Consider the following 113217-nt stretch of genomic DNA (forward strand, 5'->3'; position numbering starts at 1 on the left):
CGATTACATTGAAATGTTTTACAACCCCAAGCGCCGGCACAGTTTCAACAATGGGCTATCGCCAGTAGAGTGTGAAAAGCAATATTTCGAACGGCTCAAAAGTGTCTAGAGAAGCCGGGGCGATTCAGGACGGAACCGAAACCAACTCTTGCCATGCTACCGGAGAACTCGGCATTGGAACCGGGCGACCATTCTCAATATAGAACTCAAATGCTGTAACAAGAGTCGAGAATACCGCATATTAATAGGAGAAAAAGTTTTTGCATTAGCGGTAAAAATCGTTTTTGGAAGCGGTAGAACAAAAACCACCACCTTTTTATCCAGTGATGATATTCTGATAGTGCATTAAATCATTAATGCATTCGAAATTAAAAAATATGATAGAGGTAGTGATTATGAATGTAGATGTTCTACGGTATTTGATGAGTGGCGTGTCTGTACTGGTTGCAATTGGTTTCGCCTTACGTTTTATTGGGCTATATTTTGAAAAGTCAGAGCCAACTCCGGTTGATTTTCATGAGCCTGAATGGGCTGAGAGCATTGATCGCCGCTATGCGACCCGTAATCAGGAAAGTCGAAACACTTACTTGCTTATAGTTGCTGCTTCATTGTTGATAGCATTCATCATATTTCCAAAATGATTAAAATAATGGTTGAGCGTGGATGTATAAATTTTTTAAGTCTGTTTTATGGGAATGTAATAGTGGGTTATAGCCCACTATTATTCTATCTGCTGTTAACTGATCCCAGGCGAGATAAGCCGCCCCATCCTTCTGTACCGGCAGGTACCGGTTGAACGGGGTGGCTCCGGAGTATTACCTGCGGAATGTACTGAATGTGATCGTTGACTGGCCGGTGAACAGGGTCAGTGAACTGCTGCCCTGGCGTGTTGCTCTACCTGCTGAATAACCCGTCGCGCCTGTCATACGATCTTCGTCGTACGCTTACAAATGGATACCGATATACTATATAGAGACCATGGTTATTAGCCCCACCATCATGCTTTCCTGATTTTCGTTAATGAGCCCGTTATCAAGCGGGCTCAGCTGTTAAGATAACTCCCATTTCACTTTGTCCTGCCTTTCACATTGCTACCAGCACGCCTTGCAAGGCGTGACCTTATACCCCCTCTGTATTGCCCTCTTTATGCCGCGCTGTACTCGCTTGTCTGTGCCATTGCTCCCCAGTGATGCCCCATGTACTACCCCTTACTGTGCCTAACCCTGTATGCGTTCCTATGTGCTCTCCTGTGCCCCCCAGGCCCCTTTGCTGTGTCCCTATGCCCTTGCGGGCGCAAGGGTGCCACATGAACCCCACCCTTCCCCTTTTGTGCAGTACATACGGTACAATTTTGGAGTCGTTTTTTTGTGCTTTTTTTGCTCCCCCTTAAGCCCCTTAAAACCCTGTAACCCTACGGCCTTCAGGCCTCTTGAGGCTTCGCCTCAGAGGGCGTAACATCGCTTTTGTGCATTCCTGTTTGTACTAACGACGTGCGCATCACCACCCGCTACAACGAGCGGGAGTTCGTCTCCAGCCTGATGGGAATCGTGCACGAGACGGGTCACGCGCGCTACGAACAAGGGCTGCCGCGCCAGCTGATGAGCCAGCCGGTGGGCGAGGCGCGCTCCATGGGCATTCACGAGAGCCAGAGCCTGTTCTGCGAAATGCAGCTCGGCCACGATCCCGCCTTCCTGGCGCTGCTGGTGCCGCGCATCCGCGCACACTTTGGCGAGCAGGCGGCGTTTGCGCCGGCGAACCTGGCGAAGCTCTACAACCGGGTCGAGCCCGGCTTTATCCGCGTAGAGGCGGACGAGGTGACATACCCGGCGCACGTGATCCTGCGCTACGAGCTGGAGCGCGACCTCATCGAAGGGCACATCGAGGTGGCCGATCTGCCCGAACTGTGGGATGCCAAGATGCAGCAGTGGCTCGGCCTCTCCACCAAGGGCAACTACCAGAACGGCTGCATGCAGGACATTCACTGGACGGATGGCTCGTTCGGCTACTTCCCGAGCTACACGCTCGGCGCCATGTATGCGGCGCAGTTGCGCTTCGCGCTGGAGCGGGAACTGGGCAACATGAGCAGCGTGATCGAGGCGGGCCGCCTGCCGGAGATACTCGCGTGGCTTGGTCGCCACATCTGGTCACAGGGCAGCCAGCACAGCACGGACGAGCTCATTCGCCGCGCGACCGGCGAGGCGCTAAACCCGCGCTGGCTGCGCCAGCATCTGGAGCAGCGCTACCTGAAATAACAGCTGCTGCGCCAGCGAGTGAAGAGGGGAACGGGGCAGCTTGACTGCCCCGTTTTTCATTGGCAAACAACCGGATTCAGAGGGGATCCGGGGCACTCAAAAACTCGCGCAATTGCAGGATATTGCCTTCCGGATCAAACGCATTGCGCAGCACGAAGCCAGGCCCCGGCCACTGCTGCGGCAACAGGCCGCCACCGAGATCGGCCGCCCTGGCCTCGGCCCAGGCGAGGCTTGGTACGGTAAAGAACAATTTTATCGCCCCCTGTTCGCGCAGCTGCGGTGGCACCTGGATATCAATATCGCAGGCAATCGACTCGGGGATGGCATGGATCAGCAGCTGGATATCGTCGTTCTCCATCACGACAAAAGCGTCATCCTGACTGCGAATGTCCATCTGCAGCAGGGTGCGGTAGAAGTGGGTCAGCAGGCCGAGATCCCTGGCGTAGATCAGGGCGCCGGCGCGGGCGGGTCCTGGCATGGTGCTATCCTCCTTGGATGTTGTCACCCCAGATTCTCACACTTGCCCGCCCGGTTCGACCGGTTTCAACCTCGCCACAGGGGCTCTCCCGGCGACGTTTTTATTTCAATTGCTGTCCGTTTCTGGCTAGTCACCGCCTTCCCTCCCCCCTACTCTCTCATCCATGTACCCAGAACGGAGCGCCAGGACCATGAACTCGCCACCAGCCAGTGACCACCATCAGGATGAGGGGATCCCGAGCCTCAGCCGCGAGCAATGTCACGCCGCCCGGCTCGCCCGCGATGCGCGTTTCGATGGCCGCTTCTTTACCGGCGTGCTCTCCACCGGCATCTACTGCCGCCCCGTCTGCCCCGCGCGGCCGCCGCACGAGCACAACGTGCGCTACTTCCAAAGCGCTGCCGCGGCCGAGCAACATGGCCTGCGCCCGTGTCTGCGCTGTCGCCCCGAGCTGGCTCCCGCCGCACGCGGCGATCTGCCGCCCGAACTCGCCCGTTTGCTGGCGCGGATCGATCGCGGCGAGCTGGCGGACGGCTCGCTCGCCGCACTGGCGGCAGAGGCCGGAATAAGCGAGCGTACGCTGCGCCGCCAGTTCGAGCAGCACCTCGGTGCGTCACCGAAACAGGTGGAGCAGACACGCCGGCTGCTGCTCGCGAAACGGCTGCTGACCGAAACTGCACTGCCCATCACGGACATAGCGTTTGCGGCGGGCTTTGCGAGCATTCGCCGCTTCAACGATGCCTGGAGCCAGGCGTATGACCTGGCGCCCCGGGTGCTGCGCCAGCGTGAAGGAAGGGCCGACGTCACCGAGAGCGGCGCGGCGCTCACGCTGCAGCTGTCCTATCGCCCGCCTTATGACGTGGCGGCCATGCTGGCGTTTTACCGGCTGCGGGCCATCCCCGGGCTGGAGCGGGTCGATGGCGATGCGTATGAGCGGCGCCATAGCGTCGGCGATCACGCGGGCTGGATCCGCATCGAGCAGGGCAAGGGCCATAGCATCAGGCTTACTGTGCATGATCTGCCGCCCGCGGCGCTGCCTGATCTCTTGTATCGCGTGCGCCGCATGTGGGATCTCGACGCCGACATGCTGCGCATCGGTGAGCGGCTCGGGCAGGATCCGCTGCTGGCACGCCTGCAGACGCGCTGGCCCGGGGTGCGCTTGCCCGCCGGCTGGGATGAGTACGAGGTGATGCTGCGCGCCATCGTCGGCCAGCAGGTGTCGGTCAAGGGCGCCATCACCATCATGGGGCGACTGGTGGCGCGTACCGAGGCGCAGTTCGGGGTGGCGCAGCTGCCCGCCCCGGCGCAGCTGTGCACACTGGATCTCGACGGCATCGGCATGCCCGGCAGCCGCATTCGCACGCTGCAGGGGCTCGCCGCCGCGCTCGCGAGCGGTGCGCTTTCCCTGACCACGGCCAGCGACGAGCAACTGCTGGCCTTGCCGGGCATAGGTCCCTGGACGGTCGCCTACTGGCGGCTGCGCTGCGGACAGGATCCCGACGCCTTCCCCGCCTCCGATCTCGTGCTGCAAAAGGCGCTGGGGGGCGGCGACAAGCTGCCGGTGAAAGAGGTGCTGGCGCAAAGCGCGGCGTGGCAACCGTGGCGCGGCTATGCCGCGAGCTGGCTGTGGCACGCCATGAGCGAACAACCGGCCCTGCTGATCAAGCAGCCATTGACCACCACAGCGAGTGCCATCGCAAACCCGCTGTCACCCACAACGGGGAGCAAGGCGCCCCAAAGCCATGACGAGGAGATAACCCATGATCCGCTATGACATGCTGCCAACGAGCTGCGGCGAACTACTGGTCGCCATCAACGCGCACGGCCTGGTACACGTGGACTTTGTGGCAGGCCTGCGGGCGCTGCCCGACATGAGCGGCTGGCAGCAAGACGGTGAGGCGCTCGCCCCCTATCTTGCCGAGTTTGACGCCTATTTCGCCGGGCGCCTGCAGCGCTTCACGCTGCCGCTCGCCGCCAATGGCACGGCTTTTCAGCAAACGGTTTGGCAGGCGCTGTGCGAGATCCCCTATGGCGAGACCCGCAGCTACGGCGAGATTGCCCGCGTCATCGGCAAACCGAGTGCGAGCCGTGCGGTCGGCGCCGCGAACGGCCGCAATCCGCTGTCGATCATAGTGCCGTGCCATCGCGTGATAGGCCAAAACGGCAGCCTGACCGGCTATGCGGGGGGATTGCCCATCAAGCAGGAGCTGCTGCGCCTCGAGGGGATCGCGCATTGAGCCCCGGATCCCTGCCGCCACGCCAGGGGGTAGCCCGGCCCTTGCCGTCTGCCCTGCCAGGAAGGCCCTGGTCGCACTCGGCGCCAGACGTAACCCAATGCCAGCTCATCTCGCCCTCATCAGCCAAGCTATTGAAGAACAACCATGTTTTTCGATAGACCCGGCAAGGCTGGCCGTTCCAGTGCAGCGCGCGCCTGACATGGGGTGAAAACTTGCCCATAACGGCAGCAAACCAGGGCGCCGACGGGAGTTTGGGCGAATACTTCGAAGACCGGGATGACGCTGCGCGTTGGCAGCTTGCTGACTATCGAGATCACGGCGTGTTTCCTGGCGATCCGATCGCAGCCATCGGCTGCAATCCGTTTGAAACGAGGAGAAAACATGTCCACTCCAGTCACAGTCACTCAATTCCAGGTGAGGTCCCACGGTGCCCCCGACGAGGTGCGCACTCCCGACAAGACCCGGGTCGAGGTCGTTAAACTCAATGGCTACACCATAGGGCGGTTCAACTTTGCCCCCGGCTGGCGTTGGTCTGACTGCATCAAACCTGTCGTCAAGACGGAGCAATGCCAGCTCTCGCACGTGGGTTACGCCGTCTCGGGGTCACTTACTGTCCGCCTGACGGACGGCACCCTCAAGACCATCAACGCCGGCGAGTCCTACACCATACCGCCGGGGCACGATGCCTGGGTCGAGGGCGAGCAACCCTTCGTTGGCATCGAGGTGCTCAGCGCCGATCAATTCGCCAAACCATAGTGTGTCGTTGGCAACTTACCATGGTTGCAACAGAATCTACCGGTGGGCACTCGCCCACCGGCACAGCAAGGCAGGCATGATTAGCCAAGCCTCATCATACGTTCGTAAAGAGACATTGCAGACACTCCAGCCGCTCCCTTCGTATTGACCCTCCCCCCTTCTCCCATGCGGGAAGAAGAGACAAGCACAAGGCCCGGGCATGCAGCCGCGACCATCAGCACCGGATGCTCGAACTGCCACTCCGGCTTCTTAAGGCTGGTTTTTCAGGACCGGATTGAAGATGCGCTTGGTGGAGGCAGGATTAGCCGCCAGCTTGGCCGTGGGGCGACGGGGACGCCTGACCAGTTCGCCGCCACAATTGGGGCAAATCAGTTGCAAATAGTGCTCGCTGCAATCGGCGCAGAAGGTGCACTCGAAGGAGCAGATATAGGCAAGACCCGAGTCGGCGGGCAGATCCTGGTCACAGCATTCACAGTTGGGTCTGAGTTCGAGCATGGTGGTTGGCCTCGGTGGCAGCAAAAGAAGGTGAATGGCTCAATCGACGATAAAGAGCCTGGCGCCCTGCTCGGTGAAGGATCTATGGGGCTCGGCGTTATCGGCCACCTGATAGCTCATGCCCGCCGTCAGGGTGAAGACGCGGCCATCCTGCAACTCGGTGTGCAGCTCCCCCTCGATGCACAACAGGACATGCCCCTTGCTGCACCAGTGATCCGCCAGATAGCCAGGAGAGTACTCCACCATCCGCACCCGCAGCTCGCCAAAGGTTTGTGTATGCCAGCGGGCGACGCCGGTTTCCCCCTTGTGCTCGGTCGGCGCTATATCGGCCCAGTGGGTCGTGCAAAACGGCAATGCATTGATTTTCATGACAGTTCCTTTGTCTACTCACGGAGAGCCCGAGGACATTCGCTTATCCCGGCGGGATATACGTGCTCGGGCAAGCCCCTTCTCTATCCTCCCTATACTGCCATCGAATCCGCGGCCGCCCTATGCCCGGAAAGGGGCCGCAGAGGTCATTACCCCTTGAGACTGCCCATCACCTGCATTTCGCAGCGGTTGCAATCAAAGCGCAGCCGGAAGATGTCCTTGCCCATCTTCAATTCCAGCGGCTCGGCCTTGAGGCCAGGCACCTCTTTCGGGCAGAGATTCTGGCTGTAGCGGATGCAGTGTTTGGTGTATCAGGACAACCTTGCAACTCATCAACCACTATCATCGCTTGATCGGCCACATATCAAAACGGCACACAGTTGCCGAAATAAACCGTGTCGTCCGACATAAACGCAAACGGTTTTTGAGGGGACTCCGCATACTCCTTAACTACGAGAGTGAAAACAGTTGAGCCAGTTCCAACACCTTGGTCGCGGCGCATAGTAGTCACCGCTTTGAATGAATTGTCTTTTGACCCTCTATCAACCACCACTGGTTTGGTCATGTACGAGTTTTTCAGTGCACCCATCATGACGCCCGATCTGCGGTCGACAGTGAACTCTTTTCCGATATATAGCTTTCGCTGACCATCTATCAGTTGAGAGTTATCGCCATCAGCATCGAAAATCCGCTCGACGGTGCAACGATAGTCGGTTCCGGCATGTGCAAACGACACAGTGGCTGCGGCAGTTAAGACAAGAGAGAAAAATTGTACTCGGGCCATTGTGGTAGATCTCCTGCAACCAACATTTGCGTAACGTGCACACTGACCAGTGGCTAGCTGGTTTTTACGGCCAGATCGGGTTTATCCCCTCCCCCATTGGGAGAGGGTGAATGGCCGTAGATGAGCTGGCGGTTTTCCTGATTACTGTTTCAAACTCCCCATCACCTGCATTTCGCAGCGGTTGCAATCAAAGCGCAGCCGGAAGATGTCCTTGCCCATCTTCAATTCCAGCGGCTCGGCCTTGAGACCGGGCACCTCTTTCGGGCAGAGGTTCTGGCTGTAGCGGATGCAGTGTTTCGTTGTCATCAGCACCACTTCCCCCTCCTCCTTGTTCGCCTCATAGGCGGGGGCGATGCGTTCCACCCCGTGCTCGCGGAAAAACTGCTCGGCGGCCGAGTTCAGCACGTTGCCAAGGTAGGAGAGGCGGTGCTGGGGATAGCTGACATCGCGCAGGGCTATGCGCCGCTCGGGGCGCTGGTAGCTGGCCACGCACGCGGCCTCCAGCGCGGCTATGCCATCCCGGCGCAGCCCGTTGAGCTGTGATGCTGCGATGAATAGCGGCCTCGTTACTGCCAACTCAATCTTGCGCGCCACAAACAGGGTATTGCCGAGTTTGCCAAGCTGGTCGCGCGCCTGTTGCAGCGCCCGCTCCGGATTGTCGGCAGGCTGCTTGTCGCAAGGCAGCGTCACCGCGGCGCTGATGCCCTGCTCGTCGGTGAGCATGAGGCGCAATCCCTCATCGCACTCACAGAGCTGCATATCGACCCGGATGCGGCGATCCGCGCTGGCCTTTTCCAGCATCTTGCTGAATGCCTGATCGTGGTTGCGGTAGATTTCTGTGCCCACCGTCAAGCCCGGCATGCGCTCCGACAGGAGTAACTGCTTGCCTTCCACCTTGTTGAGGCGCATCCCCACCAGCTCCTTGTTCGGCTTGAAAAAGCCGAGACCGTCGCCGTTGTTGAGGGTGACCGGCTTGCCGTCGATCTCGATACCATCGCGGGTCACCTTGGTGACGCGACCCAGCGTCTCGCCCACGTATTTCGGGCTTAGGGTGGAGTCGATCCCCTGCTGGCGGCCATTGAGGAAGTAATCGGTTGAGCCACGGTTGAAGCTCTTTTTCGGATCCGGCTCGAAGCTGTAGCTGCAACGCCCCGCCGAGGCGGCCACCAGATCGGAGCGACGATCCAGAATGGCGTCGAGCTTCTGGCGATACCAGGCGGTGACGTTCTTGACGTAATCCAGCCCCTTGAGCCGTCCCTCGATCTTGAACGAGCGAATGCCCGCCGCGATCAGCGCCTCCAGGTTGTCGGTCTGATCCATGTCTTTCAAGGAGAGCAGGTGACTGCCCTCCACCAGCACTTCGCCGTCCGGCTTTTGCAGCGAGCAGGGCAAGCGGCAGAGCTGGGCACACTCGCCGCGATTGGCGCTGCGGCCGGTGCGGGCATGGCTGATGTTGCACTGGCCGCTGTAGGAGACGCAGAGCGCGCCGTGGATAAAGAACTCCAGCTGCACCTTGGTCGCCGCGCTTATTTCGCGGATCTGTGCCAAGGAGAGCTCACGCGCCAGCACCACCTGGGAGAAGCCCACATCCTGCAGAAACTTCACCTTCTCTGGCGTACGGTTGTCGGTCTGGGTGCTGGCGTGCAGCGCTATGGGGGGCAAGTCCAGTGCCAGCAGCCCCATGTCCTGCACTATGAGCGCATCGGCCCCCGCTTCGTAAATCTGGTGGGTCAGGCGCCGGGCCTGTTCCAGCTCGCTGTCGTGCAGCAAGGTGTTGAAGGCAACGAAGACCTGGGCGCCGAAGCGGTGGGCGTGGCGCGCCAGTGCGTCGATATCGTCGAGGGAGTTGCCCGCCGCACTGCGGGCACCAAAGGCGGGACCGCCCATGTAGACGGCATCGGCGCCATGGTTGATGGCTTCGATGCCGTAGGCGAGGTTCTTGGCTGGCGCCAGCAGTTCGAGGCGGTTCAGTGCGTGGCTATGGGTCTGTGGGTGCATGGTCTCTGAGTCTATCGGCAGACAGAAAATGCCCGTCACTCTAGGTCAGTCGCCCTTTGCTTGCCTTGATCCCGCTTAAGATCACCGCAAGATACAGGATTAAAAGTCCGGAGATCGCAGTCCCGCCCGTGGAGCCGGGTATGCGTTCAGCGGCCCTGCCCTCATGGCGCGAGCCGCTGACAAACGAACCTCAGAGCACTACCTTGAGCGCCAGCCCCAGCAGCACCAGACCACTCACCTTGTCGATCACAAAGGATTTGGCCTTGAGCCACGCAAGTACTGGGCCGCGGGAGAGCACCAGCGCCACCAGCACGTACCAGAGCGCATCTATGCCACCTGCGGTGAGCATCATGATACCCCCTTCGTTCCAGCCGGTGTCGGCCCGCACGAACTGGCTGAACAGGGCGATAAAGAAGATGGCAAGCTGGGGGTTGAGAAAGGCGACCATAAAGCCTTCAAAGGCACCCTGACGACCACGCAACTGGTGGACTACCTCCTCGGCCGACTCGCTGGCGGGCCTGGCAAGCAGCGCCTTGATGCCGAGCCAGGCGAGAAATGCGGCGCCGCCGTAACGGATGAGATCAAACAGCAGCGGTGTCTGGGTGATCAGCACGGAGAGCCCCAGCGCGGTAATGAGCGCATAGATGCCAACGCCAAGGCCGTGACCCAGCGCGGTTGCCACCCCGTGACCCTGCCCTCCCTGCACCGTATTGCGGATGATCAGCGCCAGACTCGGCCCCGGGCTGATGGCCCCCATCACGCAGATTGCGGCCAGTGCCAGCCAACTCGTCAATTCCATATCTTTCCCTACCTGTAAGCCGAATATCAGCAGCAGATCTCAGGGTAAGGGGCGACCAGTTATGCCAGAAGTGAAAGTTATGAATAGATCCCATAGCCAATGGCTATAGGCTGGCACAACCGACTGCGGCTAGCGGACGCCAGCCAACAGCTTGCGGCTCTCGGCGACAGTGCGTTGCAGATGTTCGCGCAAGAAGGGATAGGCCAGCTCGCGAAACCACTTGTGAGCCGGATCCTGATGATGGCGCTGGTGCCACAGCAGATGATACTGCTGGGTGCGGGTGGCAAACGGCAGATCACAAAAGGCGAGATCCTGCTCGCGGGAGAGCTGCCAGGCGATATGGGCCGGGGTGGTCATCAGGCAGTCGGTGCGCAGCAACACCTCCACCGCGGCCTGAAAGAAGGGCACCCTGGCAAACCAGCGCCGGTTAAGCCCCTGCGGCGCCAGCACCTGCTCCACCGGGCTGTCCTTGTCACCACCGCCGCTCACCTGCAGATGGGGCCAGGCGAGGTAGTCATCCAGACTGAGTGGATTGCCCGCCAAGGGGTGATGGCGGCCCATCAGCACCACCAGCCTGTCCTCCCCCTGATGCAGGCCACGGATCTGCTCCGGCACCAGATCCGTGATGGTGGAGACCAGATCCAGCTCGGATTGCCACAGCTGGGGCAGCTGGCGCTTGTCCCACAGGCTGTATTCCAGCGCAGCAAGCGGCGCCTCTTTGGCCAGCGCGGCGCAGATATCGGGCAGGATGTGCTGGGCCACATAATCGGACGAGGCAAGCCGAAACACCCGCTCGCAGCGACCGGGGTCGAAACCCGGTGCCTCGTAGAGCCGATCCAGCGCACCGAGGGAATCCGCCAAGGCCGCCGCCAGCGTCTCGGCCCGTGGCGTCAACAGCCAGCGCTGCCCCTCCCGCACCAGCAAGTCGTCGCCAAACTCGCTGCGCAGCTGGCTTAGCTGCTTGCTGATGGAGGGCTGGCTCAGGTGCAGCAGCTCGGCCGCCCGGCTGATGTTGCGGGTCTCCAGCAGCACCTTGAGGGTGGGCAGCAGGTTGAGGTTGGCTTTGTGCAAGGGGCGGCCCCGTTGGGTGGTGGAAAGCCCTATCTTAGGGCAGGCGAGTCCTCGATTTTAAGCAAAATTTCCCGCTATTTTCGGCGGTTTTACGCCTCTTCCCTGCCAGATAACCATGACCACAAGATGACAGTGGTTGCTCCGTGCGGCATAATTGCGCGATTTTCCGCCTGCGGGCGATCCACTTTGAGAAGCGGTAACAAGATGAAATACGCCAATATCACCGGTTGGGGCAAATGTCTGCCCCCCTCAGTGCTGACCAACGATGACCTCAGCACCATCATGGATACGTCGGATGAATGGATCTATCCGCGTACCGGTATCAAGGCCCGCCGGATCTCCCACGTCAGCACCTCGGATCTCGCCACCCTGGCCGGTCGCCGCGCCCTGGCCTGTGCGGGCCTGGAAGCGAGCGATCTCGATGGCATCATACTGGCGACCGCGACTCCGGATAACCTGCTGCCCAATGCCGCCTCTGCGGTGCAGAAGAAGCTCGGTGCCGTCAACGCCGCCGTGTTCGACCTCAACGCCGCCTGTACCGGGTTTGTCTACTCCCTCTCCGTCGCCACCTCCCTGGTGCAGACCGGCATGATGAAGAAGGTGCTGGTGATAGGTGCCGAACGCCTGACCTATCTGCTGGACTGGGCGCGCCGCGATACCGCCGTACTGTTTGGCGATGGCGCCGGGGCCGTGGTAATAGAGGCGAGCGAGCAGGAGTGCGGGCTGATTGCCAACAAGCTCGGCTGTGACAGCGAAGCGCGGGAGATACTGCACGTCCCGAACTTTGGTACCGATCGGGTGCGTTTTGCCGATGTGGATGGGCTCTTCACCTTCAACTTCGAAGGCCCTGAGATCTTCAAGCGCGCCGTGCGCGGCATGGGTGAAGCCACCGGCACAGTGCTGAGCCAGGCCGGCATCACCCCGGAGCAGGTCGATCTCATAGTGCCGCACCAGGCCAACATCCGCATCATCGAAACCTTGGCCAAGCGCATGAACGCGCCCATGGAGAAGGTGATGGTCAACATCGAGAACTACGGCAACACCTCCGCCGCTACCGTGCCCATCGCCCTGTGCGAAGCGCTGGAGCAGGGCCGCGTCAAGCCGAACTCCTATCTGCTGACCGCCGCCTTCGGTGCCGGTCTGACCTGGGGCGCCGCCATCATCAAGTGGGGCGATCGCGTCACCCCCATCAACTCATGCGATGCCGAGCTGCCCCCGTGCGACAAGAGCGCGCTTGAGCTGATTGCCCATGCGGTCGAAGGGTGCCAGAAGGCCCACGCCAACGAGGCCTAATCCTCAGCAGGAGCCTGAGTCATCAGGCTCCTTTTTATCTGCGCTTGCCTCCGCGCTATCCCCACGCTTCGTTATCCGCCACTTCACCGCGCTCTCGTCTAGCCAGAGCCCCGTCTGCAGCCTCCATATTCCAGTTTTATCAGTAGATCCCCCCGAACAGGACCGATTTGTAACCAAGTTATTTTTTTGCGCTAACCTTACTGAGCCATTTGTAACTAACGGGTTCGGGCGTGGATCATCCTCTCTGTCACCAGTGGGATAGCAGCTTGTTCCCGCCCCGACTCACGTGCAGGGATGAGTTTGCGTATGACAGATCACAAGACGGCAGAGACCATTGCATTCTGGGACCCAGTGAGTTGGGCATGCTGTCTGGGCACAGGCCTGCTCAGCACCCTGCTGCTGACACTCGCAGGCAGCCCGCTGCCTTATCTGCTGGCCAACGGCGTGCTGGCACTGGGCGCAGCCCTCTGGTGCTCCCATCACTATCACGGCAAGCCGGCTGCGAGCCATCACGACGAGGAGGCTGCCCATACCTGGTCTGCCGCCCAGCTCAGCCACTCCATCATTGGGCTCGAGCAAGTGTGCGAGAAAGCCGTCCCCATCTGGTCACAGCAGATTGAGAACTCCCGTCAGCAGACCGAAGGAGCCATGATCGATCTGACCCAGCGCTTCGCCGGGCTCACCACCAAGCTGGAAGAGGCGGTAGCCGCCTCTCACGATGCCGCCGGCGATCTGGGAGGGACAAAATCGGCGGGCATGGCCGCCGTACTGGCCGAGAGCCAGGCACAGCTCAACCAGGTGCTCGCCATCATGCACTCCGCGCAAGCCAATCGCGATGCCATGCTGGCGGAGATCAAGACGCTTACCGCCTACACCATAGAGCTCAATACCATGGCGCTCGACGTGGCCAAGATTGCCTCCCAGACCAACTTGCTGGCGCTCAATGCCGCCATAGAAGCGGCTCGGGCCGGCGAGGCAGGGCGAGGCTTCGCCGTGGTGGCCGATGAGGTACGCACCCTGTCGCGCCTCTCCAGCGAAACGGCCCAGAAGATGACGGACAAGGTCGACACCATCAATACCGGTATTGGCCGCGCCTTCCAGATAGCAGAAAGTGCAGCCGCACGGGATCAAGCCGCCGTCAGTGACTCGGAGCACGCCATCGAGCAGGTGCTGGAGCGCTTTCGCATGGCCACCACCAGCCTGGCGGAGTCGGCCGCCCTGCTGCAGAGCGAAAGCTCGGGGATCCACCGTGAGATCTCCGATGTCATCGTTTCGTTACAGTTCCAGGATAGGGTCAGTCAAATCCTCAACCATGTACGCCAGAACATGGACAGCCTCAATGACCACCTGATTTCATCACGCAACAGAACACACCAGTCCGGCCCCATCCAGATAGATGCGGAGAGCTGGCTGGCAGACATGGAACTCTCCTATGCCACTGATGAACAACGCAACATTCATCATGGCCGCCGCCAGCAACCCATGATGAATTCCTCCAGCAGTGCAGACGTTACTTTTTTCTAGGAGACAGATATGGCCAAAACAGTCCTGATCGTGGATGACTCGGCAACCATTCGCCAAGTCGTCGGCATGACGCTCAAGGGAGCCGGTTACGAGGTGATGGAAGCCTGCGATGGCAAGGATGCCCTCAGGAAACTCGACGGCAAGAAGATCAATCTCATCATCAGCGACGTCAACATGCCGAACATGGATGGCATCAGCTTCGTCAAGGAGGCCAAGAAACTGGCCAGCTACAAGTTCACCCCCGTCATCATGCTGACCACGGAATCCCAGGACAGCAAGAAACAGGAGGGACAGGCGGCAGGGGCCAAAGCCTGGGTGGTCAAGCCATTTCAGCCCGATCAGATGCTGGCGGCCGTCGCCAAGCTCATCATGCCCTGAGTCAGGAGCCACCCATGCCGCTGCACATAGAGACGGGTGAACACAAGACGCTGGTCAAGGTATCGGGGGAGATGACCATCTACACAGCCGCCGAACTCAAGCTGGCACTCACCCCCCTGCTCTACCGCCAGCAGGCGCTGGAGCTGGATCTGTCCCAGGTGTCCGAGATGGACAGTGCCGGCTTGCAGCTGTTGCTGGCAGCCAAGAAAACGGCGCAACAGAGCGGCTATCCACTGCACCTGATCATGCACAGCCATGCGGTGCTGGACGCGCTGGAGCTGTGCCAGCTGACAGCCTTCTTTGGCGATCCCACCCTCATGCCCCACGCTGATCACGCCTAGGCAGTCCCAGTGACAAGGAGTCATTCGTGAGCATCAATCTTGATCAGGCCCTGCAAACCTACATAGCCGAGGCACGCGAACTGCTGGAAGAGATGGAATCCGCCCTGTTGACGCTGGAAAATGACCCGGACAACAGCGAGCTGATAGGCGCCATCTTCCGGGCAGCACACACCATCAAGGGCTCCGCCGGCCTGTTTGGCTTGCAGCCCATAGTCAGCTTCACCCACATAGTCGAAGACTTGCTCGATCAGGTGCGCAATCAACAACTGGCGATCACCACGACGCTTATCAAAGATCTGCTGGAGAGCCGGGATCACATCGAACGGCTGGTCCGTCTGGTCGCAGAGCAGGGCGCATCACTGGGGGATGACGAACAGGCACTGGACTCCCTGTTGCGGCTCAATCTGGCGCGCCATCAGACGGCACGCCAGACCGGGTTGCCGGAATGTACCCCATCCGCAGGCCCAGAGCCGGTCAGCAAGGAAGAGGGTCATGTCAGCGCCACCTCGCTGTGGCACATATCCCTGCGCTTTGGCCCGGATGTGCTGCGCAATGGCATGGATCCAGCCTCGTTTCTGCGCTACCTCAGTACCATGGGCACCCTCTGCGCCATCGAAACCCTTCACGACGCCCTGCCTGACTGGGAACATTTCGATCCCGAGAGCTGCTATCTCGGTTATGAGCTCGATGTCGACACCCAGGCCGACAAAGGAGCCCTGAGCGATATATTCGAATTCGTTCGCGATGACTGCCGCATCACCATACTGCCCCCTCACAGCAAGCTGGCCGAGTACATAGCGCTCATCCATGACCTGCCAGAAGACAACGACATGCTGGGGCAACTGCTGGTCAAAACCGGGGCGCTGACCGCCAGCGAGCTGGCGCTAGGCCTGCAAACCCAGCATGACAGCCCGCAGACTGACAGCAGCAAGCTGGGGGAGATCCTGATTGCCCAGGGCGCAGTCAACGAGGTGGTCGTGGATGCGGCGCTCAAGAAACAACACCAGAACAAGGAGAATAAAACCAAAGAGGGGCGCTACGTCCGGGTGCATGCCGACAAGCTGGATGATCTGATCAATCTGGTCGGCGAGCTGGTGGTCGCCAGCTCGGGTGCCAGCCTGCTGGCCCAGCGCTCACGGGACAGCCAGCTGCAGGAGGCAAACTCCACCATCGCCATGCTGGTCGAGGAGATCCGGGATGGCGCCCTGCGCCTGCGCATGGTGCCCATCGGGGACACCTTCAACCGCTTCCAGCGCGTCGTGCGCGACGTCAGCCACGAGCTGAACAAGGACATTGCACTGGTCATCACAGGCGGTGACACCGAACTCGACAAATCCGTGGTGGAAAAAATAGGCGATCCCCTGATGCATCTGGTTCGCAATTCCATGGATCACGGCATCGAATCGGCGGGGCAGCGCCTCGCCGCCGGCAAACCGGCGAGGGGTACCTTGACCCTCAATGCCTATCATGACTCCGGCAGTATCGTCATCGAGATCAAGGACGATGGCGCCGGCCTCAACCAGGCAAAAATTCTGCAAAAGGCGCAAGAGCGGGGCCTGGTCGCCGCCAACGCGGTATTGACGGATCAGGAGATCTACCAGCTCATCTTCGAGCCCGGTTTCTCCACCGCAGAGACCATCACCAATCTCTCGGGTAGAGGAGTCGGCATGGACGTGGTCAAACGCAATATCCAGGCCCTGCGCGGCAGCGTCGAGCTGGACAGCAAGCCCGGACAAGGCACCCGGGTGCAGATCCGGCTGCCATTGACCCTGGCCATCATCGACGGCTTTCTGGTCCGGGTCAGCACCACCCATTACGTCATCCCCCTCGACATGGTGATCGAGTGCGTGGAGCTGACCCAGAGTGCCCTGGCCGATACCCAGGGGCGCAACTACCTCAACCTGCGCGGCGAGGTGCTGCCGTTCGTCCGGCTCCAGCACTACTTCGATGTCGAAGGGGCGAGAGGACGCAGGGAAAACATAGTGGTCGTCAGTCACGGCGGCAAGAAATCCGGGCTGGTGGTCGATGAATTGCTGGGGGAATTTCAGACCGTCATCAAGCCACTCGGCAAGCTGTTTCAACGCCTGCAAGGGATCAGCGGCTCCACCATTCTGGGCGGCGGCGAGGTTGCCCTCATCCTGGATATTCCCTCCCTCATTCAACATGCCATCGATCAGGAACTGAGCCAGCTGAGCCAGTACGCCCTTCCTCGCCAGCAAACTCAACCAAGAGTCAATTAACGCCAGGAGCCCGTCATGTTCAGAAACTCCACCATTAAAATGCGACTCACCATACTGCTCTGCCTGCTATGCGTGCTGCTGCTGGGCGTCGGCGGGCTGGGACTTTACAACATGCAGAGCAGCAACCAGGGCCTGCAACGGGTTTATAACGACCGAGTGGTGCCGCTCAAACAGCTGAAAACCATCTCAGACAACTACGCCGTTGCCGTCATCGACAACGTCAACAAGGCCAATGCGGGCCTCATCAGCGCCGAAGAGGCGTTGCAACAGATCCAGCGGGCCCAACAGCAGATCAAGCAGGAGTGGCAGCGTTATCAGTCCACCAAGCTGACCGCAGCCGAGCAGAAACTGTCGGCCGAGGCGGGCGCCCTGTTCAGCGCAGCGGATCGCGACATCACCAGATTGGAGCAGTTTCTCGCGGCCCAGCGTGGCGTCATCGCCGGCAGCCTCAATGATTTTGACGGCAAGCTTTACGGTTCCATCGATCCCATAGGCAACAAGATAACCGAGCTGGTCAGTCTGCAACTCGATGTGGCCAAAGCCGAATATGAACAGGCCCAATCCTGGTACGACGCCATGCTGCTCACCATGATGGTGGTGGTCACGGCGGGCATAGTGGCCGCGGCCTGGTTTGGCATAGTGCTCATCCGCAGCATCATAGCCCCCATCAATCAGGCGCTGCAGGTGGCCAACCATCTGGCGGAGGGCAACCTCGACGTCACCATCACCATAGGGGCCAACGATGAGGCGGGCCAACTCTTGATGGCCATGCAGAACATGGTCAACAAGCTGACGGCCCTCATCAACGACATAGAAACCCTGGTCACGGCCGCCGTCGAGCAAGGGGATTTCAGCTACAAGATAGCGCTGGACGATCGGCAGGGTTATATCAAGCGCCTGTCAGAGCTGCTGAACCGCTTGTCCAACGTCACAGATACCAGCCTCAAGGATGTCATGCGCATCGCCACCGCCCTGTCGCGGGGGGATCTCACCCAGAAGATAGATCAGCCCTACCCGGGGATTTTTGGTCAGACCAAGGATGGTCTCAACAGCACCATAGACGCCCTGACGGCCATCATTGAAGAGGTACGCAACGCCGCCGATAACCTCACCAATGCCTCCAGCCAGGTCAGCACCACGGCCCAGTCCCTGAGTCAGGCCACCAGTGAACAGGCCGCGAGCGTGGAAGAGACCAGCGCCTCCATAGAGCAGATGAGTGCCAGCATCAACCAGAACACGGACAACGCCAAGGTGACCGACAACATGGCAAGCAGCGCCGTCCTCGAAGCGACCGAAGGGGGCCGCTCGGTACAGCAAACCGTGGCGGCGATGCAACAGATAGCCCGCAAAGTCAGCATCATCGATGACATCGCCTACCAGACCAACCTGCTGGCGCTCAATGCCGCCATAGAGGCGGCCCGCGCCGGTGAACACGGCAAGGGCTTTGCGGTGGTGGCCGCCGAGGTGCGCAAACTGGCCGAACGCAGCCAGATTGCGGCCCAGGAGATAGGGGAACTCTCCTCCAGCAGCGTCGATACCGCAGAGAAAGCGGGCAGCCTGCTCGACAAGATAGTGCCTTCCATTCGCAAGACATCCGATCTGGTCCAGGAGATCAACGCGGCGTCCGGCGAGCAGGCCAGTGCAGCGAACCAGATCAGCATGGCCATGAACCAGCTCAATCAGGTGACCCAGCAGAACGCGGCCAGCAGCGAGGAGCTGGCAGCCACCGCCGAGGAGATGAGCTCCCAGGCCAACGAGCTGCAGCAGACCATGGACTTCTTCTCGCTGGAGAACCTGGTCAGGCCCTCAAAATTCAGCGATGGCACGCACAGGGGAGCCCCCCCCAGAGGCAAGTTTGTCATGCCTGCCCAACACCCGCTGCACGGCAACACGGCACCGCAACCCCAGGTTGACGAAGCCGATTTTGTCCGCTTTTAACCGGAGAGACTCATGAGCATGTCAACCGAAGTGGTCCCACAGCCAGTCACGCTGGCTCATGACAATCAGGGCGATGCCCAGTACCTGACCTTCCTGATCAAGGGTGAGATGTTTGCCATCAACATTCTCGGGGTCAAGGAGATCATCGAATACGGCAACATCACTCCCATCCCCATGATGCCGAGCTTCATCCGCGGCGTGATCAACCTCAGGGGTGCCGTGGTCTCGGTGGTGGATCTCAACGCCCGCTTTGGTAATGCCCCCTCCAGCATCACCCGCCGCAGTTGTATCGTCATCATCGAAGGGATGCACCCGGATGATCCCGAGCACGGCAATCAGGACATAGGGGTCGTGGTGGATTCGGTCTCGGAAGTGCTGACCATTCCCTGCAACGAGATAGAGCCGCCACCCAGTTTTGGCGCCCGCATCCGGGCCGACTTCATCAGCGGCATGGGCAAGGTGAACGGCAAGTTCGTCATCCTCATCAATACCGAGAAGGTGCTCTCCATCGACGAGATGACACAGCTCAGTGAACTGACCCAGCAGCAGGAACGGCTGCTTGAACAGAGACAGCCAACACCATAACCCAGGCGTCAACAACAACGAGAGTGTCGCTCACTCCACACAGCAATGACATGTCGCACAAGGATAAGGCCCATGACTCAATCATTCTTTGGCAATCTCTTCGGCAACGGTAGCGCTCATACCTTGCAACAAGCACAACTGACCCAGTTGATCGGCGCCACTCGCACCATTTCGCAGGGGATCGCGCAGGGTGAACAGCCGACCCTGCTGGAACTGGCCACACTGGACGGCCCGCTGCGGGAACTCTGTCAGGAGTTCAACCAGGTCATCACGCTGCTGGGCCAGCGGCTCAGCAGCGGGCTGGCGGCCATCAGCGCAAACCAGGCCCTGTATGACGAGAACCTGCGGGTGCGCAAGGCACTGGATGGCGCCTCGACCAATGTGATGATCGCCGATACCAACCTCGACATCGTCTACATGAATGAAGCCGTGCTCGCCATGCTGGGGCAAGCGGAATCCGACATCCGCAAGGATCTGCCCAACTTCGACACCAGACATCTGATGGGCAAGAACATAGATACCTTTCACAAGGATCCGTCCCACCAGCGCAGCATGCTGGCCAAGCTGGACAAGACCTACCGCGCGCAGATCTCGGTCGGTGGCCGCATCTTCTCCCTGATCGCCAACCCTGTCTTCAACGACAGCGGGGAGCGGCTTGGTTCAGTGGTGGAGTGGGCCGATCGCACCAAGGAGATCGCCATCGAGAATGAGGTGAAAGCGGCCAACGCCGCGGCCAAGCTCGCCGCCGCCGAGAGCCTGCGAGTCAAAAGGGCACTGGATGGTGCCACTACCAACGTGATGATTGCCGACACAGATTTGAACATCATCTACATGAACGAGTCGGTCAAAGAGATGCTGAGCCTGGCCGAGTCCGACATCAGGAAGGAACTCTTCAGCTTCAATTCGTCCACCCTGATGGGGGCCAACATCGACAGCTTCCACAAGAATCCCGGCCATCAGCGCAGCATGTTGGCCAAGCTGAACAACACCTACAAGACCCAGATCCTGCTCGGTGGACGCACCTTCTCGCTCATTGCCAACCCTGTGTTCAGCGACGATGGCGAGCGGCTGGGCTCTGTGGTCGAGTGGTCTGATCGCACCAAGGAGGTCGCGATCGAACGGGAGATGTCGGAAATAGTGCAGGCGGTGATCAACGGGGAGCTGCACAGACGCATGGATCTGGTGGGCAAGAGTGGCTTCTTCCAGACTCTGGGAGAAGGCATCAACCGCATCGCAGAGGTGATAGACACCAGTCTCAACGACGTGATCCGGGTGGTGCAATGCCTGGCTCGGGGAGACCTGACCCAAACGATCGTGGCCGACTACCCCGGGGTATTTGGCACCACCAAGGACTCCCTCAATCAAACCATCATCTCGCTGACCAACATAGTGACCGAGGTAAGGAGCGCGTCCGACAACCTCTCCAGCGCCTCGGAACAAGTCAGCGCCACAGCCCAATCCATCAGCCAGTCGAGCAGTGAGCAGGCATCCAGCATGGAAGAGACCAGCGCCTCCATCGAACAGATGAGTGCCAGCATCAACCAGAACACAGACAACGCCCAGGTCACGGACGGCATGGCCAGCAAGGCCGCCAAGGAGGCGGTGGAAGGGGGTGAGGCAGTCAAGCTCACGGTCGATGCCATGAAGCAGATTGCCAAACGGATCGGCATCATAGATGACATCGCCTACCAGACCAATCTGCTGGCCCTCAACGCCGCCATCGAAGCCGCCCGTGCGGGGGATCACGGCAAGGGCTTCGCTGTGGTCGCCGCCGAGGTTCGTAAACTGGCGGAGCGCAGCCAGGTAGCGGCTCAGGAAATAGGCGAGCTGGCCTCCAGCAGCGTCGACATGGCGGAAAAAGCGGGTCGCCTGCTCGATCAGATGGTGCCCTCCATCAACAAGACCTCGGATCTGGTGCAGGAGATCAGCGCCGCCTCCGCCGAGCAATCCACCGGCGTCAGCCAGATCAACATCGCCATGAATCAGCTGAGCCAGGTGACCCAGCAGAATGCCTCCTGCAGCGAGGAGCTGGCGGCCACGGCAGAGGAGATGAGCAGCCAGGCCGAGCAACTGCAACTGGCCATGGAGTTCTTTACCCTGGAGCAACACAAGGGTGGCACGGGTCAGAAAGCCACAGCTCCCCGGGCCGCGCCCCGAGGACGTTTCATCACCGACGGCAATGGACAAGATGGCTTCAATGGCTCCCCTCGCCCCCACAACGACGCTGATTTTGTCCGGTTCTAAGCAAGGTACCGGGTGAGCCATGCTCACCCGGTACGCCCCTATCACCACAGGGAGTCCGTCCGTGTATCAGACCCAGTTGCATGATGATGAATTCACGCAGTTTCAACGCTGGATCCACCAAACGGCGGGCATAGATCTGTCACCGGCGAAGAAGGCGCTGGTTGCCAGCCGGCTGTCAAAACGGCTCTGTCACTACGAACTGGAGAGCTATGGCGACTATTTCAGCCTGATCATGAACAACCGGGGGCCAGAGCTGCAGATCGCGCTGGATCTGCTCACCACCAACGAGACCTACTTTTTCCGGGAACCAAAGCACTTCGAATTTCTCAGCGAGAAAGTGCTGGCACGACTGCCAAAAGAGCGGGCGGTGCGCATCTGGAGCGCGGCCAGCTCGTCCGGCGAAGAGCCTTACAGCCTGGCCATGACGCTGGCCGACACACTGAGCCAGGGCAATTGGGAGGTTATTGCCTCGGATATCTCGACCCGGGTGCTGGAGCAGGCCAGATCGGGGCAATATCCCATCGAGCGGGCCCATAATATTCCACTCTCCTTCCTGATGAAGTACTGCCTGAAGGGCGTCGGCTTTCAGGAGGGGACCTTCATCATCGATCGCAAACTCAGGGACAAGGTGCAATTTCATCACATCAACCTGAATCAGGAGCTGCCCGACATCGGCATGTTCGACATCATTCTGATCCGCAATGTGATGATCTATTTCAATCGGGAAACCAAGGGGCAGGTGCTGCAGCGCCTGGTGCCACGCTTGAAGAAGGGAGGCTACCTCATCGTCAGCCATGCGGAGAGCCTGAACGGTCTGCCCCACGGTTTGCAACTGGTGTCGCCCTCCATCTACCTGAAACCCTGAGGGTTTCAAGATGAAAGAGATAGTGCTGCAACCAGGAGAGTTCTTTTTTGGTCAGGACGATACCATCATCCGCACCCATCTGGGCTCCTGCGTGGCCATTACCATGTGGCACCCTGAGCAGAAACGGGGTGGCATGTGCCACTACATGCTGCCCAGCCGTGGCCACAACGATGACGGGCTGGATGGCCGCTATGCGGATGAGGCAATCCAGTTGTTTATCAATGAAATAAGCAAGTACCCCGCCCCCATTCACGAATACGAGGTCAAGTTGTTCGGCGGCGGCAACATGTTTATCGAACAGCAGACACTCAACACCATGAATGTGGCCATTAAAAACATCAAGGCGGCCTGGCAACTGACGCAGCACCTGGGGTTGTCGATCAAGGCTCATCATCTCGGACACGCAGGACACAGAAGCCTGATTTTTGAACTGGCCAACGGCAATGTCTGGGTACGCCATCACCGGCTGCCGCATCGTTAAGGGAACTGGGCTATGAAACAGATCAAGGTCATGCTGGTGGATGACTCCGCCGTGGTCAGGCAGGTATTGCAGGCCATTCTGGAACAGGAGCCTGATATCAAGGTGATTGCCACCGCGTCTGACCCGCTGTTTGCACTGGAGAAGCTAAAAAAAGAGTGGCCCGACGTGATAGTGCTGGATGTGGAGATGCCGCGCATGGATGGCATCACCTTTCTCACCAAGATCATGGCCGAGCACCCCACCCCAGTGGTGATCTGCTCTTCCCTCACCGAGAAGGGGGCGGAAACCACGCTGCAGGCCATGGACGCCGGCGCAGTGGACATCATCACCAAGCCCACGGTCGGCCTCAAAAGCTTTCTGCAGGAGTCGGCGCAAGCGCTGGCCATGGCGGTGCGCGCCGCCGCCCAGGCCAATGTCAAACGACTGGGCAAGGCGCCTGTGGCCACAGTCGCCGCCAAACTCAACGCCGACGCCATCATGCCCGCGGCCAGCCAGCATGCCATGGCCCAGACCACGGAGCGGATCGTGGCGATCGGCACCTCCACCGGCGGCACCCAGGCGCTGGAAGCCGTGCTGACGACCCTGCCCCGCGTCTGTCCCGGCATCGTCATAGTGCAACACATGCCGGAGAAGTTCACCGCCTCCTTCGCCGAGCGGCTCAACAATATATGCCAGATCGAAGTCAGGGAGGCGAAGAGCAATGACAGGGTCATTCCGGGTCTGGCGCTCATAGCGCCGGGGGGCAAGCACATGCTGCTCAAGCGCAACGGTGCCTACTATCACGTCGATGTGATGGACGGCCCCCTCATCAACCGTCACCGCCCCTCGGTGGACGTGCTGTTTCGATCCGTGGCCAAGTTTGCCGGTGGCAATGCCACCGGCATCATAATGACGGGGATGGGGGATGATGGTGCGCGCGGGCTAAGAGAGATGTTGGAGGCAGGCGCCAACACCTTCGCTCAGGATGAGGCCTCCTGCGTGGTGTTCGGCATGCCCAAGGAGGCCATCAAGCTCGGGGCCGCCCGCCACATACTGCCACTGCAGGATATTCACCATGCCATAGTGGGTCGCTAGCAGGCAGCAGCCATATGAGGCGACACGGCCCGGCATCCCCGGGCTGTGCTGTTTTAATGCGGCATGTCGTCGAGCAGCGCGAACAGCCGATCGATCTCGGCCTGCGTGTTGTAGTGCATGCAGCCCACCCGCAACACTCCCTCACTCACCCCCAACTGTTCCACCAGCGCCAGCGCATAGAAGTGGCCGGCCCAGCTGCATACCTGATGCTGGCCGAGATACTCGGCCATCTCGGTCGGCGTATGGCGGCTCGAGGTAATGGCGAAGGTCGGGGTGCGCCCCAGGCTGTCGTTGATGCCGTGCAGGGTGAACCAGGGCCGTTCGGCCAGCCTGGCCAGCAGATGGGCGCCGAGCTGCTGCTCATGGGCCCGGCTGCGGGCAAATGCCAGATCGAGACGCGCCTCCAGATCATGTTCGGCAGCGTCCAGCCCGGACAGCGAAGCCAGATATTCGACCGTCGCCTCCACCCCGGCCAGGGCTTCCCAGTTCTGGGTGCCGGTCTCCCACTTGTAGGGCGCCACATTCTTGGCCGGTTCGACTTTGTAGGGCGTGAACCGCTCCAGATGACGGTGCTTGCCATACAGGATGCCGAGGTGCGGGCCGAAGAACTTGTAGGCGGAGCAGCCGAGGAAATCACAATCCCAGGCCTGCACGTCGATGCGCTCGTGGGGTGCAAAGTGGACCGCATCCACATACAGCAGAGCCCCGACCCCGTGCACGGCATCGGCAATGCGGGGAATATCGACCAGGGTGCCCGTGGTATTGGATGCCGCCGTCACCGCCACCAGCCGGGTCTTGGGGCCCAGCAGCGTCAGCAGATGCGCATAGTCGAGCCCGCCGCTCGCCACATCCACCCGCACCTGATGCACCACAACGCCGCGATCGGCCGCCGCCTGCTGCCAGCTCGACACGTTGGAGTAGTGATCCAGTGCGCTGACGATGATCTCGTCCCCCGCCTGCCACTCCCGAGACAGGGCACGGCTGACCGCAAACGTCAGAGTGGTGAAGTTGGCACCAAAGACGATCTCTTCAGCCCGATCCGCTCCCAGCAGGGTCGCCACGGCCTGCCTTGCTCGCTGTGCCTGCTGCTCCGTGGCGCGGGCCGAGAAGAAGGGGCCACCCAGGTTGGCGTTGAAGTGGCCGAGATAGTCGGTCATGGCCGTGAGCACGGGGCGAGGCACCTGAGCGCCGCCCGGGCCGTCGAAGAAGATGGGGGTCTTGCCATCAACCAGTTGATTGAGGGCGGGAAACTGGCCGCGCAACACGGCGATATCGAGAGCCTGCATAGAAGAGTCCACAATCCATGTTAACAGTTGAATAACATGGTGAGAGTAAAATGGTGCAGCAGCAATGTCCATCCGTGAACCGGTCAACCATCACAGTTACAAGATGAGACCATATTTTCAGTAGAAAATGCTGAGGAGTCATACACAGCCCCGCCCACCCCATCAGTGCCTGCCGGCACGGGTCTCTCGTCGTATTCATGCCGGGAATCGACATAGAAGTCGTTGATAAGGATGAAAAATGAGCGAAAGATATCAAAAAATGACCGACTCGCACTTTTTTGTCGCCAGATATCACCAGAAGGGGTTCACAAAGCTGCCGGATCTGATAGTATGCGCCTCGCACTTGGGGAGGGGTTCCCGAGCGGCCAAAGGGATCAGACTGTAAATCTGACGGCTCTGCCTTCGAAGGTTCGAATCCTTCTCCCTCCACCATTCAAGTGCAAAAGTAGTGACAATCAGGAAATACCCCGTGGAGGGGTTCCCGAGCGGCCAAAGGGATCAGACTGTAAATCTGACGGCTCTGCCTTCGAAGGTTCGAATCCTTCTCCCTCCACCATTTTCCCGATTGCAATGGCTGAATAATCTATGCTTTGCCCCTGTGGAGGGGTTCCCGAGCGGCCAAAGGGATCAGACTGTAAATCTGACGGCTCTGCCTTCGAAGGTTCGAATCCTTCTCCCTCCACCATCCTTTAAAAGACCCGGCCCAGTGCCGGGTTTTTGCTTTGTAAAAATGACTCCATCTGGCACTGTCAGATCTGACAATTGCATCAGCTATTCTTTTTGGAAACAGTAGTGCTCACACAGTTCGGAGTCATGGATCGCCATGTTTGAGATTTGGGATGAGACGGGACAGGCAAACGGCTTGACGCTACCACAGTTGCGGCAGCGGCTGGCCAGCTATCGAGGCGAGGTCATGGTGCGCTACACCAATCGCATCGGCCTGCCGACGACTCTATTCCTGACCGTTGATCAGGGATTGGCTTATCAGCGCTTCAAGGCGGATAAACCCCTGCTCGACTGGGCCTGGCTGGCGCAAGCCGTGCACGCGACCGACCCGGGCAGGGAACCCATGATCTCCTATCTAGGCGCCGTCTCCCGCTGATATTCCCTCTCAAGACCGGGCAAGCAAGACGGTCAACTCATCGACAATCTGCTGCAACAGGGCCCTGAAGTCGGCCAGCTCGGCTTCACACCGCCCGGCCCCCTCCCTGCGGATCTTCTCCTCCAGACGCCAGGCTTGCTGTGCCAGATCGCTCACCATCATCATGGAGATGGTGCCAGCCTGACGGTGCACCCAGTTCGCCAGCGCCTTGTCGTCGTCATGCACCAGCGTCAGGGATTGCTCCAGCTCCTGACGAAATAGGGTCAACATCTGCTCAAACGGCGCCCCCACCCCGAAGAAACTTTGCAGTGATGCGGGATCGAGCAGCCTGGGGGCAGGCAACATATGCCACTTCGTCAGCATCTGGCGAAGTCCGTCCAGCAGCACTGGCTTGCCCAGCACATCGTTCATGCCCGCCGCCAGGCAGCGCTGTGCCTGTTCCGGCATCACATTGGCCGTCATGGCAATGATGGGGAGCCGCGCCAGCCCCTCGGTAGCACGCACCTGGCGGGTAAAGTCATAGCCATCCATCACCGGCATCTGGCAATCACACAGGATCAGGTCATAGCTATGACCTGCCAGCATGGCGAGCGCCTGCTGGCCATTCTCGGCCAGATCGCACACCAGATTGAGCTGCTTGAGCTGGCGCTGCACCAATACCTGATTAAGATGATGATCCTCGACTACCAGCAAGCGGCCTGGCAATGGCGCAATGGCTGGCTCGATCGCGAGATGATCGGGCAGCAGTTGCTCGCCCCAGCCGAGCTGGCGATAACAGACCTCCCGTACCGCCTGCCAGGTCAGGGGGTTGCTGTTGAGCCAGAACTGCCCCTCCCGCCACTGGTATCCCAGAGCATTGCCCAGCGGGGCGATACAGATACGGTTATCCGGTTGACTCGCGGCATCGCCAAAGACCAGATCGGCCGTCTGCAGCTCATCGCTTATCTGCACGCCCAGCGACAGCAGGTGCAGTCGCAAGGTATGGCGCAGCTTGCCATCGGCCAATGCCATGAAGGCGTTCAAGCCGGCGAGCATGGGATCATGTTCACGCCGCTGTTCCAGCGGCAGCGTGACCGACAGCCCGATACCGGTTCCAAGCCCGGGCGCGCTTTCCAGCCTGATCTCTCCCTCCATCAATTCGGCCAGGGTATGACTGATGCTAAGACCAAGCCCGGTCCCGCCATAACTGCGGGTGGTGGCGCCATCTGCCTGCTCAAAGGCATTGAAGATACGGGCCTGCGCCTCGGTACTCATGCCGATGCCGGTATCCTGCACCCCGATCAGCAACCGCTGCTCCCCGTCTGTTTGCGCCTCCAGCTTGATGGAGAGTTCGATAAAGCCGCGCTCGGTGAACTTGATGGCATTGCTGACCAGGTTGAACAACACCTGCTTGAGTCGCAGCACATCCCCAGTGAAGCGGGCGCCCACCTCATCATCGACACGCAGGTAACACTGCAGACCCTTGCGTTGTACCTCGCTGCTGATCATGGTCAACACGCTGTCGATGAGTTCGCGCAGCAAAAAAGAGCTTGGCGCCAGCGCCATCTTGCCCACATCCAGCTTGGAGTAATCGAGCACATTGCCGATCAGTTGCAACAGTCCCTCGGCCCCCCGGTTGATGATGGCAACCATCTGCCGCTGCTCCAGGTCGAGCGACGTAAAACTTAGCTGCTCCGCCATGCCGACGATGCTGTTCATGGGGGTACGGATCTCATGGCTCATGGTGGCCAGAAATTCAGCCTTCTTGCTGGCCGCATGCTCGGCACTCTCCTTGGCTCGAGCCAGAGCCTCCTCCACCTGACGGCGGTGCAGGATCTCCTGGCGCAAACGCCAGTAGGCGATGGAGAGTGCGAGAATAAACAAGGTGACACCCGTGCCAACGGGGATCAGGGTTTGTATCAGCTTTTGCCACGGGATCCCCTCGCTGTAGTTCACCGCCAGCCAGCTATTGCGGATCTGCTGCTTCTCCTTGTCACTCATGCTGGCCAGCACCCGATTGATCAGCGGCAGCAGGGGAGCATAGGTGTCACGCACTGCAACAGCCAGTTCATCCTTGAAGGGGGTGGGCGCCACTATATGCAGGCAGTCATCGAACCGCTCATTGATAAGCCGCGACACCACGGCCAGATTGCCCATATAAGCATCCCCTCGACCCGACGCGACCATCTCTAAACCTGCTTGTGGACCTGATACCACACTAACCCTGATATCGGGAATGCGATCCTTGAGCTTGGCAATCAACATACTGTCGGTCACGATCAGATGCTTGCCAGCCAGCTCGGCAAAACCAGCCACAGTGCTACTGCCACGAGCCATGGCCATAACCACAGGGAAAGAGGCTATGGGCTGGCTCAGCTGCCAACCCATCATCTGCTGGCTGATGCGGGTAGGAATGATGGTCAGGTCCACCTCCTGATACAGCAACGCCTGCAACAGCTCGGGCCAGCTTTGATCGGAGCGGTAGCGATAGGCCAACCCCAGCTTGTCCTTGAACAACGCAAGATAGTCACCGATAAAACCTGCCACCTTGCCTTGGCTGTCCGTATAGGAAAAAGGCATCCAGCCCTGAATAAAGCCCAATCTCAACGGTGGTAAATGAGAAAGCCACTCCCGTTCATCAGGCCTCAAGAGAAAGGCACTGTGGCCTTGAAAACTTAGACTGTTGTCACCCAGCCAGCGCTGCTCCAGGGTGCTGCGCTGCTCCACCGTCAGCGCCTGAATGGCAGTATCAAACCGGACCCCCAGCCTGGACTTCCGCTTGCTGATACCCAGATGCAGACTCTCCATCAAAAAGGGGGACTGGGCCACCACGGCCAATTCGGGGTGCAGGGCAATAAATTGATTGCTGACATGCAGATTGCCGATATAGGCATCGGCCTGCTTGTCGAGCACAGCCTGCAAGGCAGAACTGGAGTCCTGAAACAGGATACGGGAGACATCTGGGTAATGAAGCTTAACCAGTTTTTCGGTAAGGACTCCTGCTTCAATGGCGATCCTGGATTGACTTAAGGCACTGACATCCTGAAAGAAAGGAGAATCATGGTGCACCACGACCACGGTCGGTGACGAATAATAAGGGCGCGTGTATGAAATACATTCCCGTTCTTCCGAGCGAAAGGCATCCAGCAAAATATCAACCTCACCTTTGCAACTGGCCGCATATAATCGGTTCCAGTCGGGGTATGCTTTCCACTCAATCTGGTAGTCAAGATTCTTGGCCAAGATGGTCATCAATTCGGCGCTAAAGCCGCTGCCATTATGGCCATCCCACTGTTGATACGGCCCCCAGCCGCCCACCAATAACCCGACTCTTATTACCGGTATGGAGGATTTATTTGCAGCGAGGAGTGGCTGGCAGAATATACATATATTAAATACCAATATGACGACCATGCATCGAAATATCGCCACGAGAGGACACCTCATCGTGCCAATCCTGAAAGAAATGACATCATATAAACGCTCGAAAAAATGCGGTGCGCAAAGTAGTATAGAAATGAGATGTTTGATAGTTTAAATATTATTCACTGTTTTATATGGGGCTCACCTATGTCTTTCAAGATCATTCTTGCCGACGATCACCCGCTCATACTGACCGGGATCCGCAGCCTTATTGCACATAATCAACCTGGTTGCGAGGTTGTTGCCGAGGCGCATCAAGTCTCCGAACTATTAAACACATTGCAGCAACATAGTTGCGATCTGTTGATCACCGATTTCAGCATGCCAGGGGATGAGCGCAGCGATGGCTTGACCATGATCCAGCAATTGAAACGGGATTATCCCACCCTGCCTATTATCGTGCTGACCCAGATCCACAATGCCGGTATCTTGCAGTCACTGCTCCAATTGGGAGTGAGCGGTGTTCTGCTCAAAAAAGCGGTGATCAGTGAATTGTCCGATGCCATCCGCCAGATATTATCCGGCCACAGCTATATCGGCAGTTCGGTGAAAAACCTGTTGGCTGAAGCTGGCCTGGACCACCAGACCGGCCTAGCGCAACTCACCCCCAAGGAGAGTGAAGTGGTACGGCTCTTGGCCGGTGGCATGTCAGTCACCCAGGTGGCCGAGTACCTGCACCGCAGCGTCAAGACCATCAGCACCCAGAAAAAAAGCGCCATGCTGCGGCTCGGCCTGCAAAGCGATAGCGCCCTGTTTCACTATGCCAAAGAGCAAGGGCTAGTCTAATAGATGATAAAAGCCATCTGCTTTCCCATCTTAAATCGTGGCATCAAAAATAATGGTTACCTTTCCCTTATATGTTCCTCCAGGACGTTTCATCATCTCCTTTAATACTTGAGAGTCTGTTATTTTGAAAGAAAAAAAACGGTCAGCATTCACGGCGGGCGTGCCATCAACAGATGGCGCAAAAACAAGGCCTGCAGTGGTAGTAGTAATTAATGAATAATCTCGCCAATAGACATGAATTGGCACTAAATGCCCATCTTTAGTATTTTTAATAAAACATTCACTACCATTTGGATATTCACAACTCAATGTAACTTTTATCTTCGATGAAAACCATATTCTGTAGTGTAAGTCAGCCCTAAGCGATGATGGCACTCTATTTTTACCTCTATAAATCCAGTCACTCCATCCTCCAGGAGGGAGCAATACGACCTTATCTCCACCGGGAGGAAAGTCTATCTTTATTTGATGACGGACCTTCATAGTAAAGTTAATTGTCAGCTGGCTATCTGAATATGTGCCATTACCAAAATCTAGATCCTTGTTCCGGCCAATCGATAAGACCAAACTTCCTTTATAAACACCATTCTCCATTTTCAGAGGATCAGGCGCTTTTAATTTATAGCCAAGATATATCTTTTTTAACGCGGTGCTCTTGCTGGAAAAAGTAGTTTTAAATTTATTATGATAACATTTCCCACCAGCCAGCTGATTCTCAGGTTTTATATCATAGAGATAATGAACCTGAGATGGGCTAGCATAAGTATTCAGAGAGTGTTGACAATCTCCATCAATGTGATCCAACCAGTCTGTATTGTTTACAAGCGCTTCCTTTGCAATATTTGGACTCATTAGTGCGCCAATCTTGGTAAAAAAAAACTTTAATGGATATGATTTTCCGCTGTTTTGATGAACAAGAGAAACATCACGAGCACCAACAAATGCTAGGTAAGTAAGTGCATCTATCAAGTTATTATTATTTTTTACTACACGATCTATTGTTATTGATATAAATAATGGCTGTGACTGGTCTACTGTCGATGTGTCACTACACCAAAATCCAGACCAGGACTCACTAAGACAAGGCGTTGTATTAATGAATTTCCCATAACCTACTTCATAAGCAGCGGGGTTATATTCTGCTGTCACATCGATAGATGCTGCCTGCACGGGTAACCCAAACAGCACGACTAGCCACAAACCATAATGCATCACATCGGCTCTCATTATCTCTTCCTGCTTAAGCACTTATTGACTGGCCCAGGCCTGGGCACTGCAAACCAGATCGCCCAGTAACAACACTTCTTGCTGGCGCTCTGCTCGGGCCGTATCCAGCGACAGATCGCACTGCTGCGACCCCTGATACTCCACCTGCAAGCTGGGATTGTGCTCGCTCATCTCCACCGCAAAGAAGCCATCTGCCTCGCTGACGGTGCGGCCCGCATGGTTGACCACCATGGCCCCTTTCAATGGCATCCCCTGCCCATCCAGCAGGCGACCTATCACTGTCACTGTCTTCATCACACGGACCTGGTGATAAGCGACTCCGCCCTTGTTGAGATGATAGGGCAAGACGTTGGGACGAATGGTCATGGAAGGGGCATTCTGCCCGGCCATATCCAGCTGCACGGCGCCACTGCGATAGGCGGTGACGGGTATCAGGTTGCGACCAGGCCGTAACCTGATATTGCCCCCCTGATCGTCATCGGCGCGCAGGGTCAGCTCGGGTATATCGGACTCCACATCCACTATCATGCCCGCCTCGTGCCCTTGCGACTGGCCGCTCATGATCAGGCGGCCCTCATCGCCAAACGCCAGGGTACTGTCAAGGTTGATCCCCCCGCTCAGCGCTCGGTTATAGGAAGACGACTGCAGGTGAGCATCACCGCTGACCAAGGCCCCCTGAAACCTGGCATAGCCTGCCGTGCCGACACCGTAGCTGTCGGTGGTCAGGTTGGCCCCCACGCTCTGCAGGGCGCCCCACTCCAGCTGTTGCTGGTACCCGAGGGAGGCGTTGCGCTCCTGCCCGCCGGAGCGGGAGGTGCGGCTGCCGATGCCGATGGCCAGCAGGCTGCGCTCTCCCCCCAGGTTCATGCTCAGGGAGAGCATGCCACCCCTGTCCCTCGCATGATCGGTACTGATACTGCCCGGCCGGTCGAACACCGTCAGGTTCCAGCTCACCGTCTGACCAAGCAGATCGCCGTTGTAACGCCAGCCCAGATCGGCCCCCAGCCCACGCCCCACCTGGTGTGCCAGATAGAGGTTGGCGGAGTGGCGCTCATCGAGCCGCTGCTGCAACGACAGGTTGCTCTGCTTGAGGTCGCGGCTCTCCTCCCCGACTTGTCCCTGCTGGCGCTGCTGCTGATGGCTCAGCACCAGGCTGCCTTCGCCATAGTGGTACAAAGCCTGCAGATCGAAGCCGCTGCCCAGCGCCTGTGTCGCCATCAGGTTGCCAAACAGCCGCCACTGATCATTCAGGCTCCAATCGGCCGAGAGACCGTGCTGCCAGCGCTGGTCGATATACTGACTGGATGCCCCGACGATCACCGAAGGGGTGAGCAGATGGTTGAGCATGACGCCGCTGCTCAGGGGCCGGGCCGTCTCCTCTTCCCAGTTGCTGAACAAGCGGGTCTGCTGGCCCACAAACAGGTTGAAGCGCCAGCTTTCATCCGGGTTTTGCCAGTTCATCGGCTTGTAGATCATCTCTTTGCGCCGCTCGGTCACCTGACCATCTTCCAGCACCCGCAGCTCTACCTCATAGATGCCCGCCGGCAGTACCTTGGTATCCAGCGCCTGCAAACCCGAGATCACCTGCTGCGAGTTGATGAGCTGCCCATCCCGATAGATCTCGACCATGCCGGGTCGGCTCGGGGTGACATAGACAGGCGTGGTACTGGCCTGGCCCTGCTCTATCAACAGGGTGTCAGAGTCCCCCAGCATGACCCCCAGCACAGTCGGGGTTCCGCCGCCAAACAGGGTGGGCTGACGTACCAGCCCCTGGGCATAGGGCGAGAAGTAGCCCAGCCGGTAGAAGCGCCCCTCTCCCTCACGCTCGGCATAAAGTTGCTGCACATGGTGCTGCGCCGCCTGCCCGCTGCCGGATTGGCTTACTTCCCCCTCCAGCAGCGGGGTCCACTGGCCTATGCTGCCCTGCGCCATCAGGTTGTAACGGCCACTGCGCTGCTCCCCGTCCCCCTGGGTCAGGTTCAACTGGTGACGCAACAGGGCGCCATAGCTGCCCCCGCTGGGCAGGCTGTGATAACGGCTCAGCGGCTGCCCCTTCTCGGCACCGGCCGTCAGCACCGAGAGCTGGGAGTTCTCCAGGCTGTACTCCAGCGCCAGCACCTCGTCGGCGCACAGGTTCTGACATGGGCCCAGTTGATGGGATACCGCCAGCACCTTGCTCCAGCGCTGGCGGGCGCGCTCGTCCAGCTCACTCTCGTGGCTGCTGGTCAGGGCCAGCAGTTGCACGCTGGTGTCTTTGCCCAGCACTATCTCGCCTTCCCCCAGCAGTTGCCCATCCACCAGGATGCGCACCGCCAGCGGGACGCCGAAGAAGTGATCGGCAAAGCCATCAGGCAAATCTTCTGCTTGTTGCAGCAGATCAAGGGGTTGTGCAATGCGCCCCCCCGTGGCCCAGGCAGGTACGCACAACACAACCAGGATCAGCAGGAAAGGCACATACAGCACAGCGATTCTCACTATTCAATCGACCGCTAAAAAAGCCCCTAGACCAAGGGGCTACTCCACTCAAGTTGCGGGAGGAGGGGGAGGCGGTGCTTCCGATTCAAACATCATGTTCACCACCCCCTGGTAGTTGCCTGGCTTGTAGCCGGCGACCGGGGCATCCGCCGGGATCACTTCCAACCCCAGCAACTTGCCAGTCCTGGCATCAGTTGCTGTCATCACCTCCGCCGAGGTGGTGCCCAAGGTAACGCCGCCAATCTTGACGGTCAGAGCGATGTTGTCATTGCCACTGGCCATCACGGCCGGGTTGGTCAGATAACCTTTAATCGCGCCTATGGTGCTCTTGACATCCAGCTGCTTGCTCAGCTTGTCCAGCTTCTTGGTATAAGGGTTGTAGGCCAGCTTCTGCGGCGTACTCATCCAGTTGTCCCCACCGGTCGGCTGCACATAGAAAGCCTCGGTCGGGATCTGGGCGGTCACAGTGACCTGATGCTCAATACGTTCGGCAGCCATCAGATTGGCCGATACCAGCATTGCCAGAGGCGCAGCTATCCATACTTTCATCACTCTCTCCTCGCTCGGATATATGAAACATCAGTGACCAATCACCATGTTTCTGCTCTTGTCACCCTCAATCAGTTCAAACCGATAAAGGTGATCGCTCTTTTTCATCAGTTGCTTCTGCATATTTGGCAACAGATGGATTTTGCTTGGGGTGGAACAGTTGTTCTTCCGCCCATCACACTCCTCGAAAAAATCCAGCACTATGGTGGCATTGCCTTTATTCACGACAGTGGTCATGGTATTCGTCTTTATCAAGTGGGTATCAAAGCGACTCTCTTTTGGCATCACAAAAATAATGGCGCCAAAGCCGGTCAATATATTTACCCCGGCCGAGACTTGCTGATGATTTTCTTGAGCCATATTGGCATCCAGATCGAACCCGTCCTCCTGTTTTGGCAACACAGGAATAAAACGGACTCTGAAATAACGCTCCTTGTCCCGTTCCCCCATATACAACAACCGTGTTGCCTGCACCCCGTTGGCCGGAATAATCATGCGGGAGGGGCTGGCGATCAGCGCCCGGCGTCCCTCTGTCAGCTCCGGCGACTCATGAGGTTGACCGGCTTCGTTATAAGTTATTTCGTGAATCGCCACCTTGACAAAGGCGGTCGCATCACCCTGATTTCGAATGCGTTTTAAATAGGTGCTTTGCTGGCCTGACATATAGTCATAAAGCGTGCCTATGCTGATTTCAGCCGATGCCAGCGCGTTGCCGCTGAATATCAGCGACAAGATAAAATATATTTTCTTCATGACGATTCCAGACTAGTTTTTACATGCAGTGGTTTGTCTTATCAAGATGGTTGATTAGCAAAAGACGAACTGGCTGCATATCACTGGAGCCAGTCTATTTAGAACCAGGGGGAAAGTTAATCAGAATAATCCTATATTGACTTGGCAACTTCAGCCGTATTATCAGAGCATTCCTACAGAGCATTCCCCCACCCCTCCTGTATTATGCGCAGCCATATCCGTCTATCAGGTGAGTGCCATGTTTGCGTTCAAAGAAGAGTATCCGATGAGTGACATGGCAACCGTGGCGGTGGCCGAGGTGGCAGTGCCCTTTTACCAGCCGATCATAGGCCGCGACCGTCAGGTCAAAGGCTATGAGGTACTGGCCCGGCGCTGGGATCCGGCGCAGCAGAGTTATCAGGGCATCGACTTTCTCTCCCTCAGCCAGGATGAGTCCCTGCATGTGGATATCGTCATGCTCAGGGCCATCATGCGCGATCTGCCTACCCTGGCGAAGGGCGGACCCTATGCCCTCTCCATCAACCTCAACCCCATGCTGTGCAGCAAGACCTATCAGAATCTCTTGCTGCTGGTGCTACTCCAGGCTAGCAAAGCAGGAATCGAGATCTGGTTCGAGGTGCTGGAGCACGCCCCGCTGCACAGCAAGCACAGGGCACTGATCGAGGTGCTGCGCGCTCATGGCGCCCACATCGCCTGCGATGACTTCGGCACCCAGGAGTGCAACTTCCAGCGGATGATGGCGCTGCCCTACGAGATCATCAAGCTGGATCGCTCCCTGCTGCTGCAGGCGGCGCGCACGCCCCACGCCTTCAAGATGCTGACCGGTCTGGTGGAGTACCTGCAGCGGCTCGGCATGAAGGTGGTGTGTGAAGGGGTCGAGACCCTGCAACATATCGAGATTGCCAACCGGCTCGGCTGCGACTACCAGCAGGGCTACGCCTACGCCATGCCCTCCCCCCTCTCTCGCTGGGCCTGATCGGGCCGGACATTCATCGCGACTCGCGCCGGCAACCATTGCCTGCCAAATTGCATGATGGCGTGGGGGCGAGTACAATCTCGCACCCCGTATATCAGGTGCATCCCCTGTGATCCTGCATAATGATGTACGCCATCGGGTAGTTGTGGCGCGAGCGCCGTCTCGCACCACGGCTCAACCAATCCGGCGCCATCAGGTGGCGCCGTCCTGATTTGCAATCAGATACTAAGAGTCCAACATGTTCAGACCAGAATTGCTCTCCCCCGCCGGGACCCTCAAGAATATGCGTTACGCCTATGCCTATGGCGCCGACGCCGTCTATGCGGGCCAGCCGCGTTACAGCCTGCGGGTACGCAACAACGAATTCGATCACGAAAATCTGCAGCTCGGCATCAACGAGGCCCACGCGCTGGGCAAGCAGTTCTATGTGGTGGCCAATATCCAGCCCCACAACTCCAAGCTCAAGACCTTCATCCGCGACATGCGCCCCGTGGTGGAGATGAAGCCGGATGCGCTGATCATGTCAGACCCGGGTCTCATCATGATGATGCGCGAAGCCTTCCCGGATATGCCCATTCACCTCTCGGTGCAGGCCAACGCGGTCAACTGGGCGACGGTGAAGTTCTGGCATCAGATGGGCCTGACCCGCGCCATCCTCTCCCGCGAGCTGTCGCTCGACGAGATCGAAGAGATCCGCATGCAGGTGCCGGAGATGGAGCTGGAAGTGTTCGTCCACGGCGCCCTCTGCATGGCCTACTCAGGCCGCTGCCTGCTCTCCGGTTACATCAACAAGCGCGACCCCAACCAGGGTACCTGCACCAACTCCTGCCGCTGGGAGTACAAGGTGCACGAGGGCAAGGAAGATGACGTGGGCCAGATAGTCCACCGCCAGGAGCCCATCGCAGTGCGCCCGGACAACACCCTGGGGCTCGGCAAGCCAAGCGATGCCCTGGTGCTGCTGGAAGAGTCCAACCGTCCCGGTGAATACATGACGGCGTTCGAGGATGAGCACGGCACCTACATCATGAACTCCAAGGATCTGCGCGCCGTCGAGCACGTGGAGCGCCTGACCAAGATGGGGGTGCATTCGCTCAAAATTGAAGGCCGTACCAAGTCCTTCTACTACTGCGCCCGCACCGCCCAGGTCTATCGCAAGGCCATCGACGATGCAGTCGCCGGCCGTCCGTTCGATCCGACCCTGATGGGCACCCTCGAAAACCTGGCCCACCGTGGCTACACCGAGGGCTTCCTGCGCCGTCACAACCACAGCGAGTACCAGAACTACGATTACGGCTACTCCGTCTCCGACACCCAGCAGTTCGTCGGCGAGATCACCGGTCGCCAGGGCGACATGGTGGAAGTGGAAGTGAAGAACAAGTTCCTGGTGGGCAACAGCCTGGAGCTGATGACGCCGCAGGGCAACGTCAGCTTCAATCTGGAGCAGATGCAGAACCGCAAGGGCGAGCTCATCGACACGGCGCCGGGCAACGGCCACGTGGTCTATGTGCCTGTCCCCAAAGAGATCGACATCAACTACGGCATACTGCTGCGCAACCTCGGCGATCGCCAGGACACCCGTCAGCCGCACTCGGCGGCCTGATATGTCCCTGCTCATCACCGACAAGTGCATCAACTGCGACATGTGCGATCCCGAGTGTCCGAACCAGGCAATCAGCTTAGGGGAGGAGATCTACGAGATAGATCCCAGTCGCTGCACCGAGTGCGTCGGTCACTATGAGAAGCCGACCTGCATCAGCGTCTGCCCCATCGATTGCATCATCTGGGATCCCGCCCACGTGGAGACCGAGGAGCAGCTGCTGGAGAAGTTTGTGCGGATGCACCGGCAGTAGCATCAGCGTCTGCGGCTCATAGACTGCATCATCCGGGATCCCGCCCACGTGGAGACCGAAGAGCAGTTGCTGGAGAAGTTTGTGCGGATGCACCGGCAGTAAACGGTCGGCCGGTAGCAACAACGTCATAGAAAAAAGCCCCGCATGCGGGGCTTTTTTACGTTTGGTGCCGGCCGAGCCTAGACGTATTCCATAAAGACCCGGGAGGTAAGCTTGGTGATGAGCTCGTAGGGGATGGTGCCAATCTCGTCGGCGACCCGCTCCACCGGCAGCCCCTCGCCCCAGAGCACGGCTTCGTCCCCGGCCTTGTCGGTGGCGCCCGGCCCCAGGTCCACTGTGGTCATGTCCATGGAGACGCGGCCCACCAGCGGCACTATGCGACCATTGACCAGCACTGAGGTGCCGTTGGGCGCCATGCGCGGATAGCCATCACCGTAGCCGATGGCGATGACGCCGAGCCGGGTATCCCGGTCAGACACCCAGTTGGCACCGTAGCCCACAGGTTCGCCCGCCTTGTGATCCCGCACCGCGATGAGCTGGGTCTTCAAGGTCATCACGGGTTGCAGGTCGTAATCCGCCGCCACCGTATTGGGGAAGGGAGATACGCCATACAGGATGACGCCGGGGCGCACCCAGTCGCAGTGCGAATCGGGCCAGGCCAGGATCCCCGCCGAGTTCGCCATGGCCCGCTCGCCCGCCAGCGGGGCGGTCAATTTGCTGAACAGGTCGATCTGCTCGCGGGTGGTAGCTTGTTCGAGCTCATCGGAGCGGCTGAAGTGGGTCATGATGTTGAACGGCTGCACCACGTTCTTGCACCTGGCGAGGCGCGCGATAAAGGCGGGCATCTCATCGGCGCGCACCCCGAGCCGGTGCATGCCGGTGTCGAGCTTGAGCCAGGCCACCACGGGGGCGGGCAACTCGGCCTGCTCCAGCGCTTCGAGCTGCTCCCAGGTGTGCACCGCCGTCTGCAGGTTGTTGGCGGCCAGCACCGGCAGGTCCGCGCTCGAGAAGAAACCCTCCAGCAGCACGATCGGTTTGACCACGGCGCAGGAGCGCAGCATCAGCGCCTCTTCGATGCGGGCCACCGCATAGGCGTCGGCATCCACCAGGGTGCGGGCGACCGGTAGCAGGCCATGGCCATAGGCGTTGGCCTTGACCACGGCGATGATCTTGCAATCGGGGGCGTGCCGTTTGACCACGGCGAGGTTGTGGCGCAGGGCCGCTGTATTGATTTGAGCAATTGCCGCTTTCATCTGTTTTCCCTTACGAGGGCATGATGGCGCGTGAATGCGCCAGGCACCGTGTGGTGTCAGCCCTTAATTGTCATCGTCTAAGGCCGGACCGGCATAATTGTCGAACCGGGAAAACTGTTTCAGGAACCAGGGTTGGCATCCGTACAAGAGCCATCCCCAGATTAGTAGTCATCATCAAACGCCGGGCCGGCATAGTTGTCGAACCGGGAGAACTGCCCCTGGAAGGTAAGCCGTACTCTTCCGATCGGGCCGTTACGCTGCTTGCCTATGATGATCTCGGCGATCCCCTTGTCGGGGCTGTCATCGTGATACACCTCATCACGGTAGATAAACATGATCAAATCCGCGTCCTGCTCGATGGAGCCGGATTCCCGCAGATCCGAGTTGACCGGGCGCTTGTCGGCGCGCTGTTCCAGGCTTCGGTTCAGCTGGGAGAGCGCCACCACAGGGCACTGCAGCTCTTTCGCCAGCGCCTTGAGGGAGCGGGAGATTTCACCGATTTCCAGGGTCCGGTTGTCGGAGAGCGCAGGCACCCGCATCAGCTGCAGGTAGTCGATCATGATCATGGAGAGGCCGCCGTGCTCACGGGCGATGCGGCGCGCGCGGGAGCGCACGTCGGTCGGGGTGAGGCCGGAGGCGTCATCTATGTACATCTTGCCCTTCTCGAGCAGCAGCCCCATGGTGGAGGAGAGGCGCGCCCAATCTTCGTCGTCAAGCTGACCGGTCCGCACCTTGGTCTGGTCGATACGCCCGACCGAGGCGAGCATACGCATGATGATCTGCTCGGAGGGCATCTCCAGCGAGAAGATGAGTACCGGTTTGTCGGCGGTGAGCGCCGCGTGCTCGCACAGGTTCATGGCAAAGGTGGTCTTGCCCATGGAGGGACGGGCCGCCACGATAATCAGATCCGAGCGCTGCAGACCGGCGGTCATCTTGTCGAGATCCCCGTAACCGCTGGAGACCCCGGTCACCCCGTTGTGGGGGGTCTTGAACAGCTCTTCAATCTTGTCGACCGTCTGCTCGAGGATCAGCTTGAGCGGCTGCGGCCCCTCGTTGGCGCTGGTGCGCTGCTCGGCGATCTGGAACACCTTGCTCTCGGCCAGATCGAGCAGATCGCCCGAGGTGCGTCCCTGCGGCTCGTAGCCTGCTTCGACTATCTCGTTGGCGACCGAGATCATCTCCCGCACCACCGCCCGCTCACGCACGATCTCGGCGTAGGCATTGATGTTGGCGGCACTCGGGGTGTTCTTGGCGATCTCCACCAGATAGGCGAAGCCACCGGACTCTTCCAGCTGCTCCGAGCGTTCCAGCTCCTCCTGCAGGGTGATGAGATCGATGGGGTTGCCCACATTGGAGAGGCGGGTCATGGCCTGGAAGATCAGCCGGTGAGGACGGCTGTAGAAATCCTTGTCGATCACCCGTTCGGCGACCCGATCCCAGGCGTCGTTATCCAGCATCAGGCCGCCCAGTACGGACTGTTCGGCCTCAAAAGAGTGGGGAGGGACTTTCAGCTGTTGTGTCTTGGCGTCTTTTTTCGCCGTCACTTGCTCTGCCATACACATAAAAACCGCAGCGGGAAGGGGACGGGAATTTTACAAAAGAAACCCCGCCATCGCGAGTGCTAATGCACGCTATTCACTTCTGTCTGGTGCAACCCTCCTCCTGATGCTGGCTGGCACCGCTTGCCGATGAACTGTGCCAGGGGATCACCCCGGCTTCATACCATGAGGAAGGGCCAGACCAGGGTCTGGTCATGGGGCTTGGCTCTCGCCTTGTTGCGCAGCTTGCGCTCCTTGCGGCTCGGTCGTCGACTTTTCATTGCGCTGCTCCTCTGATGCCCCCGATCGGGACAATCTGTTCATGAATAATTCATGCCAACCATGTTAATCATAGTCGCAAGCTGCAATACAACGAGGGACAGGCAGCCTGCCATGCGCCTCGCTGAGCTTGCCAAAGCAGAGCATGCCCCACCCACTGATGAGAGTGAAAAGAGTCAAAATGAAAAAGATGCTGACCCTGTTTGCCGTGATCCTGGCCATTGGCCTGGGGGCACCCATTGCCGAAGCCAAGAAGTTTGGCGGCGGTAAATCCTTTGGCAAGAGCTACAAGACGGCTCCGGCCCAACCGGCGGCCAAGCCCGTCGACACCAAGAACCCGGCGGTCGGGGCTCAGGCCGCACCGAAGAAGGGTGGCATGATGGGCGGTCTGCTCGGCGGCCTGCTGGCCGGTGGCCTGTTCGCCTACCTGCTGGGTAGCGGCGCCTTCGAAGGTCTGCAAGGCATGGACATGCTGCTGATCGCCGCCCTGGCGCTGGGCGCCGTCTTCCTGTTCCGTGCCATGCGCAGGAGCAAGGCGGCCTCGCCCCAGCCACAGGCAGCCTACGCCGGCTATCAGCCGCCGTCGGCCGCCCCCCAGCAGTTCGAGCAGAGCAACAGTGCGCCGCAAGCAACCGGCTTTGCCGACAGCGACGTGCCCTTCCGTCTGCCGCCAGGTTTTGACATGAACGGTTTCCTGTCAGGTGCCCGTGATCACTACCGCACCCTGCAAGAATCCTGGAATAAAAACGATCTGGAAAAGGTACGCGAGTACGTGAGCCCCGAGCTGTTCGAGCAGCTCAAAGCCGAACGTGCCGAGCTGACCGGTGAACAGCATACCGAAGTCATGTATGTGGATACCCAGCTGGTACGTGCCGACTACGGCAGTGACTGGGCCCAGGTCAGCGTGCGCTTCAGCGGCCGCTACATGGATCGCCAGGAGCAGGTCGAGGAGGACATCAAGGAGGTGTGGCACCTCGAACGCAACCTGGCCAAGGACAATGCGCCCTGGCACATAGTCGGCATCGAGCAGCTGTAAGCACTCCCTTGTCTGCGATGACAACAGAGGCGGCCCCGGGCCGCCTCTGTTATTTTTGAGTCCCCATCTCCCCTCTCTGCCTCCCTCCCCCTGAACCTCCCTGCCATTGACACCCCGTGGTGGCTATGAGAATGGTGCCTGATTGTGTAGTATGACCGACCTTTTTTTGTTCAATTTCCGTTCACCGAGGCGTGGTCCATGGCTCTCTCTTTTCTGCGTCACAGCAACCTGCCTCGTCTGCTGGCCAGCCTGCTGTGCTGCGCCTCCTTGATCCTCGTCTCCCTCGCCACCCTCTACTGGCAGACCTGGTCTCTGACTCGCCAGCAGGCACAGACCGCCGCAGAGCGCGCCATGGTGCAGATCGACAGCGCCCTGCGCCACTCGACCCAGGCGGCAAGGGCCGCCCTGCCGCTGGCGAGCCGACCCTGTGCCGAGGTTGCCCGCGAGCTGCGGGTGCTGGTCGCCACCTCTCCCTATGTGCGCTCGGTCAACCTCTCCCGCCACGGCCGCCTCTACTGCTCCTCCATCTTCGACGAGATAGACCTGAGCGATGAGCTGCAAGACGGCCAGCACGAGCGGTTCAAGCTCAGCGCAGTCACCCGGCTCGGGCGCAAGCCCTCGCTGCTGTTCTATCACCTGAGTGAAGGGGATCATTCGGTGATGGTCGCCATCAACCCCTACCACCTGAGCAAACCCTTGCAGTGGCGGCTCGCCGGCGCCCATAGCTGGGTGCAGATCGGCGAACAGTGGCTCGACCTCCAGGGCAAGATCCACGACGGCCAGCCCCCAAGATTGCGGGGATTCAACTATCGGCTCAACTCGACCGAGTTCGACTACAGCCTCAACCAGGGATTCCCCTTGCATGCAGTGCTGGCCCTGACCCTGCAAAAGCAGGGCGCCCTCATCATTCTGATCCTGACGCTGGGCGGCCTGGCCGGCCTCGCCACCTACCGCTGGTGGAGCCATATCTCGACCCCGACCCTGGAACTCAAGCGCGCCATCATCAAGCAGGAGTTCATCCCCTATCTGCAACCCATCGTCTTCAGCAGGAGTGGCCAGCTGCATGGCTGCGAAGTGCTGATGCGCTGGCAACACCACCGCCAGGGGCTGATCCGGCCGGATCTCTTCATCCCGCTGGCGGAGGAGAGCGGCCTCATCATACTCATGACCCAGACCCTGATGCAGCAGGTGCGCCTGCAGTTCGCCCCCCACGCGGCTCAGCTGCCGACCCGCTTTCACTTCGGCTTCAACATCTGCGCCCAGCACTGCCAGGATCTGAGCCTGATCGATGACTGCCGCGTCTTCCTCGCCGCCTTCGCCGGCAATCCGATAACCCTGGTGCTGGAGCTGACCGAGCGGGAGCTGATCCCCCCCAGCCAGCTGACCGACCGGCTGTTTGGCGAGCTGCGGCAGATGGGGGTCAAGATAGGGCTGGACGACTTTGGCACCGGCCACTCCAGCCTCACCTATCTGCAGCAGTTTCACGTGGATTATCTCAAGATCGATCAGAGCTTCGTCGCCATGATAGGCACCAATGCCCTCTCCCGTCATATTCTTGACAGCACCATCAGCCTGGCCACCCGGCTGGGGCTGGAGACCATAGCCGAAGGGGTCGAGACCCAGGAGCAGGCGGACTTCCTGACCGAGCGCAACGTCAACTACCTGCAGGGCTATCTCTATGGCCGCCCGCTCACCCCGGCGCAGTTTCTGCGACTGCTGCCCGCCGTCACCACAGAGCCGGCGGCCCGGCCCGGCAGAGCCTGATCCCTGATACAGCCAGCCGCAGATACGGTGATGTGAAACTTGTCATTAGTCTGTAGTCATGGCGTTGCGCAATCTCGCAAACGTTTGTTCGCTTTATTAATGTGCAGTAGCTCAAAGGAATCAGCTCTCTTTATTTCCAATTATTGCTTTTTGCCTAGAATCGCCACACTCCTGTCATGCAGGAACGATATACAGGACAATAACAACAAGAGGATTATTACCGATGAAGAAGACGCTACTGGCCGTCACCGTCTCTATTACCCTGTTCGGGCTGACCGCCTGCAATTCAGAAAACAGCAGCAAGGAACATATTCCGCTGGATCTGACCATTGCCCACATCAATGATACCCACGCCCACCTGGACCCGACCGAAAATGCGCTGGCCATCCAGCCCACCGGCCAGGAGCTGTTCAAGTTCAACGCCAAGCTGGGCGGCTATCCCCGCCTGAAGTTCAAGCTGGACGAGCTGCGCAGCCAGGCTGCCAATGAAGGCCGCAACTTCATGGTGCTCAACGGTGGCGATGCCTTCCAGGGCACCCTCTACTTCACCCAGTTCAAGGGGGAAGAGGAGTCTCGCCTGCTCTCCGACATGGGCATAGATGCCATGGTGCTGGGCAATCACGAATTCGATCTGGGCAACCAGGCTATTAAAGATTTCGTCTCACGGGTGAATTTCCCTGTATTGGCTTCCAATATGGTGAAATCCAGTAGCGCCACCCTGAAAGACAGTGAAAATATTCATGAATATGTCATTAAGGAAGTAAATGGCGAGAGCGTGGGTATTTTCGGGCTGGTGCTGGAAAATATGCATGACATCTCTTCACCGGATACCGATACCCAATTCCTGCCGATGATTGAGACCGCCCAGAAAATGGTCGACACCCTCAAGTCAAAAGGCGCCAACAAGATCATCATGGTCACCCATATCGGGCTGCAAAATGACCAGGCCGTCGCCAAGGCGGTCAACGGTATCGACCTGATCGTCGGCGGTCACTCCCAGACCTTCCTTGGCGACATCAACGAGATCAACAGCGTCGGCTACACGGCTCACAACCAGAACCCGGCCGACGACAACACCTATGCCCAGCTGATCAACAATCCGGACGGCGGCAAGACCTGTATCGTGCAGGCCGGCGAATGGGCCAAGGGCTATGGCCTGGTCAATGTCTCCCTGAGCAAGGAAGGCCAGATCACCAAGTGCGAGGGTCGCAACACCCTGATGACAGGCGACGACTTCACCAAGGAAGTGGCCAAGAAGAAGGTGCCCTTGACCGGCAACGAGCAGACCAACGTGGTCGACTTCATCACCAAGTCACCCGTCATCGAAATCGTGCCGGAAAACACCGCCATGCGCGATGTGATCGACACAGAGTACAAGCCGGCCGTGGCCGAGCTCGAGGCCAAGATCATCGCCGAGGTGCCGACCAAGCTGCCCCACGTGCGCGTGCCGCTCACCCCGGATGGCGCGGGTCTGATCGATCCCCTGGTGGCCGAATCCCTGTACTGGAAGCTCAACAAGCTCAACACCAAGGTCGACTTCACCATCCAGAACGCCGGTGGTGTGCGCGCCGATGTGAACGCGGGCCCGCTCTCGGTCGGTTACGTGATGGGCACCCTGCTGCCGTTTGGCAACAAGATCGCCGCCTTCAACCTCAAGGGCAAGGACGTGCGCGCCACCCTGGAGTACGCCGTTGACTATTCCATCGGCCTGGAGACCGGGATCGGCGCCTCCAGCGGTGCCTTCCCCTACGTCGGCCACCTGAGCTACAGCTATGACGGCAAACTGGCCAAGGGTTCCCGCATCACCAAGCTGGAGCTGCTGGATGCCAACGGCCAGTGGCTGCCGCTGGACGACGAGAAGGTGTACCGGGTCGGTGCCAACACCTATATCGCCTCCGGCAAGGATGGCTACAACGGCCTGCTCAAGCGCGAAGAGCTGCCCAACAAGGGTGACTATGTCGACTCTGGCGTCGGTGAGAACGAGATGTTCATGGAGTACGCCGAGTCCCAGGGCACCCTCAATCCGCTGCCCTATGCAACCGTGACCTACAACAAGCCCTGATCCGGCTCACAACCTGCTACAACGGCGCCTGAGGGCGCCGTTTTTATGGCATACTCCCCGCCAATCGATGCCGAGGAGACCCTTTGATGGCGAAGTACGACAAGATATCCCCCGAGACCCAGCAGGATGCGCTGAAGATCGCCCGCGCCAACCAGAAGCCGGGACAGACCAAGGAGCAGACCCAGCTGATCACCCAGGGGATCCAGAAAGGCATAGACGAGTACAAGAAACAGATGAAGGCACGGGCCCGGGAGGCCAGTCGCCAGAAAAAGTTGCAGAGCAAGGCGAAGCAGCAACCGCACACCGAACAGGTAGAGGAGAGCGAGATCGAACTTGTCGAGGTCTCCCGCCAGCACCCCCTGCCCTGGCTCCTCTTGCTGTTGAGCTGGCTGGGCTTTGCCGCCGCCTGGTTCTGGTTGCACTGATCCTCCGATGGCAAGGTGTTGCCAGGGGTTGCTTCCAAAGCTTGAACCCGCGCCACGGCGCCTCGCCGGCCAGGGCTGATCCCATACCGCCGGTCCTGTGCGATGACTGAACCCCGACCCCATTTACCCACCGTCTGGAGAACACCAACCATGAACCCGGCTCCGCTCTATCTGCTGGCACCTCTGGTGCTGTTTATCGTGACTCTGGTGCTCTATCGCATCTCGCCGCTGCGGGCCGTCGCCGCCGGCAGCGCCCGCTGGTTTATCCTGCCCGCCTTCACCCTGTTTATCCTGCTGATCATCATCAATGGGGCGGCGGATCCAAGCCTGCGCAACCCGGCCTTTCACTGGCTGATGCCGGGGCTCGGCTTTGCGCTCAGCCTGTTTCCGGCCCTGCCCAAGGCACTGGTGCCGCGCCTGGCGATCAAGGAGGGGGCCTTTGCCGCCCTCGGCCTGATGCTGATGAGCCTGGCCATGGTCTACTGACCGGCTGGCCGCTGGTGCGAACATGACTCAAGGGGCACTCTGTGACGGGTGCCCCTTGTACAAACAATGGCCTGCAGGCATCTTGGTGAGTGGATAGCCAGCAAGGAGGCCAAATGGACAATCCGCCCGATTTCATGGCGCAGTGGGATTACAAGGATCCCGCCGCCAGCGCCCTGCGCTTTCATGCTCTGTTGCCCGAGGTGCGTGCCGCCGCCGACCTGCAACTCGAACTGGAGCTGCTCACCCAGATAGCCCGCACCCATTCGCTGCAACGCCAGTTTGCCGAGGCGCACCAGCTGCTCGACGAAATAGAGCCCCGCCTCACCGATGCCACCCCGCGAGCCCGCCTTCGCGCCCTGCTGGAGCGCGGCCGCACCTTCAACTCCGCCGGCGACAAGGCCAGTGCCAGAACCCTGTTCGAGCAGGCCTGGCAGCAGGGGCTCAAAAGCAAGGAGCTCTATCTCGCCATCGATGCGGCCCACATGGTGGCCATAGCCGCACCGCTGGAGGAGCAGAGCCGCTGGCACCAGCTGGCGATGGAGTTGGCGGAGCGCAGCCAGGATAAAAAAGTGCGCGGCTGGCTGCCCAGCCTCTACAACAATCAGGGCTGGACCCTGTTCGAACTGGGCCGCCTGGAAGAGGCCCGCCAGTGTCAGCAAAAATGCCTGGCCTGGCACGAACAGCACAACAACCCGGCCAAGGCCTTCATCGCCCGCTGGAGCCTGGCGCGGCTGACCCGGGCACAGGGCTTGCACGAACAGGCGCTGGCCGAACTGACGCAGTTGCAGGCGGAGATGGTGGAAGCCGGCGAGCCGGAGGATGGCTATCTGTTCGAGGAGCTGGGGGAAAATGCACTGGTACTGGCTGACCCGGCCGCGGCCGAATACTTCGCCCGTGCCTGGTTTCTGCTGTCACAGGATCGCTGGCTCAAGGCTAACGAGGCGGAGCGGCTGGCCAGGCTCAAGCAGTTGGCCAAGCTCTAGCAAACAACCTCTAGCAAAACAGCGGGGCGGCCAGTTGGCCGCCCCGAACACTTCACTCCCAGAGTGACGAATACCATATCGGCCCCCATCTCAGACCAAACTCGCCTCTTCCCAGCTCTGTTTCTTGCGATAGATGGGAGGATTGGGGGGCTGATCTCCAGCCGCGCCGCCTTGGGGATATTGCCGTCACAGCTGGCGATGGCCTGCTCTATGGCGAGGCATTGACCACATGCCCCGCCATTCAAACCAGGCTAGCCTCTTCCCAGCTCTGCTTCTTGCGATAGATGGTGGATGGGCTGATCTCCAGCAGGGCCGCCGCCTTGGGGATATTGCCGTCACAGCTGGCGATGGCCTGCTCTATGGTCTCCTTCTCCACCAGCCAGAGCGGGCGGATCGGCGTATTGAGCAAAGGTGCGGCGCTGCCGCTGGCCGTGCTGGCTGGCGCCATGGCCGCCGTCAGGCCCCTGCGGCCGCTGAGCGGCGGCGGCAATATGTCCGGGCTCACCAGCTCGCGATCGTTGAGCACCACAATATTGCGCACCACGTTTTGCAGCTCGCGCACGTTGCCGGGCCAGGGGTAATCGAGCAGCACCCGCGCCGCCTCGGCATCGAAATCCTTGAAGCGCTTGTTCTCTTCCCTGGCGTAGCTCTGCAGCAGGTTGCGGGCCAGCAGCAGTATATCTTCGCCCCGCTCGCGCAGCGGCGGCAGGCTGAGGGGGATCACGTGCAACCGGTAGTAGAGATCCTCGCGAAAACGCCCCGCCTTCACCTCCACCAGGGGATCCCGGTTGGTGGCGCAGACGAAGCGCACGTCCACCGTCTCCAGCTTGCCGCTGCCGACCCGCTGCAGGGTGCCGGTCTGGATGAAGCGCAGCAGCTTGCTCTGCAGGTCGAGATCCATCTCGCAGATCTCGTCCAGAAACAGGGTGCCACCGTCCGCCAGACTGGCCGCCCCCTTGCGATCCCCCTGCGCGCCGGTAAAGGAGCCCTTCACGTGACCGAAGATCTCGCTCTCCATCAGGTCGTGGGGAATGGCGGCGCAGTTGAGCGCGATGAAGGGCTGTTCGCTGCGGGGACTGCACTGGTGAATGGCCTCGGCGCACACCTCCTTGCCGGTGCCGCTCTCCCCCGTGATGAACACGGTCGCCTTGCTCGGCGCCGCGCTCTCTATGATGCGATAGACGGCCTGCATCGGCATGGAGGCACCGATGAAACCGGCGAACGAGCTGCGCTCGAAGTTCTCCCGGTACTGGGCTACCAGCGAACTCAGCTGCTGATGCTTGAGGGCATTGCGGGCGGTGGCGCACAGCCGTTTGCCGTCGAACGGCTTGGTCAGGAAGTCGAAGGCGCCGAGGCGCATCGCCTCCACCGCCACGTCCACCGAGCCGTGGGCAGTGATCACCACCACCGAGCAGGGCAGTTGCTGCTCGGTGATCTGCTGCAGAATGTCCATGCCGGACATATCGGGCAGTTCGAGGTCAAGCAGCACCACGGGCGGCGGGCTGGTCAGCAGCTGCGCCAACGCCTGCTGACCACAATCGGCCAGCACTACCTCATAGCCATCCTGGGCCAGATACTGTTCATAGACCACCGCCAGACTGCGGGTATCTTCCACCAACAGGACTCGAGGTTTGCTTTCAGCCACGGGAGCCATCCTTGCAATTGATTTTGTTGTCTATTTCGGGTCTTGTACGCCATGTTAGCACAGTTGGCGACTCTCTCTTTTATCCCGCCATTCGCGGGGAGATACAAGTAAAAACGGCTCCCTAAGGAGCCGTTTTTTCAACGATGAGCGCTTACTTCTTGGCGTTGTCGCCATCGGCAGCCGGCTTCTCGATCGCCAGCAGCTCAACATCGAACACCAGCACGGCATTGGCCGGGATGGAGCCTGCACCGTGCTCGCCATAGGCCAGCTTGGACGGCAGGAAGAACTTGAACTTGGAACCCACCGGCATCAGCTGCACGCCTTCGGTCCAGCCCGGGATCACCTGGTTGAGCGGGAAGGTGGCCGGCTCGCCGCGATCGACGGAGCTGTCGAACTTGGTGCCGTCGGTCAGGGTGCCGGTGTAGTGAACCTTGACGATGTCGGTAGCCTTCGGCTTGGCGCCGGTACCCATCTTCTCGACCTGGTATTGCAGGCCGGATTCGGTGCTCTTCACGCCTTCTTTCTTGGCGTTGGCAGCCAGGTACTCTTCACCCTTCTTCTGGTTATCCACGGCATCCTTGTCAGCCTTGGCCTTGGTCAACTCGTTGATCTTGGCATCGTACTGCTGCAGAACCTTCTGGATTTCCTCGTCAGTCATCTTGGCTTCTTTGCCCAGGCCATCGGTCACACCCTTGAGGATGACGCCGTTGTCCAGTTTGATGCCGAGTTCCTGCTGACGTTCCAGGGTATTGGCGATATAACGACCCATGGAGAGGCCAATTGCATAGCCGGATTGCTCTTCAAAGCTCTTGGCATCAGCCTTGGGGGCCTCTGCCGGCTTGCTGGCTTCTGCCTTGACCTCTGCGGTATTCGCAGCAGTCTTCTCGTCTTTTTGGCAAGCAGTCAGACTCACGGCAACTGCCGCAGCCAACAGGGACACCTTCAGAAAATTGTTCATCAGTTTCTCCAAAACTCTAAATACCGCTCTCGGTTCCTTCGTGAAATGAGAGGTTTATCGTGATAAGCGCCTTATACTAACGCCGTGATCGCAGGTAACGAAAGCATGAGACAGGAAAAATGATAAAAAGTGCCATTTATCTCATCGGTATTTGCCTGATACTGACAGGTTGCGAACAGAGCTCACTGCCGGATCGACAAGTCACCCTCGCCAACCAGGGACTGCTGAGCGCCGATCTCGCCAGCGACGGCAAGCAGGCCATCGTCTCCAGCCTGAGCCAGGGCACAGTGGTGTGGGACCTGGAACAGGGCAAGGAGCGCTGGCGCTGGCGCCAGTCCGACAATCAGGACAACTTCGTCATCATCACCCGCTTCTCGGCAGACAACAGCCATGCCGTGACCGCCACCCTGGATACCTTCGCCATCTGGCGCCTGCAAGATGGTCAATCCCAAGGCTACTATTCGCTTCCTGAATCCAGGCTGAGGGACATAGCCCTGTCGGCCGATGGCCGTCAGGTGCTGATCGGCCGCGAAGATGGCAAGGCGGAGCTGGTCGATACCCGCACCGGCCGCAGGCTGCAGTTCCTCGGTCACACCGAGCAGGTCAATACGGTGGATCTCTCCGCCAATGGCCGCTACGCCCTCACCGGCGGCAACGACTACAGCGCCTATCTGTGGGATACCCGCTCCGGCCAGGTGGTGTGGCGATTCAACCACGCCGGCCGGGTGGTGATGGCGAGGCTGGATCCACAGGGCCGTTTCGCCTTCACCGCCGACAGCCGCCAAGCCAGCATCTGGGATCTGAAAACCGGCAAGGAGGTGAGCCGGCTGCAGTTTGATCACCGCTTCGAGGTTTACACCACGGCGCGCTTTGCCAACGACGGCAACTGGCTTATCACGGGCGCTCCCTCCCGTCAGCTCTCCCTGTGGCGGGTGAGCGATGGCAGCCTGCTGCAAAGCTGGCGCGTCTCGCCCCATCCCAGGGTGAAACCGCCGAGCGCAGTGGTCTACGGCGTGGCTTTGCGCGACAATAGCCACCTTGTCAGCGCCAGCTCCAGTGGCCTGGCCGAAATCTGGACTATCAAGTAAGGACCCAAAGGCCCATGAGTCAGCAACTTAACGATCGCCTCGAAACCCTGGAAAGCCGCCTCGCCTTCGCCGAATACACGGTGGAGCAGCTCAACGACGAGGTCACCACCCAGGGCCGCGAGCTGGATCGACTCAAGCATCAGATCCAGCTGCTGGTGGACAAGCTGCAGAGCGTGCAGCCGAGCCAGATCGCCAGCATGGCCGAAGAGACGCCGCCCCCGCACTACTGAGCCGCAACGCGGCCTCGCCACCCGGCCATAAAAAAACCCGCGCCAGGCGCGGGTTTTTTTATCGGGCTATGCCCAGGGCACAGATCAGTGCTGGTGACCCTTGCCACCGCAGCCGCCGCCACCGCAGCAACCGCCATGACCCTGCTCGTCGCCGTGGTCATGACCGTGATCGTGGCCATGGCCACCGCCGCAGCAACCGCCGTGCTCATGGTCGTGACCGTGGTCGTGGTCATGACCATGATCGTGACCGCAACCACCGGCACCGTGAACGTGGCCGTGAGCCAGCTCTTCGGCCGTGGCGGCACGCACGTCCTTGATCTCGACCTTGAAGCCCAGGGTCACGCCAGCCAGCGGATGGTTGCCATCCACCTTGACGAACTCTTCGGACACTTCGATGACGGTCACCGGGCGGTGGCCATCGTCAGTCTCGGCCACAAAAGTATCCCCTTCAGACACTTCCATGCCGTCAAACAGCTCGCCAGGTACTTCTTGCACCAGGCTTTCGTCGTATTCGCCATAGGCCTGGGTCGGTGCCAGCGTGACGTCGAACGCCTCGCCCACGCTACGGCCTTCCAGCTCGGCTTCGAGGCCGGAGACCAGATAACGGGTACCGTGCAGATACACCAGAGGCTCTTTACCGACAGTGGTGTCGATGACTTCACCGTGTTCGTCGGTGACTGTGTATTCCAGCGTAACCACGCTCAGGGGAGCTACTTTCATGTCAGGGATCCTGCGGATAGAAAAAAACGGGCCCAGAATACCTCAAAAAGGCGGCCAAGCATATGGCAGGCCCGGCTCAGTCGTGATGAAAAAGTCATCAATGTGAAGCGGCATGGGCCTGACCCGCACCTCGCCCCCGGGTATTGCGGCTGGACCCTCATTCGGGACGAAATACACCTATCACCTGTTCCGTCTCCCGGGTCACCTTGTCCACCTCGGCCTGGGTCTGCACCTGGGTATCACCGCAGTCGACACAGGTCACCTTCTCGACTCCATGCTCCATATACAGCATCATGGTGTCCATTTTGCCGCACGCCGGACAAACCGCACCGGCAATGAAGCGTTTTTTACGTCTGGTTTCCATTCTTGTTACCTCCAGGCAGCATCATATCAGGGTTTTTACATGCATCACTCCATCGAATGCCAGCATTTTTCCTCTCCGTACCTGCAAGTCGGCGGCCGCAAACGCACGCCGGTGGGCCAGTTGCTGCGGATAACCCGGGGCGCGGCACTGCTGCGACTCGGCCAGCATGAATTGCTGCTGACGGCAGGCAACAGCTTCTGGCTCTGCGCCGATGCCCTCGCCGCCTTCAGCCCGCTGGCGGGCTGCCACCATGATCTGCTGACCTGTTCCCTGCGGGTTGCCCAGCCAGCCCAGGCGGGCTGGTTGCAACCGACCCCGCTGCTGGATGCTCTGTTCGACAGCCTGGCCCAGTGGCTGCGCCCCCGCGACTGGCAAGGGGCCTATGGTCATCGCCTGCAGGTGATGCTCGACGAGTTGCAGGCCTGCCCCCTGTCGCAACACGCGGATCAGCAACTGCAAGGCGCCTGGCGCGCATTGATCAGCCAGCAAGCGGGCAGTGACGCCGCCTGGCAGGCCTGTCTCTCCCAGCGCGGGATCACGGATCCGGGCCTCGCGGCCGATGCCCTGAGCGCCCAGTGGCAGTTGCTGCAGGCGGTGCGCCTGCTCAGGAGCGGTAGCAAACGGGCGCAGGTGGTGAGCAAGCTCGGCTACCGGGATGAAGAGGCCCTCGCCCAGGCCTGCCAACGCTGGCTTGGCGCCAGCCTGGATGCACAGCAAGCCGCCTGACCCGGCGGGCCGAAAACCGGGCCGGCCAGGCGAAAAATGGGGGAAATGAGTCCAGTTTTGCGGCAAACGGCCGCTAATAACGGGAGGGTCATTTCTCCTATAATCCTTTATGCTAGGGGCCTGAATTGACTGATACCGTTTTGACTCACAGGACATCTGCCATGAAAAGCAAAGCCAACCAATCCCAGGGCATGTTGCTGTTTCATCTCTCGGCCAAACAATCCTTCGCCATCGGCACCCTCAAGGTGAAGGAGATAGTGCCTTACACCCAGCTCACGGCCATGCCGCACTCGCACCCGACCGTGCTCGGTGCCGCCAGCATGCGGGGCACCACAATCCCGGTGATCGACATGGCCATGGCGGTGGGCTATCGCCCGATCAGCAAGGAGGAGATGCCGAACTGCTTCATCATCATCACCGACTGCCGCCGTACCCTGGTGGGCTTTCTGGTGCGCGGCATCGACAAGATCACCGAGTGCAACTGGCGCGACATCGAATCCCCGCCCGCCGCGCTCGGCCATAACGTGTTCGTGACCGGGGTGACCCGGGTCAACGACCAGCTGATCCAGCTGCTGGACGTGGAGCTGATACTGTCGCGGGTCTACCCGGACGATCCCAGCCACCTCTACCCTGTACTGACCGACGTGCAGCGTGAGCGGATCAAGCCGATGCGGATCCTGCTGGTGGACGACTCCTCCGTCGCCCGCCGCCAGCTGATGGCGGCGCTGGACTACATCAACATCCCCTACGAGGTGTGCACCAACGGCAAGGATGCGCTGGCCCTGATGCAGGCTCGCGCCAGCCAGAAGACCCCCATAGATATCCTAGTGAGCGATATCGAGATGCCGGGGCTCGACGGCTACGAGCTGGCCTTCGAGGTACAGAGCGACGCGACGCTGGCGGGGGCCTACATCATATTGCACACCTCGCTCTCCAGCGAGATCAGCGTGGAGCGGGCCCACCAGGTGGGCGCCCACGAGGCGCTGACCAAGTTTGAGGCCAACGAACTGATCCAGGCCATGCTGCGCGGTGCCGAGCACCACGACAGCCTGCTGGCCTGACAAGCCGGCGAGAAGCCCCCCTTCTCGCCGCACTTTTTGACTGCCTTGATGCCTGTTTCGGACCCCATCATGCTCATAGAGAGTCACTTCCACGCCCCCTGGTGGGCGCGCAATCCCCATCTGCAAACCATATTGCCAAAGTGGCTGCGACGGGCGCCGGCCCGCTTCGTGGCCGAGCGCTTCGAGCTGGCGGACGGGGATTTCGTCGATCTTGCCTGGAGCGGCGACATCAGCCAGAACGCGCGGCCACTGATGGTGCTGTTTCACGGGCTGGAGGGGAGCATCCACTCCCACTATGCCAAGGGGTTGTTCGCCCATCTGCAACGACAGGGGGACGAAGCCGTGCTGATGCATTTTCGTGGCTGCAGCGGCGAGCCGAACCGTCTGCTGCAGGCTTATCACTCCGGCGCCATCGAGGATGCACAGGCGCTGATCGCCGAACTGGGCCGGCGCTTTCCCGGCAAGCCACTGATCGCCATCGGTTATTCGCTGGGGGGCAACATGCTGGTCAATCTACTGGCGCGGGCCTGCCCCCGTGAGCTGCAGGCGGCCGTGGTGATCTCGGCACCGCTGCGGCTGGACAGCTGCGCCGATCGGGTCAATCAGGGCTTCTCCCGGGTGTATCAGAGCTATCTGCTGCGCACCATGCGCGACAACCTGCAAAACAAGATCCGGCACCAGGCCGAGGCTGGCAAACGCTGGCAGCCACAGCAGGTGCAACAGATCGCCACCCTGCGCGACTTCGACGAGCAGGTCACGGCGCCGCTGCACGGCTTTGCCAGCGCCGACCACTACTACCAGCGCTGTTCCGGCCTGGGGCTGCTGGCCCGCATCCCCATTCCCACCCTGGTGATCCATGCCGCCGACGATCCCTTCATGACAGAAGCCGTGATCCCGCGGCCGGAGCAGCTCTCACCCATGGTGCGTTACGAGTTGAGCCGACGGGGCGGCCATGTGGGCTTCCTGCACGGCACGCCCTGGCGCCCCCGCTTCTGGCTGGAGGAGCGCATCAGCCAATGGGTGAAGGAGCAGACTCAGGGCGCGAGCAGGTAGCCGTTGCGCCCCGTCTCCTTGACCCGATAGAGCGCCTCGTCGGCCCGCACCAGCATGTCGGCAACCGACTCCTGCCCCCGCCACAAGGCTATGCCCTGACTCACAGTCACGCAGGGAGAGACCTCCGACAGGGCATGGGGAATGGCGCGCACGGCCAGGGCGGCAGCGATGCGCCCGGCAATCTGCCCGGCGATCCCGTCGTCGGCGCCGGGCAGCAGGATCACGAACTCCTCCCCGCCATAGCGAGCCACCACATCGGCCGGCTGCCGCACCGCCTCCCGCAGGCAATCGGCGACCGCGATCAGGCAGTTGTCCCCCTGCAGATGACCGTAGTGGTCGTTGAAACGTTTGAAGAAATCCACATCCAGCAGCAGGATGGCAAACTCGCCATGCCGCTGCTGCACCTCGGCCAGGATCTGCTCGCTGACCTTGGCAAAGTGACGCCGGTTGGCCAAGCCGGTCAGGGGATCCTGCTTGGCCATGCCATCGAGCTGACGGGCCAGCGCCAGGTTCTCATGCTCGCGAGACACCGCCAGCACGAACCAGCCGTTCAGCATGCGGCGCCCCGTCTCCAGCATGATGATGAGGCAGCCTACCGCCAGCCAGTGCACCGCAGGGAAAGGAACCTTGACGAACAAGGCCTCCAGCAACAAGAAAAGCAGGGGAGGCACACTGAAACAGTAAAACAGCCTCACCTCGCAATAGAGGGCCACCAGGGCCGTCATCAGCAGCAAGCTGATGAGATCGAAGGCCAGACTGAAGCCTCCCCTCAGCTCGATCAGGGCGATGGCGTAGCCGAGCAGCGCCCAGGCTATCCCCCACAGCAGGGCGCCAGCCCGCAGACAGAGCGGCCAGACGGTCAGGGGTTGATGGGACAGCCAGCGCCAGAACAGCGGAAACAGCAGGCAGACCAGGGTCATCAGGATAACCTGCACCTCGTAACTCCAGGGCAGCACGCGGGCGATCACCAGATGGGCATCGCGATAGACATAGAAGCGGGCAAGCAGGAACAGGATCGCCAGCTGGTTGACGGCCCAGAACCAGTGCAACCCCTTGCTCAGGGCCAGACGGCGTGACTCGCACAGGTGCTGATCGAAGTGGGTGGAGAGGCGGCGTTGTTCATCAGACAGCATGTGCACACCCGCTGACAGCCCCATAAATCCCTTGCGCTTGCTGGCAACAGATAGACAATATCCACTCTCTGGTAACTGAAGATGAACCCATGATTATCCCCTGGCAAGACTTGGACTCCGATACCCTCAACAGCCTGCTCGAGCACTTCGTACTGCGGGAAGGCACCGAGTACGGTGAGCATGATGTCAGTCTGGCTGACAAGGTCGACGATGTCAGACAACAGTTGCAACAAGGCCTGGCCGTGATCGTCTACAGCGAGCTGCACGAGAGCGTGAACATAGTGTCAAAGGCCACCCTCAGCAGCGCACCGGTGGACGATATACCGGAATAGCCCTGCCATTTCCATCCCAATCTGGGTCTTGCCAGCGCGACCCGCAGGATGGCGCCACGGACCCGACAGTTCCCGCCCCGGATCTGCGCATTTCCCGGATATAAAAATGGCCCGCCGAGTCATCGGAGGGCCATTTGGGGCAAATTATGTGCCTGGGCGGCGGAATTTATTCAGCGATCCCGGTTCTATTTTGAATGAATAGAGAGCCAGCCTTGATCACACCAAATAAAAATAGATGTCGTTCACGCTGATATAAACGGGTGTTCATGCTTCCCGGCTGGGCGGGAAAGTCCATAGCGGAAATATAATTAAGAAAAAGAGAATCTCATCACAATATTGCCGCAATATGACAAGACAATTCCCCCATATCAATACAGGGTTCATGTCCATCTATGGCTGGCCCGGCACCACCAGCCCCCATATTTTCAATCGATGGCAAGCAGAGTCCTGATGATAGGCAAATCACAGGTGTGCGATGCAATGGCGGGCGCTCATGTCGGCGCGCCCATCCTATTTCGTTACCGACTCGCCGCGACCAATGCCGTAGTAATGAAAACCATGCTCCTTCATGCGACCCGGATCAAACAGGTTGCGACCATCCACGATCAGCGGCCATGTCAGCGCCTGCTTGATGGCGACGAAGTTGGGGGCCTTGAAGTGGTTCCACTCGGTGCAGATCACCAGGGCATCCGCACCGAACAGGGCGGCCTCCTTGGTGCCCATCAGCCGCAGCTTGTCACAGTTGCCATAGAGGTGCTGGGCCTCCTGCATGGCCTCGGGATCATAGGCCTGCACAGTGGCACCGGCTTGCCAGAGCGCTTCCATCAGGGCCCGGCTCGGCGCCTCGCGCATGTCATCGGTATTGGGCTTGAACGCCAGCCCCCACAGGGCGATTGTCTTGCCGGACAGGGTCTCCCCTTCGGATCGGAAGAACTCTGACAGCAGCTGAAAAAGCCGCGATTTTTGCTGCTCATTGACCCGTTCCACCGCCCGGATCAGCGGCGTGTCATACTCCAGCTCCTGGGCCGTTGCCAGCAAGGCTTTGACATCCTTGGGAAAACAGGAGCCGCCATAGCCACAGCCAGGGTAGATGAACTGATAGCCGATACGCTGATCCGAGCCTATGCCCTGGCGCACCATCTCGATGTCGGCACCGACCCGCTCGGCCAATCCGGCCATCTCGTTGATGAAGCTTATCTTGGTAGCCAGCATGCAGTTGGCGGCGTACTTGGTCAGCTCGGCGCTGCGCACATCCATGAACAGGATGCGATCATGGTTGCGGTTGAACGGCTCGTAAAGCTCGCGCATCAGCTGGCGGGAGGCCTCGTTGCGGGTGCCGACCACGATGCGATCCGGCCGCAGGCAATCCTGGATGGCGGAGCCCTCCTTCAGAAACTCGGGGTTGGAGACCACATCGAAGGCAAAGGAAACATCCCGCTGCAGCAAGATGGCATTCACCCTGGCCGTCACCTTGTCGGCTGTGCCCACCGGTACGGTCGACTTGTTGACTATGACGACTGGGGTATCGCGATGCAGGGCTATGGTTTCGGCCACCGTCAGCACATGACTGAGGTCGGCGGAACCATCTTCCCCCGGCGGCGTACCGACCGCCAGAAATTGCACCTCGCCGTGTTTGACGGCCAGCACGGCATCCGTGGTAAACACCAGGGCACCGCTCTTGATATTGCGCTGAAGCAGGGCTTCCAGCCCGGGTTCATAGATGGGAACCTGGCCGGCCATCAATTCAGCCACCTTCTGTTCATCGACATCGACGCAGATAACCTGGTGGCCGACATCGGCCAGTACTGTGGCCTGGACCAGGCCCACGTAGCCACTTCCAAATACAGTAATATTCATATTGATACAACCAAAATGTCAGAGATGATGTAATTTGGAAAAACAAGAATCTGGGGGGTTATAAATATTTACCACATTACCTAAGATGACAGCATGAGTTAATTGTTACCAGCTGTTTCTGGCCCATTGCAGGCCCGCTTTTATATACGATATGTTGAGCATCATTTTTAGGGCTGCCCCGCCTGCTGGGCACTGATTAATATTCATTGTTGGATCGCTTATGCAAGATTTTCTGCCATTTTCGAGGCCCGCCATCGGCGATGCCGAGATAAGTGCTGTCTGTGAGGTGCTGAAATCGGGCTGGATCACTACCGGCCCGAAGAATCACGAGCTGGAGCAGCAATTCTGTGACACATTCGGCTGCCAGCATGCGGTCGCGCTCTGCTCTGCCACCGCCGGCATGCACGTCACCCTGATGGCGCTGGGGATAGGCCCGGGGGATGAGGTGATCACCCCCTCCCAGACCTGGGTTTCCACCATCAACATCATCACCCTGCTCGGCGCCGAGCCCGTCTTCGTCGACGTGGACAGGGACACGCTGATGACCAGCGCCGAGCTGATAGCGCCGCTCATCACCGCCAAGACCAAAGCCATCATACCGGTCCACTACGCCGGCGCCCCGGTCGATCTGGATCCGATCCTGGCGCTGGCCAGCCGACACGGCATTCCGGTCATCGAGGATGCGGCCCACGCGGTCGGCACCCGCTACCAGGAGCGCTGGATTGGCGCCACCGGCACCGCCATCTTCTCCTTCCATGCCATCAAGAACCTGACCTGCGCCGAAGGGGGCATGCTGGTGACCGATGACAAGGAATTGGCGGACAAGGCCCGCATGCTGAAGTTTCACGGGCTGGGGGTGGATGCCTTCGATCGCATGAGCCTGGGCCGCAAGCCGCAGGCGGAAGTGATCACCCCGGGCTTCAAGTACAACCTGGCCGACATCAACGCCGCCATCGCCCTGGTGCAACTGGCGCGCCTGCCCGAGCTCAATGCCAGACGGGCCGAGCTGGTGGCCCGCTATCAGGAAAAACTGGCCGGCCTGCCGCTGATGCCGCTCACCGTGCCCGCCTACTCCCATCTGCACGCCTGGCACCTGTTCATGGTACGGGTCGACCCCGAGCGCTGTGGTCTGGACCGGGATCGGCTGATGCAGGCGCTGCAGGAGCGCGGCATAGGCACAGGGCTGCACTTTAGGGCCGCCCATACCCAGAAATACTACCGCGAGCGCTACCCGACGCTCAGCCTGCCTCATACCGAGTGGAACTCATCGCGCCTGTGCACCCTGCCACTCTTCCCGGACATGACGCTGGCCGACGTTGACCGTGTGGTCGCGGCACTCATCGACATATTGGAGTAACGACACGTGAACAACACAGACATCAAGCTGGTTTCGGTGATCATCCCCGTCTACAACGAGGAGGCCAGCCTGCCCGTGCTGCTGAGCCGGGTCACGGCCGCCTGCGAGCTCCTGCCCCAGGATTACGAGGTGATCCTCATCGATGACGGCAGCCACGACGGCTCCACCGAAATCATCAGCGAGGCCGCCGCCAAAGACGGCAGCAAGCTGGTCGGGGTGCTGCTCAATCGCAACTATGGCCAGCATGCCGCCATCATGGCCGGCTTCGAGACCGCCAAGGGGGATCTGGTGATCACCCTGGATGCGGATCTGCAGAACCCGCCGGAGGAAATCCCCCGTCTGGTGGAGGCCGCCATGCAGGGTTATGACGTGGTGGGGACGGTGCGTCGCAACCGCCAGGACTCCTGGTTCCGCAAGACCGCCTCCCGCCTCATCAACAAATCGGTGCAAAGAGCCACCGGCGTGCACATGAGCGACTACGGCTGCATGCTGCGGGCCTACCGCCGCCACATCATAGACGCCATGCTCTGCTGCCAGGAGCGCAGCACCTTCATCCCCATCCTGGCCAACAGCTTCGCCCGTCGCACCATAGAACTGGAAGTCGGCCATGCCGAGCGGGCCCACGGGGAATCCAAATACGGCCTGATGCACCTCATCAACCTGATGTATGACCTGGTCACCTGCATGACAACCACCCCCCTGCGGCTGCTCAGCATAGTCGGCAGCGTGGTGGCGGGCATAGGTTTCACCTTCTCCATCCTGCTGATCCTGATGCGCTTCGTGATGGGCGCAGACTGGGCCGCCGATGGCGTCTTCACGCTCTTTGCCATTCTCTTCACCTTCGTCGGCGTACAGCTGCTGGGCATGGGGCTGCTGGGGGAATACATAGGCCGCATGTACACAGACGTGCGCGCCCGTCCCCGCTACTTCATCCATCAGGTCGTGCGCAGCGCCTCCACTCCTTCGCAACAGGAAGCTGAATAATGAAAGTTGTCGTCTTTGCTTATCACGATATCGGTTGTACCGGTATCGAGGCCCTGCTCGAGGCAGGCTACGAGATCCAGGCCGTCTTCACCCACGCCGACGATCCCGGCGAGAACCGCTTCTTCGGCTCGGTCGCCCAGCTCTGCGCCGAGCACGATCTGCCGGTCTACTCCCCTGAGGATGTCAACCATCCGCTCTGGGTCGAGCGCATCAAGGAGCTGGCGCCCCAGGCCCTCTTCTCCTTCTACTATCGCAACATGCTCAAGCAGGCGATCCTGGACATTCCGACCGTCGGTGCCTTCAACCTGCACGGCTCCCTGCTGCCCGCCTACCGCGGCCGCGCGCCCATCAACTGGTGTCTGGTCAACGGCGAGACCGAAACCGGCATCACGCTGCACCAGATGACGGCGCGGCCCGATGCCGGCGCCATCGTCGCCCAGCGGGCCGTCGAGATAAAAGACGCCGACACTGCGCTGACCCTGCACGGCAAGGTGCGCCTCGCCGCCAGGACCTTGCTGGAGGCCGAGCTGCCGAAACTGCGCGCCGGCGACATCTCGCTCACCCCGCAGGATGAGAGCAAGGCCAGTTACTATGGCCGTCGCACCCCGGCCGATGGCGAGCTGCACTGGGATAACCCGGCCCGGGCGCTCTACAACCTGGTGCGCGCCGTCACCCAGCCCTATCCGGGCGCCTTCAGCTTCGCCGGCGATCGCAAACTGACGGTGTGGAAGGCAAATCATCTCGAGCAGACCAGCGACAAGCTGCCCGGCACCATCCTCAGCCAGGATCCGCTGCGCATCGCCTGTGGTGAAGGGGTACTGGAAATCGTGGCCGGCCAGGCGGAAGGCGGCCTCTATGTGCGTGGCGCCCAGCTCGCCCGTGAACTGGGTCTGGTGGCCGGCATGCGGCTCGGCCCCAAGGCCAGCAATGCCCTGCGCAAGGAGCGGCTGACCCGGGTGCTGATCCTCGGGGTCAACGGCTTCATCGGCAACCACCTGACCGAGCGCCTGCTCAAGGATGGCCGTTACGAGGTCTATGGGCTGGATATAGGCGCCAGCGCACTGGAGCGCTTCATCGGCCACCCCAACTTCCATTTCGTGGAAGGGGACATCAGCATCCACACCGAGTGGATCGAGTATCACATCAAGAAGTGCGACGTGATCCTGCCGCTGGTGGCCATCGCCACCCCCATCGAATACACCCGCAACCCGCTGCGCGTGTTCGAGCTCGATTTTGAAGAGAACCTCAAGATCGTTCGCTACTGCGTGAAGTACAACAAGCGCATCATATTCCCCTCCACCTCAGAGGTGTACGGGATGTGCGACGATCACAGCTTCGATGAAGACGAATCCCGCCTCATCGTCGGCCCCATCAACAAGCAGCGCTGGATCTACTCCGTCTCCAAGCAGCTGCTGGATCGGGTGATCTGGGCCTATGGCAAGAAAGAGGGTCTGAGCTTCACGCTGTTCCGTCCCTTCAACTGGATGGGCCCGCGCCTCGACAGCCTGGACTCCGCCCGCATCGGCAGCTCCCGCGCCATCACCCAGCTGATCCTGAACCTGGTGGACGGCACCCCGATCCAGCTGGTAGATGGCGGCGCCCAGAAGCGCTGCTTCACCGACATAGAGGACGGCATCGAGGCCCTGTTCCGCATCATAGAGAACAAGGGCAACCGCTGTGATGGCCAGATCATCAACATCGGCAGCCCGGACAACGAGGCCAGCATCCAGCAGATGGCCGAGGTGCTGCTCACCAAGTTCGAGGCACACCCGCTGCGCCACCACTTCCCGCCGTTTGCCGGCTTCAAGATGGTGGAGAGCAAGTCCTTCTACGGCGATGGCTATCAGGATGTCTCCCACCGTCGTCCGAGCATCAAGAATGCCCGCCGCCTGATCGACTGGGAACCGACCATCGAAATGGAAGAGACCATAGGCAAGACCCTGGACTTCTTCCTGCAAGGGGCGGTCACCACGGGAGTCGAGCATGATTGATGTGGGTCTGCGGATCGACGTTGATACCTTCAGGGGGACCCGTGACGGGGTTCCCCGCTTGCTGCAACTGCTCGACAAGCATCAGGTCAAGGCCAGCTTCTTCTTCTCGGTCGGCCCCGACAACATGGGGCGCCACCTGTGGCGCCTGCTCAAACCCCGCTTTTTGCTGAAGATGCTGCGCTCCAACGCAGCATCCCTCTATGGGCTGGACATACTGCTGGCCGGCACCGCCTGGCCCGGCAAGTCCATCGGCAAGCAGCTGGGCTCCCTGATGCGCGACACCGACAGCGCCCGCCACGAGGTGGGGCTGCACGCCTGGGATCACCACGGCTGGCAGGCCAACACAGGACGCTGGGGCGAGGCCGAACTGATCCGCCAGACCCGGCTCGGGGTGGATGCGCTCAACCAGATCCTGGGACGGGAGGTGGACTGCTCCGCCGCCGCCGGCTGGCGGGCAGACCCGCTCACCACCCAGGCCAAGGAACATTTCGGCTTTCGCTACAACAGCGACTGTCGCGGCAGCGGCCTGTTTCGGCCCCTGCTGCAGGATGGGCGGCTCGGTACGCCGCAGATCCCGGTCAATCTGCCCACCTTCGATGAAGTGGTCGGCCCTGAGGTGACGGCGGCGCAGTTCAACGCTTTCATCCTGGGCAGGCTCTGCACGCCGCCGCAGGTGGCGCCTCACGTCTACACCATTCACGCAGAGGTGGAAGGCATCGTCATGGCCGAGCAGTTCGATGCCCTGCTCGGCGAAGCCAGGGAGCGCGGCATCCGCTTTGTTCCGCTGGGGGATCTGTTACCATCCGACTCCGGTCAGCTGGGCGCCGGGCGGCTGGTACGCGGCACCCTGCCAGGGCGAGAGGGCTGGCTTGGCTGCAAGGCAGACGCATAGACCAGACACAACAAGTCAGGCCACCAGACAGTGGCAGGATGAACCATGACGCAGCACATCGGGCCCCTGAGGGCGGCATGATGAACCATTGCGCTCACCACACAATGCTACAGAGGATGTCATGACGTTGACCAAGTGGGCCCTGCCCCTGTTCTTTCTCTTCTTTTACCTGCTGCCGCTCGACCAGCGGCCGCTATGGAGCCCCGACGAGAACCGCTACGCCGAGATAAGCCGGGAGATGGTGAGTACAGGAGACTGGGTCGTGCCCCACTTCCTGGGCTTGCGCTACTTCGAGAAGCCCATCGCCGGCTACTGGTTCAACAGCATCAGCCAGCAGCTGTTCGGTGACACCAACTTCGCCGTGCGTTTCGCCTCGGCCGCCGCCACCGGCCTGAGCGCCGTGCTGATCTTCTGGTTCGCGCTGCAGCTCTGGCAGTGCCGGCGCAAGGCCTTCCTCGCCAGCCTCATCTATCTGTCGCTGTTGATCGTCTACGGCATAGGCACCTACAGCGTGCTCGATGCCATGGTCACCCTCTGGCTCAACGCGGCCATGGTCAGCTTCTACATCATCCGCAAGGAGGGATCGCTGCGCAGCCGGATCGGCGGCTACCTGCTGTTCGGCCTCGCCTGCGGCATGGGCTTTCTCACCAAGGGCTTCATCGCCCTGGCGGTGCCCGTCATCGTCATAGTACCCTACGTCCTCTATCAGCGCCGTCTGCTCGAGCTGGTGCGCTTCGGGCCGCTGGCCATCCTGAGCGCGGTCCTGCTGACCGCTCCCTGGGCCATCGCAGTGCACCTGCGCGAGCCCGACTACTGGCACTACTTCTTCTGGATTGAACACATACAGCGCTTCGCGGCGGACAACGCCCAGCACAAGGCGCCGTTCTGGTACTACCTGCCCATGGGGCTACTCGGCACCCTGCCCTGGCTCGGCCTGCTGCCAGGTGCTCTGCGCAAGGGCTGGCAGGATCGCAAGATAAGCCCTGAGACCCTCTATCTGCTGGCCTGGGTCATCTTGCCGTTCCTCTTCTTCAGCATCGCCAAGGGCAAGCTGCTCACCTACATTCTGCCCTGCTTCGCCCCGCTGGCCATGCTGATGGCCGCCAGCGCCGTCGACCTGCTCAAGGAAGGTAAAGAGCGAGCTTTCAGGGTCAATGCCTGGCTGAACGGCCTGTTCGGCCTCATCTGCCTGGCGGTGCTCGCCGTGCTGGCCTTCTCCCCCAGCCACGCCGTCTACGGCGAAGAGGATCATGGGGCGCTGGCGGTGGCCATGGTCATCTTCGCCGGCTGGGCTCTGCTTGGTTTCATCCAGTTGAAGGATGTCAGCCGCCGCTGGACCCTGAGCGCGCTCTGCCCCATGGTGCTGGCCATAGGCCTGCCCTGGGCGCTGCCGCAGTCCCTGATCGACTCCAAGCTGCCGGAGCGCTTCATCGAGGCCAACCAGGCCGTGCTGATGCAGTCCACCACCCTGCTGGCCAACGATGTGGGGCTGGCCTCCTCCCTCGCCTGGGAAACCCGGCGCAGCGAGATCACCCTGTTCGACAGCAAGGGCGAGGTGCATTACGGCCTGGGCTACCCGGATGCCGAGGGGCGCTACGTGGCGCGCGCCGACTTCCCTGCCTTGCTGGCAGAGGCGCGTAAAAAAGGTCAGGTAGCCCTGTTGATGAAGACGGATCGGGACGGCAACACGGGCCCCGTGCCCCCCGCTGACGAGACGATCGTGAGTCATCGGCTGACCCTGCTGATCTACCACGGGGTCCAGTGATGGACATACTGCTGCTGCTGCTGGTATGCCTGCTGACCTGCGGCGGTCAGATGCTGCAAAAGCAGGCGGTCATCAGCTGGCAGCGTCAGCCCTGCAGCCACTGGCAGAAGCTGTTGTCACCCTGGCTGATCGCCAGCGTGGCGGCCCTCGGCAGCGGCATGCTGCTCTGGATCTACCTGTTGCAGCGGCTGCCGCTGAGCATGGCCTACCCCATGCTCAGCATCAATCTGGTGCTGGTGCTGATAGGCTCGCGGCTGTTCTTTCACGAGCAGATCACCTATCACAACTGGCTGGGGGCTGGCGCCATCATCATTGGCGCCCTCTTGCTGGGAGGCTTGCTATGAGTGGGGTTGGCAAAGCACCTGAGGTGACGGGGAAGCCCGCGCTCAAGGGCTATCTCTATGTGCTCGGCAGCATACTGCTGGTGACCCTGGCCCAGCTCGGCATGAAGTGGGGGGTGATCCAGTTGCCCGCCTGGCAGGCGGATCTCGCCGTCATGCTGGCCCACCCGCTGCCGCTGCTGGTCATCCTCGCCGGGGTGGGCTGCTACGCCCTGTCGCTGCTCTGCTGGCTGGCGGCGCTGCATTCCACCCCGCTCAACATCGCCTATCCCCTGCTCAGCACCAGCTATGCGCTGGTCTATCTGCTGGCGGTCAGCATACCGAGCTTTGCCGAATCGCTGGAGCCGGGCAAGGCGGTGGGGGTGATCTTCATCCTGCTGGGGGCCGTGCTGGTGGGAATAAAACCGGCGAGCAAGCAAGGCGCCAGCTAGCCCCGGCTATACGAAACGACGGCTCGTCTCCCGCCATCTCGACCAGGGCTGCATCGTCAGCCCTTTTTTTGTGGCGCGACTCCCCCTGCGCTCATCCTTCATCACTGAGTACCCGGTGACAAGTGTCACGCCAGGCTGCCTGTTGCAAGAGAGTACCGACAAGCGGCGCACTTGACCGCACTCGGAACATGCCTTTATAACGGAACTCCCAAGGAAGAGAGAATTCTATGTCGGCCAAGCATCCCATCATTGCGGTTACCGGTTCGTCCGGTGCCGGCACCTCCACCTCCACCAACGCCTTTCGCTCCATGTTTCATCAGCTGGGGTACAAAGCGGCGGTGGTGGAAGGGGACAGTTTTCATCGCTACACCCGACCGGAAATGGACGTGGCGATCCGCAAGGCGCGCGAACAGGGGCGCCACATCAGCTATTTCGGCCCCGAGGCCAACGACTTCGGCTTGCTGGAGAGCTTCTTTCAGGAGTACGGCCAGAACGGCAGCGGCCAGTATCGGCGCTACCTGCACAGTTTTGACGAGGCGGTGCCCTTCAACCAGATGCCGGGCACCTTCACCCCCTGGCAAAACCTGTCAGCCGACACAGACCTGCTGTTCTATGAGGGGCTGCACGGCGGCGTGGTCACCGAGGATCACAACGTGGCCCGCCACGTGGACTTTCTCATCGGCGTTGTGCCCATCGTCAACCTGGAGTGGATCCAGAAGCTCATTCGCGACACCTCGGAGCGCGGTCATTCGCGCGAGGCGGTGACCGATTCGATCGTCCGCTCCATGGACGACTACATCAACTTCATCACACCGCAGTTTTCCCGCACCCACATCAACTTCCAGCGGGTGCCGACCGTGGATACCTCGAACCCCTTCAGTGCCAAGGTGATCCCGAGTCTGGACGAGAGTATGCTGGTGATACGGTTTCGTGGCATCAAGCAGGTGGACTTCCCCTACCTGCTGTCGATGATAGATGGCGCCTTCATGTCACGGATGAACACCATAGTGGTCCCGGGTGGCAAGATGGGCTTCGCGATGGAGCTGATCCTGCGCCCGCTGATCCAGCAACTGCTCGAAACCGGCAAGATCACCTGAGCCAAGGAGTTTATGATGCGGTTAGCGTTTCTCTCTGTGGTATTGGCCGCCCTGCTGGGCGGTTGCAGCAGCGGCCCCGCCGCCCCGACCGTCGAGTCGGGCACCATGGTGGTGCGACCGGCGGCCAGCTGGCCGTTCGGGGCGACGCCGCGCTACGCGCTGGCCGAGCAGTTCCAGTATGCGGGTGACAGTGCCGAGGGCTGGCTGGAGCCGGTGCAGCAGGCGGTCAACCAGGAGCTGGGCAGCAAGGGCTGGCAGAGCGTGCCGCTCGCCGAGGCCGATGTCTGGGTCGCCATCGGCGTCGCGGGCAGCAAGGATCTGAGCGATGGCGAGATCTTCGCCCGCCTCGGCATGACGCCCGGGCTGCAGGCCAAGGCCGGCGATCGCAAGGGCACCCTGGCCATAGTGCTGCTCGACCGGCGTACCCAGCAGGCGGTGTGGAGCAGCGCCATCTCCCTCGCCAGCGACGTGGCCATCGCCGAAGGGGAGCGTCAGCAACTGAGCCAGCAACTGGCCAGCCAGATGCTGAACGCCCTGCCGACCCGCTGATACGACGCCCTTCCCCATAAAACAAAACGGCCTGCGCGAGCAGGCCGTTGCGATCACACCATGACGATCACTTGCGCTGACAGGTCAGCAGGGTCACCCCTTTCTGCGTGAGGAGGGCCTGCTTTTCCTGATTCCAGAAGGTGGTGACACCGTCGGAATACTTGGCACCGGATTCCGCCTCCACCCGGCCCAGCTTGTGATACACGCCGGCATAGGGGAACTGCACCATGTCGGCCTGGGCATCATAGGTCACGGCCAACAACTCTTCCCCGCACTGGTACTGGCTGTACTGGTACTGGGTCGGTTGCGGCATGCTGCAGGCCGCCAGCCCCAGCAGGGGAAGTAACACGATCATGTTTTTCATTGCACTTTCCTTATGTCATGGTGTTATTCAATCGGAAGAGTCACGGCTATCAGGCTTCAAGAATTTGATAACTATGGGTAATTTCTACCGCTTTTTCCAACATCAGGGAAACGGAACAGTACTTTTCCATCGACAGATCCACGGCGCGGGCCACCTGTTTCTCCGCCAGCCCCTTGCCGGTCACGACGAAGTTGAGGTGGATCTTCTCGAATACCCGCGGCACCGACTCCACTCGCTGCCCTTCCAGCTCCACATGGCAAGCGGTCACGGATTGACGCGCCTTCTCCAAGATGGAGACCACGTCGATCGAGCTGCAACCGCCTACCGCCAGCAGGATCATCTCCATCGGGCTGGCACCTTCGCCGGGGTTGGCGCCGTCCAGGGTCACCTGATGACCGGACTCACTCTCGCCGACAAACTTCATGCCTTCCACCCAGCTGACCTTGGCTTTCATCTCACATTTCCTCTTATATGACGACAGATCTGACTGACATAGCATACCCCAGACGGAGCTGCAGCGGCACATGTCAGCCATTTTCGCGAACTTGCAGGCGAACTAGATCAAAATCAACATCTGATGCCGCCATCTTCCCTAAAATGGGCGGGATAGCGCAGCAGGCAACAAGGGGATCTGGCAAAAGCCCTCAAAGCCTTGTCAGCACAGACAAAGGCTCTTATCCTACTGCGACTAATACAAGGAATGGCAAGGTTGGCAGCTTGCCCGGACGCACGAGTCCATAAAAAGACACTACAGAGGAATTCTCATGGTCATTGGCAAACCGCAAAGCGATCCCACCCTGGAATGGTTCTTGTCGCACTGCCACATTCATAAGTATCCCGCCAAGAGCACCCTGATCCATGCGGGTGAGAAAGCGGAAACCCTCTACTACATCGTCAAGGGCACTGTGGCCGTCTTGATCAAGGACGATGAAGGCAAGGAGATGATCCTCTCCTATCTGAACCAGGGCGACTTCCTGGGCGAGATGGGCATGTTCGAGGAGAGCGAGAATCCGGAGCGTTCCGCCTGGGTGCGCGCCAAGGGCTCCTGTGAAGTAGCCGAGATCTCCTACAAGAAGTTCCGTCAGCTGATCCAGGTCAATCCGGAAATCCTGATGCGTCTCTCCGGTCAGATGGCGACTCGACTGCAGCACACCAGTCAGAAAGTCGGCAACCTGGCCTTCCTGGACGTCACCGGCCGGATCGCCCAGACCCTGCTCAATCTGGCCAAACAGCCGGATGCCATGACCCACCCGGATGGCATGCAGATCAAGATCACCCGTCAGGAGATAGGCCAGATCGTTGGCTGCTCCCGCGAAACCGTAGGCCGGATCCTCAAGATGCTCGAAGAGCAGGAGCTGATCTCCGCCCACGGCAAGACCATAGTGGTGTTTGGCACCCGCTGACAGGGTTCCCTGACGGCTCAGCACAGGGCCGTTGGATAAAAAAGGCTGCCACGGCAGCCTTTTCTGATCGTCTCCCCTATAATCCTGCACGCCCTTCCCCGGCCTCAACCAAGCGAGTGTGTATGCATCTTCAATGTCCCCTTTGCCGCAGTCCCCTGCATCTTCACGAAGCATCCCGCGGGGTCTATTGCGACAACAAGCACCATTTCGATCCGGCTCCAGAAGGCTATCTGGATCTCATTCCCGGCAAGAAGAACCCCAAGGACAGTGACAGCCGCGCCCTGATGCGCGCCAAGCGCAACTTCCTGGAACAGGGTCACCAGGCGCCGCTGGTGGATGCCATGGCGGCCATGCTCGCCCCGCTCGGCCCCCGCGAGCTGATCCACCTGGGTTGCGGCGAAGGCTACTACTGCCGCGCCCTGGCCGAGCGCCTGCCGGGCTGGCAATTTGCCGGCGTCGACATCGCCAAGAACACCATCTTCGCCGCCAACAAGGCGCAGCCGGACGCTCAGTTCGTCATCGCCGATCCGGCCCGCGCCCCTATCCTGCCGGGTACGGCCCAGGTGCTGCTGGTCAACGACCTCAAGGTCAAGACCGAACAGCTGGTCAGCTGGCTGGCACCGGGTGGTTACCTGCTCTACCTGCAACCGGGCCCGCGCCACCAGTGGCAGCTGAGGGTCAGCCTCAACCCGGTGAGCATGGAACACCCCCTCAGCTGGCCCACCCTCGGCGGTCTCACCCCCCTGGGCCAGGAGCGTTGCCAGTTCGCCATGACCATGGATCAGTCCCTGCGCAGCTTCATCCTGGAAACCAGCCGCCTCGGCTGGCGCGCCAGCGGGGAACAGCGCCACGCCTTTACCCAGCAGGGACCGGACGAGCTGGAACAGGATCTGCTGCTGAGCCTGTGGCAGAAGCCGCTCTGATGGCGCGTCCTCCCATGAAAAAAGGCCCTGACGGGCCTTTTTTATTGAACGAGTACAGACGTCACAGCTTGATCCAGGCATCCCCCCAGGCCGTGCCCTTGCCGGGCTCATAAGCCCAGGCAGCGCCCGCGCACCAGCCGGTGTAGGGGTGCGGCTTGCACTGGTAGTTGCCGCCCAGGTTGCTCACCTTGTCCCCCGCCTTGTAGGCCGTACCGGCTTTGTAGGGCGGGTTGCCATCGGGCGGCGTGGTACCGCCGCTGCCCTTGATCAGGATCTCGTGGGCCGCACTGCGGCTGAGCCCCTTCTCGTCGGTCACCTTGAGCACGAAGCCGTAGCGGGTGTCGCTGACCGGGGTAGCCGGCAGGGTGGCACTCAGGGTGGACTGGCTCAGATCCGAGGCGCTGGCCCCGGCGGGCAGGGTCCAGGCATAGCCGAGCGGCTTGCCTTCCGGATCGCTCGACCCCTGGCCGGAGAGCAGCACGGTCGCACCGCCCAGCGCCTCGCTCGGGCCGCTGATATTGGCCACCGGCGGCAGGTTGGTGCCACCGCCGTTGTCCTCTATCACCACCTCGGGGAAGAAGTGCTGCACGCACTGGCTGTAGTCCCGCGCCTTGAAGGCACTGAAGCGGGTCTGGTAGCCCACCAGCTTGCAGGCGTAGCTCTTGCCGCCGTTGGGGTTGCCCGGCACATAGCTCCAGTCGTTCTCCCAATAGATGGGCAGGGCGCCGGCGCCTGCCTCGTCAAAGTACTTCATATTCTTGCAACCGAGCACCTCGTCTGCCGGCACGGGTACCCCCAGATACTGGGCCTGGGCCTGGTAGTAATTGATGCGGTTCTGGGACTGGGCGTGCTCGGCCGCGCCGCCGCACTCCACCCCGCCGTTGATGATCTGGGTGGTGACCCCGAAGCCCGGCACCAGGCCGTTCTGCCTGTCATGGGCATTGGGCTGCCAGGTGCCGTCGATCACATGCAGCATGGAGGGCTTGGGCGGCTGCGGATAGACGAAGAAGAAGACGGCGCTGGCGAGGTTGAGCCAGGTGTCCGCCACTTTCTCCGGGTTGTCCAACAGGGTACGCACTGTGCCGAACATGGCCTCGGAGAAGGGACCGTAGTTGTAGTTGTACGACAGCTGCTTGGCGCCACGACCGAAGTAGCTCTTGAACTCGCCATTCTCGAACTTGCCGCACGGCCACTGCTGGCCCTGCCACACATCCGGCCGACACTCGGCGTTGTAACCGCCGCGCATCTGCTCGGTCCAGCCCATCTCCCGCACCCACACCAGCCCCTGGCGCCACTCGGGCTCGGGCCGCCAGCTCTCGTGGCCGCCGGTCTCCTGGGCGAAGTGGGCGAACATGGTGGCCAGCGACTTGCGGCAGATGGCCTCGGCGTTGCGCCCGTCGCTGTAGTCGCCGCAGAAGGCCGGGAACTTGGCCACCGCCTGCAAGAAGCCGCGATAGGTGTATTCCGGGGCCCGCAGCGGGAACAGGAAGTTGAACTGCGACTCGCTGATCAACCCCTCGACCCGCTTGACGTTGGCGGGATTGAGCGGCAACCCTGGGGCCACCGCCTCGACCACGGCGTTGTCACGGGTCGCGATGGAGGCCTTGACTGCCGCCATGGCCGGGAAGTCGGTGAGCGCTTTCTCCTTGGCATCCAGCTCGCTCTGGCTCAGGTAGACGGGCGAGCCTTCGGTGGCACCGCTGCCCCCCTCCACCGGAGGCGTGATGCCAGCGCCGCCATCGGGCGGGGTCGCCTCGCCGTCACCCATCAGGGCCCACGGAGAGTCCCACTCGTTGGCGACCTGCAGCCCAGGGCTCTGGCCCGGATTGGCGTACCACTTGGCTTCATAGATTTTGCCGTTGAAACTGACCTGGCTGCCGCCACCGTATCCCTGATTGATGTCATACAGGGCGGCGGCCCACAGCTGACCGCTCAGACAGAGTCCGGCCAGCAGGCTGGCCACAGAGGACTTTCTTATCATCATCTTTACCTCTTGCTAGATAAAAGGCGGGGCTTGGCCCCCGCCAGTGGCACCTCGCGTTGCGCGAGGAAAAAACGTCTCAGCGCACCGCCAGCGGCATGCCGTTGACCGTGTAGCCGAGCCCGGCCGGTGCCGGCGCGAGCTGGGCCTCGTTCTGCTGCTGGTTGCGGCACAGCAGGCTGGCGCTGCGCGGCTCGCTGGCGGTAGGTACGTTGACGTGGAACTTGTTCATCACGTTGGCGCTCAGGCGGTGATTGGCGAGCCGGAAGCGCAGCAGGCCATCGCGGGTCTCCACCTGCAGTTGGCAATCACTGTTACCGAGCCGCTCGCCGTCATCGCCATAGGCAAAGCCGTAGGCGCCGTGCAGCGCCGGATAGAGGTAACTCGGCAGTTGCCCCTGCGGATCGTAATAACCGACCAGGGTCGTCACCGGTACCCCGAAGGCCACGGGTTTGCGATCCACCGCCAAGTCCGCCGGCGGCCCTTCGTTCCAGCGGCTGCCGTCCGAGCGGTAGCTCTTCTTGAAGCCGCGCGAGACGGTGATCTGCTGGCCATTGACGAAGAGGGTGCTGTTGTAGCCGGCGTCGTGATCGATGCTGACGACGCGGCCGCGATTGACCGCCGAGGCCGGCGGCAACTGAATGTTGCGGGTCCAGTTGCCATCCCACATGGCCACCTTGACCAGATCGTACTCGGCCAGCAGGGCCGCCAGCCTCACCTCGCCCAGATCGCTCACAGGTGCCGTGATCTGCTCGGAGAGATCGACCCTGTGCCGGTAAGGCTCCATCCTGGCATGGCTCTCGTTCCACTTGCTGAAACCTGTGGGCGAGCCGGCATCGAACACCGCCTTGCTCTCTAGGAAGCGCTGGATGATGGCCGCCGAGTTGGGGGTGTAGAGGGTGAAGCGGTTGAAGCCGGAGAGCGGCGCCCCGCCGGCCATGGCATCGAGGCCAAACGTGCGGTCATGGAAGGGAGCCTGGCACTGACCGTCGAGGCAGGTGCTCTGGCCGCTGCGGGTCGCGAAGAAGTTGGGGATGAAGCGATTCTTGTCGCCATCCCAGCCCCAGGTGGCATTGATCTGGTCGGCGCTGCGATGCACAGAGCCGGCAAAGCCGTCCACGTAGTGGCCGAGGCCGTAGTTGTGACCCACCTCGTGGCTGAACTCGTTGCCAAGGGATGCGTCCAGGGTGACTATGCCGCCCCCGCCGGAGCCGCCATGCACCTGTACCCCGTTGGCGTACTTGCCACGGCTGTTGTGGGCGGCCAGCTGGGCCACCACATAGGGATGGCTGCTCTCCCCCTCACCGGCCGTGCTGTTGATGCCGTAGTTGGCATTGTCGATGCCAAGGGAGATGAGCTCCTTGCCGATGCGCTGACGCATGGTGCCCTCGTGCCATCCCCCCTCGCTCGGATCGAAGTCGGTGAGCAGGGTGCCATCCGGCAGCATCACCTCCGGCAGTGACAGGGGTGCGTACTGGCTGACGATGAGCCGGCTGGCGGGAATGGTCTGGAAATACTCCCGCTGGGCCTCTTTGTCCTTGGCAAAGGCAAACTGGTCGCGCGGGTTGGTCAGCATGCCGATGTCTATGGTGTGGATCAGCAGCTCACCCGGCGCCCCCACCTTGAGGTCCGTCAGCTCGCCGTGAAGCTGGTTATGACTGAACCACAAGCTGAGTCCAGGTACTATCCATTTGGAGGGCAATACCCCGCTCCACGCATCGCTGGCGTAAGTGATACCGTTGTTTTCCAGCTCGCCATCGCGGATCCACTGGCCACGCACGAACTTGAACTGCTGGCTCTGGCCGCGGGATAGGGTCACCTGGCGGCCACTGAAAAAGACGGTCGAGTCGTAGCCGGCATTGGAGGCGAGGCGCACCATCTTGCCTTCCAGCGTCCCATCTGTCGGCAGATACATGTTGCGCACCCAGCGCCCGTCTGCGGTCTGGATGGACACAAGCGCATGGAGTCGCAACTTGCTCAGCAGGAAGGCGCCGCCCGGATCGCCCAGCTGTGCCAATTCGCTGCTGCTGTTGATGACGCCCGTGGTACCGGGGCCCGGAGTGAAATCGACCCCTTCCTCGGGAGAACCTTCCAGGTAGTAGGCGGTTTTGGGTAGTCGAGAGGGGGGATTGAGACCCATAGAACCAAGCAACTTACCCGTCCCATCATAGGCCATCACCACCATGGGAGCTGTGCTGTCGGCTTGCATCGGTCTGACCAGCAACAGGCTCTTGCGCAGGGCGGTGAGATGGGGCTGATTGTCCCCCTCACGCGGATGGGCGGGCAGGATCTGGCTCTGGGCAAACTGCACCCTGGCGGCCAGCGAACCTTGCAGATCGTTCTGTGGCTGGGTGCCGTCGAAGATCAGGGCAGGGACAGCCTGAGTAGCGGCCAGCAGAGAACCGCTTGCCAGCACTGCGGTGATCAGGCTGGCAATACGGGTAGTGTGTATGGTCATCATGACGCTCGCTGTTGTTGTGGGAAAAAGAAGGGGCATGCAAGCATGCCCCGGTTGGTTCACAGAAAGGCTAGTTGACAAAGAAGTTAATTACAGCTGGCGGCGCCTGCATCCTGCCAGACGTCGTGCTTGCCGGGCTCATTGCCCTTGGTCCAGTACTGGGCCTTCCACTTGCGACCGTTGTGGGTGGTCAGGTCACCGGCGTTGTAGGCCACACCGGCATCCCAGCCCAGCTGCACCTGGCTTGTCAGCTTCCACTGATCGGCGGTGCGGCTCGGTTCATTGCCCTGGGTCCAGTACTTGGCCTGCCACACCAGCTGGTTGTGGCTCACCTTCTCGCCACCGTTGTAGGTGGTCGCGGCCTTCCAGGCCGGCCAGTTGGCGGCATCCGGATCGGTGGCGTTGCAGTCGCCGCCACCGCTGACCGGGGTCACGGTGAGGCGGGTCTTGCCCTGGGTATCCAGGGCACCGTCGGTCACTGTGACGGTGAGGTCATAACCGGTCTCCACTGTCACGGCAGGGCCAGTCACCACCAGGGTCTTGCTGTTCTGACCGCTGGCGGTCAGGCCTGCCGGCACGCTCCACTGATAGCTGAGGGTGTCACCGTTGGGGTCGGTGGCGCTGGCTGTGATGCTCACCTGCTTGCCGGCCTGGACCGAGACCTTGTCCTGCACCGTCACCACAGGCGGCAGGTTGGGTTGCGGCGCCTTGTTGGTCACCACCACCTGATCCTTGGCACTGAGGTTGTGATCGTCGGTCACCGTCAGCTCGAACACCAGATTCACATCCTGGCTGACCGCATCGACGCTCACCTTGGCCTTGGCCTGGCTGGCATCGCTCAGGGTCGCCTTGGGACCGGAGATCTGGGTCCAGCTGTAGTTCAGTACGGCCCCTTCCGGATCGCGGGAAGAGGAACCATCCAGCACCAGCTCGGCCGGCCCCGTCACCGCGAGGTCATTGCCTGCGTTGGCCACAGGCGGCTTGTTGACCGGCGGTGTTGTGCCTTCGCCGTTGCCCAGCCCCTCGTGTATCGCATTGAGGATGTCGCCGTTGTCGGCGTCGATTTCCCAGGCGAACATGCCGCCGAGCTGGTTGGCCAGCACATACTGCCCCTTGGCCTTGACCGAGCGATCGTCATCGAAGGTGATGAGCTCGCCGGTGGAGGCCTTGAACACATAGGGCGCCTCGGCCACCTCGTCGTAGCTGTACTGCCAGTCACCGGCCATCTTGCCCTTGGCGATGCCGCGGTAGTCGATGACCCCCTTCTCCCAGATCCCTTCCGCTTCGCTGCCCGCGATGGGGCCTGTGGCTGTGCCGGTGAAGGGGTTGTTGCCCTGATAACCGCTGACGCCGGTCCAGCCACGGCCATACATGGCCGCGCCCACCACGACTTTGCCAGGATCCACGCCCTGGCCCAGCAGCGCCTTGACCCCCTTGTCGGTGGTGTACTTGGTGTTGGGATCCCAGCTCGCCTCATAGAGCGCTGTCTGGTGGCCCAGCCCGGTATTGGTCCAGGCACCGTTGAAGTCGTAGCTCATCAGGAAGATGTGATTCATGTATTGCTGGGCGGCGCGATAGTCCACCTTGGCAATCTTGTCACCGCCGGCGCTGATGGCGGAGGTGAGCTCGTAGGTGCGACCCGTCTCTGCGCTCAGCTCGTCGAGCATGGCGCGCAGCTCCTTCATCAGGAGCACATAGGTCTCGCCATCGGAGGCGCTGCCGAGATTGGGGTTGGCCCCCAGACCACCCGGGAACTCCCAGTCGATATCCACCCCGTCGAAGAATTTCCAGGTCTGCAGGTACTCCTTCACCGAGGCGACGAAGGTGTCGCGTTTGGTCTTGTCACCGAAGAAGAAGAAGGGATCGGAGAGGGTCCAGCCGCCGATGGAGGGGAGAATTTTCAGGTCCGGATAGGCCTTCTTGAGCGCCATCAGGTTGCCGAAGTTGCCCTTGTAGGGCTCGTCATAGGCAGTGAGATTGCCCTGCCCCATCTGGATGGCGGCCCAGGGATCGTGGATGGAGACCTTGAAGTCCTCGCGCCCGGCGCAGGAGCGTTGCAGCGCCTCGAAACTGCCCGCTATCTCTTTCAGGCTGTCATTGATGCCATTGCCGCCGCAGATGGGAGTAAAGCCGTAGAGTATGTGGGTCAGGTTCTGGGCCGGGACCTTGTCCACGGTGAACTTGCGACCATAGACGCCCCATTCCACATAGTAGGCCCCCACCACCTTGCCGGACTTGTTGGCGTAAGGCTTGTTGTTCTCCTGCAGCGGCGCCTTGAGCGGCACCAGGTGGCTGCCGTCGGTATCGGCCACCAGGATCTCTTTCTTGTCGGAGAGGGTGCAACCGTCGGCGTTGCACAGGGCCACCTGCATCTGGTAGCGGCCACCCTTGGTCACCTTGAAGTTGGCGGTGCCGGCGGCGGAGGCGGCACCTGACCACACCTCCTTGCCATCGAGCAGCACCTTGGCGGTCTGGCCGACATCACCGGACCAGAGGTTCCAGCTCACGCTGACCGGCGCGCCATCGGCGTGTACCTTGACCAGCTTGTTGTAGGAGGTGGCGGCTTGATCCACTTCGACGATGGCGAACTTGGTTTCGCCCCAGCCTATGGTGGGTTTGCCGGGGGCGGCAGCGAAGGCGGAGGAGGCACACAGACCCCCGACCAACAACGCCAGTACTGAGGGTTTTGGACTTAACATAGTTGAATATCCTTATTTCGTTCTTGGAATAAATAACGAAAAAGGCAACGCCAACCTGACAGGTAACGCAGACAACATCGCTCCATGGCTTGGCCCATGGACGAAACAACCTGTGGTGGCCCCGCTATCTTAGGTACTGCTGACCCTTAGACCGGAAGCTTTGCGTCCCGGACTTTCGTCCGGTTTGCCTTTTGCACAACTTGATTTGCGACAAAAAATAATCGCGACCTGACTATAAGGGAGTCAAAGGAGGGAGAGCAAACCCCAGATAGGTTATTAATAAACCACTTTTTATCTAAAAAGAGCCTCAAACGAGAAGAAAAGGCACCTTATCGTGTCAGAAAGTGCCGATCTTGCCGCCTGAGGGGCCGAGATTAAAAATCAGATGAATTACTTGTTTCGTGATCATCATCAAGTTTGGCCGGCTGCAATATGCTGTTCATCAGCGCTCGCAACTTGAGCGGCTTGACCGGTTTGCTGATGTAGCCGTAGCCGTGCTCGCGGATCTGCGCCTGCAACTCGCTCTTGCGATCCGCACTGATGATGATGCCGCCTATGTCGTTGCCATGGGCGAGGCGCAGCATGTGCAGCGCCTGCAAGCCTGTCTTGCCGTCATCCAGGTGGTAATCGGACAGCACCAGCTGCGGCAGGAAGCCGCCGGCGATGAGATCTTCCGCCTGAGCCTGACTCTGGGCACAGACCACCTCGCAACCCCAGCGCCCCAGCAGGGAGTGCATGGCGATGAGAATGTCGCTCTCGTTGTCGATACAGAGCACCCGCACGCCCTCCAACTGGCTGTCCCGCAGGGCGGGGGCCGCCACCTGCGTGGTTGCGACAGGACGGGTCGCCAGGTTGAGAGTGATGGCAAACACGGACCCCGCCCCCGGCCAGCTGCGCAGGGTCAGGTTGTGACCCAGCACCAGGGCGATGCCGCGGGCGATGGCGAGCCCCAGCCCCAACCCCTGCTCCTTGGCGGTGCGGGAGTGATCGAGGCGGGAGAATTCGTCGAAGATCGCCTCCTGCTTGTCGGCCGGTATGCCGGGACCGTTGTCCCACACCTCGATGCGTACCTTGTCCCCCAGCCGACGGCAACCGAGCAGCACCCGGCCGCCCGGATTGTAGCGAAACGCATTGGTGAGGAAGTTTTGCAGCACCCGCCGCAACAGGCGCACGTCGCTGTACACGGCCAGCTTGCTCTCCACCACAGAGAACTGTATGCCCCCCGCCTGGGCCAGCACCCCGAACTCCGCCTTGAGGTTGTCGAACACGTCGTGCAGGGCGAAATCGAGCTTTTTAGCCTTGAACTTGCCCGCCTCGAGCCGCGAGATGTCGAGCAGATCCGTGATGAGATCCTCGGTCGCCCCCAGCGCATCGTCGATGTGACGGGCGATGCGGGCCGTCTCATCCCGGGGCGGCAGCATCTCCAGCAGGGAAGAGGTAAACAGCTTGGCGGCGTTGAGCGGCTGGGTCAGATCGTGGCTCACCGCCGCCAGGAAGCGGCTCTTGGAGTGGTTGGCCCGCTCCACCTGCTGGTTCACCAGCAGCAGCTGACGGTTCAGCTCGGAGAGCTCGTGGGTGCGTTCGGCCACCCGCGCCTCCAGGTGTTCGTTGGCCTCGCGCAGCACCCGCTCGGCGTCGCGAAACGGGGTGATGTCGGTAAAGGTCATGACGAAACCACCGGCCGGCATGGGGTTGCCCTGCATCTCTATCACCCGCCCATCGGGGCGCTCCCGCGCCGAGATGTGGGGGCTGCCGCGCAGCATGAAGGCGACCCGCCGCGCCACCTGGGCCTCGATATCGCCCGGGCCGCACAACCCCTGCTCGGCGTTGTAGCGGATGATCTCCTCGATGGAGCGCCCCATCTGGATGAGGCCGGGCGGGTAGTGGAACAGCTCTATGTAGCGCCGGTTCCAGGCCACCAGCTTGAGCTCCCTGTCCACCACGGAAATCCCCTGCCCCATGTGCTCTATGGCCCCCTGCAGCAGGCCGCGGTTGAAGCGAAACACGTCCGAGGCCTCGTCCACTATGGTGGCTATCTCTTCGAGCTGCATGTTGCGCCCCTGCAGGGCCGAGGCCAGCACCAGCCGGGCGGACGAGGTGCCGAACACCCCGGCCAGCAGCCGCTCTGTGTGGGCAATGAGCTCGGCGGAGGCCTGCATCTGGGGCGCCAGGGTGCCGCCCCGCTCGCCGGCGAAGCGGCCGAAGGCGCGCTTGACCCGGCTCGAGCCGACGAAACGGGCCGCCAGCATCTCCAGCTCCTTGACCGAGACCCGCGCCTGATAGAGGGCCGTGGTGTCGCGGCTCGGCTTGCCGACGAAGTTGGCCGCCTGCAGTCGCTCGCTCACCGCCGCCCGCGACAGCAGGGAGCCCGCCACATAGCCGAGCAGGTTGAGCAAGAGGCTCAGGAAGATGCACCAGGCCCCCAGGCTCAGATCGCGCACCGCGGGCCAGTCGGGTGGCGCCAGCAGGGCTTCCAGCGGCGAACCGGCCAGCAGGCCGCTCTCCGCCAGCAGGGTCGCAAACCAGAGGCTGACCCCGAGGGCGAGGCCGAGATAGACCCCCTTGCGATTGCCGTGCCGCCAGTAGAGGCCGAGCAGCAGGGCCGGCGCGAACTGGGCCACGGCGCCGAACGACAGATAGCCGATGCGCGACAGGCTGGTGAGATCCCCAAGCCAGAGATAGAGCCCCCAGGCCGCCAGCAGGATCAGCAGGATGGCGCCGCGGCGCACCTGCAGCAGCAGCCTAACCAGCCGCTCGTCCCGCCCCTGCTGCCAGAAGCGGCGCAGCAGCACAGGCAGCACCAGATCGTTGCTGACCATGATGGCCAGGGCTATGGTGCAGACGATCACCATGCCGGTGGCCGCCGAGGTACCGCCGAGAAACGCCAGCATCGCCATGCCGTCGAAACCGAGCGACATGGGCAGGCTGATCACATAGGTATCCGAGGCCATGCCGGCCCCCACCCACTGCTTGCCCGCCAGCGCCAGCGGCCAGATGAAGAGTCCCATCACGAACAGGTAGAGCGGGAACAGCCAGCGTGCCCAGTGCAGATCCTGCCCCTGGTTGTTCTCCACCACGGTCACGTGGAACTGGCGCGGCAGGCAGATGACGGCGCACATGGCGACCAGGGTGTAGATGGCGAGCTCCAGCAGACCGCCCGGCGTCACCGCCACCACGGCATCGAGAAAGTCGCTGGCCACCAGGGTGCGGGCCTGGCTCGGCTTGCTCAGGATCAGCCAGAGCGCGAAGCCCCCCACAGTCACGAAGGCGAGCAGCTTGACCACGGATTCGAAGGCGATGGCCACCACCATGCCTCTGTGGTGCTCGGTGGCATCCAGGTTGCGGGTGCCAAACAGTATGCTGAACAGCGCCAGCAGCAGGGCCACGCCGAGGGCCAGCCCGGCGGTATTGCCGGTGGGGCCGGCAGACACAGAGTTGGCCATCAGGAGATCCAGCCCGGTCACTATGGCTTTCAGTTGCAACACCAGATACGGGAGTATGCCCATGATGGCGATCAGGGTGATCACCATGGCCAGACGCTGGGACTTGCCATAGCGGGCGGCAATGAAGTCGGCGATGGAGGTGATGTGCTCGCGCTTGGCCACCAGGATGAGGCGGGCCAGCAGTCGCCAGCCAAACAGGAACACCAGCATGGGGCCCAGGTAGATGGGCACCGGCGACCAGGGGGATTCGCTGGCCTGACCGACTGTGCCGAAGAAGGTCCAGGAGGTGCAGTAGACCGCCAGCGACAGGCTGTAGAGCAGGGGTTGCCCCTTGAGGCGGCGGCGCTTGTTCTTGTCCGCCACGTAAGCGATCAGAAACAGCAGCCCCAGATAGGCGAGCGACAACCCGATCAGCAGCCATCCCTGGTGCATCTGTAACCTCTTGTCCATGTTGAATATTTAAGCGCGGCAGCTGCCAGTCTAGAGAGGTGCCCGGAAAATGTCATCTCCTTCTTGTGCATCACGCCTTATCGTTTTTCAATAAAAAACCCCTTGACTGAATATCGAAAAACGATAAACATTGGCGCCAGGTTATCGATAAACAGTAAGCAAATGCCGCACTGTGCGGTCCATGGCATCTATCACGAGGTAGTTAGGATGAAATACAACAAGCTCGAACGCATGAGCAGCCTGATCGAATGGATCCTGCTGTTCGCCCTGCTGGCCACCCCGATCATGACGGTGCTGGGCACCTGGTCCCATCTGCTCGGTGGCAGCGACTACCTGCAGGACGAGCTGATCAGTGCGCTGGCTCAGGAGGGTGACAAGGTGCTCAACGGCGTGCCGCTGACCATGGGGGAGGCTACCGCCGTCCAACAGGCAGCCCCCACCCCCTCGCTCAGCGACTATCCGCTTGACCTGGGCACGCGCCTGCTGGCTACCCTGGTCATGCTGCTGCCGGATCTGGTGTTCATGCTGATCCTGTGGCAACTGCACCAGCTGTTTCGCGGCTATCGGCACGCCATGCTGTTCACCTTCAGCCAGATCCGCCGCTACCGGTTGATCGGCCTGCTGCTGTGTGCCAGCTTCGTCACCAAGATCATCACGACCCCGCTGCTGGACACAGTGCTCACCCTGCCAGGCCCCGAGCTGCACGGCACTATCAACATAGGCTCATCGGACTTCCAGTTGCTGCTGGCCGGCTTGATTGTCTCGGCACTGGCCCTGGTGATGCGCGAGGCCAAACAGCTGGCCGATGAACAACAACTGACGGTGTGAGGATCCCATGCCCATCATAATCCGGCTCGATGCCCTGCTGGCCGAGCGCAAGATGACAGCCCGTGAACTGGCCCAGCGGGTCGACATCACAGAGGCCAATCTCTCCATTCTCAAGAACGGCCACGCCAAGGCGGTCCGCTTCTCCACCCTGGAAGCCATCTGCCGCGAGCTGGGCTGCCAGCCGGGCGACCTGCTGGGCTATGAGCAGGAGCGCTAACCCGCAGGAATACCGCCATGACCCTTGATACCGTCATCCAGAGTCTGTTGCTGCTCCCCTTGTGGGGAGCGGCCGCCGGGGGCATCCCTGGCCCAAGCTACCAGCTCGTGGCTGGCGCCAGGCCCGACACCCTGCTGGTTCGCTTCACACCGGAAGGGACGCAGCCGTTCACCCTGCTGCCCGCCCGTACCCTGAGTGGCACAGCACAGCGGGCGCTGCCTACCCTCACCTGTCTGGAGAGCGGCGCCAGAGTCACGCCGGATCAGCCCATCAAGTGCCGCGAGCTGAGCTGGCAGATAACGCTCAAGCCCGTGCCGGCAAGCGGGGCTGATGCCTCGGCACAGCAGAACCTCTACTTTTCGCAAGGCGGCTGGCTGGTCACCGAATGGGGCGATTTTCCACGCCAACAGGGCGCAGAACCGGGCCGGGTCTGTCTGCCGGATGGCCGGTGCAGCCCCCTGCCCGGCATGAAGGAGCCGCCGCTGATCCTGCCCTTCGCCCTGCCAGCGACAGCCCGGTTGCGACAGGGATCCCGTCTGCAAATTCATCATGATCGGATGGCCGACGCACTGGACATCCCACAGTTGCAAAAGCAGCTGGAGGCCATTGTCGATTACCTCGCCTTCCAGCTCGATGCCCCGCCCGCGCGCCAACCCTGGCATCTGGTGTGGCTGGCACGCGACATCAGTACCCACTCGCTGGGGGGCGCCGCCGGGGCCGGGACGGCTGTCGCCAACTATCCGGTCAGCGACAACCAGCCCACTGCCGATGCCCCACTGCGTCTGCTGCGTACCAGTGCCCACGAGGCGGTGCACATGCTCGACACCCGGGCCAGACCGACCTGGGTCGCCGAGAGCCTGGCGGAGTACCTTGCCATCAAGTCGCTGCGCCGCTTCCGCCTGTACAGCACCACGGCCGCCGACGAGCTGGCGCAGCATGGTGCCCGCTTGCCCCATGCCGATGCGGGCCTCTATCGGGCCAATGATGCGGTCAAGGCGGGGGATCTATCCTACTATCCTCTCTTCTACCTCAAGGGGAGCGCCTTCTGGGAGGCGCTGGAGCTGGCCCTGCAACCTCATCACCGCACCCTGTCGGCACTCTTGCCACGCCTCTCCTGGCAAGAGGACGGCCGCTTCGATGCCTCCTCCAGCGCACTGCTGGCGGGTACCCTGGGTAACGAGGTCTGGCAATCCCTGATCCGCCGCTATCTGAGCGATCAGGAGTGATGCAAGCACCATGAAAAAAGGGGAGCACATGCTCCCCTTTTCTCTGGCTGGCGCCTTCATCTTCCACCGGGATCAGGCTGACGCCGCCTCGCCAGTACGCAGCCGCAGGAAGAAGACGGGCGCCACCACCAGCACCATGATGAAGAAGATGCCGCCACCCAGCGGCTCGAACAGCAGGCCGCACAGGGTCATCAGGGCGGCCACCGTCATGCCGAGACCGAGCGCCGCGTAGAGCGCCTGGGTGGGGATCAGCTGCTCGGCCGGCAGCTGGCGGGTCATGAAGCGCACGGCGCCGAGGTGGCTGACGCAGAAGGTGACCGCATGGAGCAGCTGGCCCGCCACCAGCACCAGGATCTCGGTGGAGGCACCGAGCAGGATCCAGCGCACCACGCACCCGATCGCCCCCACCAGAAACAGAGTCTGGGCGCCGAAGCGGTTGAGGAAGCGCTTGTCGGCGGCGAACATGCCGATCTCCGCCACCACCCCCAGCGCCCACAGATAGCCTATGGTGGTGCCGCTGTAACCCGCCGCCTTCCAGTGCATGGCGCTGAAACCGTAGTAGGCGGCATGGCTGCCCTGCAGCAGGGCCGAGATCAGCAGGAAGCGACGCACCGAGGGGGACTTGAGGGTATCGAGCAGGGAGGCTTTCGCCCGCTCCCCCTGGATGTCCCGCGGTGCCGGATGCAGCGGCAGCCAGCTGAGCAGCAACATCATTACCAGCCCTGCCACCATGGTGTGCAGCACCCAGTCGCTGCCAAAATTGCCCACCAGGGCCCCGACCAGGGTCGATGCGACTATGAAGGCAAAGGAGCCGCACAGCCGCACCTTGCCGTAGTCGAGGTGCGCCTGCACCACCATGCGGGTGGCCAGCGCCTCCCCCACCGGCATCAGGGTCGGGTAGATGAAGTTCGCCACCAGGGTCAGCCCCACCAGCCACCAAAGGCTGTGACTCAGATAAAAGCCGAGGAAGGCCAGCAGGCTCAGCAGGCAGAGCAGCCGGGTAACGGGCAGCAGGTGCCCGGCCCCCTTGATCTGCCCCATCACCAAGAGGTTGCCGGCAAAGCGGATCGCCATCCCGGCCCCCAGCAGCAGACCTATCATCTCGGCGCTCACGCCTATGCCTTCCAGCCAGAGCGACCAGAACGGCAGGTAGGCGCCATAGACGAAGTAGAAGGCGCCAAAGAACAGGGCTAACCAGGAGAAGGCGGGCATAGATCCTCGACAACGAGCAGAAGGGGCACAAATGATAACCGATTTTAGGACGGGGATCCTGCGAGCCAGGCGCAAGCCGAAATGAAAAACATCAATAAAATTGAACTATTGCCGCAAGGCCGGTGTCTATTGAGTAACACCTCCTCCTGGTTAGTGTTGCAATCCTTCCACCCGCTTCCGGCGGGTTTCTTTTTGGCTGCCATTTAGCTGGCATGGGCCGGTTTCACCCCATGAAAAAGGGGCCTGACGGCCCCCTGCTCAATATACTGCCGTGCTGTGGGATCAGAAGATGTACTTGACCCGTGCGCTCAGGTTGCGGCCCGGCTCTGTCTGGCGGCTGGTGCTGGCACTGGCGCTCTGGCCTGTGATGCTCTCGTAGCTGACGTACTCCTTGTCAAACAGGTTGAAGACACCCACGTTGAGCTGCAGATCCTGCATCGGCTTGAACTGGGCATAGATGTCCACCACGCCCCAGCCCGCGCTCTTGATGTTGTCGTTGCCCTTGGCATCCTTGCCCACCTTGTCCATGTCGTCGGCAAAGCGCAGCGCCGTGTTGATGTTCCAGTTGGGCTGTTCCAGCCGCACACCCAGGCTGCCGTTGAGCGGGCTCAGGCTGTTGATGTAGTTGCCATCGCCATCCTTGCCCTCGATGTAGGCCAGGTTGCCCCAGACGTTGACCAGATCATTGAGCCAGTAATCCGCCTTGGCCTCGGCCCCCTTGGTGGTCGCCTTGTCCAGATTCTGGTACTGATACAGCGCGGTGCGGCCCTCGGTGCCGATCTCGGTCAACTCGATGAAGTCATCGAACTTGTTGTAGAAGGTCGCCACTTCATAGCTGAAACCGCCGGCGCTGCCGCGCACCCCCAGATCGATGCCGTCGCTGCTCTCGGGCTTGAGGTTCGGGTTCGGCTCGATGCGATAACCGTACGCCTGATGATTCAGGGTGGAGAAGGCGTTGTCATACATAGGCGCCTTGAAGCCGTGGCTGTACTGGGCGAACAGGTTGGCCGCCTCGTGCGCCTTGAACACCAGCCCCAGCTTGGGCGAGAACTCCCCTTCGGAGAACTGCTTGAGCTTCTCACCCGTGTAGGCGGGATCCTCATCCGGCGTCATCTGGTAATAGTCGTAACGGGCACCCGGGGTCAGCACCCAGCGCTCGCCAAACTTGATTTCGTCGAAGACCCACAGGGCGCCGTGCTCGCTGGTGGTGGAGGGGAAGCTCAACTCGTTGTAGCCGACGAAATCCCCCGGCACGGTCGGCGCCTTGAAGCGGGTCCGCTCGTTGTCGGTATGCTCATATTCCAGGCCCCAGGCCAGACGCTGGCTGGCCAGCGCCTTGCTGAACTTCACCTGGGCGCCCAGGCTCTTCTGCTCGAAGCCGTTGCTGTCCAGCGAGTTCTTGGTCACATAGGGGTTGGTCGGCTTGACCGGGTACTTGGACGAGGCGTACTGATCCAGGGTCTGCTTGGTGCGGGCGTAGTAGATCTTGCTGTCGATGCGATCGACCCAGGGCGCGTTCAGGGCGATGCCGTGATCCAGCACCAGCGAGAGGTTGTCCGTGTCCTTGTCGGTGATCGGCTGATTGAAGACGGAGGCGGCCTTGGTGAGATCGACGGCATCCGGATCCTGCCCTTCGCTGAAGTAGTCGACGGTCAGCTTGAGGAACTGATCCTCGCTCAGGTTCCACTTGCTCTTGAACAGCACGGCCTGGCTGGCGATGTCGAATTCGTTCTTGTCGCCGTCGTAATTCTGAGTCACACCACCGTCACGCCAGGTGTAGCGCAGCAGGTTCTCGAACTCGCCGCTGCGCAGGGCGCCGGTGAAGCCGGCCATCTTCTGGTGACTGCTGGAGGCATAGCCGGTGGTGGCGTCCAGATAGCTGTCGCGGCCCTTCAGGAAGTCGCCGGCATCCTTGGTGGTGATGGCGATGACGCCCCCCAGCGCATCTGAGCCATAAGCCGCAGAGGCAGGACCCTTGGCCACCTCGATCTGCTTGATCATGTCGGTGTCGAAATAGCTCTGGCCCACGCCGCCGTTCTTGTAGGCGTCGTTCTGGCGCACGCCGTCACGCACTATCTTGACCCGGTTCTCACCCATACCGCGGATGATGAAGGTCTGGGCATCGCCGGCACCGCCGAGGGCGGTGACGCCCGGTTCATAACGGAACAGGTCGGCGACGTTGCTCACCACCTGCTCTTCAATCTGTTCGGCCGTGATCACCGAGATGGGGCCGGAGACATCCTCCAGTTTTTGCTCCATCCGTGAGCCGCTGACGACCATGACTTCATCTGCTTTCTTGTCCGCCGCGAAGACCGGGGAAGCGAGACCGGCTGCCACGGCAAGGGCAACCAGCGATAGGGTGTTGTTATGGGCCACTGCAAATCCTTATTGAGAACTGTTATCAAACAGCTGGCATATTACTCAGCCCGCAACAAAGATCAATAATAAACGGAATCATTCTCATTTTCTTTTGTCGTGATTAGGTTCTACACTATTCCCCTCTGTTTTCCGGCCCGCCATGCTGCCATTGTATGGCTCTGGCTCTGCTTCGTTGTGAGATACCATGACTCGATTATTGCCCCTGTTCACCCTTCCCCTGCTGCTGGCCGCCTGCACGACAGTGCCCGATGACGATGCCGGCACCCTCTACCACTATCGGCTCAGCGCGGGCCAGACCGATGCCAGCCAAGGTGAACTGACGCTGACCCAGGCGGTGGCCAGGGTAGCGGATGCCGACATAGTGCTGGTGGGCGAGCTGCATACCCATCCGGCCGTGCATCTGCTGCAGGCCCGCCTGCTGGCGGGGCTGGCCAACACCTCCCGGGTCGATGGCCGCGGGCTGGCACTCTCCATGGAGCAGTTCAGCCGCGCCGATCAGCCGGTGCTGGACGCCTATCTCGCCGGACGCATCGGCGAGGCCGCCCTCATTCGCGATGGCAACGCCTGGCCCAACTACCAGAGCGACTATCGTCCGCTGGTGGAGTTCGCCAAGGAGCAGCGCCTGCCGGTCATCGCCGCCAACGCCCCCAAACCGCTGGTGAGCTGTGTCGGCCAGGAAGGGCCCGCCTGGCTGGACAAGCTGCCAGCCAGTCGCCGCAGCCAGCTCGCCCGCGAACTCACGCTCACCGACGATCCTTACCGCCAGAAATTCATGGCCTCGCTCCACCACGGTGATGCCGACGGCAATGCCCGCCGCTTCGCCGCCCAGACCAGCTGGGACGACACCATGGCCGAGAGCATGGTGGATTACCTGCGCAGCCATCCGGGCCAGCGCATCATGCACATCGCCGGCAACTTCCACATCGAGGGGGGGTTGGGGCTCGCCAGCCGCATCGCCAGCCGCAACCCGGCGCTCAAGGTGGCACTGGTCGTGCCAGAGACAGAACCGCAGAGCGATGCGCAGGCACCCACCGGGCGGACCGCCGACATCCGGGTACGGATCAGCCCCCTGCCAGAACGCTGGCTAAATGCCGATGAAATGAAGCAAGATATGGGCGCACTGCATCAATCCCGAAGCCGTGACTGCAGCCAGTGGCTGTAACCCTGAAAATTGCCTAAGGATTTCATATGGATGTGTTACTGGTCATCGACATGCAACAGGGGTTGTTTGCCGACCCCCGCCATCAGGACGCGCAGGTCATCGCCAACATCAACCGCTTGGCAGACAACGTGCGGGCCAATCAGGGGCGTGTCATCTATGTGCAACACGACGCACCGGGTTCTGAACTGGAACCCGGCAGTGCAGGCTGGCAGCTTCACGCCGATCTCACTCCGGGCCGCGGCGACAGTCGGGTACGCAAGACCGCCTGTGACAGCTTCCTCGATACCGAGCTCGGCTTCCTGCTGGCGGAGCAGGCGGTGGACAGGCTGCTGATCAGCGGCTGTGCCACCGATTTTTGCGTCGATACCACGCTGCGCAGCGCCGCAGCCCAGGGGTTCGACGTGTTCGCGGTGACGGATGCCCACACCACGGCGGATCGCCCTCACCTGAGCGCGGAGAAGATCATCGAGCACCACCACTGGATGTGGCAGCATCTGAGCCTGCCAAAGGGCAGAACCGTGACCCTGCTCACCACGGATCAGCTGCTCGAGGCCATCCAGCCCGAGCTGGCGTGTTAATCTGCCTCTCTTGAAGTGATCACCCGATTGGAGTCTTGTGTGCGTCTACTGTCTGCCGTTGCATTCATGCTGTTGTTACCGGCAATCACTGCCTGCTCCGGTTTGCCGGGGCAGCAGCCGGATGGCCCGGCCCCCCTGTTTCGAACCCATATCAACGAAGAAGGGAGCAAGCGCTTCACCTTCGAAGCCGCGCCGCTCGACACCCTGCCCACCCGGCTGCAGGAGAACGACGGCAGTCGCCTCAGCCGCAGCAAGAGTCTGCTGGAACGGCGTGATGCGCTGCAGGATGCACAGTTGACCCAGACCCTGGCCGAGCAGAAGTATTGCCGCGATGGCTATATCGTCCTCAGCCAGACCTCCTGGAAGATCCGGGGCGAATGCAACGAGACGGCCAATCAGGCCGATCGGGATGCCTTCCCCAACAAGGCCTCCTGGCAGGATTAGCGCTCAGAGGGGTGACACGCAATAAAAAAACGGGCAGCCCAGGCTGCCCGTTTTTTTATGCGATATGGTCGCCGTCAGACTGGCGCATCGGCCGGGCTGGTCAGCTCGGCACCGTTGTCGACCCGCTTGTGCCCTTCCACCAGATGGACGAAGTCCACCAGCTCGTCACCTGAGACCCGAAACGCCTGACCGAAGCCCTTGACGAACAGCCCCTGCTCGGGCTTGAGCCGGAACAGCACGAAATCCTTGAGGTTGGAGAGCCCCTTGACGATGTCGCCGAAGCGCCCTTCCAGCGCGGCGATCGCCTGCCCCCAGCGCACGTCGTCGCGGGCCACCACTTCGGCCAGCGCGTCGAAGGTGAGCCGCTTGCGGGCAAACAGCTCGCGGGCACCGGTTTCGTCCTCGATCAGCATCAGCGACACCTTGGGCACCTGTTGCAGGTTGCGGGCGTGGCGGGCGATCTCGGAGATGAGCACATAGTAGCCATCCTCCTGCAGCACGAAGGGGGCATAGCTGGCATTGGGGTTGCCTTCACTGTCCACCGTCGCCAGCTGCAGGGTGCGGCAACCGTCGCGAAACTCGCGGATCTCCGGTTGCAGGCGATTCTGCAGACGCTCCTGACGTTCACTCATGCTTTGACTTCCTCTTGATACTGGTGGCGCAAGGCCATGAAGCGTTCCACCTGGGCTGGCAGCAGCTGGCGCTGCTCGTCACGTCCCAGATAGACCTTGAAAATACAGCGGCCGCTGTGGCCGAAGAACTGGAAGGAGTGCCCCTCCTTGCCCATGAACAGCTTGCTGACCAGCGCCATGCCGACCACGTTGTCGAGCTTGAGGTGACCGTGCATCTCGCCGTCGCGCCCCATCAGGTTGTAGTAGCCGCGGGCGCTCTTGCCCTTGGGAAACGGCGCCTTCACCTCGAAGATGGAGCCATCAGATTCGACGATGGTGGTCACCTGACCCCAATCAGCCAGATCCGCCAGCAGGGCTTCGGCCCGCTCGCCGGGTACCAGGGTCACCAGCTCGGCAGGCAGGTGGCGTACCACCTCCCACTCGCTGACCGCCAGCTGGCTGGCAATGGTGGAAGGATGGGCGCTGGGGTCTTGTTCCAGCAGCTCATGAATGCGTTGTGCAATGCTCATAGGTTCTCCCTTGGGATGCGCGCTGCATCCCTCTCCTGTCATGGCGAATACTCTAATAAAGCACCAGAGCCAATGCAATTGATAATCGCTTTCATTCTCAGTGCATTTTTTTCACCGGCTTGATATTCTCGGCGGCAACCCAACTTCATTCACCCTTCGGAGGTTAGCATGGGCCGTCGTTTTGCCCTCGCACTCAGCCTGCTCGGCTGCTCAGCCCTTTCCCTGTCTGCTGCCGCACAGGAACGTATCATCAGCATAGGCCCGGCCACCACGGAACTCATTCTGGCACTGGGCGGTGAACAGAGCCTGATCGCCACCGACATCAGCAGCACAGAACCGAAAAATCTGCCCAGGGTCGGCTATCACCGCGCCCTCGCCGCCGAGGGGATCCTCAGTCTGGCGCCGACCCGGCTGATCGGCAGCGACGAGATGGGGCCGCCGCCGGCGCTGGAGCAGTTGCGCCGCGCCGGAGTCGAGGTGGACGTGCTGCCGACCGCACCGACCCTCGCCAACCTCAACCAGCGCATCGATACCCTAGCCGGCCTGCTCAATGACCCGGCCGCCGGCACGCGATTGAAAGCCGAGATCCAGGCCCAGACAGCGCAACTGGCGGCGCAGGCGAAGCAGAACAAGCCGCTCAAGGTGGTCTTCCTGCTGCTGCACAAGGGGCAACCCACCAGCATAGCCGGCGGCAATACCACCGCCAGCGCCCTGCTCACCCTGGCGGGCGGCGTCAATCCGGTGGCCCAGCTGAGCGACTACAAGCCCGTCTCCACCGAATCCCTGATCGAGTTGCAACCGGATCTGGTGCTGGTGAGCGGCCGCGACTGGCAGCAGTATCAGGATCCGGAAGCCGTGCTGAGCCAGGTACCCGCGCTCACCGCTACCCCGGCGGGTAAAAACCGGGCCATCCACGCCATCGACGGCCACGCCCTGCAAGGGGGCCTCAGCCTCACCTCGTTGCAGCAGGCGAACCAGATCGCCAAGTGGATCAAGCTGGGTTCATGATGCGCCTGCCTCTGCCCTGGCTTTTCGCGCTCACCGGCGGCGCGCTGGCGCTGCTGCTGGTCGGGTCGCTGGCGACCGGCCCCATGGCCCTCTCTTTCGGCGAGAGCCTGCGTGCCCTGTTCGCCGGGCAGGAGAGCGGGATTGCGGTCCACAAACTCTTGATCGTGCAGGAGATCCGCCTGCCACGTACCCTGCTCTGCATCGCAGTGGGGGGCATACTCGGCCTCTGTGGCGCCGTCATGCAGGGGCTGTTTCGCAATCCGCTGGCCGACCCCGGCATCATAGGGGTCTCCGGCGGGGCTGCGCTCGGCGCGGCGCTGGCCATAGTGCTGCTGGCCCCCCTAGGCCAGCAGTGGCAGAGCCTGCTCGGCATAGGCCTGCTGCCCCTGCTCGCCTTCCTCGGCGGGGCGCTCACCACCACGCTTGTGTATTTGCTCGGCACCCGGGAAGGGGGTACCTCCGTCACCGTCATGTTGCTGGCGGGGGTGGCCATCACGGCCCTGTCCGGCGCCGTGATAGGGCTGCTCACCTACCTGGCCGACGACCAGATGCTGCGCAACCTGAGCCTGTGGCAGATGGGCACCCTGGCGGCGGGCAAGCCGGTGGACGTGGCCTTGGCGTTGGCCACCCTGATCGTCCTGCTGCTGCTGTTCATGCGCGATGCCAATCCCCTCAACGCCCTCTTGCTGGGGGAAGGGGAGGCCCGTCATCTGGGGGTCAATGTGCAATCCCTCAAGCGGCGCCTGATCCTGCTCACCGCCGCCGGAGTCGGCGTGGCCGTCGCCGTGGCGGGCATGATCGGCTTCGTCGGTCTGGTGGTGCCCCATCTGGTGCGGCTGCTGGCCGGCCCCAACCACGTCAGGCTGCTGCCGCTCTCTGCCCTGCTGGGCGCAGCCCTGCTGCTGGGCGCCGACATGCTGGCCCGCACCCTGCTGGCACCGGCCGAGCTGCCGGTCGGCATCATCACGGCCCTGCTGGGCGCCCCCTTCTTCATCTGGCTGCTGGTCAAGGGCCGCCGGACGCTTTAACCGGAGGTCTATCTTGCCTGCATCAACCCCCCTGCTGCGCTGTCACCAGCTCAGCCTCACCCGTGGTGGCCGCCCCATCCTGGACCGGCTCGACCTCAGCCTGCAGGCCGGCACGCTCACCGCCCTGCTCGGCCCCAACGGCGCAGGCAAGAGCTCGCTGCTCAAGTGTCTGACCGGCGAGCTGGAACACGAGGGGGAGATAAGCCTGTTTGGCCGGGAGCGGCAAGCCTGGCCCGCCATAGAACTGGCCCACAGCGTCGGCGTGCTGCCGCAGAGCTCGTCCCTCAACTTTCCGTTTCTGTGCGAAGAGGTGGTCGCCATGGGGCGCCTGCCCCACAGCGAGCCCGCCAGCCGGCGCGACCAGATAGTGCGGGCCGCCATGACCCATGCCGGGGTCGAGCACCTGGCTAGCCGCCTCTATCCCGGCCTCTCCGGCGGGGAGCGGCAGCGGGTGCAGTTCGCCCGGGTACTGGCCCAGATCTGGCAGGCACCGGACGATCCCCAGCAGCCGCGCCTGCTGCTGCTGGACGAGCCCACCTCGGCGCTCGACCTCAAGTACCAGCACCAGCTGCTCACCATGGCCCGCGCCCTGGCCGCCCGCAACACAGCCGTGCTGGTGGTGCTGCACGATCTCAACCTGGCGGCCCGTTACGCCGACCGGCTGGTGATGCTGGAGCAGGGCAGACTGATGGCCGACGGCACCCCGGCCGAGGTGCTGACTCCGGCCCTGATCGATCGCCTGTATGACTACCCGGCCCAGGTGATCCACCATCCAGAAACCGGTCTGCCCATGGTGGTATGAGAGGGGTCAGGCTCCCGGATAGCAAAAGAGCGCCATCAGGCGCTCTTTTTGATTGTGAGAGAAGTTCTGGCTCAGGCTATCTGATAGCGGCCCGGCTTGTGATTGAGTGTCAACACCAGGTTACAGATGATGGCCGCCACCACGGAGAGCGCCAGGATCCAGGGCTGCACCACGAAGCAGGAGGCGATGACTATGGTGCAATCCAGCCCCATTTGCAGCTTTCCGGCGCGGATGCCGAAGCGGTCCTGGATAAACAGCGCCAGTATGTTGAAACCACCCAGACTGGATTTGTGGCGGAACATGATGAGCAGCCCCATGCCGATCAGGGTGCCGCCGATCAGGGCCGCATAGACGGGTTCTATCTTGCCTATCTGCAGCACGGCGTTGAGGTGATCCGTCATGAAGGAGACGGCGGCCACGGAGACGAAGGTGTTGAGGGTGAAGCGCGGCCCCATCCTGAGCCAGGCCAGGGCGTAAAACGGCAGGTTCATGCCGAAGAACAGCAGGCCAAAGCTCAGCCCCGTCACCTGTTGCAGCAGCAGCGCCAGCCCGGCGGTGCCGCCGGTGAGCAGGCCGACCTGATGAAACAGGAAGATGCCGAGGGAAACGAAACCGGCTGCGGTCAGCAGGGCGAGTACATCTTCATAGAGGGGATGCGCAGAACGGGCTGAGCGCGCAGAGCCTGGGGTGTTGTCCATAACCTGTATCCAATAGCGAAGTGAAAAGAGTGTCTTGTGTCCGTCGTGGCGGACGCGAGCCCTGTCCGCAGGGCTTCGTTATGGATTCCAGTCTATTTTTTGCGACCAGGATCACAATAGCCACGGGGAACGCCCCGTTTTGGTGCCTGTCATTCTCCATTGACAGTCAGTGCACCAAGATGCAGCATGCCGCGCCTGACGAGCCAGCCCTCGTCCACCATGGCGCCGCCTCCATGTGGCGCCGAGGCCCGCGCTCTGGTACAAAGCGCCCAGCCCTTTTTCAGCCCCCACTCAGGACCACAGGCCCCCATGATCAGCACAGGACAACACGAATGAAATATCTGGTGACAGGCGCCGCCGGCTTTATCGGCTTTCACGTCGCCAGACGGCTGTGCGAGGCGGGCCATCAGGTGGTGGGGCTGGACAACCTCAACGACTACTACGAGGTGAGCCTGAAGCGGGCCAGACTGTCACGGCTGGTCTCCTTCCCCCATTTTCGCTTCAAGCAGCGGGAGCTGGCGGATCGGGACGGCATGGCGACCCTGTTTGCCGAGAGCGGGTTCGAGCGGGTGATCCACCTGGGGGCCCAGGCGGGGGTGCGCCATTCACTGGAGAACCCGTTTGCCTATGCCGACAGCAACCTCACCGGCATGCTGACAGTGCTGGAAGGCTGCCGCCAGCACGGCATAAACCATCTGATCTACGCCTCCTCCAGCTCCGTCTATGGCCTGAGCGATCAGATGCCCTTCTCCACCGAACAGCCGGCGGATCACCCCGTATCCCTCTATGCCGCCACCAAGAAGAGCGGCGAGCTGATGGCCCACGCCTACTCGGCGCTCTACGGTCTGCCCACCACAGGTCTGCGCTTCTTCACCGTCTACGGCCCCTGGGGTCGCCCCGACATGGCCATCGCCAAGTTCACCCGCGCCATCCTGGCCGGCGAGCCCATAGATGTGTACAACCAGGGCCTGCTCAGCCGCGACTTTACCTACATAGACGACATAGTGGACGGCATACTCGCCGTCGCCGAGCTGCCTCCGCGCGCCAAACCACACTGGCACGCCAGCCAGGACAGCCAGGCCGAAAGTGCCGCCCCCTACCGCCTCCTCAACATAGGCAACGGCCAGCCGGTGCGGCTGCTCGACTTCATCGAGGCGCTGGAGCAGGCGCTGGACAGGCCCGCCATCAAGCGGATGCTGCCCATGCAGGCCGGCGACATGCACGCCACCTGGGCCGACAGCGAGCCCCTGCACACCCTCACGGGCACCCGCCCCGCCACCCCGCTCAGGCAGGGCGTCACCGAGTTCGTGCGCTGGTATCTGGCCTACCACCAGATCGCCGATTGATCCCGCTCAGGGCCTGCCGGATTGCACCCTGACCGATCCTAGCACCATCACCACCATGGTCAGCATCACCCCGAGCACGCCCCAGCCCACCTGATGCCAGACCACCAGCTCCCCCGTCAGGCTGCTGAACAGCAGCACCAGCACGGGGATCAGATAGGTGTAGGCCGAGACCTGCTCCGGCTGCAGTACCACGCTGCCCTGCTGGAACAGAAAGAAGCTGAGCGCGGTGGCAAACAGCGCCAGATAGCCCATCCCGAACCAGAGCGGCAGCGACACTTGGCCCCAGTCGGTCGCCAGCAACCGGGGCGCCGTCACCAGGGTGAGCAGCAGGGTGGCGCAGATCAGGGTCCAGCAGGTGAGATGAACGAACGACTCCCCCCGGTAGTAGCACTTGATCAGGATGGGATTGAGAGCCATGGCCACACAACCGAGCAAATAGATGCGATTGCTGGGGGTGAGGCTCAGGCTCGCCACCTGTCCCAGTTCCCCTCGAAAGATGATGAGGGCGGCGGCCACCATGCCTCCCAGCAAAGCAAACGCCATCGACCAGCCAATGCGACGCTGGAAGATCAGCATGCTGGCCAGGGCGCTGATGAGGGGAACCGTGGTGTAGAGGGCGCTGGCATCGAGGGCGCTGGTCTCCTGCAGCGCTACGAACATGGCGACGAAGTAACAGAGCGCCGGCAGCGAGATGAGGGTATAGCGCCCCAGATCCCGCAGTGATGGCAGTTGCAGTCGCCGCTGGCAAGCCAGCAGAGTCACGAAAGTGAGCGCCGCCAGCAGGTAGCGCACCCAGGTGACCACCAGGGGATCCAGCACGGCGGTGAGCGCACTGCCGATGGGAAACGACAGGCTGATGAGCAGGGTGAACAGCAGCACCTTGCCGTGGGCCTGAACGAAATGAAAACGGGGATGGGACATGCAATGCACCTGTAATGACGGGCGCCCTGCAGGGCGCCGGTCTGGCTGGGGGGTTGTCGTTCAGTAACCACGACCGACAACGGCCGGGGTCTTGCCGTCCAGGGTCGCCAGCAACTGGCCGAGCAGACTGGAGGCGCCGAAGCGAAAGTGGTCAGCATCGAGCCAGGCTTCGCCACAGCATTCGGCCGCCATGGCCAGATAGTCTGCCGCTTCCCGGGCACTTCTCACCCCGCCCGCCGCCTTGAACCCCACATGCTCCCGTACCCCCAGCTCGGCGATGGTCGCCAGCATGATGCGACTGGCTTCAGGCGTGGCATTGACCGGCACCTTGCCGGTAGAGGTCTTGATGAAGTCGGCCCCCTCCTCGATGGCGAGCCGGGAAGCAATGCGGATCAGGGCTGGGTCTTTCAACTCGCCTGATTCGATGATCACCTTGAGCAGTCGCGCCCCGCACAGCGCCTTGCAACCGCGCACCAGTGCCCGAGCGCGTGTCTCGTCTCCCGCCTGCAGCGCACGCCAGGGGATCACCAGATCAATCTCGTCGGCGCCATCGAGGAGGGCAGTACGGGTGTCGGCCAGCACGGCCTCGAGCTCATCGTCACCATGGGGGAAGTTGACCACGGTCGCCACCTTGATTTGCGGGGTGCCCTGGGCCGCCAGGGTGTGCTTGGCCAGCGCCACGAAACGGGGATAGATGCAAACGGCAGCCGTGTTGCCAAAGGGGGTCTGCGCCTGCCGGCAGAGCGCAAGGATACGCGCCTCGTTGTCATCCGGGTTGAGGCTGGTGAGATCCATCAGTCCGATGGCTCGAACGGCGGCCTGGGTCAGGTCCAGGAGGGTGTAAGAGGTCATGAGAAGGCTCCGAATTGCGATAATGGGTGATGAAAAGGGGCGCCTCAGCGCCCCATAGAGAACCTGAGGCTCACTCAGACCAGGGAGAAGAAGACCCCGGCGATGGCGGCGCTCATCAGGTTGGAACAGGTGGCCGCCAGCACGGTGCGCAGGCCGTGGCGGGCGATGAAATCGGTACGGGACGGACAGAGGGTGCCGAGGCCCCCGATCAGGATCCCCATGGAGGCCAGGTTGGCAAAGCCGCACAGGGCGAAGCTGATGATCACCTTGGACTTCTCCTCCAGCACCTGCAGACCGGCGGCGGTCACAGTGCTGGCGTCCTTCAGGTAGGGGGAGAGATCGCTGTAGGCCACGAACTCGTTCACCACCAGCTTCTTGCCGATCATGGCGCCGGCGATGCCGATGTCCGCCACCGGCACCCCGAGCAGGAAAGCGAGCGGCGAGAAGATCCAGCCCAGGATGATCTCGAGGGAGAGCTGCATGCCCATCATGTCCCCTACCCCGCCGAGCAAGGTGTTGACCAGGGTCACCAGCCCTATCATGGCGATCAGCATGGCGCCGATGGCAGCAGCCAGCTTGAGGCCGCTGCTGGCCCCCTCGCCGGCTGCCGCCAGCACGTTTTCCGGCTTCTTGCCATCAAACTGGATGCTGTGGTCGAAGGCATAGTCCGGCTGGCTGGTCTCGGGGATGATCAGCTTGGCAAACAGGATCCCGCCTGGCGCCGCCATGAAGGAGGCCGCCAGCAGGTACTGCATGTCCACTCCCATCATGGCGTAACCGGCCAGCACAGTGCCGGAGACCGAGGCCATGCCGCCACACATGACGGCGAAAAACTCGGAGTCGCTCATCTTCGGCATATAGGGCTTGACCACCAGCGGCGCCTCGCTCTGGCCGACGAAGACGTTGGCCACCGCCGACATGGATTCGGTCTGGGAGGTGCCGAGCAGGCGAGCCATGGCGCCACCGATGAAGCGGATCACCAGCTGCATGATGCCGAGGTAGTAGAGCACGGCGATCAGCGCCGAGAAGAAGACCACCAGCGGCAACACGTTGAGGGCGAACACGAAGCCTATGCCATCCACCGAGAAGTTGACCAGGTTGCCGAACAGGAAGTGGATGCCCGCCTTGCCGCTCGCCAGCACGGCGTCGACCCCGTGGGCCATGCCCTCCAGCGCCCGTCGCCCCAGCGGCACATAGAGCACCAGGGCACCTATGGCCACCTGCAAGGCCAGCGCCAGCCCCACTGTGCGCAGGCGAATGGCCCTGCGGTTGGTCGAGGCGAGAATGGCGATGAGGATCAGCGCCGCCATGCCGAGAAATCCTGCTGCAAACATAGGTGACCTCCTGGTCGTTCCTGCTTACTGGAAGTGGTGCTGGATGAAGGTGTTGATGAGGCGGATGAAGTCCGCTTCCGCCAGCTTGGCGCACTTGAGGGTCTGCTCGTGGGAGAGCTGCACGTCGCCGAGCCCCTCCGCCATGTTGGTGATGGCGCAGATGGCCAGCACCGGCAGACCACAGTGGGCGGCACTGACCACCTCGGGCACCACCGACATGCCCACCACGTCGCCGCCGATGATCTGCATCATGCGGATCTCGGCGGCTGTCTCGAAACAGGGGCCGCTGTAGGAGACGAACACCCCCTGATTGACGGCGATCCCCTCGCGCTCGGCCAGCGCCAGCGCCTCGCCCCTCAGCCCCTTGTCATAGGCATTGGCTAGGCTGAAGAAGCGCGGGCCGTAGGCCTCGTCGTTGGCGCCAGTCATGGGGGTGCCCGGCATGGTGTTGATGTGATCGTTGAAGATGACCAGGGAGCCGACCCCGATCCGCTCCGGGCGCAGCGAGCCGGCGGCGTTGGTCACCAGCAGCAGCTCGCAGCCCAGGCGCTTGAAGGTGCGCACCGGGGTGGTCATCACCTTCATGGTTTCGTGTTCGTAGTAGTGGCCGCGCCCCTTCATGCAGACCACGTCCACCCCGTGCCGCTTGCCGAGCACCAGCTCGCCACTGTGACCGGCCACGGTACTGACCGGGAAACCGTCCAGCTCCTCGTAGGGGATGGTGACCTTCTCCTCCAGCCCGTCGGCCAGCACGCCGAGGCCTGAACCCAGGATCATGGCGGCGCGGGGGGCAAAACCCGGCTTGCGGGCAAGAATGGTGGCGACGGCGTTGAGTACCGGATCTTGTTGCATGAGCTGCACCTCTTGAGGCTGTAAATGGGACATGGGGCTCACTCTAGGGGAGGTATTCGGCGATAAAAATCGCTAAAATCGGCCTGACTATCCCGTTTTTCAGCACAATCAGACGAGCGATAGCAGGCATAGGGTGCCCAAACGCGCAGAAACGGCGCTGATTGGCCCTTATTGTCAACCAGTCGGCGCGCTGGCCGCAGAAAAGCGGTGGCGAGAGTGTGAGCCGGATCGACCAGGCGCCGTGCACGGGCCCAGCTGCCAGCACAACCCGATGCGCAATCTTTGACGGGGATCGCACCCGGCTCCCCATACTGACAGGAGGTCAGCTTGTCCCTCGACAGTCACTGGCGCGATCGCGTCACCCTCAAGATGCTGCGCTACTTCCATGCAGTAGCCTGCCACGGCCACTTCAGCCGGGCCGCCGAGCAGCTCAATGTTTCAAAGTCTCCACTCAGTGCCCAAATCAAGGAGCTGGAGAGCGTGCTGGGGCTGGCCCTGTTCGAACGCCACACTCGCCAGGTGAGCCTCACCGCCACAGGCCGTCTGTTGCTGGATGAGTGTGCCCTGCTGTTCGACGTGCTGGAGAGCGGCCTCAACAAGGTGGTGCAGGCGGGGCGCATGGAGCGCAACCAGATCCGCATCGGGCTGGTCAGCTCCATCTTCTGGGCGGGCTTTGGCGAGGTGATCCGCCAGTGTCACAGGATCCATCCCGAGTTCGAGATCTCCTTCACCGAGCTGTCGCCGGAGAAGCAGAAGCAGGCGCTGGCCAGCAAGGAGATAGATCTCGGTCTCGCTCGCTTCGCCGACACCTTCAACATCCATCCGCTGCAGGCCGAGAGCATCTATCGCGAACCCATGGTGCTGGCAGTATCGGATGAGCACCCGCTGCGGGATCGCAAGCGGGTCTCCCTCACCGAGCTGGCGGGCGAGCGCTTCGTGCTGATGAGCCGGGCCAACTCGGCCTCCACCGACCTCATCATCAACTCCTGCCTGGTAGAGGGCTTCTACCCCCACCTCAGTCAGGAGGTGGTCGAGCCCAATACCCTGATGGCGGTGGTGGCCACCAGCCAGCAGGTTGCGCTCGCCCCGGCCAGCTACGGCCGCCAGAAATGGCCCCATGTGCGTTTCATCCGGCTGGAGCAGCAGATCCCGGCCGATCTCTGCGTGCTCTATGCCCCGCACAGTGCCGAGCAGAGCGCATCGCCCGTGATCCGCCACTTCATCGATACCATGAGCGAGCAGATGAACCTGGCGCCCGATGAGTGATGAATGGATCAGATCGCCGAGTCTCGCCCGACGCATCAGGATGCGCGCGGTGACCACCACATATGGACACAGACACGCGCAGGCACGGCGCGGTATACTGCCGGGCGTGGCGTCATACGGGAACAGCTTCCGGGCCATGCCAGATCACCATGATGAGAAGGAGTCACCTCATGATCCGAACCCTGCTGTTGCTGGGCGCCGCCCTCGCCGCCTGTGCATTGCAACAGAGCCATACCCTGCTGCCCCTGCTCAGCCTGCTGGCCCTGCTCTCGGTCTGGGTGGCGAGTGAAATCGGTCTGATGTACCGCCAGTTGCCCGCCGCCAGAGAAGATGAGCAGACGCATCATCTCGACGTCTAGCTGCAACGCCACTGACAACCTCTGCTCCCAACCCTTTGCTCGGCCAGTGCCGCCCGGAATAGCCATGACCCAGATCCGCCCCCTGTTATCCCTCCTGATACTGCTCACAGGCCTGCATGTCGTCCCAGCCCTGGCCCAATCCCCCTGCCCGGCAGGCACGGACTGCGCAACCCATGCCGCTGCCAATGACAGCAATATGGAGGGTGAGAACGGGAGTTACGGGACCAATGGAACTGACGGCGCCAACGGAACCGATGGGGCTAATGGGGCCGATGGGGCCGATGGGGCCGATGGGGCCGATGGGGCCGATGGGGCCGATGGGGCCGATGGGGCCGATGGGGCCGATGGGGCCGATGGGGCCGATGGGGCCGATGGGGCCGATGGGGCCGATGCTAGCCACTAGAGGCGTGTCTGCAACACTCTTTTTCTACCCATAACGCCTGGATGGCACAGTCACAGCTCCTGCCGCGCCTGCATTTCACACTGGTTCCATACCGTTTTGATCTCTGGAGGAGTGGATCCATAACAACAGGATCCACTGGATTAATGGCGGAACGGGCCATGTTCCCCTATATCTTCTGTACCCCAACAGGAGAGAATCCATGTCGAGCCTCAGCGAAAACAGGCTGTTTTTGCTGCTTTTTTTATCGCTGTTGCTGGCCGGTACCGTGCAGGCAGCGGCGCAAAGCAGGGATTTCAGACAGGCGCCCAAGGCGCTCAGCGCACTGAAAAAAGGTCAGGTGGCACAGAGTCAGGGCAACCTGACCCAGGCCATCCACTTCTACTGCGCCGCCGCCACGACGGGCAATCCGGAAGGTTACTTCCGCATCGGCCGTCTGCTCGCCACAGGCCCTGGCTCGGTGCGCAACCCCAGGATGGCCAACGCCTACCTCGCCATGGCGATGCGTCTTGGCAACCAGCAGGCCACTCGCTACTACAACGCCCGCATCGGCAATGCCGTCATGGGGGATCAGTGTGGCGCCGGGGTCGGCGGGGGTGGCGGCTACTTCGCCGAGATCCCCAGTACCCCCTTCAACCTGGATGCCTATCTGGCCCGCCAGTCCCCGGCCAAGCAGAAGCTGGTCATCATGCTGCGCAGTGCCGCCAAGCGTCACCGCATCGATGAGCGACTGGTGCTGGCCATCGCCATCGCCGAATCCAATCTCAACAGCAGCGCCGTCTCCCCCAAGAACGCCCAGGGGCTGATGCAGCTCATCCCCGAGACCCAGCAGCGCTTCGGCGTCACCCGCCCCTTCGACCCCGAGCAGAACATCAAGGGCGGGGTAGCCTACCTCAAGTGGCTGCATACCCACTTCGACGGCAACTGGACCCTGATGTCGGCGGCCTACAACGCCGGCGAGAAGTCGGTGGAGCAATACGGGGGCATACCCCCTTATCAGGAGACCCAGCAATATGTGCGGCGGGTCCTCTACTTCGCGGGTCACAAGCAACCCTGAGAGATGCCGCCAGCGGCGGCATTTATTGACAACATTCACATCCGCGTTTGCGCAACCGTTTGCCTTTCGGTAGGATCCTGCGCTTCCTCGCAAGACCAACAGGTAACCCATGAACTTCATCAAACGCTGCTCGCGTCTGCTCACACTGTTTGCCCTCTTCTCCTCTGCCGTCACGGCGGCCAGCCCGGCCCCCATCCTGATCCAGGGGGCCATGGATGTCGAAGTGGAGACCCTGGTGGCCGCCCTGAAAGACAAGAAGGAGCTGACCGTGGGGGCCTGGACATACTGGCAGGGCACTATCTCTGGCTATCCTGTGGTCATCTCCCGCACCGAGGTGGGTCTGGCCAATGCCGCTGCCGCCACCACCCTCGCCATGGAGCGCTTTCAGCCGCGCCTCATCATCAACCAGGGCACAGCGGGCGGCCATGATCCGGCGCTGCACCGGGGAGATATCGTCATAGGCACCAGGAGCTTCAACATGGGCGCCTATCGCAGCGACCTTGCCCCGGCCGAGCAGGGGGTCGACCCGAGCAAATGGCACAACTTCGATGTGACCATGCGCCTGCGCGACAAGGGCAAGCTGGTGGAGCACAGCTCGTTTGCCGGTGACCCCGAGCTGGTCGGCCGCGCCCTCGGCATGGCCGAGCGCTATCGCCATGGCCGCGTAGTCCCTGGCATCATAGGCACCGCCGACGAGTGGAACCGGCAGGTGGCCCGCATCAACTGGCTGCACCAGACCTACAACACCGCAGCAGAAGAGATGGAGACCTCCTCCGCCGCCCTGGTGGCCGAGGCCTACAAGGTGCCCTTTGTCGGGATCCGGGTGCTATCCAATACGGATCTCCATGACGAGGAGTTCGATCCCCAAACGGCCATCCACTGCCAGCAGTTCGTCATCGATTACGCAAAGGCGCTCATCAACGGCTTCAACAAAGCCTGATACGCCAAAGAGGCCGCCACAATGGCGGCCTCTTTGCCTTGCCTACCCAGATCCACCGCCAAACCCAAACCAGCCGCAATATCCCGCACTTCCATCAAGGTCCTGACCGGGCCAGCCTGCAACACGGCAACACGGACCCGCATATGACTAGCTAACACACGCCTTGCGCCCATGGTGGCGGTAGTAACCCACCAGATTGCTGACCATGAAGAGCCCCTCCATCAGTGCCGCCACCGGTGAGCCCACCAGCAGGTTGTTGGCCAACCAGCAGAGGGTGCCGAGCAGCATCCAGCGCCGCAGCAGGCGATCATCCTGGCAGAAGGCGGCCCGGGTTTGCAGCAGGCTGCCCAGCAGACCGAGCAGCGCCAGCGGCCCCTGATAGGTCGCCAACACGGCTGCGCAGGCCAACCCCATAAATAACCACATCAGGACGCGGCTCGTTGCCAGCATGCTGACCAGAAAACGCACGCAGGCCAGCAGCAAGAGGCTGGCGGCCGACCCCTGCCCCAGCAACGCGAAATGGCCGGCATTGAGCACGCAGGAGAGGGCCAGACAGGCCAGGATCCCCCTGCGATCCCGCAGCTGAAACGACAATAGATCCAGCAGCAAGGCCAGGCTCACCACCAGTTGCGACCACAAAAACAGCGACATCATCCATCCCTCCAATCACCTTCGAATGGCGCAGCATGAGGGGATGACAAGGGGGCGGCATTAACTCCTGTTAATGCGCCGGCGGATCCGCGACAGGGTGACCGGGCTGATGCCGATGTAGTTGGCGAGCTGCACCTGAGTGAGCCGCGCCGGCCAGTGGGGGAAGGTGTGGCAGAGCTCCCGGTAGCGTTCCTCGGGGGAGTGCAGCAGCAAAAAGGCCTCCTTGCGCTCCTTGTAGCCCAGCTGCTGGCGCAGCTGGGCCAGGCAGACCGCCTGAAACGCCGGCTCATCCAAGAGGGCGAGCGGTACACGCACCACCTGCAGGGCCGTGAGTGCCTCCAGCTGGTAGCGGGCAGGTGCGCCACTCAGCCAGCTGTCATAGAGCAGGCAGAGTTCCTCTTCGAAATAGAACTCCTTGCAACGCTCCTGCCCGTCCCGGGTGTAGTGACAGGCGCGGGCTATGCCCTGTTCGACATAAAACGCCGCCTCTTGCCGTGCCCCTTGCGCCAGCAAAACTTGACCGGCGCTCAGGGTCAGTCGTGGCAAGCGCTGGCAAAGGACGTCACTCACAGCCGCGTCCAATCCCATTGCGGTGAGAAAGGCCGCCAGTGAAGGTGTCTGGGGGGATGCGGTCATGACGGCTCCGGGACAAAAAGAAGCCCACATGATGCCAAGATTGCGCGGCTGATGCAGCAAGACGTGACAGCCTCGGCAAAGGGGGGCGCCAACCGGGCGCCACCTTTGCCCACCCCTGTCCATTGGTTTACAATCGACGAGTTTTTTGGAACCGGGTTGGCGGCGTGCCGACCTGGCCCCACCACGACATCAGTCCGTTAGTGCCAAGACATTAACCTGCTGAAAAGGAAGAGAATTAGCCAATGGCTCAATTTATTTACACCATGAACCGGGTCGGCAAGGTAGTGCCGCCCAAGCGTCATATCCTCAAGAACATCTCCTTGAGCTTCTTCCCGGGCGCCAAGATAGGCGTACTGGGTCTGAACGGTGCCGGTAAGTCCACCCTGCTGCGCATCATGGCCGGTATAGATACCGAGATCGAAGGGGAAGCCCGTCCGCAGCCCGGCATCAAGATCGGCTACCTGCCCCAGGAGCCGAAGCTGGATCCGGAGCAGACAGTCCGCGAAGCGGTGGAAGAGGCGGTCGGCGAGGTCAAACGCGCCATGGCCCGTCTCGACGAGGTCTATGCGGCCTACGCCGATCCGGATGCGGATTTTGACAAGCTGGCCCGCGAACAGGGCGAGCTGGAAGCCATCATCCAGGCCCAGGGTGGCCACAACATGGAAAACCAGCTGGAGCGCGCGGCCGATGCCCTGCGCCTGCCGGCCTGGGACGCCAAGATCCAGCACCTCTCAGGTGGTGAACGCCGTCGCGTGGCCCTCTGCCGCCTGCTGCTGGAAAAGCCGGACATGCTGCTGCTGGATGAACCGACCAACCACCTGGATGCGGAATCCGTGGCCTGGCTGGAGCGCTTCCTGCACGACTATGAAGGCACAGTCGTGGCCATCACCCACGACCGCTACTTCCTCGACAACGTGGCTGGCTGGATCCTGGAGCTGGACCGCGGCGAAGGTATCCCGTGGGAAGGCAACTACTCCTCCTGGCTGGAGCAGAAAGATGCCCGTCTGGCTCAGGAAGCCAGCTCCGAAGCCGCTCGTCGCAAGTCCATCGAGAAGGAGCTGGAATGGGTTCGTCAGAACCCGAAAGGCCGTCAGGCCAAGTCAAAGGCCCGTATGGCTCGCTTCGAAGAGCTCAACACCAACGACTACCAGAAGCGCAACGAGACCAACGAGCTGTTCATTCCGCCCGGACCCCGCCTCGGCGACAAGGTGCTGGAAGTGGCCAACCTGCGCAAATCCTACGGTGATCGCGTGCTGATCGACGATCTGTCGTTTGCCATTCCGAAGGGGGCCATCGTCGGCATCATAGGGCCTAACGGGGCCGGTAAATCCACCCTGTTCCGCATGATGTCGGGTCAGGAGCAGCCGGATTCCGGCACCATCACCTTGGGCGATACCGTGGTGCTGGCCTCGGTGGATCAGTTCCGCGACAGCATGAACGACAAGAAGACGGTGTTCGAAGAGGTCGCCGACGGTCAGGACATACTGCGCATCGGCACCTACGAGTTCCCGAGCCGTGCCTACATAGGCCGCTTCAACTTCAAGGGCGCCGATCAGCAAAAACGCGTCGGCGAGCTGTCCGGTGGTGAACGTGGCCGTCTGCATCTGGCCAAGCTGCTGCAGACCGGCGGCAACGTGCTGCTGCTGGATGAACCGACCAACGATCTGGACATCGAAACCCTGCGCGCCCTCGAGAACGCCCTGCTGGAGTTCCCGGGTTGTGCCATGGTCATCTCCCACGATCGCTGGTTCCTCGACCGTATCGCCACCCACATCCTGGACTACCAGGACGAGGGCAATATTGCCTTCTTCGAAGGCAACTTCACCGAATACGAAGAGTGGAAGAAGAAGACCTACGGCGCCGAGGCAGTCCAGCCTCACCGCGCCAAGTACAAGCGCATCACCAAATAAGGGTGACGGCGTCACAAGGGGAGCTCAGGCTCCCCTTTCTATTGCCTTTTGGCTTACAATCCAAGACGGATGCCTTTGCATGGATGTAGCAAGATGACGACCCAGACCCCCACAGAGAAGAAACTCACCATCCAGATCCGGGTCGAGCCCGGCTGCCTGGGGCCGGATGGCAAGGAGCATATCGAGACCTTCTGTGTCGCCGCCGCCAAGATTTTCTCTGTCATCGATCCTGACCTGGTGAGCTGGGTGCTGATCCCGCGCTACGACAAGCAGTTGCCGGAGCAGGAGTTCTTCATCGAGGGACGCAAGCTGACCGAGGAGCAGGCCAGCCTGTTTCTGCGCCGTGTCGGTCGGGAGCTGGGAGAGGTGCAGGATAGACTCGACTCTGTGCTGGCCCAGCTGGTGGAGCGTTACTTCAAGACACTTTAAGTCCCTTCTTCCCGAAAAAGGTTCTCCAGCGAGAACCTTTTTTCATGCTCAAATAGCAAACGTTTGAATTTTTGCTCTATTCATTGATCCGCTTCGCAGATCCGGGGTTTGTAAACGGCGCCGCCTGTGTGAAAATGTGCGCGCTGTCACGGTATCAGGACGAGTCTGGTCACTTAACCACCAGAAACAGGGCAACCACTCCCGCATGGATGGGATGGCCCTTTCCCCTGCTGCTTATTTCACGTCACCTATTGGAATCCAACATGAATCAACCACACCAGGCCCCCACACAGGCCGCCGGGCAAGGATTGCTTGAGCGTCTGTTTGCCCTGCAAGGCCATGGCACCACGGCCCGCACCGAGGTCATCGCCGGCATCACCACCTTCCTGACCATGGTCTACATCGTCTTCGTCAACCCGCAGATCCTCTCCAATGCGGGCATGGACACCCAGGCGGTGTTCGTCACCACCTGCCTGATCGCCGGTATAGGCAGCATACTGATGGGCCTGCTGGCCAATCTGCCCATCGCCCTGGCCCCCGCCATGGGGCTGAACGCCTTCTTCGCCTTCGTGGTGGTGGCCGGCATGGGGTACTCCTGGCAGGTCGGCATGGGCACCATCTTCTGGGGCGCCCTGGGTCTGTTGATCCTGACCCTGCTGCGGGTGCGCTACTGGCTGATCGCCAACATACCGCTCACCCTGCGGGTCGGCATCACGGCCGGCATCGGCCTGTTGATCGCCCTGCTGGGCCTGCACAACGCCGGCATCGTAGTGGCGAGCCCCGCTACTATGGTGACGGTGGGCAACCTCACCTCCCTGCCCTGCCTGCTGGGTCTGCTCGGTTTCTTCCTGATCTGCATCTTCTCCGCCCGCGGCGTTCACTCCGCCGTGCTGATCGCCATAGTGGTGACCACCACCCTGGGCTGGTTGTTTGGCGACGTCACCTTCAAGGGCTTCGTCTCCATGCCGCCGAGCATAACGCCGGTATTCGGCCAGCTGGACTTGATGGGGTCGCTGGACATCAGCCTGGCGGGGATCATCTTCTCCTTCATGCTGGTCAACCTGTTTGACTCATCAGGCACCCTGATCGGCGTCACCAACCGCGCCAAGCTGGCCGATGACAAGGGCCACTTCCCGCGCATGAAGCAGGCACTGCTGGTGGACAGCGTGAGCTCGGTGGGCGGCGCCTTCATGGGCACCTCCTCGGTCACCGCCTTTATCGAGAGCAGCTCAGGCGTCGCCGTCGGCGGCCGTACCGGCCTGACCGCCATAGTGGTCGGCGTGCTGTTCCTGCTGGCGATCTTCTTCTCCCCCGTCGCCGCCATGGTGCCTGCCTATGCCGCCGCCGGCGCCCTCATCTATGTGGGCGTGCTGATGTGCTCCGAGCTGACCCGGGTGAAGTGGGAAGACCTGACCGAAGCGGTACCGGCCTTCATGACCGCCGTCATGATGCCGTTCAGCTTCTCCATCACAGAGGGGATCGCCGTGGGCTTCATCTCCTACTGCGTAATGAAGGCGGGCACAGGCCGCTGGCGCGAGATCAACCCCTGCGTGCTGGTGGTCGCCCTGCTGTTCGTGCTCAAGTTCGTCTGGGTCGACAGCCACTAAGCCTGACTTTCGCACACAAAAATGCCCGTCATCGACGGGCATTTTTTATGGATGTTCCACGGCAATCTGAGGCTCAGCGGATACCGCGCGCCTCGCGGATCCACTCCCAGGCCTGCTGTATCTCCTGGGTCTTCTCCTTCGCCATCTCCATCATCTCGGGCGGCAGCCCCTTGGCGGCCAGCTTGTCCGGGTGATGTTTGCTCATCTCCTTGCGGTAGGCGCGCTTGATGTCCTGATCACTGTCGCTCTCGCTCACTCCGAGCAGCTGGTAGGCATCCTTGAGGCGATCCTTGGAGGGCGCCTCCTGCCGGTACTGTTGCCCGCCGTGCCCACCGTCCTGATACTGGCCGCCGTGAGCCCGGTTGAAGAAGTTCATCTGCGCCTCGGCCATGGCCAGGATGCGGGCCAGCTCGATGCGGCTGAAACCCAGCTCATCGGCGATGGTGTGCAGTATGGCGCGCTCGTTGGCCTCGACCTTGCCATCGGCAAAGGCGGCCTGCAGCTGCACCTCCAGGAAGAAGCGCAAAATGTCGCGCTGCCCCAGGCTGGCACGGCGGAATTCGGCCAGGGTTTCCTGCAGCGGGAACCCGGCCTCCTTGCCCAGCCGGAACGACTCCTGGGCGCGGGCCCGCTGATCGCCCACCAGCCGCATCCGATCCATCAGGTTGGACGCGACCCGGATCTCCTGCTCAGTGACCTGGCCGCTCGCCTTGGCGATATGGCCCATGACGGCGAAGGTGGCGTGGAAGAAGACCGCCTGCTGTTGCTGACTGGGGCCACGCTGGAACGCACCCCGAATACCCATGCCCCGATCGAAACGATGGCCGATCCAGAGGCCAAGCAGGGCACCAAAGATGTTGCCGAGCAGAAAACCGAAGAAGGCACCAAGCACCTTACCCCAAATACGCATGGTTCAAGACCTCGTGATGTTAATGAGAGTGCCCCAGCAGCTGGTCATCCAGCTCGCGCAGCCGCGAGACAGTGCCTATGTCCCGCCATTCGCCGGCCAGCAGGCTGCCACCGACCCGGCCTTGCGCCATCCAGTCGCGCAGCAGGGGGGCCAGCTTGCGCGCACCCGGCGACAAGTCGGCAAAGGCGGCGGGGTCATAGAGCCCGACTCCGCTGAAGGTGAAGGCCGGCGCATCCTGTACCCGACCCGCGTTAAGAGAGAAATCCCCGCCTGGATGCTGGGGTGGATTGGGCACCAACCAGAGGTGGGCCAGATCCTCCCCCAGTGGCTGGGTCACCAGGGTGCGATAGTCCAGGTCGAGCCAGGTATCGCCGTTGATCACCAGAAAAGGCGCAGGGCCGAGCAGGGGCAACGCCTGCACTATGCCACCGGCGGTTTCCAGCGCACTCGCCTCTGCCGACCAGTGAATCTGGACCCCGAACGCACTGCCGTCACCGAGCGCCTCCACCAGCTTGTGGCCGAGCCAGGCATGGTTGATGACAAGTGTGGTCACCCCGGCCGCCGCGAGCTTCTCGATATGGTGCACTATGAGCGGCTTGCCCCCCACCGCCAGCAGCGGCTTGGGCAGGCTGTCGGTGAGCGGGCGCATGCGCTCGCCACGGCCGGCGGCCAGGATCATCGCCTTCATGGTGTCACCTGCGCTGTGCGGTTGATCCCGGGCAGCACCACCTGCTCCAGCCACAGGCCGAAACGGGCCAGCACGGGATAGGTGGCGCCATGCTGGTGGCACGCGTCCACCACATAGCCCAAGGTGCGGGGAATGTCCTTGAGGTAACCGGATTTGCCGTCACGATGGGAGAGGCGGGTGAAGATGCCCGCCGCCTTCAGGTGACGCTGCATGCCGGTCAGGTCGGCATGACGACGGAAACTGGCATAGTCGAGTTCGCCAAGCAGTCCCGCCTGCTGCAGGGTATCGAAGCCCTGCCGCATGCCCTGCTCGATCACCGCATCCGGCCAGCGCACGTAGCAATCCTTGAGCAGGGAGACCAGATCATAGCTAAGAGGCCCGATGACCATGTCCTGAAAATCGATGATGGCCAGGGTGCTGGTCTCGGGCCTGTCGCCACCACACACCATCAGGTTGCGGCTGTGAAAATCCCGGTGCATCACCCCCTGCGGCTGGGCCAGGTTGTTGGCGGTGAGGCAGGCGAAGGTGTCATCCAGCAGCCGTTGCTCGGCCTCGCTGAGCTGCAATTGCAGGTGATGCCCCAGCAACCACTCGGGGAAAATGCTGTTTTCGCGGGCCATGAAGGCTGCGTCGAAGGGCTCCAACACCAGATCCACAGCCCCCAACCGGGGCAGCAGGGCGATGGCCTTGCCATACCAGGCATGCACGTTGTGCGCGTCCAGACAGCCGATAAGCTGGGTATCCCCCAGATCCGTCACCGCCAGCAGGCCCTGCTCATAATCCACAGCCCTGACCTCGGGCGCCAGCAACCCCATGGCATGCAGGGCGGCTGCATTACGAACAAACTCATGATTTTTTTCAGTTTTCGGATTGGCGTCCACCCACACCAGGCCGGCGCCACGGTGGTAGCGGCGAAAACTGGCGTCACCGGAAATCAGGGTCAACTGAAGGTTGGCATCACCGGAGATCCGGCGCGCCCATTGCAATAGCAGGGAATCGCGATCGTACATAAGTCGGGGACCAAATTGGAAAGCAGCACTTGGCTGTTAGCCCTGGCCGCAATAATGCTTTATCATTGCTGGCTAACATAAAGCAATGACATGCAATGTCAACTCGATGAATCCTGTCGTAAAATGCATGTCTTGAATCAGCCGTAGCTACCACGGATTGCGCGAGTCTTTCACATGACAAAATGGACACTGGGGTACGCTTATCCCATCGCCCTGACCATCAGCCTTGTTCCAGCCCTGACCCCTGCCATGGTGCAGGCGGCACCGCTGACGCCGCCGCCCGCCACCGGGATCCTGGACGGGCTCTGCTATGACTATGTTCCCAAAATAGAGCGACTGGCCCCGGACAAGGATGCCAACGCCCAACCCGTCGAAGTGGATGCGGATCGGCTCGAGGCCAAGCAGGGCGGCACCGCCGTCTATCAGGGCGACGTCAAGGTTCGCCAGGGTGTGCGCAAATTTGACTCAGATTATGCCGAGCTCGATCAGAAGAGCCGGGATGTCATCGCCATCGGCAACATCTATTACAACGATGGCCAGATCACCGTCACCAGTGACAAGACCCTGAAATCCAACCTGGATACCAAGAATTCCGAGCTG

105 protein-coding genes, 3 tRNA genes, 3 pseudogenes and 1 riboswitch (1 of these 112 only partly in view) are annotated in these 113217 nt (G+C 61.3%); of the genes and pseudogenes, 68 read left to right on the plus strand and 43 right to left on the minus strand.

Annotation, left to right across the window (positions count from 1 at the left end):
* The 4 genes and pseudogenes from AACQ95_RS21660 to AACQ95_RS21675 form a co-directional block, all read left to right on the plus strand.
* The coding region (locus tag AACQ95_RS21660) for an IS3 family transposase (protein ID WP_139703210.1) at positions 1-109 on the plus strand (109 nt) is incomplete at its 5' end.
* Positions 110-395: 286 nt separating this feature from the next.
* Positions 396-641: a hypothetical protein gene (locus AACQ95_RS21665; RefSeq protein ID WP_241279920.1), complete on the plus strand. Its 246-nt coding sequence runs from the start codon at positions 396-398 to the stop codon at positions 639-641.
* Between the two features lie 139 nt (positions 642-780).
* A pseudogene (locus AACQ95_RS21670) lies at positions 781-909 on the plus strand (transposase domain-containing protein); the annotation flags it as partial.
* Between the two features lie 563 nt (positions 910-1472).
* Positions 1473-2252, plus strand: a pseudogene (locus tag AACQ95_RS21675) (carboxypeptidase M32); the annotation flags it as partial.
* 76 nt (positions 2253-2328) lie between these two features.
* On the opposite strand, the gene AACQ95_RS21680 reads toward AACQ95_RS21675, so the two are convergent.
* Positions 2329-2730: a VOC family protein gene (locus AACQ95_RS21680; RefSeq protein ID WP_241279922.1), complete on the minus strand. Its 402-nt coding sequence runs from the start codon at positions 2728-2730 to the stop codon at positions 2329-2331.
* 190 nt (positions 2731-2920) lie between these two features.
* Between AACQ95_RS21680 and AACQ95_RS21685 the strand changes: the two genes are divergently transcribed.
* Positions 2921-4501, plus strand: coding sequence for an AlkA N-terminal domain-containing protein (locus AACQ95_RS21685; protein WP_241279924.1), 1581 nt, complete (start codon positions 2921-2923; stop codon positions 4499-4501).
* The gene (locus AACQ95_RS21690) at positions 4488-4964 is read left to right on the plus strand and encodes a methylated-DNA--[protein]-cysteine S-methyltransferase (protein ID WP_241279926.1); all 477 of its coding nucleotides are present in this window, start codon (positions 4488-4490) and stop codon (positions 4962-4964) included. Before AACQ95_RS21685 ends, AACQ95_RS21690 begins: the two co-directional genes overlap by 14 nt.
* Positions 4965-5092: 128 nt before the next feature.
* Here AACQ95_RS21690 and AACQ95_RS21695 read toward each other — a convergent pair whose 3' ends face one another.
* Positions 5093-5347, minus strand: coding sequence for a hypothetical protein (locus AACQ95_RS21695; RefSeq protein ID WP_131245223.1), 255 nt, complete (start codon positions 5345-5347; stop codon positions 5093-5095).
* On the opposite strand from AACQ95_RS21695, the gene AACQ95_RS21700 reads away from it, so the two are divergent.
* Positions 5346-5720, plus strand: coding sequence for a cupin domain-containing protein (locus AACQ95_RS21700; RefSeq protein WP_043135046.1), 375 nt, complete (start codon positions 5346-5348; stop codon positions 5718-5720). The genes AACQ95_RS21695 and AACQ95_RS21700 overlap by 2 nt on opposite strands.
* 249 nt (positions 5721-5969) lie before the next feature.
* Here AACQ95_RS21700 and AACQ95_RS21705 read toward each other — a convergent pair whose 3' ends face one another.
* The 6 genes from AACQ95_RS21705 to AACQ95_RS21730 form a co-directional block, all read right to left on the minus strand.
* The gene (locus tag AACQ95_RS21705) at positions 5970-6215 is read right to left on the minus strand and encodes a DUF1272 domain-containing protein (protein ID WP_241279927.1); all 246 of its coding nucleotides are present in this window, start codon (positions 6213-6215) and stop codon (positions 5970-5972) included.
* Between the two features lie 39 nt (positions 6216-6254).
* Positions 6255-6584 carry a DHCW motif cupin fold protein gene (locus AACQ95_RS21710; RefSeq protein ID WP_241279929.1) on the minus strand — a complete coding sequence of 110 codons (330 nt, stop codon included), beginning with the start codon at positions 6582-6584 and terminating at the stop codon, positions 6255-6257.
* Between the two features lie 364 nt (positions 6585-6948).
* Complete coding sequence (locus tag AACQ95_RS21715; protein ID WP_241279931.1) at positions 6949-7368, minus strand: hypothetical protein; 420 nt, start codon at positions 7366-7368, stop codon at positions 6949-6951.
* Positions 7369-7509: 141 nt separating this feature from the next.
* Positions 7510-9366, minus strand: a complete 1857-nt coding sequence (locus AACQ95_RS21720; RefSeq protein WP_241279933.1) for a peptidase U32 family protein — start codon at positions 9364-9366, stop codon at positions 7510-7512.
* Positions 9367-9556: 190 nt separating this feature from the next.
* The gene (locus AACQ95_RS21725; protein WP_241279935.1) at positions 9557-10165 is read right to left on the minus strand and encodes a LysE family translocator; all 609 of its coding nucleotides are present in this window, start codon (positions 10163-10165) and stop codon (positions 9557-9559) included.
* 129 nt (positions 10166-10294) lie between these two features.
* Entirely contained in the window at positions 10295-11236 is a 942-nt protein-coding gene (locus AACQ95_RS21730; protein ID WP_241279937.1) for a LysR family transcriptional regulator, read from the minus strand.
* A gap of 204 nt (positions 11237-11440) precedes the next feature.
* Here AACQ95_RS21730 and AACQ95_RS21735 point away from each other — a divergent pair, with 204 nt between their 5' ends.
* The 11 genes from AACQ95_RS21735 (at position 11441) to AACQ95_RS21785 (ending at position 24199) form a co-directional block, all read left to right on the plus strand.
* Complete coding sequence (locus AACQ95_RS21735) at positions 11441-12529, plus strand: ketoacyl-ACP synthase III (RefSeq protein ID WP_043135054.1); 1089 nt, start codon at positions 11441-11443, stop codon at positions 12527-12529.
* Positions 12530-12835: 306 nt separating this feature from the next.
* The gene (locus tag AACQ95_RS21740; RefSeq protein WP_043135055.1) at positions 12836-14053 is read left to right on the plus strand and encodes a methyl-accepting chemotaxis protein; all 1218 of its coding nucleotides are present in this window, start codon (positions 12836-12838) and stop codon (positions 14051-14053) included.
* 9 nt (positions 14054-14062) lie between these two features.
* A complete protein-coding gene (locus tag AACQ95_RS21745; RefSeq protein ID WP_042867032.1) occupies positions 14063-14431 on the plus strand; it encodes a response regulator in 369 nt (122 codons plus the stop codon).
* Positions 14432-14445: 14 nt separating this feature from the next.
* Positions 14446-14772, plus strand: a complete 327-nt coding sequence (locus AACQ95_RS21750) for an STAS domain-containing protein (protein ID WP_098984917.1) — start codon at positions 14446-14448, stop codon at positions 14770-14772.
* Between the two features lie 26 nt (positions 14773-14798).
* A complete protein-coding gene (locus AACQ95_RS21755) occupies positions 14799-17012 on the plus strand; it encodes a chemotaxis protein CheA (RefSeq protein ID WP_241279939.1) in 2214 nt (737 codons plus the stop codon).
* Positions 17013-17027: 15 nt separating this feature from the next.
* Positions 17028-18950, plus strand: coding sequence for a methyl-accepting chemotaxis protein (locus AACQ95_RS21760; RefSeq protein WP_241279941.1), 1923 nt, complete (start codon positions 17028-17030; stop codon positions 18948-18950).
* 12 nt (positions 18951-18962) lie between these two features.
* Positions 18963-19535, plus strand: a complete 573-nt coding sequence (locus AACQ95_RS21765) for a chemotaxis protein CheW (protein WP_241279943.1) — start codon at positions 18963-18965, stop codon at positions 19533-19535.
* A gap of 72 nt (positions 19536-19607) precedes the next feature.
* Positions 19608-21779: a methyl-accepting chemotaxis protein gene (locus AACQ95_RS21770; RefSeq protein ID WP_241279945.1), complete on the plus strand. Its 2172-nt coding sequence runs from the start codon at positions 19608-19610 to the stop codon at positions 21777-21779.
* 61 nt (positions 21780-21840) lie between these two features.
* Complete coding sequence (locus AACQ95_RS21775; protein WP_098984921.1) at positions 21841-22644, plus strand: CheR family methyltransferase; 804 nt, start codon at positions 21841-21843, stop codon at positions 22642-22644.
* 10 nt (positions 22645-22654) lie between these two features.
* Positions 22655-23125 carry a chemoreceptor glutamine deamidase CheD gene (gene cheD / locus AACQ95_RS21780; RefSeq protein ID WP_043135062.1) on the plus strand — a complete coding sequence of 157 codons (471 nt, stop codon included), beginning with the start codon at positions 22655-22657 and terminating at the stop codon, positions 23123-23125.
* A 12-nt stretch (positions 23126-23137) separates the two neighbouring features.
* A complete protein-coding gene (locus AACQ95_RS21785) occupies positions 23138-24199 on the plus strand; it encodes a protein-glutamate methylesterase/protein-glutamine glutaminase (RefSeq protein WP_241279946.1) in 1062 nt (353 codons plus the stop codon).
* A gap of 53 nt (positions 24200-24252) precedes the next feature.
* Here AACQ95_RS21785 and AACQ95_RS21790 read toward each other — a convergent pair whose 3' ends face one another.
* The gene (locus AACQ95_RS21790) at positions 24253-25485 is read right to left on the minus strand and encodes a cysteine desulfurase-like protein (protein ID WP_241279948.1); all 1233 of its coding nucleotides are present in this window, start codon (positions 25483-25485) and stop codon (positions 24253-24255) included.
* Positions 25486-25832: 347 nt separating this feature from the next.
* Between AACQ95_RS21790 and AACQ95_RS21795 the strand changes: the two genes are divergently transcribed.
* From AACQ95_RS21795 to AACQ95_RS21810, 4 genes are all read left to right on the plus strand, one after another.
* Positions 25833-25917, plus strand: a tRNA-Tyr gene (locus AACQ95_RS21795).
* Positions 25918-25956: 39 nt separating this feature from the next.
* Positions 25957-26041, plus strand: a tRNA-Tyr gene (locus AACQ95_RS21800).
* A gap of 44 nt (positions 26042-26085) precedes the next feature.
* A tRNA-Tyr gene (locus AACQ95_RS21805) sits at positions 26086-26170 on the plus strand.
* 138 nt (positions 26171-26308) lie between these two features.
* Positions 26309-26587: a hypothetical protein gene (locus AACQ95_RS21810; RefSeq protein ID WP_043135065.1), complete on the plus strand. Its 279-nt coding sequence runs from the start codon at positions 26309-26311 to the stop codon at positions 26585-26587.
* 9 nt (positions 26588-26596) lie between these two features.
* On the opposite strand, the gene AACQ95_RS21815 is transcribed toward AACQ95_RS21810, so the two are convergent.
* Positions 26597-30013, minus strand: a complete 3417-nt coding sequence (locus tag AACQ95_RS21815; protein ID WP_241279950.1) for a response regulator — start codon at positions 30011-30013, stop codon at positions 26597-26599.
* A gap of 75 nt (positions 30014-30088) precedes the next feature.
* On the opposite strand from AACQ95_RS21815, the gene AACQ95_RS21820 reads away from it, so the two are divergent.
* The gene (locus AACQ95_RS21820; protein ID WP_241279952.1) at positions 30089-30775 is read left to right on the plus strand and encodes a response regulator; all 687 of its coding nucleotides are present in this window, start codon (positions 30089-30091) and stop codon (positions 30773-30775) included.
* 30 nt (positions 30776-30805) lie between these two features.
* On the opposite strand, the gene AACQ95_RS21825 is transcribed toward AACQ95_RS21820, so the two are convergent.
* The 4 genes from AACQ95_RS21825 to AACQ95_RS21840 are packed head-to-tail and all read right to left on the minus strand — an operon-like array spanning position 30806 to position 35779.
* Positions 30806-32002, minus strand: coding sequence for a hypothetical protein (locus AACQ95_RS21825; RefSeq protein WP_241279953.1), 1197 nt, complete (start codon positions 32000-32002; stop codon positions 30806-30808).
* A gap of 21 nt (positions 32003-32023) precedes the next feature.
* Positions 32024-34465 carry a fimbrial biogenesis outer membrane usher protein gene (locus AACQ95_RS21830; RefSeq protein ID WP_103471483.1) on the minus strand — a complete coding sequence of 814 codons (2442 nt, stop codon included), beginning with the start codon at positions 34463-34465 and terminating at the stop codon, positions 32024-32026.
* 60 nt (positions 34466-34525) lie between these two features.
* Complete coding sequence (locus tag AACQ95_RS21835) at positions 34526-35026, minus strand: CS1 type fimbrial major subunit (RefSeq protein ID WP_241279955.1); 501 nt, start codon at positions 35024-35026, stop codon at positions 34526-34528.
* Positions 35027-35056: 30 nt separating this feature from the next.
* Positions 35057-35779, minus strand: a complete 723-nt coding sequence (locus AACQ95_RS21840) for a hypothetical protein (RefSeq protein ID WP_103471485.1) — start codon at positions 35777-35779, stop codon at positions 35057-35059.
* Positions 35780-36017: 238 nt separating this feature from the next.
* On the opposite strand from AACQ95_RS21840, the gene AACQ95_RS21845 reads away from it, so the two are divergent.
* The 4 genes and pseudogenes from AACQ95_RS21845 to AACQ95_RS21860 all read left to right on the plus strand — a co-directional run.
* A complete protein-coding gene (locus AACQ95_RS21845) occupies positions 36018-36755 on the plus strand; it encodes an EAL domain-containing protein (RefSeq protein WP_042867016.1) in 738 nt (245 codons plus the stop codon).
* A gap of 238 nt (positions 36756-36993) precedes the next feature.
* Positions 36994-38355, plus strand: coding sequence for a prephenate-dependent tRNA uridine(34) hydroxylase TrhP (gene trhP, locus AACQ95_RS21850; RefSeq protein WP_005311829.1), 1362 nt, complete (start codon positions 36994-36996; stop codon positions 38353-38355).
* 1 nt (position 38356) lies between these two features.
* Positions 38357-38605 (plus strand): YfhL family 4Fe-4S dicluster ferredoxin, encoded by a 249-nt coding sequence (locus AACQ95_RS21855; protein ID WP_021140912.1) that lies wholly within the window; start codon positions 38357-38359, stop codon positions 38603-38605.
* Between the two features lie 18 nt (positions 38606-38623).
* Positions 38624-38707, plus strand: a pseudogene (locus tag AACQ95_RS21860) (YfhL family 4Fe-4S dicluster ferredoxin); the annotation flags it as partial.
* Between the two features lie 77 nt (positions 38708-38784).
* Here AACQ95_RS21860 and alr read toward each other — a convergent pair.
* Positions 38785-39858 (minus strand): alanine racemase, encoded by a 1074-nt coding sequence (alr, locus tag AACQ95_RS21865; RefSeq protein WP_043135075.1) that lies wholly within the window; start codon positions 39856-39858, stop codon positions 38785-38787.
* Between the two features lie 161 nt (positions 39859-40019).
* On the minus strand, positions 40020-41414 hold the full coding sequence (dnaB, locus tag AACQ95_RS21870) for a replicative DNA helicase (RefSeq protein WP_043554690.1): 1395 nt from the start codon (positions 41412-41414) through the stop codon (positions 40020-40022).
* A 442-nt stretch (positions 41415-41856) separates the two neighbouring features.
* Between dnaB and AACQ95_RS21875 the strand changes: the two genes are divergently transcribed.
* The 6 genes from AACQ95_RS21875 to AACQ95_RS21900 all read left to right on the plus strand — a co-directional run bounded on the left by AACQ95_RS21875 (position 41857) and on the right by AACQ95_RS21900 (position 48431).
* On the plus strand, positions 41857-42711 hold the full coding sequence (locus tag AACQ95_RS21875) for a Tim44 domain-containing protein (RefSeq protein WP_042867014.1): 855 nt from the start codon (positions 41857-41859) through the stop codon (positions 42709-42711).
* 198 nt (positions 42712-42909) lie between these two features.
* Positions 42910-44475, plus strand: a complete 1566-nt coding sequence (locus AACQ95_RS21880) for an EAL domain-containing protein (RefSeq protein WP_241279957.1) — start codon at positions 42910-42912, stop codon at positions 44473-44475.
* A 223-nt stretch (positions 44476-44698) separates the two neighbouring features.
* Positions 44699-46537 (plus strand): bifunctional metallophosphatase/5'-nucleotidase, encoded by a 1839-nt coding sequence (locus tag AACQ95_RS21885; protein WP_241279958.1) that lies wholly within the window; start codon positions 44699-44701, stop codon positions 46535-46537.
* An 86-nt stretch (positions 46538-46623) separates the two neighbouring features.
* Positions 46624-46962, plus strand: coding sequence for a DUF2956 domain-containing protein (locus AACQ95_RS21890; RefSeq protein ID WP_241279960.1), 339 nt, complete (start codon positions 46624-46626; stop codon positions 46960-46962).
* Positions 46963-47112: 150 nt separating this feature from the next.
* Positions 47113-47448, plus strand: a complete 336-nt coding sequence (locus AACQ95_RS21895; RefSeq protein ID WP_042035006.1) for a hypothetical protein — start codon at positions 47113-47115, stop codon at positions 47446-47448.
* A gap of 113 nt (positions 47449-47561) precedes the next feature.
* On the plus strand, positions 47562-48431 hold the full coding sequence (locus AACQ95_RS21900) for a tetratricopeptide repeat protein (RefSeq protein ID WP_241279962.1): 870 nt from the start codon (positions 47562-47564) through the stop codon (positions 48429-48431).
* A gap of 241 nt (positions 48432-48672) precedes the next feature.
* Here AACQ95_RS21900 and AACQ95_RS21905 read toward each other — a convergent pair whose 3' ends face one another.
* Positions 48673-50076 carry a sigma-54-dependent transcriptional regulator gene (locus AACQ95_RS21905; protein ID WP_241279963.1) on the minus strand — a complete coding sequence of 468 codons (1404 nt, stop codon included), beginning with the start codon at positions 50074-50076 and terminating at the stop codon, positions 48673-48675.
* Between the two features lie 151 nt (positions 50077-50227).
* Positions 50228-51034: an FKBP-type peptidyl-prolyl cis-trans isomerase gene (gene fkpA / locus AACQ95_RS21910; protein WP_043554684.1), complete on the minus strand. Its 807-nt coding sequence runs from the start codon at positions 51032-51034 to the stop codon at positions 50228-50230.
* A 119-nt stretch (positions 51035-51153) separates the two neighbouring features.
* Between fkpA and AACQ95_RS21915 the strand changes: the two genes are divergently transcribed.
* Together AACQ95_RS21915 and AACQ95_RS21920 are read left to right on the plus strand one after the other, a co-directional pair.
* Positions 51154-52122, plus strand: coding sequence for a WD40 repeat domain-containing protein (locus AACQ95_RS21915; protein WP_043135080.1), 969 nt, complete (start codon positions 51154-51156; stop codon positions 52120-52122).
* 14 nt (positions 52123-52136) lie between these two features.
* Positions 52137-52352, plus strand: coding sequence for a SlyX family protein (locus tag AACQ95_RS21920; protein ID WP_011704936.1), 216 nt, complete (start codon positions 52137-52139; stop codon positions 52350-52352).
* Positions 52353-52436: 84 nt separating this feature from the next.
* Here the strand turns inward: AACQ95_RS21920 and AACQ95_RS21925 are convergent, their stop codons facing one another.
* A complete protein-coding gene (locus AACQ95_RS21925; protein WP_241279964.1) occupies positions 52437-53072 on the minus strand; it encodes an FKBP-type peptidyl-prolyl cis-trans isomerase in 636 nt (211 codons plus the stop codon).
* 157 nt (positions 53073-53229) lie between these two features.
* On the minus strand, positions 53230-53436 hold the full coding sequence (locus tag AACQ95_RS21930) for a YheV family putative zinc ribbon protein (protein WP_042035019.1): 207 nt from the start codon (positions 53434-53436) through the stop codon (positions 53230-53232).
* Positions 53437-53475: 39 nt separating this feature from the next.
* Here AACQ95_RS21930 and AACQ95_RS21935 point away from each other — a divergent pair, with 39 nt between their 5' ends.
* The 3 genes from AACQ95_RS21935 to AACQ95_RS21945 all read left to right on the plus strand — a co-directional run bounded on the left by AACQ95_RS21935 (position 53476) and on the right by AACQ95_RS21945 (position 56276).
* Complete coding sequence (locus tag AACQ95_RS21935) at positions 53476-54162, plus strand: hypothetical protein (protein WP_241279965.1); 687 nt, start codon at positions 53476-53478, stop codon at positions 54160-54162.
* 161 nt (positions 54163-54323) lie between these two features.
* Positions 54324-55223, plus strand: a complete 900-nt coding sequence (locus tag AACQ95_RS21940) for a chemotaxis protein (RefSeq protein ID WP_042870112.1) — start codon at positions 54324-54326, stop codon at positions 55221-55223.
* A 69-nt stretch (positions 55224-55292) separates the two neighbouring features.
* Entirely contained in the window at positions 55293-56276 is a 984-nt protein-coding gene (locus tag AACQ95_RS21945) for a hydrolase (RefSeq protein WP_241279966.1), read from the plus strand.
* Here the strand turns inward: AACQ95_RS21945 and AACQ95_RS21950 are convergent.
* Positions 56258-57409, minus strand: coding sequence for a GGDEF domain-containing protein (locus AACQ95_RS21950; RefSeq protein ID WP_241279967.1), 1152 nt, complete (start codon positions 57407-57409; stop codon positions 56258-56260). The genes AACQ95_RS21945 and AACQ95_RS21950 overlap by 19 nt on opposite strands.
* 89 nt (positions 57410-57498) lie before the next feature.
* On the opposite strand from AACQ95_RS21950, the gene AACQ95_RS21955 reads away from it, so the two are divergent.
* Positions 57499-57741 (plus strand): YheU family protein, encoded by a 243-nt coding sequence (locus AACQ95_RS21955; RefSeq protein WP_042870108.1) that lies wholly within the window; start codon positions 57499-57501, stop codon positions 57739-57741.
* 510 nt (positions 57742-58251) lie between these two features.
* On the opposite strand, the gene AACQ95_RS21960 is transcribed toward AACQ95_RS21955, so the two are convergent.
* Positions 58252-59598, minus strand: a complete 1347-nt coding sequence (locus AACQ95_RS21960; protein ID WP_241279968.1) for a UDP-glucose dehydrogenase family protein — start codon at positions 59596-59598, stop codon at positions 58252-58254.
* 220 nt (positions 59599-59818) lie between these two features.
* Here AACQ95_RS21960 and arnB point away from each other — a divergent pair, with 220 nt between their 5' ends.
* From arnB to AACQ95_RS22005, 9 genes are all read left to right on the plus strand, one after another.
* The gene (arnB, locus tag AACQ95_RS21965; RefSeq protein WP_241279969.1) at positions 59819-60955 is read left to right on the plus strand and encodes a UDP-4-amino-4-deoxy-L-arabinose aminotransferase; all 1137 of its coding nucleotides are present in this window, start codon (positions 59819-59821) and stop codon (positions 60953-60955) included.
* A 6-nt stretch (positions 60956-60961) separates the two neighbouring features.
* Complete coding sequence (gene arnC, locus AACQ95_RS21970; protein WP_098980609.1) at positions 60962-61939, plus strand: undecaprenyl-phosphate 4-deoxy-4-formamido-L-arabinose transferase; 978 nt, start codon at positions 60962-60964, stop codon at positions 61937-61939.
* Positions 61939-63930 carry a bifunctional UDP-4-amino-4-deoxy-L-arabinose formyltransferase/UDP-glucuronic acid oxidase ArnA gene (gene arnA, locus AACQ95_RS21975; protein ID WP_241279970.1) on the plus strand — a complete coding sequence of 664 codons (1992 nt, stop codon included), beginning with the start codon at positions 61939-61941 and terminating at the stop codon, positions 63928-63930. The genes arnC and arnA overlap by 1 nt, the downstream gene beginning before the upstream one ends.
* Positions 63923-64822, plus strand: coding sequence for a 4-deoxy-4-formamido-L-arabinose-phosphoundecaprenol deformylase (arnD, locus tag AACQ95_RS21980; protein WP_241279971.1), 900 nt, complete (start codon positions 63923-63925; stop codon positions 64820-64822). Before arnA ends, arnD begins: the two co-directional genes overlap by 8 nt.
* A 121-nt stretch (positions 64823-64943) precedes the next feature.
* Positions 64944-66587 (plus strand): lipid IV(A) 4-amino-4-deoxy-L-arabinosyltransferase, encoded by a 1644-nt coding sequence (gene arnT / locus AACQ95_RS21985; RefSeq protein WP_241279972.1) that lies wholly within the window; start codon positions 64944-64946, stop codon positions 66585-66587.
* On the plus strand, positions 66587-66931 hold the full coding sequence (locus AACQ95_RS21990) for an EamA family transporter (protein ID WP_043135091.1): 345 nt from the start codon (positions 66587-66589) through the stop codon (positions 66929-66931). Before arnT ends, AACQ95_RS21990 begins: the two co-directional genes overlap by 1 nt.
* Positions 66928-67359, plus strand: coding sequence for a 4-amino-4-deoxy-L-arabinose-phosphoundecaprenol flippase subunit ArnF (gene arnF / locus AACQ95_RS21995; RefSeq protein ID WP_043135092.1), 432 nt, complete (start codon positions 66928-66930; stop codon positions 67357-67359). Before AACQ95_RS21990 ends, arnF begins: the two co-directional genes overlap by 4 nt.
* A 227-nt stretch (positions 67360-67586) precedes the next feature.
* Positions 67587-68456, plus strand: a complete 870-nt coding sequence (locus AACQ95_RS22000; RefSeq protein WP_042870090.1) for a phosphoribulokinase — start codon at positions 67587-67589, stop codon at positions 68454-68456.
* Positions 68457-68471: 15 nt separating this feature from the next.
* Positions 68472-69005, plus strand: coding sequence for a DUF4136 domain-containing protein (locus AACQ95_RS22005; protein WP_241279973.1), 534 nt, complete (start codon positions 68472-68474; stop codon positions 69003-69005).
* Between the two features lie 67 nt (positions 69006-69072).
* On the opposite strand, the gene AACQ95_RS22010 is transcribed toward AACQ95_RS22005, so the two are convergent.
* Both AACQ95_RS22010 and AACQ95_RS22015 read right to left on the minus strand, forming a co-directional pair.
* Complete coding sequence (locus AACQ95_RS22010) at positions 69073-69369, minus strand: MliC family protein (protein WP_042870087.1); 297 nt, start codon at positions 69367-69369, stop codon at positions 69073-69075.
* A 49-nt stretch (positions 69370-69418) separates the two neighbouring features.
* Entirely contained in the window at positions 69419-69823 is a 405-nt protein-coding gene (locus tag AACQ95_RS22015; RefSeq protein WP_005311765.1) for an OsmC family protein, read from the minus strand.
* A gap of 310 nt (positions 69824-70133) precedes the next feature.
* Here AACQ95_RS22015 and crp point away from each other — a divergent pair, with 310 nt between their 5' ends.
* Positions 70134-70772, plus strand: a complete 639-nt coding sequence (gene crp, locus AACQ95_RS22020) for a cAMP-activated global transcriptional regulator CRP (protein WP_042870085.1) — start codon at positions 70134-70136, stop codon at positions 70770-70772.
* A 122-nt stretch (positions 70773-70894) separates the two neighbouring features.
* The gene (locus AACQ95_RS22025) at positions 70895-71695 is read left to right on the plus strand and encodes a putative RNA methyltransferase (RefSeq protein ID WP_241279975.1); all 801 of its coding nucleotides are present in this window, start codon (positions 70895-70897) and stop codon (positions 71693-71695) included.
* A gap of 61 nt (positions 71696-71756) precedes the next feature.
* Here AACQ95_RS22025 and AACQ95_RS22030 read toward each other — a convergent pair whose 3' ends face one another.
* From AACQ95_RS22030 to AACQ95_RS22045, 4 genes are all read right to left on the minus strand, one after another.
* Positions 71757-73679 (minus strand): glycoside hydrolase family 19 protein, encoded by a 1923-nt coding sequence (locus tag AACQ95_RS22030; RefSeq protein WP_277604434.1) that lies wholly within the window; start codon positions 73677-73679, stop codon positions 71757-71759.
* A gap of 76 nt (positions 73680-73755) precedes the next feature.
* Positions 73756-76134, minus strand: coding sequence for a M66 family metalloprotease (locus AACQ95_RS22035; protein ID WP_241279977.1), 2379 nt, complete (start codon positions 76132-76134; stop codon positions 73756-73758).
* A gap of 86 nt (positions 76135-76220) precedes the next feature.
* Positions 76221-78833 (minus strand): glycosyl hydrolase family 18 protein, encoded by a 2613-nt coding sequence (locus tag AACQ95_RS22040; protein ID WP_241279979.1) that lies wholly within the window; start codon positions 78831-78833, stop codon positions 76221-76223.
* 111 nt (positions 78834-78944) lie between these two features.
* A riboswitch (cyclic di-GMP riboswitch) is annotated at positions 78945-79032 on the minus strand.
* A gap of 175 nt (positions 79033-79207) precedes the next feature.
* Positions 79208-82708 carry a hybrid sensor histidine kinase/response regulator gene (locus AACQ95_RS22045; protein WP_241279981.1) on the minus strand — a complete coding sequence of 1167 codons (3501 nt, stop codon included), beginning with the start codon at positions 82706-82708 and terminating at the stop codon, positions 79208-79210.
* A gap of 225 nt (positions 82709-82933) precedes the next feature.
* Between AACQ95_RS22045 and AACQ95_RS22050 the strand changes: the two genes are divergently transcribed.
* From AACQ95_RS22050 to AACQ95_RS22060, 3 genes are read left to right on the plus strand one after another with little or no spacing between them, the layout of a single operon-like run.
* A complete protein-coding gene (locus AACQ95_RS22050) occupies positions 82934-83554 on the plus strand; it encodes a DUF2975 domain-containing protein (RefSeq protein ID WP_103471508.1) in 621 nt (206 codons plus the stop codon).
* A gap of 7 nt (positions 83555-83561) precedes the next feature.
* Positions 83562-83771, plus strand: coding sequence for a helix-turn-helix domain-containing protein (locus AACQ95_RS22055; protein ID WP_005311752.1), 210 nt, complete (start codon positions 83562-83564; stop codon positions 83769-83771).
* Between the two features lie 17 nt (positions 83772-83788).
* Positions 83789-84997 carry a hypothetical protein gene (locus AACQ95_RS22060; RefSeq protein WP_241279982.1) on the plus strand — a complete coding sequence of 403 codons (1209 nt, stop codon included), beginning with the start codon at positions 83789-83791 and terminating at the stop codon, positions 84995-84997.
* A 72-nt stretch (positions 84998-85069) separates the two neighbouring features.
* On the opposite strand, the gene AACQ95_RS22065 is transcribed toward AACQ95_RS22060, so the two are convergent.
* Both AACQ95_RS22065 and AACQ95_RS22070 read right to left on the minus strand, forming a co-directional pair.
* Positions 85070-86209, minus strand: a complete 1140-nt coding sequence (locus AACQ95_RS22065; protein ID WP_098980617.1) for a 3-phenylpropionate MFS transporter — start codon at positions 86207-86209, stop codon at positions 85070-85072.
* Positions 86210-86491: 282 nt separating this feature from the next.
* On the minus strand, positions 86492-88585 hold the full coding sequence (locus AACQ95_RS22070; RefSeq protein ID WP_241279984.1) for a TonB-dependent hemoglobin/transferrin/lactoferrin family receptor: 2094 nt from the start codon (positions 88583-88585) through the stop codon (positions 86492-86494).
* A gap of 187 nt (positions 88586-88772) precedes the next feature.
* Between AACQ95_RS22070 and AACQ95_RS22075 the strand changes: the two genes are divergently transcribed.
* From AACQ95_RS22075 to AACQ95_RS22085, 3 genes are read left to right on the plus strand one after another with little or no spacing between them, the layout of a single operon-like run.
* Complete coding sequence (locus tag AACQ95_RS22075; protein ID WP_241279985.1) at positions 88773-89750, plus strand: ChaN family lipoprotein; 978 nt, start codon at positions 88773-88775, stop codon at positions 89748-89750.
* Positions 89751-89776: 26 nt separating this feature from the next.
* Entirely contained in the window at positions 89777-90328 is a 552-nt protein-coding gene (locus tag AACQ95_RS22080; RefSeq protein ID WP_241279987.1) for a cysteine hydrolase family protein, read from the plus strand.
* Positions 90329-90367: 39 nt separating this feature from the next.
* Entirely contained in the window at positions 90368-90772 is a 405-nt protein-coding gene (locus tag AACQ95_RS22085; protein WP_098980621.1) for a hypothetical protein, read from the plus strand.
* A 74-nt stretch (positions 90773-90846) separates the two neighbouring features.
* Here the strand turns inward: AACQ95_RS22085 and hutZ are convergent, their stop codons facing one another.
* Both hutZ and hutX read right to left on the minus strand, forming a co-directional pair.
* A complete protein-coding gene (gene hutZ / locus AACQ95_RS22090; protein WP_043554664.1) occupies positions 90847-91404 on the minus strand; it encodes a heme utilization protein HutZ in 558 nt (185 codons plus the stop codon).
* The gene (hutX, locus tag AACQ95_RS22095) at positions 91401-91913 is read right to left on the minus strand and encodes a heme utilization cystosolic carrier protein HutX (protein ID WP_043554663.1); all 513 of its coding nucleotides are present in this window, start codon (positions 91911-91913) and stop codon (positions 91401-91403) included. Before hutX ends, hutZ begins: the two co-directional genes overlap by 4 nt.
* A gap of 168 nt (positions 91914-92081) precedes the next feature.
* Here hutX and AACQ95_RS22100 point away from each other — a divergent pair, with 168 nt between their 5' ends.
* From AACQ95_RS22100 to AACQ95_RS22110, 3 genes are read left to right on the plus strand one after another with little or no spacing between them, the layout of a single operon-like run.
* A complete protein-coding gene (locus AACQ95_RS22100) occupies positions 92082-92921 on the plus strand; it encodes a heme/hemin ABC transporter substrate-binding protein (RefSeq protein WP_241279989.1) in 840 nt (279 codons plus the stop codon).
* Positions 92918-93949 carry a FecCD family ABC transporter permease gene (locus tag AACQ95_RS22105; protein WP_241279991.1) on the plus strand — a complete coding sequence of 344 codons (1032 nt, stop codon included), beginning with the start codon at positions 92918-92920 and terminating at the stop codon, positions 93947-93949. Before AACQ95_RS22100 ends, AACQ95_RS22105 begins: the two co-directional genes overlap by 4 nt.
* A gap of 13 nt (positions 93950-93962) precedes the next feature.
* The gene (locus AACQ95_RS22110; protein ID WP_241279992.1) at positions 93963-94751 is read left to right on the plus strand and encodes a heme ABC transporter ATP-binding protein; all 789 of its coding nucleotides are present in this window, start codon (positions 93963-93965) and stop codon (positions 94749-94751) included.
* A gap of 71 nt (positions 94752-94822) precedes the next feature.
* Here AACQ95_RS22110 and AACQ95_RS22115 read toward each other — a convergent pair whose 3' ends face one another.
* A complete protein-coding gene (locus AACQ95_RS22115) occupies positions 94823-95449 on the minus strand; it encodes a YitT family protein (RefSeq protein ID WP_005311722.1) in 627 nt (208 codons plus the stop codon).
* Between the two features lie 332 nt (positions 95450-95781).
* Between AACQ95_RS22115 and AACQ95_RS22120 the strand changes: the two genes are divergently transcribed.
* Positions 95782-96795, plus strand: a complete 1014-nt coding sequence (locus AACQ95_RS22120; protein ID WP_241279994.1) for an NAD-dependent epimerase — start codon at positions 95782-95784, stop codon at positions 96793-96795.
* A gap of 6 nt (positions 96796-96801) precedes the next feature.
* Here the strand turns inward: AACQ95_RS22120 and AACQ95_RS22125 are convergent, their stop codons facing one another.
* The 4 genes from AACQ95_RS22125 to xapA form a co-directional block, all read right to left on the minus strand.
* Positions 96802-97716, minus strand: a complete 915-nt coding sequence (locus AACQ95_RS22125; RefSeq protein ID WP_241279996.1) for a DMT family transporter — start codon at positions 97714-97716, stop codon at positions 96802-96804.
* Positions 97717-97776: 60 nt separating this feature from the next.
* The gene (gene deoC / locus AACQ95_RS22130; RefSeq protein ID WP_241279997.1) at positions 97777-98568 is read right to left on the minus strand and encodes a deoxyribose-phosphate aldolase; all 792 of its coding nucleotides are present in this window, start codon (positions 98566-98568) and stop codon (positions 97777-97779) included.
* Between the two features lie 74 nt (positions 98569-98642).
* Entirely contained in the window at positions 98643-99902 is a 1260-nt protein-coding gene (locus tag AACQ95_RS22135) for a NupC/NupG family nucleoside CNT transporter (RefSeq protein ID WP_241279999.1), read from the minus strand.
* A gap of 24 nt (positions 99903-99926) precedes the next feature.
* Positions 99927-100754: a xanthosine phosphorylase gene (xapA, locus tag AACQ95_RS22140; protein ID WP_241280001.1), complete on the minus strand. Its 828-nt coding sequence runs from the start codon at positions 100752-100754 to the stop codon at positions 99927-99929.
* Between the two features lie 327 nt (positions 100755-101081).
* Here xapA and AACQ95_RS22145 point away from each other — a divergent pair, with 327 nt between their 5' ends.
* Together AACQ95_RS22145 and AACQ95_RS22150 are read left to right on the plus strand one after the other, a co-directional pair.
* A complete protein-coding gene (locus AACQ95_RS22145) occupies positions 101082-102020 on the plus strand; it encodes a LysR family transcriptional regulator (RefSeq protein WP_241280003.1) in 939 nt (312 codons plus the stop codon).
* Positions 102021-102190: 170 nt separating this feature from the next.
* Positions 102191-102379, plus strand: coding sequence for a hypothetical protein (locus AACQ95_RS22150; RefSeq protein WP_103471517.1), 189 nt, complete (start codon positions 102191-102193; stop codon positions 102377-102379).
* An 85-nt stretch (positions 102380-102464) separates the two neighbouring features.
* Here AACQ95_RS22150 and AACQ95_RS22155 read toward each other — a convergent pair whose 3' ends face one another.
* Positions 102465-102779, minus strand: a complete 315-nt coding sequence (locus tag AACQ95_RS22155; protein WP_241280005.1) for a hypothetical protein — start codon at positions 102777-102779, stop codon at positions 102465-102467.
* Between the two features lie 202 nt (positions 102780-102981).
* Here AACQ95_RS22155 and AACQ95_RS22160 point away from each other — a divergent pair, with 202 nt between their 5' ends.
* Positions 102982-103836 (plus strand): lytic transglycosylase domain-containing protein, encoded by an 855-nt coding sequence (locus tag AACQ95_RS22160; RefSeq protein WP_098980633.1) that lies wholly within the window; start codon positions 102982-102984, stop codon positions 103834-103836.
* Positions 103837-103945: 109 nt separating this feature from the next.
* Positions 103946-104776 carry a phosphorylase family protein gene (locus AACQ95_RS22165; RefSeq protein ID WP_241280007.1) on the plus strand — a complete coding sequence of 277 codons (831 nt, stop codon included), beginning with the start codon at positions 103946-103948 and terminating at the stop codon, positions 104774-104776.
* Positions 104777-104923: 147 nt separating this feature from the next.
* Here the strand turns inward: AACQ95_RS22165 and AACQ95_RS22170 are convergent, their stop codons facing one another.
* Together AACQ95_RS22170 and AACQ95_RS22175 are read right to left on the minus strand one after the other, a co-directional pair.
* Entirely contained in the window at positions 104924-105430 is a 507-nt protein-coding gene (locus AACQ95_RS22170; RefSeq protein ID WP_241280009.1) for a YgjV family protein, read from the minus strand.
* A gap of 57 nt (positions 105431-105487) precedes the next feature.
* Positions 105488-106063, minus strand: a complete 576-nt coding sequence (locus AACQ95_RS22175) for a Crp/Fnr family transcriptional regulator (RefSeq protein WP_241280010.1) — start codon at positions 106061-106063, stop codon at positions 105488-105490.
* Between the two features lie 242 nt (positions 106064-106305).
* On the opposite strand from AACQ95_RS22175, the gene ettA reads away from it, so the two are divergent.
* The 3 genes from ettA (at position 106306) to AACQ95_RS22190 (ending at position 110009) form a co-directional block, all read left to right on the plus strand.
* On the plus strand, positions 106306-107973 hold the full coding sequence (ettA, locus tag AACQ95_RS22180; RefSeq protein WP_043135128.1) for an energy-dependent translational throttle protein EttA: 1668 nt from the start codon (positions 106306-106308) through the stop codon (positions 107971-107973).
* Between the two features lie 93 nt (positions 107974-108066).
* Positions 108067-108402 carry a hypothetical protein gene (locus AACQ95_RS22185; protein WP_043135129.1) on the plus strand — a complete coding sequence of 112 codons (336 nt, stop codon included), beginning with the start codon at positions 108067-108069 and terminating at the stop codon, positions 108400-108402.
* 263 nt (positions 108403-108665) lie between these two features.
* Positions 108666-110009, plus strand: a complete 1344-nt coding sequence (locus AACQ95_RS22190) for an NCS2 family permease (RefSeq protein ID WP_043135131.1) — start codon at positions 108666-108668, stop codon at positions 110007-110009.
* Between the two features lie 73 nt (positions 110010-110082).
* Here the strand turns inward: AACQ95_RS22190 and djlA are convergent, their stop codons facing one another.
* The 3 genes from djlA to AACQ95_RS22205 are packed head-to-tail and all read right to left on the minus strand — an operon-like array spanning position 110083 to position 112617.
* Positions 110083-110919, minus strand: a complete 837-nt coding sequence (gene djlA, locus AACQ95_RS22195; RefSeq protein WP_043135133.1) for a co-chaperone DjlA — start codon at positions 110917-110919, stop codon at positions 110083-110085.
* 19 nt (positions 110920-110938) lie between these two features.
* Positions 110939-111607 (minus strand): N-acetylmuramate alpha-1-phosphate uridylyltransferase MurU, encoded by a 669-nt coding sequence (murU, locus tag AACQ95_RS22200; RefSeq protein WP_241280011.1) that lies wholly within the window; start codon positions 111605-111607, stop codon positions 110939-110941.
* Positions 111604-112617: an aminoglycoside phosphotransferase family protein gene (locus tag AACQ95_RS22205; protein ID WP_241280013.1), complete on the minus strand. Its 1014-nt coding sequence runs from the start codon at positions 112615-112617 to the stop codon at positions 111604-111606. The genes murU and AACQ95_RS22205 overlap by 4 nt, the downstream gene beginning before the upstream one ends.
* Positions 112618-112791: 174 nt before the next feature.
* Between AACQ95_RS22205 and lptD the strand changes: the two genes are divergently transcribed.
* Positions 112792-113217 carry the 5' portion of an LPS assembly protein LptD gene (gene lptD, locus AACQ95_RS22210; RefSeq protein WP_241280015.1) on the plus strand. It continues 2007 nt past the right edge of the window, so the window shows 426 of its 2433 coding nt (coding positions 1-426); its start codon is at positions 112792-112794; the stop codon falls past the right edge of the window.

The organism is Aeromonas sp. MR19, assembly GCF_963899305.1.
Taxonomy (GTDB): Bacteria; Pseudomonadota; Gammaproteobacteria; order Enterobacterales; family Aeromonadaceae; genus Aeromonas; species Aeromonas bestiarum.

What these genes read in the sequence shown, in the direction of transcription:
- AACQ95_RS21665 (WP_241279920.1), top strand. Translation starts at nt 396, where the DNA reads ATGAATGTAGATGTTCTACGGTATTTGATGAGTGGCGTGTCTGTACTG.
- AACQ95_RS21680 (WP_241279922.1), bottom strand. Translation starts at nt 2,730, where the DNA reads ATGCCAGGACCCGCCCGCGCCGGCGCCCTGATCTACGCCAGGGATCTC.
- AACQ95_RS21685 (WP_241279924.1), top strand. Translation starts at nt 2,921, where the DNA reads ATGAACTCGCCACCAGCCAGTGACCACCATCAGGATGAGGGGATCCCG.
- AACQ95_RS21690 (WP_241279926.1), top strand. Translation starts at nt 4,488, where the DNA reads ATGATCCGCTATGACATGCTGCCAACGAGCTGCGGCGAACTACTGGTC.
- AACQ95_RS21700 (WP_043135046.1), top strand. Translation starts at nt 5,346, where the DNA reads ATGTCCACTCCAGTCACAGTCACTCAATTCCAGGTGAGGTCCCACGGT.
- AACQ95_RS21695 (WP_131245223.1), bottom strand. Translation starts at nt 5,347, where the DNA reads ATGTTTTCTCCTCGTTTCAAACGGATTGCAGCCGATGGCTGCGATCGG.
- AACQ95_RS21705 (WP_241279927.1), bottom strand. Translation starts at nt 6,215, where the DNA reads ATGCTCGAACTCAGACCCAACTGTGAATGCTGTGACCAGGATCTGCCC.
- AACQ95_RS21710 (WP_241279929.1), bottom strand. Translation starts at nt 6,584, where the DNA reads ATGAAAATCAATGCATTGCCGTTTTGCACGACCCACTGGGCCGATATA.
- AACQ95_RS21715 (WP_241279931.1), bottom strand. Translation starts at nt 7,368, where the DNA reads ATGGCCCGAGTACAATTTTTCTCTCTTGTCTTAACTGCCGCAGCCACT.
- AACQ95_RS21720 (WP_241279933.1), bottom strand. Translation starts at nt 9,366, where the DNA reads ATGCACCCACAGACCCATAGCCACGCACTGAACCGCCTCGAACTGCTG.
- AACQ95_RS21725 (WP_241279935.1), bottom strand. Translation starts at nt 10,165, where the DNA reads ATGGAATTGACGAGTTGGCTGGCACTGGCCGCAATCTGCGTGATGGGG.
- AACQ95_RS21735 (WP_043135054.1), top strand. Translation starts at nt 11,441, where the DNA reads ATGAAATACGCCAATATCACCGGTTGGGGCAAATGTCTGCCCCCCTCA.
- AACQ95_RS21740 (WP_043135055.1), top strand. Translation starts at nt 12,836, where the DNA reads ATGACAGATCACAAGACGGCAGAGACCATTGCATTCTGGGACCCAGTG.
- AACQ95_RS21745 (WP_042867032.1), top strand. Translation starts at nt 14,063, where the DNA reads ATGGCCAAAACAGTCCTGATCGTGGATGACTCGGCAACCATTCGCCAA.
- AACQ95_RS21750 (WP_098984917.1), top strand. Translation starts at nt 14,446, where the DNA reads ATGCCGCTGCACATAGAGACGGGTGAACACAAGACGCTGGTCAAGGTA.
- AACQ95_RS21760 (WP_241279941.1), top strand. Translation starts at nt 17,028, where the DNA reads ATGTTCAGAAACTCCACCATTAAAATGCGACTCACCATACTGCTCTGC.
- AACQ95_RS21765 (WP_241279943.1), top strand. Translation starts at nt 18,963, where the DNA reads ATGAGCATGTCAACCGAAGTGGTCCCACAGCCAGTCACGCTGGCTCAT.
- AACQ95_RS21770 (WP_241279945.1), top strand. Translation starts at nt 19,608, where the DNA reads ATGACTCAATCATTCTTTGGCAATCTCTTCGGCAACGGTAGCGCTCAT.
- cheD (WP_043135062.1), top strand. Translation starts at nt 22,655, where the DNA reads ATGAAAGAGATAGTGCTGCAACCAGGAGAGTTCTTTTTTGGTCAGGAC.
- AACQ95_RS21785 (WP_241279946.1), top strand. Translation starts at nt 23,138, where the DNA reads ATGAAACAGATCAAGGTCATGCTGGTGGATGACTCCGCCGTGGTCAGG.
- AACQ95_RS21790 (WP_241279948.1), bottom strand. Translation starts at nt 25,485, where the DNA reads ATGCAGGCTCTCGATATCGCCGTGTTGCGCGGCCAGTTTCCCGCCCTC.
- AACQ95_RS21810 (WP_043135065.1), top strand. Translation starts at nt 26,309, where the DNA reads ATGTTTGAGATTTGGGATGAGACGGGACAGGCAAACGGCTTGACGCTA.
- AACQ95_RS21815 (WP_241279950.1), bottom strand. Translation starts at nt 30,013, where the DNA reads ATGAGGTGTCCTCTCGTGGCGATATTTCGATGCATGGTCGTCATATTG.
- AACQ95_RS21820 (WP_241279952.1), top strand. Translation starts at nt 30,089, where the DNA reads ATGTTTGATAGTTTAAATATTATTCACTGTTTTATATGGGGCTCACCT.
- AACQ95_RS21825 (WP_241279953.1), bottom strand. Translation starts at nt 32,002, where the DNA reads ATGAGAGCCGATGTGATGCATTATGGTTTGTGGCTAGTCGTGCTGTTT.
- AACQ95_RS21835 (WP_241279955.1), bottom strand. Translation starts at nt 35,026, where the DNA reads ATGAAAGTATGGATAGCTGCGCCTCTGGCAATGCTGGTATCGGCCAAT.
- AACQ95_RS21840 (WP_103471485.1), bottom strand. Translation starts at nt 35,779, where the DNA reads ATGAAGAAAATATATTTTATCTTGTCGCTGATATTCAGCGGCAACGCG.
- AACQ95_RS21845 (WP_042867016.1), top strand. Translation starts at nt 36,018, where the DNA reads ATGTTTGCGTTCAAAGAAGAGTATCCGATGAGTGACATGGCAACCGTG.
- trhP (WP_005311829.1), top strand. Translation starts at nt 36,994, where the DNA reads ATGTTCAGACCAGAATTGCTCTCCCCCGCCGGGACCCTCAAGAATATG.
- AACQ95_RS21855 (WP_021140912.1), top strand. Translation starts at nt 38,357, where the DNA reads ATGTCCCTGCTCATCACCGACAAGTGCATCAACTGCGACATGTGCGAT.
- alr (WP_043135075.1), bottom strand. Translation starts at nt 39,858, where the DNA reads ATGAAAGCGGCAATTGCTCAAATCAATACAGCGGCCCTGCGCCACAAC.
- dnaB (WP_043554690.1), bottom strand. Translation starts at nt 41,414, where the DNA reads ATGGCAGAGCAAGTGACGGCGAAAAAAGACGCCAAGACACAACAGCTG.
- AACQ95_RS21875 (WP_042867014.1), top strand. Translation starts at nt 41,857, where the DNA reads ATGAAAAAGATGCTGACCCTGTTTGCCGTGATCCTGGCCATTGGCCTG.
- AACQ95_RS21880 (WP_241279957.1), top strand. Translation starts at nt 42,910, where the DNA reads ATGGCTCTCTCTTTTCTGCGTCACAGCAACCTGCCTCGTCTGCTGGCC.
- AACQ95_RS21885 (WP_241279958.1), top strand. Translation starts at nt 44,699, where the DNA reads ATGAAGAAGACGCTACTGGCCGTCACCGTCTCTATTACCCTGTTCGGG.
- AACQ95_RS21890 (WP_241279960.1), top strand. Translation starts at nt 46,624, where the DNA reads ATGGCGAAGTACGACAAGATATCCCCCGAGACCCAGCAGGATGCGCTG.
- AACQ95_RS21895 (WP_042035006.1), top strand. Translation starts at nt 47,113, where the DNA reads ATGAACCCGGCTCCGCTCTATCTGCTGGCACCTCTGGTGCTGTTTATC.
- AACQ95_RS21900 (WP_241279962.1), top strand. Translation starts at nt 47,562, where the DNA reads ATGGACAATCCGCCCGATTTCATGGCGCAGTGGGATTACAAGGATCCC.
- fkpA (WP_043554684.1), bottom strand. Translation starts at nt 51,034, where the DNA reads ATGAACAATTTTCTGAAGGTGTCCCTGTTGGCTGCGGCAGTTGCCGTG.
- AACQ95_RS21915 (WP_043135080.1), top strand. Translation starts at nt 51,154, where the DNA reads ATGATAAAAAGTGCCATTTATCTCATCGGTATTTGCCTGATACTGACA.
- AACQ95_RS21920 (WP_011704936.1), top strand. Translation starts at nt 52,137, where the DNA reads ATGAGTCAGCAACTTAACGATCGCCTCGAAACCCTGGAAAGCCGCCTC.
- AACQ95_RS21925 (WP_241279964.1), bottom strand. Translation starts at nt 53,072, where the DNA reads ATGAAAGTAGCTCCCCTGAGCGTGGTTACGCTGGAATACACAGTCACC.
- AACQ95_RS21930 (WP_042035019.1), bottom strand. Translation starts at nt 53,436, where the DNA reads ATGGAAACCAGACGTAAAAAACGCTTCATTGCCGGTGCGGTTTGTCCG.
- AACQ95_RS21935 (WP_241279965.1), top strand. Translation starts at nt 53,476, where the DNA reads ATGCATCACTCCATCGAATGCCAGCATTTTTCCTCTCCGTACCTGCAA.
- AACQ95_RS21940 (WP_042870112.1), top strand. Translation starts at nt 54,324, where the DNA reads ATGAAAAGCAAAGCCAACCAATCCCAGGGCATGTTGCTGTTTCATCTC.
- AACQ95_RS21945 (WP_241279966.1), top strand. Translation starts at nt 55,293, where the DNA reads ATGCTCATAGAGAGTCACTTCCACGCCCCCTGGTGGGCGCGCAATCCC.
- AACQ95_RS21950 (WP_241279967.1), bottom strand. Translation starts at nt 57,409, where the DNA reads ATGCTGTCTGATGAACAACGCCGCCTCTCCACCCACTTCGATCAGCAC.
- AACQ95_RS21955 (WP_042870108.1), top strand. Translation starts at nt 57,499, where the DNA reads ATGATTATCCCCTGGCAAGACTTGGACTCCGATACCCTCAACAGCCTG.
- AACQ95_RS21960 (WP_241279968.1), bottom strand. Translation starts at nt 59,598, where the DNA reads ATGAATATTACTGTATTTGGAAGTGGCTACGTGGGCCTGGTCCAGGCC.
- arnB (WP_241279969.1), top strand. Translation starts at nt 59,819, where the DNA reads ATGCAAGATTTTCTGCCATTTTCGAGGCCCGCCATCGGCGATGCCGAG.
- arnA (WP_241279970.1), top strand. Translation starts at nt 61,939, where the DNA reads ATGAAAGTTGTCGTCTTTGCTTATCACGATATCGGTTGTACCGGTATC.
- arnD (WP_241279971.1), top strand. Translation starts at nt 63,923, where the DNA reads ATGATTGATGTGGGTCTGCGGATCGACGTTGATACCTTCAGGGGGACC.
- arnT (WP_241279972.1), top strand. Translation starts at nt 64,944, where the DNA reads ATGACGTTGACCAAGTGGGCCCTGCCCCTGTTCTTTCTCTTCTTTTAC.
- AACQ95_RS21990 (WP_043135091.1), top strand. Translation starts at nt 66,587, where the DNA reads ATGGACATACTGCTGCTGCTGCTGGTATGCCTGCTGACCTGCGGCGGT.
- arnF (WP_043135092.1), top strand. Translation starts at nt 66,928, where the DNA reads ATGAGTGGGGTTGGCAAAGCACCTGAGGTGACGGGGAAGCCCGCGCTC.
- AACQ95_RS22000 (WP_042870090.1), top strand. Translation starts at nt 67,587, where the DNA reads ATGTCGGCCAAGCATCCCATCATTGCGGTTACCGGTTCGTCCGGTGCC.
- AACQ95_RS22005 (WP_241279973.1), top strand. Translation starts at nt 68,472, where the DNA reads ATGCGGTTAGCGTTTCTCTCTGTGGTATTGGCCGCCCTGCTGGGCGGT.
- AACQ95_RS22010 (WP_042870087.1), bottom strand. Translation starts at nt 69,369, where the DNA reads ATGAAAAACATGATCGTGTTACTTCCCCTGCTGGGGCTGGCGGCCTGC.
- AACQ95_RS22015 (WP_005311765.1), bottom strand. Translation starts at nt 69,823, where the DNA reads ATGAAAGCCAAGGTCAGCTGGGTGGAAGGCATGAAGTTTGTCGGCGAG.
- crp (WP_042870085.1), top strand. Translation starts at nt 70,134, where the DNA reads ATGGTCATTGGCAAACCGCAAAGCGATCCCACCCTGGAATGGTTCTTG.
- AACQ95_RS22025 (WP_241279975.1), top strand. Translation starts at nt 70,895, where the DNA reads ATGCATCTTCAATGTCCCCTTTGCCGCAGTCCCCTGCATCTTCACGAA.
- AACQ95_RS22030 (WP_277604434.1), bottom strand. Translation starts at nt 73,679, where the DNA reads ATGATGATAAGAAAGTCCTCTGTGGCCAGCCTGCTGGCCGGACTCTGT.
- AACQ95_RS22035 (WP_241279977.1), bottom strand. Translation starts at nt 76,134, where the DNA reads ATGACCATACACACTACCCGTATTGCCAGCCTGATCACCGCAGTGCTG.
- AACQ95_RS22040 (WP_241279979.1), bottom strand. Translation starts at nt 78,833, where the DNA reads ATGTTAAGTCCAAAACCCTCAGTACTGGCGTTGTTGGTCGGGGGTCTG.
- AACQ95_RS22045 (WP_241279981.1), bottom strand. Translation starts at nt 82,708, where the DNA reads ATGCACCAGGGATGGCTGCTGATCGGGTTGTCGCTCGCCTATCTGGGG.
- AACQ95_RS22050 (WP_103471508.1), top strand. Translation starts at nt 82,934, where the DNA reads ATGAAATACAACAAGCTCGAACGCATGAGCAGCCTGATCGAATGGATC.
- AACQ95_RS22055 (WP_005311752.1), top strand. Translation starts at nt 83,562, where the DNA reads ATGCCCATCATAATCCGGCTCGATGCCCTGCTGGCCGAGCGCAAGATG.
- AACQ95_RS22060 (WP_241279982.1), top strand. Translation starts at nt 83,789, where the DNA reads ATGACCCTTGATACCGTCATCCAGAGTCTGTTGCTGCTCCCCTTGTGG.
- AACQ95_RS22065 (WP_098980617.1), bottom strand. Translation starts at nt 86,209, where the DNA reads ATGCCCGCCTTCTCCTGGTTAGCCCTGTTCTTTGGCGCCTTCTACTTC.
- AACQ95_RS22075 (WP_241279985.1), top strand. Translation starts at nt 88,773, where the DNA reads ATGACTCGATTATTGCCCCTGTTCACCCTTCCCCTGCTGCTGGCCGCC.
- AACQ95_RS22080 (WP_241279987.1), top strand. Translation starts at nt 89,777, where the DNA reads ATGGATGTGTTACTGGTCATCGACATGCAACAGGGGTTGTTTGCCGAC.
- hutZ (WP_043554664.1), bottom strand. Translation starts at nt 91,404, where the DNA reads ATGAGTGAACGTCAGGAGCGTCTGCAGAATCGCCTGCAACCGGAGATC.
- hutX (WP_043554663.1), bottom strand. Translation starts at nt 91,913, where the DNA reads ATGAGCATTGCACAACGCATTCATGAGCTGCTGGAACAAGACCCCAGC.
- AACQ95_RS22100 (WP_241279989.1), top strand. Translation starts at nt 92,082, where the DNA reads ATGGGCCGTCGTTTTGCCCTCGCACTCAGCCTGCTCGGCTGCTCAGCC.
- AACQ95_RS22105 (WP_241279991.1), top strand. Translation starts at nt 92,918, where the DNA reads ATGATGCGCCTGCCTCTGCCCTGGCTTTTCGCGCTCACCGGCGGCGCG.
- AACQ95_RS22115 (WP_005311722.1), bottom strand. Translation starts at nt 95,449, where the DNA reads ATGGACAACACCCCAGGCTCTGCGCGCTCAGCCCGTTCTGCGCATCCC.
- AACQ95_RS22120 (WP_241279994.1), top strand. Translation starts at nt 95,782, where the DNA reads ATGAAATATCTGGTGACAGGCGCCGCCGGCTTTATCGGCTTTCACGTC.
- AACQ95_RS22125 (WP_241279996.1), bottom strand. Translation starts at nt 97,716, where the DNA reads ATGTCCCATCCCCGTTTTCATTTCGTTCAGGCCCACGGCAAGGTGCTG.
- deoC (WP_241279997.1), bottom strand. Translation starts at nt 98,568, where the DNA reads ATGACCTCTTACACCCTCCTGGACCTGACCCAGGCCGCCGTTCGAGCC.
- AACQ95_RS22135 (WP_241279999.1), bottom strand. Translation starts at nt 99,902, where the DNA reads ATGTTTGCAGCAGGATTTCTCGGCATGGCGGCGCTGATCCTCATCGCC.
- xapA (WP_241280001.1), bottom strand. Translation starts at nt 100,754, where the DNA reads ATGCAACAAGATCCGGTACTCAACGCCGTCGCCACCATTCTTGCCCGC.
- AACQ95_RS22150 (WP_103471517.1), top strand. Translation starts at nt 102,191, where the DNA reads ATGATCCGAACCCTGCTGTTGCTGGGCGCCGCCCTCGCCGCCTGTGCA.
- AACQ95_RS22160 (WP_098980633.1), top strand. Translation starts at nt 102,982, where the DNA reads ATGTCGAGCCTCAGCGAAAACAGGCTGTTTTTGCTGCTTTTTTTATCG.
- AACQ95_RS22165 (WP_241280007.1), top strand. Translation starts at nt 103,946, where the DNA reads ATGAACTTCATCAAACGCTGCTCGCGTCTGCTCACACTGTTTGCCCTC.
- AACQ95_RS22170 (WP_241280009.1), bottom strand. Translation starts at nt 105,430, where the DNA reads ATGATGTCGCTGTTTTTGTGGTCGCAACTGGTGGTGAGCCTGGCCTTG.
- AACQ95_RS22175 (WP_241280010.1), bottom strand. Translation starts at nt 106,063, where the DNA reads ATGACCGCATCCCCCCAGACACCTTCACTGGCGGCCTTTCTCACCGCA.
- ettA (WP_043135128.1), top strand. Translation starts at nt 106,306, where the DNA reads ATGGCTCAATTTATTTACACCATGAACCGGGTCGGCAAGGTAGTGCCG.
- AACQ95_RS22185 (WP_043135129.1), top strand. Translation starts at nt 108,067, where the DNA reads ATGACGACCCAGACCCCCACAGAGAAGAAACTCACCATCCAGATCCGG.
- AACQ95_RS22190 (WP_043135131.1), top strand. Translation starts at nt 108,666, where the DNA reads ATGAATCAACCACACCAGGCCCCCACACAGGCCGCCGGGCAAGGATTG.
- djlA (WP_043135133.1), bottom strand. Translation starts at nt 110,919, where the DNA reads ATGCGTATTTGGGGTAAGGTGCTTGGTGCCTTCTTCGGTTTTCTGCTC.
- murU (WP_241280011.1), bottom strand. Translation starts at nt 111,607, where the DNA reads ATGAAGGCGATGATCCTGGCCGCCGGCCGTGGCGAGCGCATGCGCCCG.
- AACQ95_RS22205 (WP_241280013.1), bottom strand. Translation starts at nt 112,617, where the DNA reads ATGTACGATCGCGATTCCCTGCTATTGCAATGGGCGCGCCGGATCTCC.